General features: G+C 63.6%; 112 protein-coding genes, 2 tRNA genes and 1 pseudogene (2 of these 115 only partly in view). 54 read left to right on the forward strand and 61 right to left on the reverse strand.

Annotated elements, in window-relative coordinates; translation table 11 throughout:
* On the reverse strand, nt 1–18 hold the 5' end (the start) of the coding sequence (locus tag FIU81_RS10760; protein ID WP_124112238.1) for an outer membrane protein assembly factor BamE. It extends 432 nt beyond the left edge of the window; 18 of the gene's 450 nt are visible here — the first part of the coding sequence; the start codon lies at nt 16–18; its stop codon lies off the left edge, out of view.
* Nucleotides 19–94: 76 nt separating this feature from the next.
* Here FIU81_RS10760 and FIU81_RS10765 point away from each other — a divergent pair, with 76 nt between their 5' ends.
* The 4 genes from FIU81_RS10765 to FIU81_RS10780 all read left to right on the forward strand — a co-directional run bounded on the left by FIU81_RS10765 (nt 95) and on the right by FIU81_RS10780 (nt 4,266).
* On the forward strand, nt 95–637 hold the full coding sequence (locus tag FIU81_RS10765) for a YceD family protein (RefSeq protein ID WP_124112239.1): 543 nt from the start codon (nt 95–97) through the stop codon (nt 635–637).
* Nucleotides 638–782: 145 nt separating this feature from the next.
* Nucleotides 783–2,225 (forward strand): UbiA family prenyltransferase, encoded by a 1,443-nt coding sequence (locus tag FIU81_RS10770; RefSeq protein ID WP_124112240.1) that lies wholly within the window; start codon nt 783–785, stop codon nt 2,223–2,225.
* Entirely contained in the window at nt 2,222–3,529 is a 1,308-nt protein-coding gene (locus tag FIU81_RS10775) for an FAD-binding oxidoreductase (RefSeq protein WP_124112241.1), read from the forward strand. Before FIU81_RS10770 ends, FIU81_RS10775 begins: the two co-directional genes overlap by 4 nt.
* Nucleotides 3,526–4,266: an SDR family oxidoreductase gene (locus FIU81_RS10780; RefSeq protein ID WP_124112242.1), complete on the forward strand. Its 741-nt coding sequence runs from the start codon at nt 3,526–3,528 to the stop codon at nt 4,264–4,266. The genes FIU81_RS10775 and FIU81_RS10780 overlap by 4 nt, the downstream gene beginning before the upstream one ends.
* A 13-nt stretch (nt 4,267–4,279) precedes the next feature.
* On the opposite strand, the gene galE is transcribed toward FIU81_RS10780, so the two are convergent.
* Nucleotides 4,280–5,302: a UDP-glucose 4-epimerase GalE gene (gene galE, locus FIU81_RS10785; protein WP_124112243.1), complete on the reverse strand. Its 1,023-nt coding sequence runs from the start codon at nt 5,300–5,302 to the stop codon at nt 4,280–4,282.
* A gap of 143 nt (nt 5,303–5,445) precedes the next feature.
* On the opposite strand from galE, the gene FIU81_RS10790 reads away from it, so the two are divergent.
* The 5 genes from FIU81_RS10790 (at nt 5,446) to pobA (ending at nt 10,087) form a co-directional block, all read left to right on the forward strand.
* Entirely contained in the window at nt 5,446–5,913 is a 468-nt protein-coding gene (locus tag FIU81_RS10790; protein ID WP_124112244.1) for a GNAT family N-acetyltransferase, read from the forward strand.
* Between the two features lie 80 nt (nt 5,914–5,993).
* Nucleotides 5,994–7,019, forward strand: coding sequence for a TRAP transporter substrate-binding protein (locus tag FIU81_RS10795; RefSeq protein ID WP_124112245.1), 1,026 nt, complete (start codon nt 5,994–5,996; stop codon nt 7,017–7,019).
* 11 nt (nt 7,020–7,030) lie between these two features.
* On the forward strand, nt 7,031–7,534 hold the full coding sequence (locus FIU81_RS10800; protein ID WP_124112246.1) for a TRAP transporter small permease: 504 nt from the start codon (nt 7,031–7,033) through the stop codon (nt 7,532–7,534).
* Nucleotides 7,524–8,909, forward strand: a complete 1,386-nt coding sequence (locus FIU81_RS10805) for a TRAP transporter large permease (RefSeq protein WP_124112247.1) — start codon at nt 7,524–7,526, stop codon at nt 8,907–8,909. The genes FIU81_RS10800 and FIU81_RS10805 overlap by 11 nt, the downstream gene beginning before the upstream one ends.
* The gene (gene pobA / locus FIU81_RS10810; protein ID WP_172971457.1) at nt 8,909–10,087 is read left to right on the forward strand and encodes a 4-hydroxybenzoate 3-monooxygenase; all 1,179 of its coding nucleotides are present in this window, start codon (nt 8,909–8,911) and stop codon (nt 10,085–10,087) included. Before FIU81_RS10805 ends, pobA begins: the two co-directional genes overlap by 1 nt.
* Here pobA and FIU81_RS10815 read toward each other — a convergent pair.
* Both FIU81_RS10815 and FIU81_RS10820 read right to left on the reverse strand, forming a co-directional pair.
* Complete coding sequence (locus FIU81_RS10815) at nt 10,084–10,911, reverse strand: urea carboxylase-associated family protein (RefSeq protein WP_124112248.1); 828 nt, start codon at nt 10,909–10,911, stop codon at nt 10,084–10,086. The two genes, pobA and FIU81_RS10815, sit on opposite strands and share 4 nt — an antisense overlap.
* Nucleotides 10,904–11,185, reverse strand: a complete 282-nt coding sequence (locus tag FIU81_RS10820; protein WP_124112249.1) for a hypothetical protein — start codon at nt 11,183–11,185, stop codon at nt 10,904–10,906. Before FIU81_RS10820 ends, FIU81_RS10815 begins: the two co-directional genes overlap by 8 nt.
* Nucleotides 11,186–11,365: 180 nt before the next feature.
* On the opposite strand from FIU81_RS10820, the gene FIU81_RS10825 reads away from it, so the two are divergent.
* The 4 genes from FIU81_RS10825 (at nt 11,366) to aat (ending at nt 14,266) form a co-directional block, all read left to right on the forward strand.
* Nucleotides 11,366–11,683: a hypothetical protein gene (locus tag FIU81_RS10825; protein WP_124112250.1), complete on the forward strand. Its 318-nt coding sequence runs from the start codon at nt 11,366–11,368 to the stop codon at nt 11,681–11,683.
* An 81-nt stretch (nt 11,684–11,764) separates the two neighbouring features.
* Nucleotides 11,765–12,247, forward strand: coding sequence for an acetyl-CoA carboxylase biotin carboxyl carrier protein (gene accB, locus FIU81_RS10830; protein ID WP_124112251.1), 483 nt, complete (start codon nt 11,765–11,767; stop codon nt 12,245–12,247).
* Between the two features lie 10 nt (nt 12,248–12,257).
* A complete protein-coding gene (gene accC, locus FIU81_RS10835; protein WP_124112252.1) occupies nt 12,258–13,610 on the forward strand; it encodes an acetyl-CoA carboxylase biotin carboxylase subunit in 1,353 nt (450 codons plus the stop codon).
* Nucleotides 13,611–13,615: 5 nt separating this feature from the next.
* On the forward strand, nt 13,616–14,266 hold the full coding sequence (aat, locus tag FIU81_RS10840) for a leucyl/phenylalanyl-tRNA--protein transferase (RefSeq protein WP_124112253.1): 651 nt from the start codon (nt 13,616–13,618) through the stop codon (nt 14,264–14,266).
* Here aat and FIU81_RS10845 read toward each other — a convergent pair.
* The 5 genes and pseudogenes from FIU81_RS10845 to FIU81_RS10865 all read right to left on the reverse strand — a co-directional run bounded on the left by FIU81_RS10845 (nt 14,233) and on the right by FIU81_RS10865 (nt 17,579).
* Nucleotides 14,233–14,712: a DUF2155 domain-containing protein gene (locus FIU81_RS10845; RefSeq protein ID WP_254695899.1), complete on the reverse strand. Its 480-nt coding sequence runs from the start codon at nt 14,710–14,712 to the stop codon at nt 14,233–14,235. The genes aat and FIU81_RS10845 overlap by 34 nt on opposite strands.
* A complete protein-coding gene (locus FIU81_RS10850; RefSeq protein WP_124112254.1) occupies nt 14,709–15,092 on the reverse strand; it encodes an NADH:ubiquinone oxidoreductase subunit NDUFA12 in 384 nt (127 codons plus the stop codon). The genes FIU81_RS10845 and FIU81_RS10850 overlap by 4 nt, the downstream gene beginning before the upstream one ends.
* A 58-nt stretch (nt 15,093–15,150) precedes the next feature.
* Nucleotides 15,151–15,500, reverse strand: a pseudogene (locus FIU81_RS10855) (Rid family hydrolase).
* A 79-nt stretch (nt 15,501–15,579) separates the two neighbouring features.
* Nucleotides 15,580–16,833, reverse strand: coding sequence for an ATP-dependent Clp protease ATP-binding subunit ClpX (clpX, locus tag FIU81_RS10860; RefSeq protein ID WP_124112255.1), 1,254 nt, complete (start codon nt 16,831–16,833; stop codon nt 15,580–15,582).
* A 119-nt stretch (nt 16,834–16,952) separates the two neighbouring features.
* Nucleotides 16,953–17,579, reverse strand: coding sequence for an ATP-dependent Clp protease proteolytic subunit (locus FIU81_RS10865; protein WP_124112292.1), 627 nt, complete (start codon nt 17,577–17,579; stop codon nt 16,953–16,955).
* Nucleotides 17,580–17,670: 91 nt separating this feature from the next.
* On the opposite strand from FIU81_RS10865, the gene FIU81_RS10870 reads away from it, so the two are divergent.
* Complete coding sequence (locus FIU81_RS10870; RefSeq protein WP_124112256.1) at nt 17,671–18,804, forward strand: FAD-binding domain-containing protein; 1,134 nt, start codon at nt 17,671–17,673, stop codon at nt 18,802–18,804.
* A gap of 65 nt (nt 18,805–18,869) precedes the next feature.
* Nucleotides 18,870–20,099 carry a lytic murein transglycosylase gene (locus FIU81_RS10875; RefSeq protein WP_124112257.1) on the forward strand — a complete coding sequence of 410 codons (1,230 nt, stop codon included), beginning with the start codon at nt 18,870–18,872 and terminating at the stop codon, nt 20,097–20,099.
* A 50-nt stretch (nt 20,100–20,149) separates the two neighbouring features.
* Here FIU81_RS10875 and glpK read toward each other — a convergent pair whose 3' ends face one another.
* Complete coding sequence (glpK, locus tag FIU81_RS10880; RefSeq protein ID WP_124112293.1) at nt 20,150–21,637, reverse strand: glycerol kinase GlpK; 1,488 nt, start codon at nt 21,635–21,637, stop codon at nt 20,150–20,152.
* Between the two features lie 60 nt (nt 21,638–21,697).
* A complete protein-coding gene (gene glpD, locus FIU81_RS10885; protein ID WP_124112258.1) occupies nt 21,698–23,305 on the reverse strand; it encodes a glycerol-3-phosphate dehydrogenase in 1,608 nt (535 codons plus the stop codon).
* A gap of 160 nt (nt 23,306–23,465) precedes the next feature.
* On the opposite strand from glpD, the gene FIU81_RS10890 reads away from it, so the two are divergent.
* Nucleotides 23,466–24,641, forward strand: a complete 1,176-nt coding sequence (locus FIU81_RS10890; protein WP_172971458.1) for an MFS transporter — start codon at nt 23,466–23,468, stop codon at nt 24,639–24,641.
* 91 nt (nt 24,642–24,732) lie between these two features.
* Here the strand turns inward: FIU81_RS10890 and FIU81_RS10895 are convergent, their stop codons facing one another.
* The 3 genes from FIU81_RS10895 to FIU81_RS10905 form a co-directional block, all read right to left on the reverse strand.
* On the reverse strand, nt 24,733–26,178 hold the full coding sequence (locus FIU81_RS10895; RefSeq protein ID WP_124112260.1) for an NAD(P)(+) transhydrogenase (Re/Si-specific) subunit beta: 1,446 nt from the start codon (nt 26,176–26,178) through the stop codon (nt 24,733–24,735).
* A gap of 12 nt (nt 26,179–26,190) precedes the next feature.
* On the reverse strand, nt 26,191–27,756 hold the full coding sequence (locus tag FIU81_RS10900; RefSeq protein ID WP_124112261.1) for a Re/Si-specific NAD(P)(+) transhydrogenase subunit alpha: 1,566 nt from the start codon (nt 27,754–27,756) through the stop codon (nt 26,191–26,193).
* A 95-nt stretch (nt 27,757–27,851) separates the two neighbouring features.
* Nucleotides 27,852–28,289 (reverse strand): methyltransferase family protein, encoded by a 438-nt coding sequence (locus FIU81_RS10905; RefSeq protein WP_124112262.1) that lies wholly within the window; start codon nt 28,287–28,289, stop codon nt 27,852–27,854.
* 58 nt (nt 28,290–28,347) lie between these two features.
* Between FIU81_RS10905 and FIU81_RS10910 the strand changes: the two genes are divergently transcribed.
* The 3 genes from FIU81_RS10910 (at nt 28,348) to FIU81_RS10920 (ending at nt 30,969) form a co-directional block, all read left to right on the forward strand.
* Nucleotides 28,348–29,106, forward strand: coding sequence for an SDR family NAD(P)-dependent oxidoreductase (locus tag FIU81_RS10910; protein ID WP_124112263.1), 759 nt, complete (start codon nt 28,348–28,350; stop codon nt 29,104–29,106).
* Between the two features lie 98 nt (nt 29,107–29,204).
* Nucleotides 29,205–30,392 (forward strand): kynureninase, encoded by a 1,188-nt coding sequence (kynU, locus tag FIU81_RS10915; RefSeq protein ID WP_124112264.1) that lies wholly within the window; start codon nt 29,205–29,207, stop codon nt 30,390–30,392.
* Nucleotides 30,393–30,447: 55 nt separating this feature from the next.
* Complete coding sequence (locus FIU81_RS10920; protein ID WP_124112265.1) at nt 30,448–30,969, forward strand: hypothetical protein; 522 nt, start codon at nt 30,448–30,450, stop codon at nt 30,967–30,969.
* A gap of 1 nt (nt 30,970) precedes the next feature.
* Here FIU81_RS10920 and FIU81_RS10925 read toward each other — a convergent pair whose 3' ends face one another.
* The 5 genes from FIU81_RS10925 to FIU81_RS10945 all read right to left on the reverse strand — a co-directional run bounded on the left by FIU81_RS10925 (nt 30,971) and on the right by FIU81_RS10945 (nt 34,860).
* Nucleotides 30,971–31,750 carry a gamma-glutamyl-gamma-aminobutyrate hydrolase family protein gene (locus tag FIU81_RS10925; protein ID WP_124112266.1) on the reverse strand — a complete coding sequence of 260 codons (780 nt, stop codon included), beginning with the start codon at nt 31,748–31,750 and terminating at the stop codon, nt 30,971–30,973.
* Nucleotides 31,751–31,825: 75 nt separating this feature from the next.
* Nucleotides 31,826–32,248: a GlcG/HbpS family heme-binding protein gene (locus FIU81_RS10930; protein ID WP_124112267.1), complete on the reverse strand. Its 423-nt coding sequence runs from the start codon at nt 32,246–32,248 to the stop codon at nt 31,826–31,828.
* Between the two features lie 34 nt (nt 32,249–32,282).
* Complete coding sequence (locus FIU81_RS10935) at nt 32,283–34,508, reverse strand: malate synthase G (RefSeq protein WP_124112268.1); 2,226 nt, start codon at nt 34,506–34,508, stop codon at nt 32,283–32,285.
* Complete coding sequence (locus tag FIU81_RS17170) at nt 34,505–34,663, reverse strand: DUF2256 domain-containing protein (protein ID WP_124112269.1); 159 nt, start codon at nt 34,661–34,663, stop codon at nt 34,505–34,507. Before FIU81_RS17170 ends, FIU81_RS10935 begins: the two co-directional genes overlap by 4 nt.
* Nucleotides 34,663–34,860 carry a hypothetical protein gene (locus tag FIU81_RS10945; protein ID WP_124112270.1) on the reverse strand — a complete coding sequence of 66 codons (198 nt, stop codon included), beginning with the start codon at nt 34,858–34,860 and terminating at the stop codon, nt 34,663–34,665. The genes FIU81_RS17170 and FIU81_RS10945 overlap by 1 nt, the downstream gene beginning before the upstream one ends.
* 113 nt (nt 34,861–34,973) lie before the next feature.
* Between FIU81_RS10945 and pepN the strand changes: the two genes are divergently transcribed.
* The 3 genes from pepN (at nt 34,974) to FIU81_RS10960 (ending at nt 39,134) form a co-directional block, all read left to right on the forward strand.
* Nucleotides 34,974–37,520 (forward strand): aminopeptidase N, encoded by a 2,547-nt coding sequence (gene pepN / locus FIU81_RS10950; RefSeq protein WP_124112271.1) that lies wholly within the window; start codon nt 34,974–34,976, stop codon nt 37,518–37,520.
* Nucleotides 37,521–37,588: 68 nt separating this feature from the next.
* On the forward strand, nt 37,589–38,143 hold the full coding sequence (locus tag FIU81_RS10955) for a type 1 glutamine amidotransferase domain-containing protein (RefSeq protein WP_124112272.1): 555 nt from the start codon (nt 37,589–37,591) through the stop codon (nt 38,141–38,143).
* A 106-nt stretch (nt 38,144–38,249) separates the two neighbouring features.
* On the forward strand, nt 38,250–39,134 hold the full coding sequence (locus FIU81_RS10960; RefSeq protein WP_124112273.1) for a lysophospholipid acyltransferase family protein: 885 nt from the start codon (nt 38,250–38,252) through the stop codon (nt 39,132–39,134).
* Nucleotides 39,135–39,231: 97 nt separating this feature from the next.
* Here FIU81_RS10960 and FIU81_RS10965 read toward each other — a convergent pair whose 3' ends face one another.
* Complete coding sequence (locus FIU81_RS10965; RefSeq protein ID WP_124112274.1) at nt 39,232–40,005, reverse strand: transglycosylase SLT domain-containing protein; 774 nt, start codon at nt 40,003–40,005, stop codon at nt 39,232–39,234.
* Between the two features lie 46 nt (nt 40,006–40,051).
* Nucleotides 40,052–40,630, reverse strand: coding sequence for a transglycosylase SLT domain-containing protein (locus FIU81_RS10970; protein ID WP_124112275.1), 579 nt, complete (start codon nt 40,628–40,630; stop codon nt 40,052–40,054).
* A gap of 161 nt (nt 40,631–40,791) precedes the next feature.
* Between FIU81_RS10970 and gatB the strand changes: the two genes are divergently transcribed.
* Entirely contained in the window at nt 40,792–42,309 is a 1,518-nt protein-coding gene (gene gatB, locus FIU81_RS10975; RefSeq protein ID WP_124112276.1) for an Asp-tRNA(Asn)/Glu-tRNA(Gln) amidotransferase subunit GatB, read from the forward strand.
* A 15-nt stretch (nt 42,310–42,324) separates the two neighbouring features.
* Here the strand turns inward: gatB and FIU81_RS16745 are convergent, their stop codons facing one another.
* Entirely contained in the window at nt 42,325–42,474 is a 150-nt protein-coding gene (locus FIU81_RS16745; protein ID WP_172971459.1) for a hypothetical protein, read from the reverse strand.
* Nucleotides 42,475–42,588: 114 nt separating this feature from the next.
* A complete protein-coding gene (locus FIU81_RS16750) occupies nt 42,589–42,744 on the reverse strand; it encodes a hypothetical protein (RefSeq protein WP_172971460.1) in 156 nt (51 codons plus the stop codon).
* A gap of 147 nt (nt 42,745–42,891) precedes the next feature.
* On the opposite strand from FIU81_RS16750, the gene FIU81_RS10980 reads away from it, so the two are divergent.
* Nucleotides 42,892–43,350: a DUF4177 domain-containing protein gene (locus tag FIU81_RS10980; protein WP_124112277.1), complete on the forward strand. Its 459-nt coding sequence runs from the start codon at nt 42,892–42,894 to the stop codon at nt 43,348–43,350.
* A 6-nt stretch (nt 43,351–43,356) separates the two neighbouring features.
* Here the strand turns inward: FIU81_RS10980 and FIU81_RS10985 are convergent, their stop codons facing one another.
* Nucleotides 43,357–43,611, reverse strand: a complete 255-nt coding sequence (locus tag FIU81_RS10985; RefSeq protein WP_124112278.1) for a BolA family protein — start codon at nt 43,609–43,611, stop codon at nt 43,357–43,359.
* 76 nt (nt 43,612–43,687) lie between these two features.
* Between FIU81_RS10985 and FIU81_RS10990 the strand changes: the two genes are divergently transcribed.
* Together FIU81_RS10990 and FIU81_RS10995 are read left to right on the forward strand one after the other, a co-directional pair.
* Nucleotides 43,688–44,320 carry a DnaJ domain-containing protein gene (locus FIU81_RS10990; protein WP_124112279.1) on the forward strand — a complete coding sequence of 211 codons (633 nt, stop codon included), beginning with the start codon at nt 43,688–43,690 and terminating at the stop codon, nt 44,318–44,320.
* 137 nt (nt 44,321–44,457) lie between these two features.
* A complete protein-coding gene (locus FIU81_RS10995) occupies nt 44,458–45,894 on the forward strand; it encodes a fused MFS/spermidine synthase (RefSeq protein WP_172971461.1) in 1,437 nt (478 codons plus the stop codon).
* On the opposite strand, the gene msrB is transcribed toward FIU81_RS10995, so the two are convergent.
* The 3 genes from msrB to FIU81_RS11010 all read right to left on the reverse strand — a co-directional run bounded on the left by msrB (nt 45,891) and on the right by FIU81_RS11010 (nt 47,710).
* Nucleotides 45,891–46,379: a peptide-methionine (R)-S-oxide reductase MsrB gene (msrB, locus tag FIU81_RS11000; RefSeq protein WP_124112280.1), complete on the reverse strand. Its 489-nt coding sequence runs from the start codon at nt 46,377–46,379 to the stop codon at nt 45,891–45,893. The two genes, FIU81_RS10995 and msrB, sit on opposite strands and share 4 nt — an antisense overlap.
* A gap of 90 nt (nt 46,380–46,469) precedes the next feature.
* Nucleotides 46,470–47,198: an anti-sigma factor domain-containing protein gene (locus FIU81_RS11005; RefSeq protein ID WP_124112281.1), complete on the reverse strand. Its 729-nt coding sequence runs from the start codon at nt 47,196–47,198 to the stop codon at nt 46,470–46,472.
* Nucleotides 47,195–47,710: a sigma-70 family RNA polymerase sigma factor gene (locus FIU81_RS11010; RefSeq protein ID WP_124112295.1), complete on the reverse strand. Its 516-nt coding sequence runs from the start codon at nt 47,708–47,710 to the stop codon at nt 47,195–47,197. Before FIU81_RS11010 ends, FIU81_RS11005 begins: the two co-directional genes overlap by 4 nt.
* A gap of 173 nt (nt 47,711–47,883) precedes the next feature.
* Here FIU81_RS11010 and cobS point away from each other — a divergent pair, with 173 nt between their 5' ends.
* Complete coding sequence (gene cobS / locus FIU81_RS11015) at nt 47,884–48,870, forward strand: cobaltochelatase subunit CobS (RefSeq protein WP_124112282.1); 987 nt, start codon at nt 47,884–47,886, stop codon at nt 48,868–48,870.
* A gap of 164 nt (nt 48,871–49,034) precedes the next feature.
* Here the strand turns inward: cobS and FIU81_RS11020 are convergent, their stop codons facing one another.
* Complete coding sequence (locus tag FIU81_RS11020) at nt 49,035–49,427, reverse strand: hypothetical protein (RefSeq protein ID WP_124112283.1); 393 nt, start codon at nt 49,425–49,427, stop codon at nt 49,035–49,037.
* A 109-nt stretch (nt 49,428–49,536) separates the two neighbouring features.
* Between FIU81_RS11020 and cobT the strand changes: the two genes are divergently transcribed.
* The 3 genes from cobT (at nt 49,537) to FIU81_RS11035 (ending at nt 53,692) form a co-directional block, all read left to right on the forward strand.
* Nucleotides 49,537–51,417 carry a cobaltochelatase subunit CobT gene (gene cobT / locus FIU81_RS11025; RefSeq protein WP_124112284.1) on the forward strand — a complete coding sequence of 627 codons (1,881 nt, stop codon included), beginning with the start codon at nt 49,537–49,539 and terminating at the stop codon, nt 51,415–51,417.
* 63 nt (nt 51,418–51,480) lie between these two features.
* On the forward strand, nt 51,481–53,283 hold the full coding sequence (locus tag FIU81_RS11030; protein WP_124112285.1) for an aminopeptidase P family protein: 1,803 nt from the start codon (nt 51,481–51,483) through the stop codon (nt 53,281–53,283).
* 67 nt (nt 53,284–53,350) lie between these two features.
* Entirely contained in the window at nt 53,351–53,692 is a 342-nt protein-coding gene (locus tag FIU81_RS11035; protein ID WP_124112286.1) for a DUF427 domain-containing protein, read from the forward strand.
* A gap of 6 nt (nt 53,693–53,698) precedes the next feature.
* Here FIU81_RS11035 and FIU81_RS11040 read toward each other — a convergent pair whose 3' ends face one another.
* From FIU81_RS11040 to FIU81_RS11055, 4 genes are all read right to left on the reverse strand, one after another.
* Nucleotides 53,699–54,220 (reverse strand): hypothetical protein, encoded by a 522-nt coding sequence (locus tag FIU81_RS11040; protein WP_152460915.1) that lies wholly within the window; start codon nt 54,218–54,220, stop codon nt 53,699–53,701.
* Nucleotides 54,217–54,974, reverse strand: a protein-coding gene (locus tag FIU81_RS11045; RefSeq protein ID WP_152460916.1) for an IS5 family transposase whose coding sequence is annotated in 2 segments (ribosomal slippage) — nt 54,217–54,650 and nt 54,650–54,974 — 759 coding nt in all. Because the reading frame shifts where the segments join, the coding sequence is not laid out codon by codon here. The genes FIU81_RS11040 and FIU81_RS11045 overlap by 4 nt, the downstream gene beginning before the upstream one ends.
* A gap of 190 nt (nt 54,975–55,164) precedes the next feature.
* Nucleotides 55,165–56,220, reverse strand: a complete 1,056-nt coding sequence (locus FIU81_RS11050) for a glycosyltransferase family 2 protein (protein ID WP_124112087.1) — start codon at nt 56,218–56,220, stop codon at nt 55,165–55,167.
* The gene (locus tag FIU81_RS11055) at nt 56,217–57,905 is read right to left on the reverse strand and encodes a chloride channel protein (RefSeq protein WP_124112088.1); all 1,689 of its coding nucleotides are present in this window, start codon (nt 57,903–57,905) and stop codon (nt 56,217–56,219) included. The genes FIU81_RS11050 and FIU81_RS11055 overlap by 4 nt, the downstream gene beginning before the upstream one ends.
* Nucleotides 57,906–57,999: 94 nt before the next feature.
* Here FIU81_RS11055 and FIU81_RS11060 point away from each other — a divergent pair, with 94 nt between their 5' ends.
* Nucleotides 58,000–58,440, forward strand: coding sequence for an SgcJ/EcaC family oxidoreductase (locus tag FIU81_RS11060; RefSeq protein WP_124112089.1), 441 nt, complete (start codon nt 58,000–58,002; stop codon nt 58,438–58,440).
* A 46-nt stretch (nt 58,441–58,486) separates the two neighbouring features.
* On the opposite strand, the gene recN is transcribed toward FIU81_RS11060, so the two are convergent.
* The 13 genes from recN to ftsW form a co-directional block, all read right to left on the reverse strand.
* Entirely contained in the window at nt 58,487–60,133 is a 1,647-nt protein-coding gene (gene recN / locus FIU81_RS11065; RefSeq protein ID WP_124112090.1) for a DNA repair protein RecN, read from the reverse strand.
* Between the two features lie 78 nt (nt 60,134–60,211).
* Nucleotides 60,212–61,015 carry an outer membrane protein assembly factor BamD gene (locus FIU81_RS11070; protein ID WP_254696058.1) on the reverse strand — a complete coding sequence of 268 codons (804 nt, stop codon included), beginning with the start codon at nt 61,013–61,015 and terminating at the stop codon, nt 60,212–60,214.
* Nucleotides 61,016–61,132: 117 nt separating this feature from the next.
* Complete coding sequence (lpxC, locus tag FIU81_RS11075) at nt 61,133–62,056, reverse strand: UDP-3-O-acyl-N-acetylglucosamine deacetylase (RefSeq protein ID WP_124112092.1); 924 nt, start codon at nt 62,054–62,056, stop codon at nt 61,133–61,135.
* 225 nt (nt 62,057–62,281) lie between these two features.
* Nucleotides 62,282–63,892 carry a cell division protein FtsZ gene (ftsZ, locus tag FIU81_RS11080; protein WP_124112093.1) on the reverse strand — a complete coding sequence of 537 codons (1,611 nt, stop codon included), beginning with the start codon at nt 63,890–63,892 and terminating at the stop codon, nt 62,282–62,284.
* A 173-nt stretch (nt 63,893–64,065) separates the two neighbouring features.
* Nucleotides 64,066–65,397, reverse strand: coding sequence for a cell division protein FtsA (gene ftsA, locus FIU81_RS11085; protein ID WP_124112094.1), 1,332 nt, complete (start codon nt 65,395–65,397; stop codon nt 64,066–64,068).
* Nucleotides 65,397–66,290: a cell division protein FtsQ/DivIB gene (locus FIU81_RS11090; RefSeq protein ID WP_254695900.1), complete on the reverse strand. Its 894-nt coding sequence runs from the start codon at nt 66,288–66,290 to the stop codon at nt 65,397–65,399. Before FIU81_RS11090 ends, ftsA begins: the two co-directional genes overlap by 1 nt.
* Nucleotides 66,278–67,156: a D-alanine--D-alanine ligase gene (locus FIU81_RS11095; RefSeq protein ID WP_254695901.1), complete on the reverse strand. Its 879-nt coding sequence runs from the start codon at nt 67,154–67,156 to the stop codon at nt 66,278–66,280. Before FIU81_RS11095 ends, FIU81_RS11090 begins: the two co-directional genes overlap by 13 nt.
* 115 nt (nt 67,157–67,271) lie before the next feature.
* Nucleotides 67,272–68,198: a UDP-N-acetylmuramate dehydrogenase gene (murB, locus tag FIU81_RS11100; RefSeq protein ID WP_124112095.1), complete on the reverse strand. Its 927-nt coding sequence runs from the start codon at nt 68,196–68,198 to the stop codon at nt 67,272–67,274.
* Entirely contained in the window at nt 68,195–68,443 is a 249-nt protein-coding gene (locus FIU81_RS11105; RefSeq protein WP_124112096.1) for a DUF2484 family protein, read from the reverse strand. Before FIU81_RS11105 ends, murB begins: the two co-directional genes overlap by 4 nt.
* A gap of 4 nt (nt 68,444–68,447) precedes the next feature.
* Nucleotides 68,448–68,696, reverse strand: coding sequence for a DUF2484 family protein (locus tag FIU81_RS11110; protein WP_124112097.1), 249 nt, complete (start codon nt 68,694–68,696; stop codon nt 68,448–68,450).
* Complete coding sequence (murC, locus tag FIU81_RS11115) at nt 68,693–70,093, reverse strand: UDP-N-acetylmuramate--L-alanine ligase (protein WP_124112168.1); 1,401 nt, start codon at nt 70,091–70,093, stop codon at nt 68,693–68,695. The genes FIU81_RS11110 and murC overlap by 4 nt, the downstream gene beginning before the upstream one ends.
* Before the next feature lie 26 nt (nt 70,094–70,119).
* Nucleotides 70,120–71,238 carry a UDP-N-acetylglucosamine--N-acetylmuramyl-(pentapeptide) pyrophosphoryl-undecaprenol N-acetylglucosamine transferase gene (locus FIU81_RS11120; protein WP_124112098.1) on the reverse strand — a complete coding sequence of 373 codons (1,119 nt, stop codon included), beginning with the start codon at nt 71,236–71,238 and terminating at the stop codon, nt 70,120–70,122.
* 95 nt (nt 71,239–71,333) lie between these two features.
* Nucleotides 71,334–72,494, reverse strand: a complete 1,161-nt coding sequence (gene ftsW / locus FIU81_RS11125) for a putative lipid II flippase FtsW (RefSeq protein ID WP_124112099.1) — start codon at nt 72,492–72,494, stop codon at nt 71,334–71,336.
* A gap of 128 nt (nt 72,495–72,622) precedes the next feature.
* On the opposite strand from ftsW, the gene FIU81_RS11130 reads away from it, so the two are divergent.
* Nucleotides 72,623–73,804 (forward strand): NAD(P)/FAD-dependent oxidoreductase, encoded by a 1,182-nt coding sequence (locus FIU81_RS11130; protein WP_124112100.1) that lies wholly within the window; start codon nt 72,623–72,625, stop codon nt 73,802–73,804.
* Here FIU81_RS11130 and murD read toward each other — a convergent pair.
* The 9 genes from murD to FIU81_RS11175 are packed head-to-tail and all read right to left on the reverse strand — an operon-like array spanning nt 73,788 to nt 83,190.
* Nucleotides 73,788–75,173 (reverse strand): UDP-N-acetylmuramoyl-L-alanine--D-glutamate ligase, encoded by a 1,386-nt coding sequence (murD, locus tag FIU81_RS11135; protein WP_124112101.1) that lies wholly within the window; start codon nt 75,171–75,173, stop codon nt 73,788–73,790. The genes FIU81_RS11130 and murD overlap by 17 nt on opposite strands.
* A gap of 52 nt (nt 75,174–75,225) precedes the next feature.
* Nucleotides 75,226–76,308: a phospho-N-acetylmuramoyl-pentapeptide-transferase gene (mraY, locus tag FIU81_RS11140; protein ID WP_124112102.1), complete on the reverse strand. Its 1,083-nt coding sequence runs from the start codon at nt 76,306–76,308 to the stop codon at nt 75,226–75,228.
* A 3-nt stretch (nt 76,309–76,311) separates the two neighbouring features.
* Entirely contained in the window at nt 76,312–77,730 is a 1,419-nt protein-coding gene (locus tag FIU81_RS11145) for a UDP-N-acetylmuramoyl-tripeptide--D-alanyl-D-alanine ligase (protein WP_124112103.1), read from the reverse strand.
* Complete coding sequence (locus FIU81_RS11150; protein ID WP_124112104.1) at nt 77,727–79,202, reverse strand: UDP-N-acetylmuramoyl-L-alanyl-D-glutamate--2,6-diaminopimelate ligase; 1,476 nt, start codon at nt 79,200–79,202, stop codon at nt 77,727–77,729. Before FIU81_RS11150 ends, FIU81_RS11145 begins: the two co-directional genes overlap by 4 nt.
* An 11-nt stretch (nt 79,203–79,213) precedes the next feature.
* Complete coding sequence (locus FIU81_RS11155; RefSeq protein ID WP_124112105.1) at nt 79,214–81,004, reverse strand: peptidoglycan D,D-transpeptidase FtsI family protein; 1,791 nt, start codon at nt 81,002–81,004, stop codon at nt 79,214–79,216.
* The gene (locus FIU81_RS11160; protein ID WP_124112106.1) at nt 81,001–81,345 is read right to left on the reverse strand and encodes a cell division protein FtsL; all 345 of its coding nucleotides are present in this window, start codon (nt 81,343–81,345) and stop codon (nt 81,001–81,003) included. The genes FIU81_RS11155 and FIU81_RS11160 overlap by 4 nt, the downstream gene beginning before the upstream one ends.
* A complete protein-coding gene (gene rsmH / locus FIU81_RS11165; RefSeq protein WP_124112107.1) occupies nt 81,342–82,325 on the reverse strand; it encodes a 16S rRNA (cytosine(1402)-N(4))-methyltransferase RsmH in 984 nt (327 codons plus the stop codon). Before rsmH ends, FIU81_RS11160 begins: the two co-directional genes overlap by 4 nt.
* On the reverse strand, nt 82,322–82,843 hold the full coding sequence (locus tag FIU81_RS11170) for a division/cell wall cluster transcriptional repressor MraZ (protein WP_124112108.1): 522 nt from the start codon (nt 82,841–82,843) through the stop codon (nt 82,322–82,324). The genes rsmH and FIU81_RS11170 overlap by 4 nt, the downstream gene beginning before the upstream one ends.
* Before the next feature lie 47 nt (nt 82,844–82,890).
* A complete protein-coding gene (locus tag FIU81_RS11175) occupies nt 82,891–83,190 on the reverse strand; it encodes a hypothetical protein (RefSeq protein ID WP_124112109.1) in 300 nt (99 codons plus the stop codon).
* 405 nt (nt 83,191–83,595) lie between these two features.
* Here FIU81_RS11175 and FIU81_RS11180 point away from each other — a divergent pair, with 405 nt between their 5' ends.
* Nucleotides 83,596–83,808: a DUF1127 domain-containing protein gene (locus FIU81_RS11180; RefSeq protein WP_124112110.1), complete on the forward strand. Its 213-nt coding sequence runs from the start codon at nt 83,596–83,598 to the stop codon at nt 83,806–83,808.
* Nucleotides 83,809–84,182: 374 nt separating this feature from the next.
* Here the strand turns inward: FIU81_RS11180 and FIU81_RS11185 are convergent, their stop codons facing one another.
* The gene (locus FIU81_RS11185) at nt 84,183–86,750 is read right to left on the reverse strand and encodes an ATP-dependent helicase (protein WP_413816205.1); all 2,568 of its coding nucleotides are present in this window, start codon (nt 86,748–86,750) and stop codon (nt 84,183–84,185) included.
* Between the two features lie 190 nt (nt 86,751–86,940).
* Here FIU81_RS11185 and FIU81_RS11190 point away from each other — a divergent pair, with 190 nt between their 5' ends.
* The 7 genes from FIU81_RS11190 (at nt 86,941) to FIU81_RS11220 (ending at nt 94,195) form a co-directional block, all read left to right on the forward strand.
* On the forward strand, nt 86,941–87,609 hold the full coding sequence (locus tag FIU81_RS11190) for a DUF1236 domain-containing protein (RefSeq protein WP_124112111.1): 669 nt from the start codon (nt 86,941–86,943) through the stop codon (nt 87,607–87,609).
* A gap of 132 nt (nt 87,610–87,741) precedes the next feature.
* A complete protein-coding gene (locus tag FIU81_RS11195; protein ID WP_124112112.1) occupies nt 87,742–88,869 on the forward strand; it encodes an alpha-hydroxy acid oxidase in 1,128 nt (375 codons plus the stop codon).
* A gap of 64 nt (nt 88,870–88,933) precedes the next feature.
* Entirely contained in the window at nt 88,934–92,377 is a 3,444-nt protein-coding gene (locus FIU81_RS11200; protein WP_124112113.1) for a pyruvate carboxylase, read from the forward strand.
* Between the two features lie 85 nt (nt 92,378–92,462).
* Nucleotides 92,463–92,882 (forward strand): c-type cytochrome, encoded by a 420-nt coding sequence (locus FIU81_RS11205; protein ID WP_124112114.1) that lies wholly within the window; start codon nt 92,463–92,465, stop codon nt 92,880–92,882.
* A gap of 54 nt (nt 92,883–92,936) precedes the next feature.
* Nucleotides 92,937–93,968 carry an NADP-dependent oxidoreductase gene (locus FIU81_RS11210; protein ID WP_124112115.1) on the forward strand — a complete coding sequence of 344 codons (1,032 nt, stop codon included), beginning with the start codon at nt 92,937–92,939 and terminating at the stop codon, nt 93,966–93,968.
* A 55-nt stretch (nt 93,969–94,023) separates the two neighbouring features.
* Nucleotides 94,024–94,098: transfer RNA gene (locus FIU81_RS11215), tRNA-Gly, on the forward strand.
* A 22-nt stretch (nt 94,099–94,120) separates the two neighbouring features.
* Nucleotides 94,121–94,195, forward strand: a tRNA-Gly gene (locus tag FIU81_RS11220).
* 131 nt (nt 94,196–94,326) lie between these two features.
* Here the strand turns inward: FIU81_RS11220 and ade are convergent.
* Nucleotides 94,327–96,018 (reverse strand): adenine deaminase, encoded by a 1,692-nt coding sequence (gene ade / locus FIU81_RS11225; RefSeq protein WP_124112116.1) that lies wholly within the window; start codon nt 96,016–96,018, stop codon nt 94,327–94,329.
* 28 nt (nt 96,019–96,046) lie between these two features.
* Nucleotides 96,047–96,496 carry a nucleoside deaminase gene (locus FIU81_RS11230; RefSeq protein WP_254695902.1) on the reverse strand — a complete coding sequence of 150 codons (450 nt, stop codon included), beginning with the start codon at nt 96,494–96,496 and terminating at the stop codon, nt 96,047–96,049.
* 29 nt (nt 96,497–96,525) lie between these two features.
* Between FIU81_RS11230 and FIU81_RS11235 the strand changes: the two genes are divergently transcribed.
* From FIU81_RS11235 to FIU81_RS11295, 13 genes are all read left to right on the forward strand, one after another.
* Nucleotides 96,526–97,377 carry a pseudouridine synthase gene (locus FIU81_RS11235; protein ID WP_124112117.1) on the forward strand — a complete coding sequence of 284 codons (852 nt, stop codon included), beginning with the start codon at nt 96,526–96,528 and terminating at the stop codon, nt 97,375–97,377.
* Between the two features lie 126 nt (nt 97,378–97,503).
* The gene (locus tag FIU81_RS11240; protein ID WP_124112118.1) at nt 97,504–98,607 is read left to right on the forward strand and encodes a dimethylsulfoniopropionate demethylase; all 1,104 of its coding nucleotides are present in this window, start codon (nt 97,504–97,506) and stop codon (nt 98,605–98,607) included.
* 68 nt (nt 98,608–98,675) lie between these two features.
* A complete protein-coding gene (locus tag FIU81_RS11245) occupies nt 98,676–98,879 on the forward strand; it encodes a hypothetical protein (RefSeq protein WP_124112119.1) in 204 nt (67 codons plus the stop codon).
* Nucleotides 98,879–99,760 (forward strand): 5-bromo-4-chloroindolyl phosphate hydrolysis family protein, encoded by an 882-nt coding sequence (locus FIU81_RS11250; RefSeq protein ID WP_124112120.1) that lies wholly within the window; start codon nt 98,879–98,881, stop codon nt 99,758–99,760. Before FIU81_RS11245 ends, FIU81_RS11250 begins: the two co-directional genes overlap by 1 nt.
* Nucleotides 99,757–100,905: a toxic anion resistance protein gene (locus FIU81_RS11255; protein ID WP_124112121.1), complete on the forward strand. Its 1,149-nt coding sequence runs from the start codon at nt 99,757–99,759 to the stop codon at nt 100,903–100,905. The genes FIU81_RS11250 and FIU81_RS11255 overlap by 4 nt, the downstream gene beginning before the upstream one ends.
* A 1-nt stretch (nt 100,906) precedes the next feature.
* Nucleotides 100,907–101,860: a DUF2927 domain-containing protein gene (locus FIU81_RS11260; RefSeq protein WP_254695903.1), complete on the forward strand. Its 954-nt coding sequence runs from the start codon at nt 100,907–100,909 to the stop codon at nt 101,858–101,860.
* Between the two features lie 120 nt (nt 101,861–101,980).
* Nucleotides 101,981–103,072 (forward strand): SPFH domain-containing protein, encoded by a 1,092-nt coding sequence (locus tag FIU81_RS11265; RefSeq protein WP_124112122.1) that lies wholly within the window; start codon nt 101,981–101,983, stop codon nt 103,070–103,072.
* Complete coding sequence (locus FIU81_RS11270) at nt 103,069–103,407, forward strand: GFA family protein (RefSeq protein WP_124112123.1); 339 nt, start codon at nt 103,069–103,071, stop codon at nt 103,405–103,407. Before FIU81_RS11265 ends, FIU81_RS11270 begins: the two co-directional genes overlap by 4 nt.
* Before the next feature lie 33 nt (nt 103,408–103,440).
* The gene (locus tag FIU81_RS11275) at nt 103,441–103,995 is read left to right on the forward strand and encodes a cytochrome b/b6 domain-containing protein (RefSeq protein WP_124112172.1); all 555 of its coding nucleotides are present in this window, start codon (nt 103,441–103,443) and stop codon (nt 103,993–103,995) included.
* Nucleotides 103,996–103,998: 3 nt separating this feature from the next.
* Nucleotides 103,999–105,078 carry a TFIIB-type zinc finger domain-containing protein gene (locus tag FIU81_RS11280; RefSeq protein ID WP_124112124.1) on the forward strand — a complete coding sequence of 360 codons (1,080 nt, stop codon included), beginning with the start codon at nt 103,999–104,001 and terminating at the stop codon, nt 105,076–105,078.
* Nucleotides 105,068–105,466 carry a hypothetical protein gene (locus tag FIU81_RS11285; protein WP_124112125.1) on the forward strand — a complete coding sequence of 133 codons (399 nt, stop codon included), beginning with the start codon at nt 105,068–105,070 and terminating at the stop codon, nt 105,464–105,466. The genes FIU81_RS11280 and FIU81_RS11285 overlap by 11 nt, the downstream gene beginning before the upstream one ends.
* A 3-nt stretch (nt 105,467–105,469) precedes the next feature.
* Nucleotides 105,470–106,033, forward strand: a complete 564-nt coding sequence (locus FIU81_RS11290) for a hypothetical protein (protein ID WP_124112126.1) — start codon at nt 105,470–105,472, stop codon at nt 106,031–106,033.
* Between the two features lie 13 nt (nt 106,034–106,046).
* Nucleotides 106,047–106,967 (forward strand): carbohydrate kinase family protein, encoded by a 921-nt coding sequence (locus FIU81_RS11295; protein ID WP_124112127.1) that lies wholly within the window; start codon nt 106,047–106,049, stop codon nt 106,965–106,967.
* A gap of 12 nt (nt 106,968–106,979) precedes the next feature.
* Here the strand turns inward: FIU81_RS11295 and FIU81_RS11300 are convergent, their stop codons facing one another.
* From FIU81_RS11300 to FIU81_RS11315, 4 genes are read right to left on the reverse strand one after another with little or no spacing between them, the layout of a single operon-like run.
* Nucleotides 106,980–107,534, reverse strand: a complete 555-nt coding sequence (locus FIU81_RS11300; protein ID WP_124112128.1) for a membrane integrity-associated transporter subunit PqiC — start codon at nt 107,532–107,534, stop codon at nt 106,980–106,982.
* A 4-nt stretch (nt 107,535–107,538) separates the two neighbouring features.
* Nucleotides 107,539–110,358, reverse strand: coding sequence for an MlaD family protein (locus tag FIU81_RS11305; protein WP_124112129.1), 2,820 nt, complete (start codon nt 110,356–110,358; stop codon nt 107,539–107,541).
* Complete coding sequence (locus FIU81_RS11310; protein WP_124112130.1) at nt 110,355–110,990, reverse strand: paraquat-inducible protein A; 636 nt, start codon at nt 110,988–110,990, stop codon at nt 110,355–110,357. The genes FIU81_RS11305 and FIU81_RS11310 overlap by 4 nt, the downstream gene beginning before the upstream one ends.
* Nucleotides 110,963–111,601, reverse strand: a complete 639-nt coding sequence (locus FIU81_RS11315; protein WP_124112131.1) for a paraquat-inducible protein A — start codon at nt 111,599–111,601, stop codon at nt 110,963–110,965. The genes FIU81_RS11310 and FIU81_RS11315 overlap by 28 nt, the downstream gene beginning before the upstream one ends.
* A 174-nt stretch (nt 111,602–111,775) precedes the next feature.
* Here FIU81_RS11315 and FIU81_RS11320 point away from each other — a divergent pair, with 174 nt between their 5' ends.
* A protein-coding gene (locus FIU81_RS11320; protein WP_124112132.1) for a TAXI family TRAP transporter solute-binding subunit crosses the window boundary here: on the forward strand, nt 111,776–112,018 show its beginning. 750 nt of this gene lie beyond the right edge of the window; only the first 243 of its 993 coding nucleotides appear in the window; it begins with the start codon at nt 111,776–111,778; its stop codon lies off the right edge, out of view.

The following is a 112,018-nucleotide window of genomic DNA, read 5'->3' on the forward strand; positions in this document are numbered from 1 at the left end:
CCGCATGAAGTGGTGCATGTGCAACCCGTCCTTGTCCCGGCCCCTGCGGCTTGCCTACATCACAAAGAGGGCGACGTTCAAGAATGGAGAGACCATGGCCGACACACGCGATCCACACCGCATCCGCCTGACCGGCACCGTACCGCGCGTGCCCCGCAACGTGGCGCTGCGCCCGGATGCCGAAACACGCGCCGCAATGGCCGCGGAAATAGGCGTCAGCGCGATCAGGAAACTCAGCCTTTCCGGTGAGTTGCGCCCCATCGGCAATCGAGACTGGGAGCTTTCGGCCATTCTGGGCGCGACCGTTGTGCAGCCCTGCGGCGTGACGCTGGAGCCTGTAACCACGCGGATCGACGATCCCGTCGAACGCCGCTTCATCGCCGGATACGACTCCCCGCAAGCCGCCGAACAGGAAATGCCGGGGGACGTGGAAGACGAACCGCTAACCGATATGCTCGATCTGTCGGTGGTAATGGCGGAGGCGCTGGCCCTCGCGATCCCCGCTTTTCCTAGGGCAGAGGGCGTTGAGCCGATAGACGCCGATGCCACTCCTCCGGGGGCAGAGCCGATCCGCGACGAAGACACCAAGCCCTTCGCCGGTCTTGCCGACGCTTTGAGGAAAGCAACCGACGGGTAGCAGACCACAGCGGGTCGGCGGATATGCCCGCCCTCCACCGTTAACGGATTCTGCACAATCATCGGGTAAAAAGGGTCATTCCCTCCCTACTTTGGACACAATCAGGAGTGAAAATAGGGGGACGACAGTAGCAGGAGTCCGCCGCGTGACCGTTCAACACCCCACCCCGACCGCAGAGGTCCTTGCCGTCGATCTGGATGGTACCCTGCTGCGCACCGACCTGCTGTATGAAACGTTCTGGTCTGCCGTCTCCCGCGACTGGCGCAGCCCTTTCGCCGCCCTAAGGGCACTGGCAAAGGGCAAAGCTGCGCTGAAACGACATCTCGTGGCAGCTTCCGACGTGGATGTGACGACCCTGCCCTACGACGCCACAGCCCTCGATCACGTGCGTAAAGCGCGCGCCGAAGGACTGCGCGTCGTCCTGGTAACCGCCGCCGATCACGGGCTGGCAGAGGCCGTCGCCACGCATCTGGGATTGTTCGACGAGGTGCACGGATCGGACGGCACCACGAACCTGAAAGGCCCGGCCAAGGCCGCCTTCCTGACTGCACGCTACGGTGCGGGCGGTTTTGCCTATCTGGGAGACGCGACCGCCGATCTGCCCGTCTGGTCCGCCGCGTCGCGCGCCGTAACGATCAACGCCTCGCCATCCTTGCGCCGCCAAGCCGAAGCAACCGGCCCCACCACCCATATCGGGGCATCGCAGACAGACCCGTACGCCTACCTCCGCGCCCTGCGTCCGCACCAGTGGATGAAGAACCTGCTGTGCTTCGTGCCGCTTCTGGCCGCGCATCAGTTCACCGGCGCGACCGCGTTTGCCAGCTTACTGGCCTTCGTCGCCTTCAGCCTGACCGCGTCCAGCGTCTACTGCCTGAACGATCTGCTGGACTTGCCCGCCGACCGCGCCCACCCGCGCAAGTGCAAGCGCCCCTTCGCTAGCGGTGCGATCCCGCTACGCCACGGTACCTTCATGGCGGCGGGCCTGCTTGCTGGGGGCATCGTCACGGGTCTTGCCATCGACCCCACATTCCTGCTGGTTCTGGGCGCATACTACGGCCTGACCACGGCCTACTCCCTGTACATCAAACGCGAGGTCGTGATCGACATCTGCGTTCTGGCCGGTCTTTACACCATGCGCATCGTCGCGGGCGCCTATGCCACCGGCATCCCGCTATCGGTGTGGCTGCTCGCCTTCTCGATCTTTCTCTTCTTTTCGCTCGCCGCCGTGAAGCGGCAGGCCGAGCTGGTCGACATGGCCAGCCGAGGAGAGCTTGAAGCCGCTGGTCGCGGCTACCGCGCAGACGACCTACCCATCGTGGCGATGATCGCGCTGGGTGCCGGATTTGTGTCGGTACTGGTCATGGCGCTCTACCTCGACGGCGATTCCGTGCAGTCGATGTATGCCAATCCGGCCGCTCTGTGGGGGATCTGCTGCGTACTGCTGTTCTGGATCACACGCATGGTGATGAAAGCGCACAGGGGTCAAATGCACGACGACCCCCTTGTTTTCGCCGCGAAGGATGGCGCTAGCCGCATGTGCCTGCTGGCCATGCTCGGCTTCGCTTTGGGCGGTATGTATCTGGCATGATTTCCGGCTGGGGACGATACCCGCGCCTGCCGTCAGAGGTTGTACGCCCGGCCCCTGGTAGCCTGCCGGATGCAATGTCGGGCGGCCCGGTGATCGCACGCGGCGCGGGCCGCGCCTACGGAGATGCCGCCGTCTCGTTGCGCCGCACGGTTCAGATGGACCGCCACGACCGGATGCTCGATTTCGACGCAGAGACGGGGCTGTTGGTGGCCGAGGCGGGCGTCACGCTAGGCCAGATCATCGACGCTTTCCTACCCCGCGGCTGGTTTCCCGCCGTCACCCCCGGCACGCGGTTCGTAACGCTCGGCGGTGCCATCGCGGCGGATGTGCACGGCAAGAACCACCACCGAGACGGGGCCTTCCGCTCTTGCGTGGCATGGCTTGACCTTGTCGGGCCGGACGGCACCGAACAGCGCTGTTCGTCCCAGCAAAACGCCGACCTTTTCGACTGGACGCTCGGCGGCATGGGCCTGACCGGCATCGTCACGCGTGCGGCTATCCGCCTGCGCCGCGTGGAAAGCGCATGGATCGCGCAGAAAACCATCCCTTGTGCCAACCTGACCGACACGATGGCCGCATTCGAGGCCAACGCCGATGCCACCTATTCCGTCGCCTGGATAGATTGCCTGGCAACGGGTGCTGCGCGCGGCCGGTCGCTTCTGATGCTGGGCGAGCACGCCACGGCACAGCAATCCAAGCGCCGCAACCCATTGGCAACACCGAAGACGGACAGCAAATCCGTGCCCTTCGACCTGCCCGGCTGGGCGCTGAATGGCCTGACCGTAAAAGCGTTCAACGCGTTCTACTGGCGCAAGGGCAAGTCCGGCCCGCGCCAGAGCCTCGTCGACTGGCAAAGCTTCTTCTACCCGCTCGACGCGATCCTCGGGTGGAACCGCATCTACGGGCGCAAGGGGTTCGTGCAGTTCCAGTGTGCTCTGCCGCTGGATACGGCCCAAACGGGGCTGGAAGCATTGCTGGACGAAATCGCCGCAGCGCGCGCGGGATCATTTCTTGCCGTCCTAAAACGTCTTGGTCCCGGTGCGGGCAAATTCTCTTTCCCGATGGAAGGCTACACGCTGGCACTGGATTTCCCGGTGTCCGACAAGGTGCTGGCCCTCCTCGAGCGGCTGGACGCGATCACCATCGCCCACGGCGGTCGCTTCTATCTGGCAAAGGACGCGCGGATGAAGGCGGCTACACTTCGCGCCGCCGACCCCCGTGCCGACAACTTGAAACGAATGCGCGACGAAATGGGCCTGTCAGCCGGTTTCCGATCCGCCCAATCCGAAAGGCTCGCCCTATGAGCACCCCCGCCCCGGTCCTGATCCTTGGTGCAAAATCGGGAATGGGTCTTGCTTGCGCCCATGCCTTTGCCGCGAAAGGCCACCCGATCCAGCTGGCGGCCCGCGACGTGCAACGGCTTGAAGATGACCGCGCGGATATCGCGACGCGCCATGATGTGCCGGTTTCACTGCATGAATTCGACGCGCTGGAGACGGACAGCATGACCGCCATGCTCGACGCCCTGCCCGACCAGCCCGAAATCGCGCTTTGTGCCGTCGGCATCCTTGGCGAACAATCGGACGCGCAGACCGATATGGCCGAGGCTGCGCGCGTCATGCGTTCGAACTTCGAAGGACCGGCGTTGCTGCTGGGAGAGATCGCCAATCGGTTCGAGGCGCGCGGATCGGGCCGGATCGTCGGCATTTCGTCCGTCGCAGGAGAGCGTGGGCGCAAGTCCAACTACGTCTACGGCGCGGCAAAGGCCGGGTTCACCGCTTTCCTCTCCGGCTTGCGCAATCGCCTGACGGGCAGCGGCGTGCAGGTCACAACGGTCATTCCCGGTTTCGTCTCGACAGACATGATCGCGGGCAAGAAAACGCCCGCCCCGCTGACGGCATCACCGCAAGAGGCGGCAAACGCCATCGTGGATGGCGTGATGAAGGGGCGCGACGTGATCTACGTGAAGGGTCGCTGGCGTTTGGTGATGGCCGTGATCCGCAGCCTACCCGAAAGCGTGTTCAAGAAGACGGATTTCTAGACGCCGCGCTCAATCAACCGTCGCGATAGCCGTTCGGGTTCTGCTGCTGCCAGTTCCAGGTGCTCGCGCACATCTCGTGCAGGTCCATTTCCGGCGACCAGCCAAGAACGTCGCGCGCCCGCTCAGTCGAGGCGTAGTAGCTGCCCAAATCGCCCGCCCGACGGTCGACCACCTTGTAAGGCACCCGCCGGTTCGAGGCACGCTCGAACGCGCGGATCATCTCCATCACCGTCACGCCCTGCCCCGTGCCGACATTGCAACTGTCGCAGCCCGGCCGTTCCAACACACGTTCCACCGCCGCGACATGCGCACGGGCAAGGTCGCTGACGTGGATATAGTCGCGCTCTCCGGTGCCATCACGGGTGTCATAGTCATCGCCGAAGACCGACAACTTTTGCCGCCGCCCCACGGCGACCTGCGCGATGAAGGGCATCAGGTTGTCCGGGCGGCCCGTGGGGTCTTCGCCGATGCGGCCGGATTCGTCTGCGCCCACCGGGTTGAAGTAGCGCAGCAGCATCGCGCCCGCGTCCCCGTTGGCGTGGCACCAGTCGCGGATCACGGTTTCGGCCATGGCCTTCGTGCGCCCGTAGGTGTTGGACGGGTTGATCGGGTGCGCCTCGTCGAAGGGCAGGTAGGATGGAGTGCCATAAACCGTGGCAGAGGACGAAAACACCATCCGCCGGCTGCCCTGTTTGTCCATCGCGCGCAGCAGGTTCACCGTGCCCTGCACGTTTGTCGTGTAGTACTCCAACGGCTCGGCTTCCGACTCGCCGACCGCCTTCAGACCGGCGAAATGGATCGCCGCGTCTGGACGGAACGCATCCACCGCCGCCGACAAATCCCGCATTGACCGCACATCGCCTTCTGTCGTCCCGATGGGCGCGCCGGTCAATTCGGTTACGCGCCGAAGCGCGCGGGGCGACGAGTTGTGGAAATTATCGAACACATGCACGTCGTAGCGCGCGCGTAAAAGCGCCAACACCGTGTGCGATCCGATGAAGCCAGCGCCGCCAGTCACGAATATTCTTTGTGCCATTCCGGATCCCCGTTGCCCTGCCCTGCGGGTTGCGTCAGTCTGTTAGCGTCTTGCTGGGCGTCGGGCCAGTACCGAATCGAAAGCGGCTGGCCGCAGAGGTTGACTTGCCAGTTTAAGGCATTGAACTGATTGAACGACCGATTATGAACATCGCGCCCGCGCATCTGTCCGATCCTGCCGTGCTGGCTTTGCTGTCGGCCCATGTCGCCCATTGCGACGGATCCAGCCCGGCGGAAAGCAATCACCGGCTAGAGGCCGCGGCGCTGGATCGTCCTGAGATCACTGTGTTGGGCGCATGGAAAGGGGCCGATCTGGCGGGCATCGGCGCGTTGATGCGGCTGTCCGCGCAGGAAGGCGAGATCAAGTCGATGCACACCGCCGCCAGCCATCGCGGGCGTGGCGTTGCGCGGGCGATCCTTGTGGCCCTCATCGCTCAGGCGCGCGCGGATGGGCTGACCGCGTTGCTGCTGGAAACAGGATCGAACTCACCCTTCGCCGCCGCCCGCGCGTTGTACGAAGCGCACGGCTTCAAGCCGACTTCTCCCTTCGCAAACTACGGCCCCGATCCGTGGAGCGTCTTCTACGCCCTTTCTTTGATGGACGCGGCCTGAGATGGGCTGTTGCTTGCCGCCCGGTTCGGGCAGACAGGGCCAAGATCAGACGCAACCCGACACGATTCAGGGAGGATGACATGTCCAACTTCACGCGCGCCCTTGCCTTCGCAACGACCGCCATGGTCTCGACCGCGGCGCAGGCGCAGGAATTCACTTTTTCGATCCATCACTTTCTAAGCCCGAAGGCGATCACGCAGACGGTGCTGTTGGAAAGCTGGGTGGAGGCAGTCGAGACCGCGTCCGACGGGCGGCTGGCGTTCGAGATCTTTCCATCCATGTCGCTCGGCGGTGCCCCGCCGGAACTGTACAGCCAAGTGCGCGACGGTGTGGCCGACCTTGTCTGGACGCTGCCGGGTTATACCCCCGGCGTCTTCCCCCGCGTCGAGGTCTTCGAACTGCCCGGCGTTCACGTGGGCGACGCGCGCGCGACGAACATGGCCATCCAAGAGATGATGCCCGACCTCGCCGCCGACTTCGAAGACGTGCACCCGATCCTTGTTCACGTGCATTCCGGCAACGCGCTGCACTTGAATGGCGCGAATGTCACCGAAATCGGCGATCTCAATGGCCTGAAAGTCCGCAGCCCGTCCCGCACCGGGGCTTGGGTGCTTGAAGAACTGGGCGCCGAACCCGTCGGCATGCCCGTTCCGGCGCTGCCGCAGGCGCTGTCGAAGAAAACCGTGGACGCGGGGCTCGTGCCGTTCGAAGTGGCCATCCCACTAGGACTGGCAGAATTGACGACTGCCTCTGTCGAACTGAACGAGGGCGCGCGCTTCGGCACGTCCACTTTTCTCTTCGCCATGAACAAGGACCGCTACGAGTCGCTACCCGACGACCTGCGCCAGATCATCGACGACCATTCCGGTGCGGCTTTGGCCGAGGAGATGGGCGTGGCTTGGAACGAGATCGAACCCGTCGGCAAGCAGATCGCGCGTGACGCGGGCAATACCGTGACCGCACTGGATGCAGAGGCCACTGCCGCCTTTGACCCGATGTTCGAAGCTGTCGCCCAGCGTTGGGTCGCGGAAGTCGAGAGCGCAGGCATCGACGGCGCTGCTCTGCTCGACAAAGCACGTTCTGCCGTTCAGGCGAACGCACAGTAACCGGCGCGCCCATGCCATTGCGGATTTCATTGGAACGGATCATCCGGGCATGGGCGCTGCTCGGCGGCCTTGTGTTGCTGGTGATCGTTGGCCTGACGGCGGTGAACGCCGCGGGCTTCACCGCCGACGCCGTTGCCGGTGCGTTGGGTGGCAATGTATCCGGACTGCCGGGATACGAGGACGCGGTGACACTGTTCGTTGGCGTCGCGGCGCTGGCGATGTTCCCCTACTGCCAAATGGTTGGCGGGCACGCTGCGGTGGATGTCTTCATGTCCCGCGCGCCCGGTTGGGCGAACCGAAGCGTCGCGCTGCTATCCGGTCTGCTGATCGCCGCCTTCGCCATCTGGCTGGCATGGATGCTGTCTCTTGGCACGCTGGAAACCCGGTCGGACGCGACCGAGACTGCTGTTCTGGGTTGGCCGGTCTGGATCTTCATGCCGACCGCCGTAGTGTCTTGCGTCCTATGGGCGCTGGCCACTTTGCTTCAGACGTTCGGAGCGCCCGATGGAGCGTGAGATCATCGGCCTATACGGCCTTGGCGCGCTATTCGTTCTGATCATGCTGCGCATCCCGGTGGCGCTGGCGATGCTGGTGACTGGAATAGGCGGCACCTACGTTCTCGGCCTCGCATCTCCCTTTATCCGGTTCGAGCCGTATCTGCTGCAGTTCAAGACCGCCCTCTGGAACAGCGTCGCCAATTACGACCTGTCGGTCGTGCCGCTATTCATCTTGATGGGCTTTCTGGCGGCTGAGACCGGCCTGTCGCGCGATCTGTTCCAAGGCCTGTCGGCCCTGACGCGCAAGATCAAGGGTGGGGTCGCCATGGCCACGATTCTTGCCTGCGCAGGGTTCGGCGCGGTGTCGGGATCGTCCATCGCGACGGCATCGACCATGAGCCGCGTGGCCCTGCCGGAATTGCGGCGATTGAACTACCACGAAGGCCTGTCCACGGGAGTTCTGGCGGCAGGCGGCACGCTGGGCATCCTAATCCCGCCATCGGTCGCGCTGGTGATCTACGCCATCGTCGTCGAGGCGAGCATCCTTGAGATGTTCCAGGCCGCAATCGTGCCGGGAATCATGGCGGTCGTACTCTTCCTGATTGTCATAAGATTGCGCCTAGCCCGCAATCCATCGCTTGCCCCCGCCCTGACGCCCCTGTCCGACGCCGAAGTGCGCCACGCCATCCGCCGCTTGTTGCCCGTGGGCCTGATCTTCGGCGCGATCATCCTTGGGCTAGGCTTCGGCCTCTTTACACCCACCCCCGCCGCCGCCATCGGTGTCTTCCTGATCGCCGTCTATGGGCTGCTGTTGCGCGCCTTCGCCACCGACGACGGGCTGACGTGGCCGCGCCTGAAGGCTGCCCTTCTGGCCACGGCGAGCACGTCTTCGATGATCTACTTCATCCTCTTCGCCGCTGACATCCTGAAGGGCTTCTTCGCCCGATCCGGCCTGCCCGCGGCCCTATCCGACTGGGCCTCCGCCTCGGCGTTGGAACCCTACACCATCCTGATCGCCATGCTGCTGGTCCTGATCGTGCTGGGCTGTTTCATGGAAAGCCTGTCGATGATCCTGGTGATCGTGCCCTTCTTCTGGCCGGTCCTCATCACGCTGAACGGCGGCGATTACGTCAGTGCCGAGGATGCGGCGTTCGGCATGTCCACCAATGACCTGCGCATCTGGTTCGGCATCCTCGCGCTAATCGTTGTGGAACTGGGCCTTATCACGCCGCCCGTCGGCCTGAATGTCTTCGTCATCAAGTCCTTCTCACCCGACACCGGCATCGGCACGATTTTTCGCGGCGTCGCACCCTTCTTCGCCATTGAGATCCTGCGCGTCGCCATCCTGATCGCGCTGCCGGTCCTGTCCCTGTACCTGACGCGAGTCCTGTGATGACCAAAACGATCCGAACGCAGGTCTGTATCGTCGGCTCTGGTCCGTCCGGGCTGCTTCTCTCGCAACTTCTGGCGAACGCCGGGATCGACAGCATCGTGCTCGACCGCCGCGATCGCGCTTACATCGAAAGCCGCATCCGCGCGGGCGTATTGGAACAGGGCACCGTCACCGCGCTGGAGGACGCGGGCGTGGCGGACCGCCTGCACCGCGAAGGGCTGAAGCACGAAGGCTTCGATCTGGCCTTCGACGGCGACCGCCACCGCATCGATATCGCCGCGCTGACGGGCAAGACGGTCACGGTCTACGGCCAGACAGAGGTGACAAAAGATCTGTTCGACAGCCGCTTCGCCCAAGGTCAGCCCTTCCTGTTCAGCGTGGCCGACGTTGCGCTGCACGACCTGAAGACTGACGCGCCCCATGCCACGCTGACGCACGACGGCCAGCCCATCCGCATCGACTGCGACTGGATCGCGGGCTGCGACGGCTTCCATGGGCCGTGCCGTCAGTCCATCCCTTCGGACGTGTTGCAGACCTATGAGCGCGTCTATCCCTTTGGCTGGCTGGGCGTGATGGTCGAGCAGCCCCCCGTCAGCCACGAGCTGATTTACGCCAACCATGCGCGCGGCTTCGCACTGGCCTCGCAGCGGTCGCAGACGCGCAGCCGATACTACGTGCAGTGCGATCTGAACGACGACATCGCGAACTGGTCCGACGACCGCTTTTGGGAAGAACTGAAGCTGCGCCTCGGCCCGGTCGCGGATGATCTGCAAACCGGCGAGAGCTTCGAAAAGTCCATCGCCCCGCTGCGATCCTTCGTGGCCGAACCCATGCGCTACGGGCGAATGTGTCTGGCGGGGGACGCCGCCCATATCGTGCCCCCGACCGGGGCGAAGGGTCTGAACCTGGCGGTCGCTGATATCCGATTGCTCTCTCGCGCGCTGATCGCTCATTACGGCGGTAACGGCACGCACATCGACACCTATTCGGAAACCGTCCTGCGCCGGGTCTGGAAAGTCGAACGGTTCTCTTGGCAACTCTCAACACTGATGCACCAGTTCCCTGATGCCTCCCCGTTCGAGAAGCGGATGCAGCGGGCGGAATTCGACTACATCGCGAGTTCTGAAGCCGCATCCCGCACGATCGCAGAGAACTACGTGGGCCTGCCCTTGGACTAAGTCCCGTGCGATCGATCGTAGCCGGATAGGTCGGGCTGACGATGCGCATCCAGAACCGCTTGCGACGGCGCCAGCACCTGCATCTCCAACGGAAAGCACGCGGCATCGTCAGACGAATGCCCCGCCCCGCAATCCCCACCCGGACAGGTGGACAAGACGGCCAGCAAATCGATCTCTGCCCGTAGATCAAAGGTATCACCGTGGCGAACGGGGCTGGCCTTCATCATGTAGTGGCCCTGCGCATCGAAGCCGGTGCACATGAAGACGTTGAGCACGTCGTGCACGTGGGGTTCGGCCTCCAGCAGCGGCAATCCGGTCGCCTCTGCCAGAGCGCGCGTCAGGTTGGAATGACAGCAGTGGTGGTAATCTGTCCCGCTCAGCAAGCGCCCTGTATAAGGATCGCAGCGGGTGCCGATCACATCGTGAACCCTAAGGCCGAAGGGGTCGGTGCCGTACCAATCCAGGCTGTCGTGGATCACGGTCGCCATGGGGCGCAGATGCGGGAAGCTGGACCATAGCCGGTCTCCGGTCGTCACATGCGTGCCGTGCAGGGCGCGTGTCTTGCCGGAATAGAACTGCTCGGAAAGGTCATCGGCGGCAAAAAGGTTCAGATCGCCGACCTGAGGCCCCTCGACCGAGCGCAGTCGCAGCACGTGACCGGCCGGAACCCTGATTGCCCTCGCGTCGCGTGGCGGCACGCGGATCGTGTTCACAAGGGTTATATCGCCGACGTGCGTGTCGGCGGGTGGCAGGCTGTCGTCAGGGTAAACGCGGACGGGCGGCACCGCGCGGCGTGTGTCCGCATCACCCGGTGCTTCAGGCATCGCAGACCTGCGCACCACCCGGTCCCCGCAGCGGAATGCCCGAAACCGGCTCTGTCGCTTCAATGGCCAGACCGTAGCACCCGTTGCCGTCGCGGATCAGCATGGCGGGGGACATGCCTGCGGGCAACGCGGCCAGAGCAGCCGGAGACGTGCCGCGCGGGGCCTGGAACGCGGGGGCGGGTGCGGAAGCGGTCTCGACACCCCCGGCGCTCTCGGTCGTCGTGCCGGTTTCCGGCATCACACAGCCGGTCAGACCCACTGCAACAGCTATCATCACCCAAATCCGCATACGTTCATCCCCCGTTCCGCGACAGGAGCAGACGCTGGCAAGGGCGCGCGTCGGGGTCAAGGCGATCCCGCTCGTTAAAATCCAAGGTATTTTATCCCGTGGCATTAACACCTCGGTGCCCACGATGCTGTAATTTCGACGGCATCGAAGCCAGGGAACCGCGCGATGATCGAATCGACAGCCTCCGTCACTGCCGTTCAGGCGGCTCGCATGCCGCAAACGGTTTCTCCTGCAGTGGTCGAACCGATTGTGCCGCGTGATCCCAACGCTCTTGTCGGGCCGCGCCCCAGCTTCGACGTGACCCCACTGGAACGTCTACGCGAAGCCCGCCCGATCGACGAAGCCTCCATTCCCGCGGATGGTGATGGTCAAACGGATACATCGGTGGAACAGCCTGTTGGTTCGGCCGGTCCCGATCCGGATGTCGTCCCTGCCGACCTCGATCCTCCCGGCAAGGGCACCGCCGTGGACATCCGCGCCTGACGTCGCTTTCCACCCGCCGCCAGTTGGCCTATATCCCATCCCAGACACCCGAAAAACGGGACGCGGACAGGTGAGGACAGCATGAGCGACAGCAAACACCAAGACGACGTGGCCTTCATCCAGGCGCTCGCCGAACTCCTTCGGGAAAACGATCTGACCGAATTGCGCGTGAAGCGTGAATACGCCGAGGATGACAGCCTGGACGTACGCGTCAGCCGTGGCGGCCCGGCTCCTGCCCCGATGATGCAGGCCTACGCCCCGCAACCCGCCGCCCCGCAGCCTGCCACAGCAGCCGAAGCCCCGGCTGCTCCGGCCGATCCGGCCAGCGACCCCGGCGCGGTGCCATCACCAATGGTCGGCACCGTCTACCTGGCCGGAGAGCCGGGTGCCGCGCCGTTCGTCCAAGTCGGCGACAAGGTCGAAGAAGGCGCGACTCTGCTGATCGTCGAGGCGATGAAAACCATGAACCACATCCCTGCCCCACGATCCGGCACGGTGAAAGACATCCTCGTGCCCGACGGCGCGCCCGTCGAATACGGCACACCGCTCGTCATCCTCGCCTGAGGGGCCTCTTATGTTCGACAAGATCCTCATCGCCAATCGCGGCGAGATCGCGCTTCGGGTCATCCGCGCGGCGCGCGAGATGGGCGTGGCCACGGTCGCTGTCCACTCCACCGCAGACGCGGACGCTATGCATGTGCGCATGGCCGACGAATCCGTCTGCATCGGCCCGCCCTCGGCGGCGCAATCCTACCTGAATTTCCCGGCGATCATTTCTGCCTGCGAAGTCACCGGCGCGCAGGCGATCCACCCCGGCTATGGATTTCTGTCGGAAAACGCGAACTTCGTGCAGATCGTCGAAGACCATCAGCTGACCTTCATCGGCCCCAAGGCCGAGCACATCCGCATCATGGGCGACAAGATTACCGCCAAGGACACGATGAAAGCCCTTGGCGTTCCCTGCGTTCCCGGCTCCGAAGGCGGCGTGCCCAATCTGGAAACCGCCAAACGCGTGGCGGAAGAGGTTGGTTTTCCCCTGATCGTCAAAGCGACTGCCGGTGGCGGCGGGCGCGGCATGAAGCTGGCCCGTACGGCTGCGGATCTGGAAAGCGCGTTCCAGACCGCGCGATCCGAGGCCAAAGCCGCCTTCGGCAACGACGAAGTCTATCTTGAGCGCTATCTCGACACGCCCCGACATATCGAGGTGCAGGTCTTCGGTGATGGCAAGGGCAACGCCGTCCATCTGGGCGAACGCGACTGCTCGCTGCAACGGCGCCACCAGAAAGTGCTGGAGGAAGCACCCGGTCCGTCGATCACGTCAGAGGAACGCGCGCGTATCGGCGCAACCTGCGCCGACGCCGTCGCGCGCATCGGCTATTCCGGCGCGGGCACCATCGAATTCCTGTACGAAAACGGAGAGTTCTTCTTCATCGAGATGAACACCCGCCTGCAGGTCGAACACCCCGTGACCGAAGCGATCTTCGGCGTGGACCTCGTGCGCGAACAGATCCGCATCGCCGCTGGCGAGCCTCTGTCGTTCAGCCAAGACGATCTGCAGATCAACGGCCACGCCATCGAAGTGCGCATCAACGCCGAAAAGCTGCCCAGCTTCTCGCCCTCACCCGGCAAGATCACGCAGTATCATGCGCCCGGGGGGCTTGGCGTGCGCATGGATAGCGCGCTTTACGATGGCTACCGCATCCCACCCTATTACGACTCGCTGATCGCCAAGCTCATCGTGCATGGCCGGGATCGCCCAGAGGCTTTGGCGCGCCTGAACCGCGCATTGGGAGAGTTGATCGTGGATGGCATCGACACCACCGTACCGCTGTTCCGCGCACTTCTCGAGGCTGAAGCCGTCCAGACCGGCGACTACACGATCCACTGGCTGGAAAAATTCCTGGAAGAAAATCCGCCGGTCGGCTGACGCGCATGAAGGAAGATCGCCTGTCGCTGACCCCGGATCTATTGCTACGGGCCTACGCGCGCGGCATCTTCCCCATGGCCGAAGCGCAGGACGCCGAAGAGATCTTCTGGGTCGATCCGCGCGACCGAGGTATCTTTCCACTCGACGGCTTCAAGCTGTCGCGCTCCCTGCGTCGCCGCGTCCGTGCCGAGCCCTTCCGAATTGCCTTCGATACGGATTTCACTGGCGTCGTCGCAGGGTGCGCCGCACGGGATGAGACTTGGATCAACGCTGAAATCGCATCTCTTTATGGGCAGTTGCACCGGATCGGGCATGCCCACTCCATCGAGGTCTTTGAGGATGACTCGCTCGTCGGTGGCGTCTACGGCGTCACGCTGGGGGCAGCCTTCTTCGGTGAATCGATGTTCTCACGCCGAAAAGATGCGTCCAAGATTGCTTTGGCATACTTGATAGACCGGCTGCGTGACTGCGGGTTCAAGCTGTTCGACACGCAGTTCATCACGCCGCATCTGGCATCGCTCGGCGCGCTGGAAATCAGCCGCGCTGAATACCACCGACGCCTCGCAAATGCTCTGGCACGCCCCGCGCTTTTCGATGCGGCGCGTCCCGTTCCCTCACCCGATCAAACGATACAGCGCATCACCCAGACGTCATAGCGCGGGTGCTCCAGCGCGTTCAACGCGGGGGCCTGAGCGATCATCCATCCCGAGAAGATCGTCGCATCGGCGCCCTGTTCGCGGATGACGAGATGTGCGTAGGCGTTCCCGGCCGGGTTCGTTTCGGGATAGCGACACTCTGACAGGCTGACTTGCAGGCGACCGACAGTCGCCGACTGGCCGGCGCCAAGTTCTATATCCTGCACATCGCCGGTCAGCTTATCGAGCTTGCGCAGGATCACCGCCCGCCCCGGAGCGACGCGGTCACGCACCTCTTCCGTCACATCGTCGTTCAGCGGGATCAGAATACCGTTCTCGATATCCTGCTGCATGATATCGCCGTTGTCTTGGAACAGCTCTCCCGCGCCCGGGATTTCGATGACGCCGTCATCCTGAGCAAAAGCGGGCGCCGCGATCAGGGCAAGCGCGAGCGTTAGCCGCATCATTCGGGGCTCCACGCCTCGTAATCCGTGCGCTCTTTGGGCTGCACACGGCGGATCGAACCTGCGGGCGCATAGGCTTGCGGCGTGCCGGTCAGGTTCGGCAAATGCGGCTTTTCCCATTCCTGCCGGATCAGCGGGCGTTCGGTCGGTGGCTCATCGAAGGTATGGTGCAGCCACCCGTGCCACTCGGGACCGACGCGGCTGGCCTCGGCCTCTCCGTTAAACATCACCCAACGGCGCGACCCGTCATCGTTCTGGAAAAACGTATTTCCGGCGGCATCCTCGCCCACCTTGGAACCATTGCGCCACGACCAAAGCCGCGTGTTCAGCGTGGCACCGTTCCACCAGGTCACGGCTTGCAGAAGGTTTCGCAGAATGCCCATGGCGGCCTCCATTCGGGTTGGCTTCGGGATAGAACACCCGCCGTCCGACGTCCAGCGGTCACGCTCGTGCGGTTACCTCGATCTCGATACGATACGCGGGATCGATCAGCCCCGCTTCGATCATCGTGGCGGCGGGAGGGTTTGCGCCGAAGGTCCTTACAAAATCGGCCAGCAGGCGGCGAATTCGCTGCGGTCCGTCAGGTAGTAGGTTACTCGCACCACCTTGTCGAAACCACTTCCTGTGCGCGCCAAAGCGTTGGCAATGGTCGTCAGCGCGTCTTGGCACTGCTCGACGACCGTCTCCCCTTGCCCGATGGTGCCCGATACGAAAACGAATCCGCCCGCTTTCACGGCACGACAGTACCCGATTTGCGCTTCATACGCGCCGCCGGATCCAAACCTTTCCATCCCGATCCCCCCAAAGAGAAAGGGCGCCCCGATCCCGGAACGCCCCTGCTTCATCTCGTCAAAAATACTGCACCCAAGGTCAGGCGGTCGCCGAGTCCTTCTGATCGGCGTAGATCGTCAGCGGCTGAGCGTCGCTTGTGACGGCCTCCAGATTCACGACAACCTCTTCTGCGTTCTCGGTGCCCGGCAGGTCGAACATCGTATCGAGCAGGATGTCTTCCATGATCGAACGCAAGCCCCGCGCGCCGGTCTTGCGCTCGATGGCGCGCTTGGCAATCGCCTTTAGCGCATCATCGGTAAAGGTCAGGCGCACGTCCTCCAGGTCGAATAGACGCTGGTATTGCTTCACCAAGGCGTTCTTCGGCTGCGTCAGGATCGTGACCAGGGCCTCTTCGTCCAAATCTTCGAGCGTGGCGATGACGGGCAGACGACCGACGAATTCCGGGATCAGACCGAACTTCAGCAGGTCTTCGGGTTCCAGATCGCCCAGCTGCTCGCCAATGCCCTTGTCGTCCTTGTCCTTCACGTCAGCGCCGAAGCCGATGCTGGAACCGGACCCGCGTTGCGCGATGATCTTTTCCAGCCCCGCGAAGGCGCCACCGCAGATGAACAGGATGTTCGTCGTATCCACCTGCAGGAACTCCTGCTGCGGATGCTTGCGTCCGCCCTGAGGTGGAACGCTCGCGACGGTGCCTTCCATGATCTTCAGCAGTGCTTGCTGAACACCCTCGCCCGACACATCGCGGGTTATAGACGGATTGTCCGACTTGCGGGTGATCTTGTCGACCTCGTCAATGTAGACGATGCCGCGCTGCGCGCGTTCGACGTTGTACTCAGACGCCTGCAACAGCTTGAGAATGATGTTCTCAACATCCTCGCCCACGTAACCCGCTTCGGTCAGGGTGGTCGCATCGGCCATCGTGAACGGCACATCAAGAATGCGTGCCAGTGTCTGGGCGAGCAAAGTCTTGCCGCAGCCCGTCGGGCCAATCAGCATGATGTTCGATTTCGCCAACTCGATTTCCGACTTTCCGGCGTTGTTCAGGCGCTTGTAGTGATTGTGAACCGCGACCGAGAGCACGCGCTTGGCGACGCGCTGGCCGATCACATAGTCGTCCAGAACCTCACAGATTTCCTTGGGCGTCGGCACACCTTCGGAAGACTTCAGCCCGGCAGACTTCGTTTCTTCACGGATGATGTCCATGCACAGCTCGACGCATTCGTCGCAGATGAACACGGTCGGGCCCGCAATCAGCTTGCGCACCTCATGCTGGGATTTGCCGCAGAACGAGCAATAGAGCGTGTTCTTGCTGTCGCCGGAGTTGTTCGCCATGGCCATCCTTCGGGGTCTGCGCCCCTCATCTTGTCTTTTGCTCGTATCCCCCAGCCTAGGCCGGGGGGAATGAGCCCGCAATCGCAAAAACCCGCGCCGCGTGCGCGGGCCGTTCGGTGTTACTCGTCGCCGTCGGGGACCTTGCGGCTTTCGACGATCTCGTCGACGTGGCCCCATTCCTTGGCTTCTTCCGGCGTCATCCACTTGTCGCGGTCCAGTGCCTTCTGCACCGTCTCGTAGTCCTGACCGGTGTGCTTCATGTACAAACGGTACATACGCTCACGCGTGTCTTCGATGGACTTGGCGCGGATCAGGATGTCCGACGCCGTGCCCTGCGCGCCGCCAGAGGGCTGGTGCACCAAGAATTCGGCGTTGGGCAATGCAAAGCGCTGCCCCTTCTCGCCGCCCACGGCCAGAACCGACCCCATGGACGCGGCCAAACCGCACACCAGCGTGGAAACGGCGGGCCGGATGTACTGCATCGTGTCGTAGATCGACATGCCCGATGTCACCTCGCCACCGGGCGAGTTGATGTACATGCTGATCTCTTTTTTCGGGTTCTCTGCTTCCAGGTGCAGAAGCTGGGCCACGATCAAATGGCTCATCCCGCTATGGATCGGGCCGTTCACGAAGACGATCCGCTCCTTCAGCAGGCGCGAGAAGATGTCGTACGCCCGCTCGCCGCGGCTGGTCTGCTCGACCACCATGGGAACCAGGTTGTTATATGTCTGAATGGGGTCGTTCACGGTCTGCTCTTCCTTTTCCGCCCGATCGAACCCAGACATAAGGAGGCCAGGCGGCAGTGCCAATCCCCCAAGCGCCGCCTATGTCTGCGCAATGGTTATCAATCCCACTCGCGCCGCCGGCCTGAACCGGCTTCACGACTTCCTGCCCCAGGCCGGAATCGCCTATGCCCGCAGGCGGAACGAAGACGATGTGTCCCACGTGTCGGGCCTGTCAACGTGGTTAATGCATCGCCTGCTAAGAGAAGCCGAAGTGATCGCCCCTGTCCGCAAGCAACACGGGGATGCGGCGGAAAAATTCGTGTCAGAGATTTTCTGGCGCACCTACTTCAAGGGCTACCTCGAACGCCGACCCTCCATCTGGGTCGACTACCGCGCAGAGGTTCGCCAAGGGCGCGACCGGTTGGCGACCGAGTCCGGCCTGCGCGCCCGGTGGGAAGCCGCGTGCAAAGGTGAGACCGGTCTAGACTGCTACGACCACTGGGCGCAGCAGTTGGTAAGCACGGGCTACCTGCACAATCACGCGCGGATGTGGACGGCGTCCATCTGGATATTCACGCTAGGCTTGCCCTGGGCGCTGGGAGCGGACTTCTTCCTGCGCCACCTGATGGACGGCGATCCGGCCTCGAACACCCTGTCGTGGCGCTGGGTGGGCGGCCTGCACACGCGTGGCAAGCACTATCTTGCAAGGGCTGAGAATATCAGGCGCTACACGGGTGGGCGCTTCGATCCTGTGGGACTAATGAACGAGGATGCCGACCCGCTGGACGGCCCGCCCGTGCCGGAGGTCTCGCCCGTGCCGCTGGGCGATGCGTGGTCGCAAGGCCGCGTCGGTTTGATCCTGCACCAAGACGACCTGTCGCCCGGCCTGCCTGAACCAGAGGGCATCGCCACGTTTCATATCCCCGACCGCCGCTCTCCTTGGACCACTGGCCGACACGCACGCGCGTTCACCGATGGCGCCTTGGCCGATGCCCGCGACAGGTTCGGGACCAACACACACCTTGCCAACGAGGACGCCGTGGCCGAATGGGCGGGCGCTTTCGACGCACTCGCCGCGCCATACGCTCCGCAAGGTCCTGCACGAGAGGCGCTCGACGCATTGCAGGTTCGCTTGGGCCGCCCTATCGCACGCATCATGGACCCGTGGGACACGCGCGCGTGGCATTACACCACAGCAGGTTACTTCAAGGTTAAGAAAGCGATCCCTCGCCTGCTGGACGGTTAATCCATTTTTCGCGGATCGCTCGCGTGTTAAACGATCTGTAATTTCCTTCGGATAGGACGAACCTTATGCTCCTGCGCGCCCTGTTGATCCTGCTTGCCCTGTCACTGCCTGCCGCAGCCCAGAACCGTGCCGCAATCGAAGGGCAATTCCGTACCTGGTTGGCGCAGACCGTCTGGCCGCAGGCGCGCGCGAAGGGCGTCAGCCAGCAGACTTTCAATGCAGCATTCCAAGGCGTCGGTCTCGACTGGGACCTGCCGGACCTTGTGCCGCCGGGAACGACACCCGGCCCGCGTCGCCAAAGCCAGGCGGAATTCGGCAGCCCCGGAAAGTACTTCAACCGCGGCTCTTTAGACGGCGCGACCAGCGTGGGTCGACAGATGGCCCGCGACCACGCCAGTACACTCGCTGCCATCGAACGCGCAACGGGCGTTCCGGGGCGTATCGTTTTGGGCATCTGGGGACGCGAAAGCGGGTATGGGCGTGTGAATATTCCCCACAACGCCTTTCGCGTGCTGGGCACCAAGGGCTTCATGTCCACCCGCCGCGACTACTTCACTGAAGAACTCGTGGCCTTGCTGCAGATCGCCGAAGCGGGCCACGCGCCAGAAGCCGCGATGAAATCCAGCTGGGCCGGGGCGCTGGGGCAACCGCAGTTCATGCCGTCATCCTTCCTGAAATACGCCGCCGACGGCAACGGCGACGGACGCGCAGACATCTGGCGGTCAGAGGCCGACACGATGGCGTCCATCGCGCGCTACCTGCAACAGCACGGCTGGCAACCGGGCCTTGACTGGGGGTTCGAGGTCACCGTGCCTGCGTCTGTCTCTTGCACTCTGGAAGGCCCCGATCAGGGCCGCCGCATCGCGGATTGGGCCGCCATGGGCATATCCCGCGTATCGGGCCGCCCCTTCCCAGACCACGAGGCGCGCGGCGAAGGCTTTCTGCTGATGCCCGCGGGCCGCAACGGCCCGGCCTTCATCGTTACGCCGAACTTCTATGTCCTGAAAGACTACAACATGAGCGACCTTTACGCCCTTTTCGTCGGCCACGTGGGCGACCGCATTCAGTACGGATCGGGCGACTTCTCGGGCCGCTGGGGCCAGGTCGGCGGCATGATGCGCTCGGACGTGGCTGCCATCCAGCGCGGTTTGGAAGCGCAGGGACACGACGTCGGCGGTGCGGATGGCTTGGCGGGCTTCAAGACCCGCCGCTCTATCGGTCGCTGGCAAGAGGCACAGGGCCGCCCCGCCACCTGCTTCCCCGAACGCAGCATGTCAGCGCAACTGGCGCGCTGACATCCCTTTTCTTTGGTCTAAGTAGTGAAAAGTCGACGCCTCGAAAGACACTAGACCATCATCGTGGCCTCGACCGCCCGTTTCCAGCGTCCGTATTTCTCGGCCCGAACGTCATCTTCCATCGACGGCTCGAATGACCGATCCAGTCTCCAGCTTTCCGCAAAACCGTCCATGTCCGGGTACACCCCGGCCTGCATCCCAGCGAGCCATGCCGCGCCCAGCGCCGTCGTCTCCAGCACCTCGGGCCGGTCCACCTGCGCGCCGATGATGTCCGACAGGAACTGCATCGCCCAGTCCGACGCGCTCATCCCGCCATCGACTCGCAACGTCTCGGGCTCACCCATGTCGTCCCAATCGGCCCGCATCGCTTCAAGCAGATCGCGGGTCTGGTAGCCGACCGATTCCAGCGCGGCCTTCGCCAGCTCCTCTGGCCCCGTACCACGGGTCAGACCGTAGACAGCCCCGCGACAATCGGCGTTCCAATATGGCGCACCAAGGCCAACGAACGCCGGCACCAGAACCACGTCCTGCCCATCGTCGGCACGCTCAGCCAAGCCTTGGGTCTCGGACGCCGAGCGGATGATCTTCAATCCGTCGCGCAACCACTGCACCACTGCACCCGCGATGAAGATCGAGCCTTCCAGCGCATAGGTCGGCTTGCCGTTCAGCTGGTAAGCGACGGTCGTCAGCAGCCGATTGCTGGACCGAACGGGCGTTTCGCCTGTGTTCAACAGGGCGAAGCACCCAGTGCCGTAGGTCGATTTCAGCATCCCCGGCTTGAAGCACGCCTGCCCGATGGTCGCCGCCTGCTGATCGCCCGCAACGCCGAGGATCGGGATTTCGCGCCCGAACAGATCAGCGCGCGCCATGCCAAAATCGCCCGCGCTGTCGCGCACCTCGGGCAGCATCTCCATCGGAACATCCAGCATCTTCGCTATGGTCGTCGACCAGCGGCCCTTGAAGCTGTCGTACATCAGCGTGCGGCAGGCGTTCGTCGCGTCCGTCACGTGGGACCGACCGCCCGTCATCTTCCAGATCAGCCAAGTGTCAACGGTCCCGAACAGCAGCTCGCCGTTGCGCGCCCGCTCTCGTGCACCATCGACGTGATCGAGGACCCACTTCAGCTTCGTGCCGGAAAAATAAGGATCGAGCAGAAGGCCTGTCTTCTCGATCACGGTCTCTTCGTGCCCGGCCTCCTTCAGCTCGCGGCAAATGTCGCTGGTGCGCCGATCCTGCCAGACGATAGCACGGTGGATCGGACGGCCCGTGTCCTTCTCCCAGACCACGACCGTCTCACGCTGATTGGTGATGCCGATCCCGGCGATATCGCCTTCCGCCACATTCGCCTTCTCGATCACCGAGCGGCAGACGGCGGCGGTCGAGGACCATAGGTCGTTCGCATCGTGCTCGACCCAGCCCGACTGCGGATAATGCTGGTCGAACTCTTCCTGCGCGGTGGCGACAATTTTCATGTCACCGTCGAAGATGATTGCGCGGCTGGACGTGGTGCCCTGGTCGATGGCGAGGATATGGGTCACGGTTGGCTCTCCCTGTTCTTTGCCGAACAGGGTGCGGCCCACGCGCGCGGGGTCAACCCCCTACTCTGCCGCCACCTTTTCCTGTGCGTCCTGCATCCAGGCGTCCAGCGCCGCAATCTCATCCTCGCTCATGCGCAGTCCCAGCTTGGTGCGCCGCCAGACAATATCCTCGGCCGTGCGGGCGTATTCGCGTTCCATCAGCCAGCGCACTTCGGCCTCGGTCAACGTGCCGCCGAAGTCGCGGCCCAGACCGCTTGGGTCGGTCGCGTTGCCGCAGATCGCCTTGGCGTCGGTGCCGTAGGCGCGGATCAGGCGGCGGGCGTGGTAGTCGGTCAGGAACGGATAGGCGGCGTGCAGGTCACGGATCAGCTTGTCCACGCCGTCCACCGGAAAGTTGCCACCCGGCATGGGCACGCGGGCGGTCCAGTCGTCCTTCATGTCGCCGAAATAAGGCTTCAGCTTGGCCAGCGCCTGCTCGGCCAGCTTGCGGTAGGTTGTGATCTTGCCACCGAAGACGCTCAACAACGGCGGCTCCGAGCCGACCGGCCCATCCGTGCGCGGGCCGTCATCCACGCTGAGCACATAGTCACGGGTCGCCGCCGTCGCCGATTTCGCACCGTCGTCGTACAAGGGGCGCACGCCGGAATAGGTCCAGACAACGTCATCCACCGTCACGGAGGTCTTGAAGTAGTTGTTGGCAAAGTCGCACAGGTATTTCTGCTCGTCAGGCGTGCAAACCGGCGTGACCGAAGGGTCATCCCCGTGATCACGGTCGGTGGTGCCGATCAGCGTGAAATCGGTCTCGTAGGGGATCGCGAAGATGATGCGGCCGTCTTCGCCTTGGAAGAAATAGGCCTTGTCGTGATCATAAAGCTTCGGGACCACGATATGCGAGCCGCGCACCAGCCGCACGCCTTCGGACGAATTCATGCGCACGGTGTTCTTCACCACGTTCTCGACCCATGGGCCGCCCGCGTTCACAAGCGCGCGTGCACGGATCACCTCTTGGCTACCGTCGCGCGTATCCTCCACCGTAACGGCCCAGACGCCGCCCTGCCGCTCTGCGGTGACAACCTTGGTGCGCACCATGATCCGTGCGCCGCGCTCTTCTGCGTCGCGGGCGTTCAGCACGACCAGACGCGAATCCTCGACCCAGCAATCGGAATACTCATATGCCTTGGCAAAGCGATCCTGAAGTGGTGCGCCCTCGGGCGCGGTCGTCAGGTCCAGCGTCCTGGTCGCAGGCAGGTGCTTCCGCCCACCCAGATTGTCGTACATGAACAGACCCATGCGGATGATCCAGTCGGGCCGCCGCCCCTTCATCCAGGGCATCACGGTGTTCAGAAGCTTCGACGTCGGTGTCTCACCCTCGAACCGCATGTCGGGGCTATAGGGCAGCACGAAGCGCATGGGCCAACTGATGTGGGGCATCGCTTCCAACAGGACTTCACGTTCGACCAGCGCCTTCTTGACCAAGCCAACCTCGAAGAATTCCAGGTAGCGCAGGCCGCCGTGGAACAGCTTGGTTGATTTGGACGAGGTCGCTCCCGCAAGATCGTTCATTTCGGCGAGCGCGACCTGCAGACCGCGCCCCTGCGCGTCCCGCGCGATGCCGGTTCCGTTGATGCCGCCGCCGATGACGAAAAGGTCGATTGGGTCGCTGCTCATGTCCGTGTCCTCGGGAATAGGCCTTTGGATGTTTCTGCGAACATAGACCGCTATGCGCCCAGTGTCAGGGGCGCGCGGCCATAGATCGCGCGGGCGGGGTGGAACAACGCGACAAGCCGAGCATTTGCACGGCATCCTGCACAAAATGAAAGCTGCGCCCATGTCCCGAACCGACGCCAAGGGCTGGCGCCCCTTTATCGCTGCATCGCTGGCTTTCTTCACCGTCATGGCGGGGGCCACCGTGCCCACGCCGCTTTACCCGCTGTATGCCGAGACCTACGGTTTCTCGCCCATCATCATCACCGCGATCTTCGCGATCTACAGCGTCGGCGTGATTGGCGCGCTGATCGTGACCGGCCCTTGGTCGGAAGAGATCGGACGCAAGCCCGTTCTGCTCGCAGGCGTTGCGACGGCGTTGCTCGCCTCGGTGGTCTTCGCGATCGCCGACGGTCTGTGGCTGATCCTGCTGGCGCGGTTGCTGCAGGGAGTGTCGGTCGGCCTATTCAACGCGGCGGCGACGATCGCGGTGTCAGAGTTTGCACCTAAGAGCCATCCACGGCTCGGGGCCATCATCGCGACAGTCGCGAACATGGGCGGCCTGGGGATGGGGGCAATCATCGGCGGCGTCGTCCTTACGGTCCTGCCATGGCCGCTGATATCGCCCTACCTTGTGCACATCGCGATGGCGGTTCTGGCAGGCGCGTTCCTGTGGCCCGCCCCTGACCCGGTCGAGCGCTCTGACAGCCCCGACCTGTCCCCCCAGTCGCTCGCCGTTCCGTCCGAGGTCCGCGACCTGTTCTTCCCCGCTGCGATCTCTGCCTTCTCCGGCTTCATGGTCTGCGGCTTTCTAGGCGCAGTCGCCCCCAGCTTTTTGGGAAAGGTCCTTGGATATGAAGGGTGGCACATCCTGATCGGCTTCACCGCCGGCCTGATCTTCTTAACCTCTTGCGCCGCACAGGCGGCAGAGGATTTCATGCCCCGCAAGCTGGTCTTGCCGCTTGGGATGGGCCTGCTGACGCTGGGCCTTGCTGCGATCACCGCGGCCCTTGCGGCATCGACACTGATCGGTCTGCTCGCCGCCATCGCCTTTGCAGGCCTCGGCCACGGCATCGCGTTCAAGGGCGGTCTATCCAGCCTGACGAACGCCGCGCCCGAAGATCAGGGCGCCAGCATCTCGGCCACGTATTTCACCGTGGCTTATGTCGCGATCTCGATCCCCGTGGTCATCATCGGTGCGCTTCAGACGGTGTTCGACCTGCAGCCCATCGCCGTCGGCTACGGCATCGCCGCCACACTTCTCAGCGCACTCGCCTTCGTTCTTATCCTGCGCCGTTGAATGCAAAGGGGCGCAGCTCCTGCGAGCCGCGCCCCTTTTTTCATCGTTCCCAAAATACCTAGGACAGCGCGAGGGGCACAGCCCCTCGCCCTTACAACTTTTGCAGCAGAGCGTTCACCGAATCCTTCGCATCGCCGTAGAACATCCGCGTGTTGTCCTTGTAGAACAGCGGGTTCTCGATGCCCGAATAGCCCGTGCCCTGACCACGCTTGGATACGAATACGTCCCGCGCCTCCCACACGTGCAGCACCGGCATACCGGCGATTGGACTGTTCGGATCGTCGTTCGCCGCCGGGTTCACGATGTCGTTCGAGCCAATGACGATCACCACGTCGGTGTCTTTGAAGTCCTCGTTGATCTCGTCCATCTCCAGCACGATGTCGTAGGGCACGCGCGCCTCGGCCAGCAGCACGTTCATGTGGCCAGGCAAACGACCCGCAACGGGGTGGATCGCGAAACGCACCGTCTTGCCGTCGTCGCGCAGTTTCTTCGTCAGTTCGGACACCGCCTGCTGCGCCTGTGCCACGGCCATGCCGTAGCCGGGCACAATGATGACCGAATCCGCTTCCTTCAGCGCATCCGCGACACCGTCGGCGTCGACGCTCGTCATCTCACCATCGACTTCCGCCGCCGGTCCGCCGGTGCCGCCGAAGCCGCCAAGGATCACGTTGACGAACTTTCGGTTCATCGCCTTGCACATGATGTAGGACAGGATCGCACCGGACGATCCCACCAGCGCGCCGGTCACGATCAGCAGATCGTTGCCCAGCGTAAAGCCGATCGCCGCCGCCGCCCAGCCGGAATAGCTGTTCAGCATCGACACGACCACGGGCATGTCAGCCCCGCCAATGCCAGAGATCAGGTGCCATCCGATGAAGCCTGCAACGATGGCCACAAGAAACATCGTCCAGATGCCGGCGCCGTTGAAATACAGTATCCCCAGCAGGATACATAGCGCCAAGGCGCCAGCGTTCAGCATGTGGCCGCCCGGAAGCTGAACAGGTTTGCCATCCACCTTTCCCGCAAGCTTGCCGAAGGCGATGACCGAGCCCGTAAAGGTCACGGCACCGATGAAGATGCCCAGGAAAACCTCGACCCGCAGGATATTGACCTCGACGAAGTCCTTGCTCCACAGCAGCTCGCCGAAGCCCGTCAGGTTCGCCTCTTCCAGCGTCATGCCGCTGTCGCGCATCTGCGTTACCGCGCCCAGCATCAGGTCGGCGTTCAGCCCGATGAACACCGCCGCCAAGCCGACGAAAGAGTGCAGCGCGGCCACCAGTTGCGGCATCTCGGTCATCTGCACCTTGCCCGCGACGTACCAGCCGGCAAAGCCGCCCGCCGCCACGGCGATCAGGATCAGCCAGACGTTTTGCACACCCGGCCCGAAGACCGTGGCAAAGACCGCCAGCGCCATGCCAGCAATACCGTACCAGATCGCGCGCTTGGCGCTTTCCTGATCCTTCAACCCGCCCAGCGACAGGATGAAGAGGATGGTGGCGATGATATAGGCCGCCGATTGTGCCCCTGCTTCAAACATGGATCCTGCCCCTTACGACTTGACGAACATCGACAGCATCCGGCGCGTGACCAGAAAACCCCCGACGATATTGATGGACGCGATCAGCACCGCGATGAAGCTGAGGAAGACCACCAGCCAACTGCCTGAACCGATCTGCAAAAGCGCACCCAGGATGATGATGCCCGAGATCGCGTTAGTCACCGCCATCAGCGGCGTATGCAGGCTGTGCGCCACGCCCCAGATCACCTGGAAGCCTACGAAACAGGCCAGCGCGAACACGATGAAGTGCGACATGAACGATTCCGGGGCGACAGAGCCGACGAGCAACATGATCACCGCGCCGACGACCAGCAGCCCGACCTGGCTTTGCGTCTGCTTCTTGAAGGTCGCGACCTCTTCGGCGCGCTTTTCTTCCGCGGTCTTCTCCTTGGGCTTCTCGGCCTTCGGTTTGGCGGGCGACGGGTTCTCGCGCTTGGGTGGCGGCCATGTTACCTCTCCGCCGTGGGCGATGGTGGAATCCCGGATGACCTGATCTTCCATGTTCTGATTGACCGTGCCGTCCTTCTCGGGCGTCAGGTCGGTCAGCATGTGGCGGATGTTCGTGGAATACAGCGTCGAAGACTGCTTCGCCATACGGCTGGGGAAGTCGGTGTAGCCGATGATGATGACGCCGTTGTCGGTGACGATACGCTCGTCCTTCACCGTCATCTTGCAGTTGCCACCCTTCTCGGCGGCAAGGTCGACGATGACCGATCCGGGCTTCATCGCCTCGACCATCTCCTTGGTCCACAACTCCGGCGCTTCGCGGTTCGGGATCAGGGCGGTGGTGATGACGATGTCGATCTCTGGCGCTTGCTCCAGGAACAGCGCAAGCTGCTTTTCGCGGAACTCGGGGCTGGATGGGGCGGCATAGCCCCCTTCGCCCACGCCCTCGGTGTCCTCGAAGTCGAGGAACAGGAACTCTGCCCCCATCGATTCGATCTGCTCGGCGGTCTCGGGTCGCACGTCGAACGCGCGCACGATGGCACCCAGCGACGTGGCGGTGCCCAGCGCGGCCAGACCGGCGACGCCAGCGCCGACAACGAGGATCTTCGCGGGCGGCACCTTTCCGGCGGCGGTGACCTGCCCGGTCAAGAAGCGCCCGAAGATATTCGCCGCCTCGATCACCGCGCGATAGCCCGCGATGTTCGCCATGGACGACAGCGCGTCCATCTTCTGCGCGCGGGAAATGCGCGGCACCATGTCCATCGCGATCAGCGTGGCGCCCTTGTCGGCGGCCTTCTTCATCAGCGCTTCGTTTTCGGCCGGGTAGAAGAACGAGATCAGCGTCTGCCCCTCGCGCATCATCTCGACCTCGGCCTCGGTCGGCGGGCGGACCTTGGCGATCACGTCGCAGGCGTCGAACACGGCCTTGGCGCTGTCCAACACCTCGACATCTGCACCGCGATACAGATCGTCCGAGATATCCGCGCGCGATCCGGCTCCGGCCTCGATCACGCAGCTATGGCCCAGCTTCTGGATGGCTTCCGCCGATTGCGGAGTCAGCGCAACCCGCGCCTCGGTTTCCTGGCTTTCCTTGACGACACCGAACTTCACGGCCCACTCCCCTTGGTTTTGCTTGAAAGCGTCATGCCCGACGCAAGATTGTTACGCAAGTGCGCGCCCGCGGGATGCAATCGTATACCACACAATCACACCCAACGGGGCACCGCCTGCATCCACGGATCGACCGCGGCACCGAAAGCGGCGCGCAGTCGGCCTTCTTCCGGCAGGATGAACCGTGCGCGAAGAATCACGACCAGAACAGCGGCACATAGCAGGCCCAGTGGCGCGCCCGCCCAAAGGCTCGCCCCGCAGACGATCAGCACATCGCCCAAGTAGATCGGGTTGCGAGAGAACCGGAAAGGGCCGGTGGTGACCAGCGCGCTGGGCTGCGTGTGCGGCAACGGATTGGTGCGCGCTGCCAGCATCGTCAGTGTGGCCCAGAGCATCAGCCCCAAAGCCGCCGCGATCAGTGCAAGACCCAACATTGTCCAGCCCGGCACCGCGACGTGCCACAGCCGGGCCGACCCGAGTGCGGCCAGCGTCATGCCCAGTGCCCACCACGGCGGGAAATCGATCCATCGCATATCGCTTGCACGCCCCTTTCGCACCCGCCACGCTAGTGCGCAGACAGCGGAGGATACAATGGCGAACCTTGCAGGAAAACACGCTCTGATCACCGGCGGCGGATCGGGCATCGGTCTGGCCATCGCGGTGGCGTTGAAAGACAACGGAGCCAGCGTCACCATCACGGGCCGCACCGAAGCGCGCCTGCGCGACGCTGCAGAAGCCCATGGCCTGCACCCGCAAGTCATGGATGTGACGGACGAGGCATCGGTCGCAGACGGCACGGCTGCAGCCGTCGACGCGCATGGCCCCATCGCGATCTGCGTCGCCAACGCGGGAATTGCCGAGGGCCGCAGCCTGCACAAGACGGACCTCGCCTTCTGGCGGCAGATCACATCCACGAACCTTGACGGTGCGTTCCTGACGATCCGCGAGTCGCTGAAATCCATGCGCGATCTCGACTACGGGCGCGTCATCGCCGTCAGTTCGATTGCGGGCGTGCGGGGCTTGAAGGGCGCGCCCGCCTACACGGCCAGCAAGCACGGCGTCATCGGCCTGATCCGGGGCCTGTCCGAAGACTTCCTTGGCAAACCGCAGACCTTCAACGCGATCTGCCCGGCTTATGTCGACACAGATATCGTCTCGCGCAACGTAACCTCCATCGCCGACCGCGCGGGGGTGTCGCAGGACGAAGCGCTGAAGATCATGGTCAGCCAGAACCGCCACGGCCGCCTGATCGACGCCAATGAAGTCGCGCGCACCGCCCTATGGCTTTGCGATCCGGCCAGCGCGTCGGTGAACGGGCAATGCATCGAAATTGCGGGCGGCATGGCCTGACCGCGGCCGCTCTTCTTTGCTCTTCTAAAATACCCCCCGGGGGACCGCGTAGTGGCGGGGGAAGAACGCATCCTCCGCCGTCTGACCAAAGGACCACGATGACCGATTTCACCGCCACCCGCGCCCTGTTCGATCTGCCCGATGGTCTGACCTATCTGGACGGGAACTCTCTGGGTCCGATGGCCAAGGCCGTCCCCGACCGGGTGGGCCATGCAATCCGCTCCGAATGGGGGCAAGAGCTGATCCGCGCTTGGAACAGCGCGGGCTGGATGGAGATGCCGGACCGTTTGGGCGACCGCATCGCCCCCCTGATCGGCGCCGCACCCGGAACCGTGTCCACTGGCGACACGCTGTCGATCAAGGTGCATCAGGCTCTGTCCGCCGCACTGAGCCTGACGGATCGCAAGGTGATCCTGTCCGACACCGGCAATTTCCCCACCGATCTGTATATCGCGCAGGGTATCGTGGATGCGCTGGATCGCGGGCTGGAATTGCGCTGCGTCGCCCCAGAAGAGATTGAGGCGCATATGACCGACGAAATCGCCGTTTTGATGTTGACCGAGGTGGACTACCGCACCGGGCGGCGCCACGACATGGCGCATCTGTCCCGTATCGCCCGTGAGCAAGGCATCGTGACGCTGTGGGACTTGGCCCATTCCGCCGGGGCCTTCCCGGTCGATAGCGCGGCGCACGCCGATTTCGCCGTGGGCTGCACCTACAAATACCTTAACTCCGGCCCGGGTGGCCCCGCCTTCATCGCCGTGCCGGATGCGGTTGCAGATCGGATCGACCCTGCCTTGCCGGGATGGTTGGGCCACGCGGCACCGTTCGACTTCGACCGCGACTACCGCCCCGCACAAGCCGCGCGCCGGTTCCGCATCGGCACACCGCCCATCCTGCAAATGGCCGCGCTCGACGCCGCGCTGGACGCTTGGGATGGGGTGTCGATGCAGGATGTGCGCAGCCGGTCACTTGCCCTGTCGCAACGCTTGATCGCGGGGGTAGAGGCCGACTGCCCGTCCCTGACGCTTGCATCCCCACGAGAGGACGCGCACCGCGGCAGCCAGGTGTCGTTCCGCCACCCACAGGCCTACGCGATTTGCCAGGCGCTGATCGCTCACGATGTCATCGGCGACTTCCGCGCGCCCGATATCCTGCGCTTCGGCATCACGCCGCTTTACATCGGCGAAGCGGAAATCGACGCCGCCATCGCCACGATGGCCCGCATCATGCAGGATCGTCTTTACGAAGACCCACGCTTCCAGACCCGCCAAGCCGTAACATAGGTCGGAACGGCGCGGGCCGGTTTGCCGTTGATCATAGAATTTGATGGAGCCGCCCGTGCCAGACCTTCGCCTATCGCTTATCGCCGGACTGATGCTCTGCGCCGCCCCAGCCACCGCGCAAGACGACACACCGCAGGACGATGTGCCCTTGGGCGGGGTTGGGCGATTGGCCTGTTCGCAAGTTACCGGGGCCGGGAACCTGCCCTATCTTAGCCAAGCTGCCGATTGGGCCCTGGGCTACATGGCCGGGCGGCTCGACGCGGGACAGGTTCTGCAGGACGATGCGGCCCTGTCCCCCGCAGACCCCATCGACCTGGTGACGGGCATTGCAACACGCTGCACCGAAACGCCAGATGCCCCCGTGATCGACGCCGTACGAGATATCGCGGCCAAGGTCTTCGGAGACGCAGCCGATGCCGGCCCTGTCGTGGCGGACGCCCCCCCGCCCGAACCGGACCTGCCAGAGCCCATCGCCCCCCGTGAAACACAAGCGCCACCAGCGCGGCCGGATGGGATAGAGCAAACCACGCCAGAGGATGACACTTCAACGGAACAGGACGAAACAGAAGACACCTGACTTACGCAATCGCGCGCGTCGGAACGGATCGCGCTCCCGCGGACCACATGCGAACCGCGTCGCCAAAGGCGGTGAACAGCTTGCGCGAGACCGGATCAATCCCCGAATTGTATTCGGGATGCCATTGCACCGACAGCGTAAAGCCCGGCGCGTCCGCCACATAGGCCGCTTCCGGCGTGCCGTCCTGCGCGCGACCGTCGATCACGAAGCGCGGCCCCGCCTTCGTCACACCCTGCCCGTGCAGCGTGTTCGTCCGCACCGTCCGCTCGCCCATCAGCCGATGGAACGGGCCGCCGTCGCTGAAGGTCACGTCATGGCGCAGGGCGAACTTTTCCTCGATGGTGCCGTCGGGCGGCATGCGATGGTTCTCGATCCCCGGCAGATCGCGGATTTCGGGGTGCAGGGTCGACCCGAAGGCGACGGCCACTTCCTGATACCCACGGCAGATCGCCAGATAGGGCTGGCCCCGCTTGGTCAGCGCCCGGATCAACGGAAGCGCCACGCTGTCACGACCCCGGTCGAAATCACCGTGCGCTTCGGTCTCTTCGTGGCCGTATTCTTCAGGGTGGACATTGGGTCGCCCGCCGGGGAACAGGAAGCCGTCGCAGCTGTCCATCAGATCTTCGATCGACACCAACGCCGGGTCGGCGGGCACGATCAACGGCAGCGCGCCGGTGACATTCGCCACCGAGTCAGAAATCATCAATCCGCCGCCATGGATGCGGTAGGTGTCGTTCAAAAGATGATGATTGCCGATGATGCCGACGACCGGGCGGGACATAAGACGCTCCTGAATGCAGTCGCGGCAATATAGTCACGCCGGGGCCGACCTTACAACCGGCCCCCGGCGTTGCGATCAGGCGGCGCCGGTCAGCCCGGCTGCCTCCAGCCCCTTCATTCCGACCATCGCATCGTTGTCAGATGTATCGCCGGTGATGCCCAGCGCACCGATCACCGCGTCGCCGTCCTTGATGAGGATACCGCCCGGCACCGGCACCACGGCACCGCCGAATAATCCATTCATCGCGGTCATGAAGTAATGCTGATCTTCGGCCCGCTGCATCTGCGCCGATCCGGGCATCCCAAGCATTACCGCACCATGTGCCTTTCCATGCGCGACAGCGAACCGGCCCGGAGCCGCCCCGTCCTGACGCTCGAACGCCAACACATGCCCGCCCGCGTCCAACACCACGGCCGACAGCGGCTTCAATCCCGCTTCGGCACCGGCGTCGAATGTGGCGCGGATCGCCGTGCGCGCTTGGTCCAAGGTGATTTTCATTGCGCGTTCCCCTGCTTCATCTTGTCAGAAATACTCACTCCGCCTTCGCCTTCTGACGATAGGCGTGAAGCAGCGGCTCGGTATAGCCCGACGGCTGTTCACGCCCCTTGAACACCAGATCACAGGCGGCTTTGAAGGCAGGGCCGTCGAAGCCCGGCGCCATCGGTGTGTAGGACGGATCATCCTTGTTCTGGCCGTCGACGACGCCCGCCATCTTCTTCATCGTCTCCATCACGCGGTCTTCGGAGATCACGCCGTGGTGCAGCCAATTCGCCAGCGCTTGCGATGAAATCCGGCAGGTCGCGCGGTCTTCCATCAGGCCAACATCGTGGATGTCGGGCACCTTCGAACACCCGACGCCCTGATCCACCCAGCGCACCACATAGCCAAGGATGCCCTGCGCGTTGTTTTCGATCTCGGAAGTGATGTCGTCCTCGGACCAGTTTTCGGTCGCGATAGGCAGGGTCAGCAACTGGTCCAGCGTCGCGCGCGGACCGCCTTGCGCCAACTCCTCCTGCACCTCTTTCACGCTGACCTGATGGTAGTGCAGCGCGTGCAGCGTCGCGGCGGTGGGCGATGGCACCCAGGCACAGGTCGCGCCCGATTTCGGGTGGCCGATCTTCTGCTCCAGCATGTCAGCCATGCGGTCGGGCATCGCCCACATGCCCTTGCCGATCTGGGCACGCCCGCGCAGACCGCAGGCCAGACCGATATCGACGTTGCGATCCTCGTAGGCCTTGATCCAGTCGGCGTTCTTCATCTCGCCCTTGCGGACCATCGGTCCCGCTTCCATCGCGGTGTGGATCTCGTCTCCGGTACGATCAAGGAAGCCGGTGTTGATGAACGCCACGCGATTCTTCGCAGCGCGCAGGCATTCCTTCAGGTTCGCTGAGGTGCGCCGCTCTTCGTCCATGATGCCGATCTTCACCGTGTTGGCAGGCAGGCCGAGCATCTTTTCCACGTGGCCGAAAATGCGGTCGGTGAACGCCACCTCTTCGGGGCCGTGCATCTTCGGCTTCACGACGTAGACCGATCCGGTGACAGAGTTGCCGCCCTCGCGGTTCAGGTCGTGCATGGCGCAAAGCGTGGTCATCGCAGCGTCCAGAAGGCCCTCGAACACCTCGTTCCCGTCGCGATCCAGGATCGCGGGGTTCGTCATCAGGTGACCGACGTTGCGCACCAGCATCAGCGCGCGGCCCTTGACCGTGACGTCACCACCGTCGGGCGCGGTGTAGGTGCGGTCCGCCGCCAGCTCGCGGGTGAAGGTCTTGCCGCCCTTCTCAACGCTCTCGGTAAGGTCGCCGCGCATGAGGCCCAGCCAATTGGTGTAGGCCAGCACCTTGTCTTCGGCATCCACGGCGGCGACCGAATCCTCGCAGTCCATGATCGCGGACATCGCGCTTTCAAGCTGTACGTCGGCCAGACCCGCTTGGTCCTGCTTGCCGATCTGGTGGTCGCGGTCGATTACAAGTTCGACGTGCAAGCCATTGTGCTTCAATAGAATATGCGTCGGTGCCTCTTTCGGCCCACGGTAGCCCGCAAAGGCGTCCTTGTCGGCCAACGGCAGAGTGTGTTCGACACCGGGCGTATTGCCCGTGGGGGTCATGCTGTCGCTCTTGCGCATTTCGTCGGTGTTGCGCCAGTCCTGATCATTCAGGATCAGCGCCTCCAGCCCCTCTTCGGCGACTTGGTAGCCAACGGCCATCTTGTGGCTGCCCGATACCAGCGGGAAATGCGCGTCCAATACATCCTTCGCGCGGTCGATCACGCGCTTGCCGCGCTCGGGGTCGTAGTCCTTACCGGACGGCAAATCGCCCAGCGCGTCGGTGCCGTAAAGCGCGTCGTACAGCGACCCCCACCGCGCGTTCGCGGCGTTGAGCGCGTAGCGTGCGTTCATGATCGGCACGACCAGCTGCGGGCCGGGTATATCCGCGATCTCGGGATCGGTTTGCGCGGTCTCAATCTGGAAATCCGCGCCTTCGGACACAAGATAGCCGATTTCGCGCAAGAAATCTGTGTAGGCGGCGCGGTCCTGCACCTTGCCGGGATTGTCGCGATGCCAAGCGTCGATCTTGCCCTGTATCTCTTCCCGCTTGTCCAGCAGAGCCCGGTTTTCCGGACCCATATCGTGCATCAGATCCGACAGACCTTTCCAGAACGAATCCGCCGATACATCCAGCCCGTTCAGCGCCATGTTTTCAACGAAATCGGCCAGTACGTCGGCCACCTGCAATCCGTGCTTCTCGACCCGGTCGGTCATGTCCCGCCCCCCTTGTTGCGCTCCGACCGACAGCGGTCAGAGCAGTATTTCACGTCGTCCCAGACGTTTCGCCACTTCTTGCGCCACGTGAAGGGGCGACCGCAAGTGGCACAGATCTTTGTCGGTAAATCGCTTTTGCGCGTTCCGCGCGGCATTACTCGGCGGACTGTTCCGTCGCCGCGCCCTCGGCGCCGATGGGCGTGTCGTCACCCGGTTCGTTGCCGGTCATGGTGATGTAGACGATCAAGCCGATCAGCAGCACGACCGCCCAGACGATCATCCAGGCCATGCCCATCAAGGGCGTCTTGTGGCGGCGCTTCTGCTTTTCGACGTCAGTGTTCGGTGCAGACATCTTGTGTCCTTTCATGTCTTGTCGATCGGCCCGCGGGGGGCAATGTGTTGGGGCATAACGTAAGACGGCGTGTCCGGTTCGCCAGCCGTCGCACGCAGGACGAAAGGTCGCCCATGAAAGATGCCGCCCCCCGCACGATCCGCCTGAGCGAATACAGCCCGCCCGCATACCTTGTGGACGACGTGCAACTGACATTCCGGCTGATTCCGCTGGCGACACGCGTACTGTCGCGCATCTCGTTCCGGCGCAATCCCGATGGCGACGGCGGCCCGCTGCGGCTGGACGGCGAAGGCTTGAAGTTGATTTCTGCGCGTATCGACGGGGCCGAAGTGCAGCCGAAGCTGCTGACCGACGGGCTGGAGATCGACGCGCCGGATACCTTCGTATGGGAGGCGGAAGTCGAGATCGCGCCGCAGGAAAACACCGCCCTGTCAGGTCTTTATATGTCGAACGGTATGTATTGCACCCAGTGTGAGGCAGAGGGCTTCCGCCGCATCACCTATTACCCCGACCGTCCCGACGTGATGGCCCCCTTCACCGTGCGGATCGAGTCGGACCGGCCCGTTCTGCTGTCGAACGGCGACCCCGTGGAACAGGGCGATGGATACGCCGTCTGGCAGGACCCGTGGAAGAAGCCCGCCTACCTGTTTGCGCTCGTCGCAGGTGATCTGGTCGCCCATTCGGATCACTTCACCACCTCTGACTTTCGCGAAGTCACGCTGAATATCTGGGTCCGCCCCGGTGACGAAGATCGCTGCGCCTACGCGATGGACTCGCTCATCCGCTCGATGGCGTGGGATGAGGAACACTATGGCCGCGCCTACGATCTGGACGTGTTCAACATCGTCGCGGTGGACGATTTCAACATGGGCGCGATGGAGAACAAGGGCCTGAACATCTTCAACGCCCGCTATGTCCTCGCGTCGTCCGACACTGCGACGGACACAGATTATGCGCGGATCGAAGCGATCATCGCCCACGAGTATTTTCACAATTGGACGGGCAACCGGGTCACCTGCCGCGACTGGTTCCAGCTGTGCCTGAAGGAAGGGCTGACCGTCTTCCGAGACCAGCAGTTTTCGGGCGATGAACGCAGCCACGCGGTCAAGCGGATCGAAGACGTGACCCTGCTCCGCGCCCGCCAATTCCGCGAGGATGCAGGCCCCTTGGCGCACCCCGTTCGTCCGCAATCCTATATAGAGATCAACAACTTCTACACCGCCACCGTCTACGAAAAGGGCGCCGAGGTCGTCGGCATGCTGCGCACCCTCATCGGCCCGGACGCCTACCGCAAGGCGCTCGACCTTTATTTCGAGCGCCACGACGGGCAGGCCTGCACAATCGAAGATTGGCTGACCGTCTTTCACGACGCGACGGGTCGCGATCTGACGCAGTTCGCTTTGTGGTACGAGCAGGCTGGCACGCCGACGGTTACCGTAGATTCCCGCGTCGAAGATGGTGAGCTGTTGTTGGACCTGACCCAGAGCATCCCCGCCACGCCCGGCCAGCCCGACAAGGCGCCCCAGGTCATCCCGCTGACAGTCGGCGCCATCGCCCGCGACGGCACCGAGGCCCTGAAAACCACGCTGGTCGAACTGACCGAGGCACAACAGACTGTCCGTCTGCCGATCACCGCAACCGACGTCGTGCCGTCGGTAAACCGTGGCTTTGCCGCGCCGATCAACCTTCAGCAAACGCTTTCGCAGGCCGATCGCGCCCTGCTGCTGGCCCATGACACGGACCCGTTCAACAAATGGGACGCGGGCCGTGTTCTGGCGCGTCAGGCGCTGATCGCGATGGTCCGCGACGGGACCGCGTCCGACGCGACCTACCTTGATGCGCTCGCCCCCGTGATCGAAGACGATACGCTTGACCCCGCCTTCCGCGCTCTGGTTCTTGCACTGCCATCGGACGATGATCTGGCGCAGGCGCTCGCTGCCGAAGGGCACACACCAGACCCCATGGTCATCGACACCGCCCGCAGCGACATGGCCCGCGCGATGGCCGAGCGGTTGGAGCCGATTTTGGCGGCGCTCTATGACGATCTACGCGTAAAGGGCCCCTATTCCCCCGCCGCAGTGGACGCGGGCAAGCGCAGTCTGCGCAACGCGGCCCTGTCATTGCTGACAAAGATCGACGGCGGCGCTCGCGCACAGACGCAGTTCAATACGGCCGACAACATGACCGACAGCGTCGCCGCGCTCTCTGCCTTGCTGCGCAATGGGTTTGGCGAAGATGCCGCCAATACGTTCTACGACCGTTGGCAAAACGACCGTCTGGTGATGGACAAGTGGTTCAGCCTTCAGGTGATGACGGCCCCCGGCGAGACCGGTGTCGCGACCGCCGCGCGTCTGACCGAACACCCTGCCTTCGACTGGAAGAACCCCAACCGCTTCCGCTCTGTCTTTGGCGCGCTGGGTGGCAACCACGCCAGCTTCCACGCCGCGGACGGCTCTGGCTACGACCTGCTTGCCGACTGGCTGATCCGCCTTGATCCACTGAACCCGCAGACCACGGCGCGGATGACAACGATGTTCGAGACGTGGCCCCGCTACGACGACGACCGTCAGCGCAAGGCGCAAGCCGCGCTGCGGCGCATCGCCGCGACCGAGGGCCTGAGCCGCGACACGGCAGAGATGTTGGCGCGGATGCTGGACTAGATCAACGGAACCGAGCCTGTCGCGCGTCGTTTCGGACACGACGGTTTAACGATCGCAAGGAGTTACCAATGACCGATATCGCCAACGCCAAGATCATCATTCTCGCCTCTGACGGGTTCGAGCAGGTGGAACTGACAACCCCCAAGAAGCAGCTGGAAAAGGCTGGAGCGACCGTCCATGTCGCAACGCCCAACGGTGAAGACATCACCGGCTGGTACTTCGACAAGTGGGGCGACAAGACGAAGGCCGACATGAAGATCGCGGATGTGACCCTGTCGGACTACGACGCGATGGTTCTGCCCGGCGGCCAGATCAATCCGGACGTATTGCGCACGAACGAAGACGCAGTGGGCAAGATTCGCGACTTCGCCGGTACCGGCAAGCCGCTAGCCGCCATTTGCCACGCCCCATGGCTGTTGATCGAAGCAGACCTTGTGCGTGGCAAGCGCCTGACGTCTTACCACTCGATCCGCACCGATTTGAAGAACGCCGGGGCCGAGGCTGTGGACGAGCAGGTCGCCCAGGACGGCAATCTGATCACCTCGCGCAATCCGGACGATCTGGATGCGTTCTGCCGTGCCATCATCGACGCGGTGACGGCAAGCAGCAGCAAAGCGGCATAGCGCCCTCGGCGGCAGCGCGCCGAATGAACGCGCTGTCGCCCGAATTCTTGCCTTTCGGGTTTCCCAGCGGCAAAAGCGACGTAACAGCCAAGGCAAGGACAGGCGCATGGGCATCAAGGAGCGGATTGACGAACAGATCGTCGAACGTGCGCCGTGGTTCCGTCGCCCCGGTCCGCACATCCGTGTCATTCGCGGGTTCCTGCACCTGTTGCTTAGCTACGACCGAACCATCTCCCTCGCTCACGAAATGGAAGACTGGTCTGGCCCCGCGATCATGGATCGCATGGGCAACGACCTTGCGCAGGACGTGGAAGTTACGGGTCTGGAAAACATCCCCCGGCACGGCGGCGCGATGATTGTCTGCAACCATCCGACCGGCATCGCAGACGGTATCATCCTGTGGCACCTGCTGGCGAAGCACCGCCCCGATCTGTTCTTCTACGCCAATTCCGACATGATCAAAGTCGTGCCCCAACTGGAGCCGCTGATCGCCCCTGTCGAATGGCGCGAGGACAAGCGCAGCCGCGAAAAGACCCGCGCCACGATGACCTATACGCGCAAGGCGATGGAGGCTGGTCGCCTTGGCATCATCTTCCCCGCTGGACGCTTGGCCAAGCGACGTGGTCTGCGTCTGTTCGAACGACCGTGGATGTCATCGGCGGCCATGATCGCCCGCAAGTTCGACGTGCCGGTGATCCCATTAAACATACGCGCGCGCAACTCTGTACTGTTCTACCTGTTCGACAAGATTCATCCGTCCCTGCGCGACATCACTCTGTTTTACGAGACACTGAACAAGGCCCAACAACCATTCCGCGTCACGATTGGCGAGCCAATCTCGCCCAGCGCTCTGCCGAAAGACAACGACGCGGCCATCGGCCTTCTGCGCAAGGCGACGCTCGGTCTGGGCGGGCGCTACGCGCCAGAAGTGTCCTTGGTGGACATGACGCGACGCCCAAGCTGGGCGTCCCGCAGCATCGGTTCGTCTTGAAACGACACTCGTGTCAGCGTCGTTGCGACTTTTTTTCGTAGCTGGAAATCTCAACTCCGAAAAAAAGTCGCAACAAGCGCACAGTCGACTTCAGCCCCTATAAGGCTTCATCCTCTCCGGGATCTTCCGCAAGCGCCTCTGTTTCCAGCGAAGACGCTGCAGGAGCCTCACGCATCTCTTGGCTTGGTCGCGCGATCGGAGTGACCTGACGCCGGATCGGTCCCATGACCAAACCATCTGGCGCAGGACGCGCGCGAGGCCGGGGCGAGACGCTGATCTGGCAATACTCTTGGGCGCGCAGCCAGCGCCGCATCTCGCGCCGTTTCGCGTCGGAGCGCATCGGCCCCCAATCTGCCGAAACGCCTGACCACCTGGGCGAGCGCGCGTGGATCACACCATCACGCGGCACCGTGCGCGCCATGATCCGAATCGCACAGGACAGATTCGCCGGACCGTCCTTCAGCGCGTCCCCGGTGCGGGCAGCGCAGCCATAGCCACGCGCGGTTTGCGGCAGGATTTGCAGCAAGCCGTACCACAGCCCCCCACCGCCCACAGCGCGCGGCTTCCATGTGCTTTCGTACTTAGCAAGGGCCGACAGAAAGCCGACCCAGAAGGCCCGGCGATCCACGTCCGACCCGCGGGCGTAGCCCGGACACCATCGTCCGATATCGCGTGGCGTGTGCTGGACCAGCCCCCGCCCGTGCGACTTCAGCGCCTTGATAGAGGCACGGCTCCACCGGTCACTTTCGGGACGGAAATCCCAGCGTGTCACCGGGATCGGATCGACGACAGGCCTGGGTTGCGGGCGCACCGTCTGCGCGGCGGCGGGCAGCGCAAGCAAAGCGCATAGTGTCAAAGATAATAAACGCATCCGCCGCAGTTAAGCCGACGGATGCGTCAAGGGCAACTATGTGCGATCAGACGCCCTGCGCTTGGCAGTAGGGCTGGGCGCGGGTCCAGGCGGACATCTCGGCGCGCTTCGCGCCGGAATGGAACGGGCCCCAATCACGCATGCCACGGTTCACCGACCCGCGACGGCTGACCTGCTTGGCGGCGATCCGCACGCCACAGGACAGGTTCGCAACCGGGTTCTTCAAGGCGCTGCCGCTGGTCGCGGCGCAACCGTAGGCGCGCGCGGTCGCCGGCGCGATCTGCACCAGACCAAACCACAGACCGCCGCCGCCGACGGCTTCGGGACGCCACGTGCTTTCATGCTTGGCCAATGCGCTGAACAAACCGGCCCAGAACGCGGCGCGATCCTCGGCGCTGCGATTCGGGTAGTCGGGGCACCATTCGGTGATATCGGCAGGGGTCATCGCAGGCAGCGCGGCACCGTGGCTTTGCAGGGCGTCCAGCGTGGCATCGGTCCAGACTTGGCTGTCAGGACGGAAATCCCACCGCATGACGGGGGGCGCTTCGGGTTGGGTCACGGCAGGGGTGGTGGTGACGCAGGCCGAAAGGCCCAGCAGGGACATAAGAAGGATGAGACGGCGCATGGTGTCCTACGGATGTGGCATCGGTCCTTCGCACGACCGACGTCGCCCGATACCGCAGGCGGCGTTAGAATGGCGAGTCCCCGCCCCCATCTGTCGGCAACGTTGCGCTTATCCGCCCGCCGAAGTAGGGATCGCGCGTTCGCGATCCTAGGAGTTTTGCCATGCTCGACCTGACGTTTGAGTCCCCCGCCCCCAAGGTTATCCAGGGTGCAAAGGACGACTGGGAACTGGTCATCGGACTAGAGGTCCACGCCCAGGTCGCGAGTACCGCCAAGCTGTTCTCTGGCGCGTCCACCCAGTTCGGCGCAGAGCCCAATTCCAACGTCGCCTTCGTGGACGCGGGCATGCCCGGCATGCTGCCCGTCATCAACGAAGGCTGCGTGGCGCTGGCCGTGAAGACGGGGCTTGGCCTGAACGCCGAAATCCACCTGAACAGTGCGTTCGACCGAAAGAACTACTTCTACCCCGACCAGCCCTCGGGCTACCAGATCAGCCAACTTTACCACCCCATCGTGGGCGAAGGCGAAGTCATCGTCGACATGGCCCCCGGCATCGCCCGCCGCGTGCGGATCGAGCGCATTCACCTTGAGCAGGACGCAGGCAAGTCGATCCACGACATGGACCCACAGGCCAGCTTCGTGGACCTCAACCGCTCTGGCGTCGCGTTGATGGAAATCGTCAGCCGTCCCGACATTCGCGGGCCGGAAGAAGCCGCCGCCTATGTTTTGAAGCTGCGTCAGATCATGCGCTACCTTGGCACCTGCAATGGCGACATGCAGAACGGCAACCTGCGTGCGGATGTGAACGTCTCGGTCTGTAAACCGGGCGACTACGAGCGATTCGTGGAGACCGGCGATTTCGGTGTGCTGGGCACGCGGTGCGAAATCAAGAACATGAACTCCACCCGCTTCATCCAGCAGGCCATCGAGGTCGAAGCCCGCCGCCAGATCGCCATCATCGAGGACGGCGGCGAAGTCGTGCAGGAAACCCGCCTGTTCGATCCCGACAAGGGCGAGACGCGCTCCATGCGATCGAAGGAAGAAGCGCACGACTACCGCTACTTCCCCGATCCCGACCTGCTGCCGCTGGAGATCGAGCAAGCATGGGTGGACGACATCAAGGCCACCCTGCCCGAATTGCCCGACGCCAAGAAGGCGCGCTTCGTACTGGACTACGGCATGACCGAATACGACGCAGGCGTACTGACCGCCGACGTCGAGAATGCTGCGTTCTTCGAGGAAGTCGCGGCGACCTCTGGCGACGGCAAGACCAGCGCGAACTGGGTCATCAACGAACTCTTCGGGCGCCTGAAGAAAGACGGCGACCGCGATATCGCCGATAGCCCAATGTCCGCCGCGCAACTGGGTGGGATCGTGGCGCTGATCAAGGCGGGCGACATCTCTGGCAAAATCGCCAAGGACCTGTTCGAGATCGTCTACACCGAAGGCGGTGACCCGGCCGTGTTGGTCGAAGAGCGCGGCATGAAGCAGGTCACCGACACCGGAGCGATTGAAGCGGCAGTGGACGACGTTATCGCCGCTAACCCCGCGCAGGTCGAAAAGGCCAAGCAGAACCCCAAGCTTGCAGGCTGGTTCGTCGGTCAGGTGATGAAGGCCACCGGCGGCAAGGCCAACCCGGCGGCGGTCAATCAGATCGTGGCGACGAAGCTGGGGCTTTGATGCTGGGGCCCGGCCCTAGAACTGGTCGGTCGCAACGCCGTCCGTCGGCTCAGCGATCTGATTGACGGGCGTTTGCGAGTTGAAATCGCTGAAGTCACTGGTGCCGCCTGTGTTGCACGCTGCAAGGGTCAAAAGACCGGCGAAGAGAACTACGATCTTGGTCATGGACGAGTGTCTTTCTGCTTAAAAAAGGCGTGGCGGAACGACAGGTTTGAACCGCAGCCATAAAAAAGCGCACCGGAATCGATGCGCTTTTCGAAACTATACCATGCGAACGTATCAGGTACCGTCTTCGTTGGACGCAATACCATCGGTCGGAGACGCGACTTGGTCACCCATGGTCGGGTTGGTTGCCGGGTCGAACTGGCCGTTTCCGGTGGTCTGGCACGCGGCAAGCCCCAGAAGGCCGGCGAAAAGAATGGCGAATTTCGTCATGGTGAACTCCTTGTTGCGTTGGTCGCGAACACGCAACCGTTACCCATCAAACGACGCCACCGGCAAAACGGTTCCCATACTCTTGCGACGTCTTGCTTGAACCCGGCTGTTTGGCCTAGACGACCTGCAAATCCCAAGGGGGAAAGCATGTCCTACTACGAATACCGCGTGGTCCCTGCGCCGAAGTCATTGCCGAAGGTGAAGGGGCAAAAAAGCCCCGAGGGTCGCTTTTCCCATGCCATGGCCGAAGCACTGAACGCCGAAGGCCGCGACGGCTGGGAGTTCCAGCGCAGCGAGACCATCGACGCGCCCGTAAAGCGTGGTTTTCTGTCGAAAGCCCGGCCTGAAACGCTGAGTGTTCTGGTCTTCCGCCGCTGGGTTGTCATCGACGGCGCGCAGGCCGAGCATCCGTTCGAGCCCGCGATGGAGCCTGCCTACGCCCCGACGCCGGAAGAGACGTTCGAGATGCACCGCGTCCCTGACCCGGAACCCTACGACGACGTAGCCCCGGAGCAGACGCAACCGCGTGCGCCCAGCCTGTTCGCGCGCCGCGACGATACGTCCCGCAGTTCGGTCCCGCCCCTGCGCGCGCCTGACCGGGACTGACCGCTTCTAGCCTGCGTCGATCGCCAGCGCATGGATTCGGCTCACGAGGTCCGTGCCCAATGCAGCATGGATCGCCCGGTGCCGTGCGATGCGCGACATATCGGCCAACTCTTTCGCGCGGATCGTCACCGCGAAATGGCTTTGCCCGCCCTCTGGCGCTCCCGCATGCCCTGCATGCAAGGCAGATTGGTCCTCGACCTCCAGTTCGGCAGGCGCAAAACGCTCCCGCAGTTTCGACTCTATTTCATCAGCCACGCGCATTTGACGATCTTCCTCTTTCCCATGGGTCTGGTGATGTCTAGAGTATGGCCTCCGAACAGGACAAGGAGCAGTTGCGATGGCCAAGAGCGACCCCTTCGGTTTCGACATGCGAGTGTCTTCCGCAAAGAAAAACAATCCCCGCGGTAAGCGCGGCATGTCCGGCGCCTTCGAGACCTCGACCCGCGTGTGCGAGCATGAGGGCTGCGAGGAGAAGGGCGTCTACCGTGCGCCGCGCTCACCCGATCACCTCGATGAGTACAAGTGGTTCTGCAAGGATCACGTGCGCGAGTACAATCTGAAGTGGAACTTCTTCAACGGCCAGACCGAAGAGGAATTCGACGACCAGATCGCCAAGGACAAGGTCTGGGGCCGCGATACGAAGCCCTTCAAATCCGAGGAACAGCGCGCCTGGGCGCGTCTTGGCGTGGACGATCCGCATCAGGTTCTGGGAAGCAACGCCACCCAGAACCCCGGCAAATCCACCACGGGTGCCACCACCCGCCGCCTGCCACCGACAGAGCGCAAGGCGATCGAGATTCTGGAAGCCAAGGATCACTGGAACAAGACAGAAATCCGCAAGGCCTACAAATCGCTGATCAAGGTACTGCACCCCGACATGAACGGCGGCGACCGCAGTCAGGAAGACCAGCTGAACGAGGTCGTCTGGGCCTGGGACCAGATCAAGGACAGCCGTAATTTCATGAAGTGAGGCGGCTGGCGGATACGGATCGTATCAGGCCTTGTGGTACTGTGTGGCTGTCGGTCTGCCGCATTTGCGGCATGATGCCATTGTGATTGATCCCGTCGGTGCGTGAACTGGCAGACATCCCACCGTTGAAGGCCGCCATGCGTTTCTGGACCATCATCGCCCTGATTCTCGTGTTGTCCGCTCTCGGCCTGACCTACGAGATCGCGGCGGGCCGGGTGCTGGCCCCCTATTTCGGCACCTCTTTACTGACTTGGACCGCCGTCATCGCCGTCGTGCTGGCGGGGTTCTCGGTCGGCAGCGCATGGGGTGGCTTCATCGCAGAGCGCGAGCGCGCGACCGCCGCGTCGAACGTGCGTACCGCACTCGTCGCCACCGCCGTTTTGATGGCCCTGTCGCCCACCTTGCTTGCGGTAATCCATGGCTCTGGCGCGCGGGGCACAGGCGGAATGCTTGTCACCGTGGTGCTGACCTTCTTCCCGGCGTCCGTCGCCGTCACACTGCCCTCCCCGTTCCTCGCCAAATTGGCGGTCGAGGCACGGCCGGGGCGTGAGGGATCCTCGCTTGGGATCGTGCTATCGGCAGGCTCGGTCGGCGCGATCTTCGGGGCGATCCTTGCGGGGTTCGTGACTCTGCCCCTGATCGGATCGACCGCTACCTTCGCCGGGTGTGGGACGGTGGCGTTGATATGCCTGCTTTTCATTCGGGGCAGCAAGGCAGGCGACCCGCCAGGCGGCATCATCGCGGGTGCAGTCGCCTTCATCGCCGTGACCGGTATTTGGGGCGGATCGACCTGTATGTACGAATCCGGACTGTCTTGCATCCATGTGACCGAAGAGCGGGGAGAAGTTCGGATGTATTCGGACCGGACCCTGCAGGCCGCCGAACCGCTGGATGGCAACGGTGATCTGGCCTTAAGCTACACGCGCTGGCTTTGGGCACGGATGGACGCCGATCTCGGCCCCGCGCCATCGGTCCTGTTCATCGGCGGAGGCGGCTACACGCTGCCCACCAAGCTGTTGCAGTCGCGCCCCGCCGCGCAAGCTGTAGCGGTCGAGATCGATCCGTTGATCACGCGTGTGGTGCAACGCAATTTGCCCAACGCCGCCGCAATGATCGAGCGCGCAGGATACAAATTAACCCGTGCCGGCCCGGATGTAGACGCACGCTTGGGCATCGTGCACGCGGACGGTCGGGTCTATCTGAACGAGACTGATCGCCGGTTCGATGCAGCGGTACTGGATGCGTTCTCTTCGGGTTCCGTGCCAGCGCATCTGGTCACCATCGAAACGGTCGAACGCCTGCGCGAGATCACTGACGGCCCGGTTTACGTGAACCTGATCGACCGACCAGACGGCCCTCTGGCGCGCGGCGTCTACGCCATTCTTGGCGCGACCTACCCTTTCGTGGTGGTAGAACAGGGCCCTGTGGGCGCAACGGGACGGGCGAACATCCTGCTTGCCGCATCGCACACCCCGTTGGAAACATTGGATACTGGCCTAGACGGCTACGCGCCCACGGCCATATCCCCCGCGCGCGCGTTCACCGATGACCGCGGCTGGGTCGGTCACCGCTAGCCGCTGATCGGGTTCCCACCACCCTGCGGGTAGAACACCAGCGACACGCCGTTAAGGCAATGGCGCTTGCCAGTCGGCTCGGGGCCATCATCGAAGATGTGGCCAAGGTGCGAACCGCAGCGATCACAATGCACCTCTGTCCGGGTCGTGAACAGGCTGCGGTCCGGCTTGGTTTGAACGGCCTCGGCAAACGGTGCCCAGAAAGACGGCCAGCCGGTGCCGGATTCAAACTTGGTGCGCGATGGGTACAACGCCTGATCGCAGCCCTTGCAATGATACTGACCCGGCCGCTCGATGTCGTTCAAACGGGACGAGAACGCCCGTTCGGTGCCCATCTGACGCATGACCTTGTATTCAAGATCCGTCAGCATCTCGCGCCATTCGGCTTCGGACATGGAGACTTCGTATGGGCCATCGGCAGCCAGCAAGGCAGCAGGTGCGGTGGCGGCGGCGCCAAGGGCGGTGATGAACGTGCGACGGTGCATGGAGGACCTCCGGTGGAACGCGTTTCATCAGATATAGCACGGACGAGCGTCATCGCTCGTCCGCTGGCGCAGATGTTATCTACGTATCAATCAGGCGTCAGAGACCGGGGCCACCGCGATCACTTCACCAGTCGGAAGGCCGGTCGGCGATCCACCCGCAGGCTCGTTGCTGACGGCGAACGAACCGGACGGGATGCGCTGGCCCCAGAAAGGCGACACGTCGATCCGAACATCCTGACCATCGGGCAGCACGCCCACGGAATGGGGTGGCTGGTCCTCTGTCAGCAGCCAAACCTCCAGATCACGGCCTTCGGGCACCGTGCCCGCGTCCTTGCGGATCAGCAGTACATTGTCGGTCGCATCGTACCGCACGCTGACGAGCAAAGACCGATCTTCAGCGGCGACATCGGCGGCATATTGCTCGCCAGTCACGCCCTGCATGTCGATCTGCGGCAGGAAGACCGCCAGCAAAGCAACAACCGCAGCCAGGGCCAATCCGCCTGACAGGAAGCCTCGGAACCAATTGCGCCGCGACGTCGAGCGACCGGCGGTGCGGGCCATCGTCGGCTCTGGTTCGATCCGCGACGCCAGCTTGCCGCGCAGGCCGGAGGGCGGCGCCACAGGCTCTATGTCCTCGGCCAGTGGCACAAGGTCTTCCGACCAGGAGGCCACCCGCGCCCGGAAGCCGCCGTCAACCTCAAGCCGGTCCTCGACCGCCTGACGCTCTGCCGGGGATAGCAGGTGCAATACGTACTCGGCGGCAAGAACATCGTCGTTCTCGCGGTCCGTTCCGTTTGTCATGTCGGTGCCGTCGCTCATGCGCTCATGCACTCCCTTAATTTCAACAGGGACCGGCGTAGCCAGGTCCGCATCGTGTTCAGCGGCACATCGAACCGCGCGGCCAGATCCTGATAGGTCTGACCGTCCAAATAAGCTCCGCGAACCGCTTCTGCGCGATCCGTCTCCAACTCGCCCAGGCAGCGGGCAATCGCCTGCGCCTCGGAGGCCGCAATGACTTGCGCCTCCGGTCCCGGTTCAGAATCCGACAGACGCTCCAGCGCCTCGGTTCCCTCGCCCGCAGGTTTCCTCGACCGCACACGGTCGATGGATGTGTTCCGAGCGATGGTAATCAGCCATGTCATCGGACTAAGGCCATTCGCCTGGTAGCGGTCTGCATTCTTCCAGACCTTCACGTAGGCATCCTGCAAAGTGTCTTCTGCTTCGGCCTTGTCCCTCAACACACGCAGGCAAACCCCGAAGAGTTTCGCACTGGTCGCATCATAAAGTGAAAGAAAGGCATCACGGTCGCCCTCGGCTATGCGGCCGATCATCGCTTCGATCTCGGTCAGGGTCGTCGCCACGTGGCATTCTCCGGTAAATACTTGTCGCAATGTACCCTAGCACCATCTGTCGCGGCGGAAATAGCTTGGCCTTGCGAGCAGGCCGCATATGTTGCACCACGCCCGCGATCCGAATGCCCGAACAGTCCTATTGGAGAACAGCCATGGCCGATGGCAGCCTCGACATCACCGCAAAACCGACCGTCGAGGTTTCGGTGCGCGAAACCTTCGGCATCGACACCGATATGGTCGTGCACGGTTTCCCCCAAGCCAGCGACCGCGTGCCAGAGCATGACAGCACATATCGCTTCGACCACGACACCACGCTGGCCGTTCTGGCGGGCTTCGAGCACAACCGCCGTGTCATGATCCAAGGTTACCATGGAACGGGTAAGTCGACCCACATCGAACAGATCGCCAGCCGCCTGAACTGGCCCTGCGTGCGTGTGAACCTTGATAGCCACATCTCCCGCATCGACCTGATCGGTAAGGACGCCATCAAGCTGCGCGACGGCGTGCAGGTTACCGAATTCCAGGAAGGCATCCTTCCTTGGGCCCTGCGGAATCCAACCGCGATCGTGTTCGACGAATACGACGCAGGCCGCGCCGACGTGATGTTCGTGATCCAGCGCGTGCTGGAAGTGGACGGCAAGCTGACGCTTCTGGACCAGAACGAGGTCATCCACCCCCACCCGTTCTTCCGCCTGTTCGCCACGTCAAACACCGTGGGTCTGGGCGACACGACGGGCTTGTATCACGGCACCCAGCAGATCAACCAAGGCCAGATGGACCGTTGGAGCCTCGTGGCGACGCTCAACTACATCGAGCATGACGCCGAAGCCGCCATCGTCGTGTCCAAGCTGCCGAAGTACGACACCGACAAGGGCCGCAAGACGGTCAGCCAGATGGTCACCGTCGCCGACCTGACCCGCACTGCCTTCGTAAACGGTGAACTGTCCACCGTAATGTCGCCCCGGACGGTCATAGCATGGGCGCAGAACGCCGAAATCTTCGGACACATCGGCTACGCCTTCCGCCTGACGTTCCTGAACAAATGCGACGAGCTGGAGCGCGAGACGGTCGCCGAGTTCTACCAGCGCTGCTTCGACGAGGAACTGCCCGAAAGCGCGGCGAGCGTCAGTTTGGGGTGAGTGACGGGCTGAAGATAGCGACGGTCCTTGCGGCTATCACCGCAGGGGCACTGCTAATCGGCTTTGGAAATGCGCGCCCTCTCGAAAACGACTTCGAACGAGAGAGCGCTTGCGATTTTCTACGTTTCGGCGAGCTTCTTTGCCTCGAACGCTAAAATTTCTTCTTACTGAATACGGTAATCCGTCCCGCCGCCCATGCCCTGATTGCGGATGCGGCGGATACCGGCGGGGATGCGGTCCCAGGCGAAGCACTCGGCCTCTGCCGCCACGGGCGCGGCACACCATACGGGGGCGCGCCATTCCCACGTTCCGCTGACCGGTAGCCCGGCGTCGGTGCCGCTGTAGGTGCCATCGGCGTTGATCCGCAGGCTTCCGCCCTGCCCCACAAGCTCTTGCCCCGCCACCAACGACAGGAACGCCGCTTCGTCCCGGATGCGGCCCAAGGACACGGCGGGGCCGGTGTCGACTTCCGGCGCGTCCGACACTTCTTCCTCTGTCACGGGGGCGCAGGCGGTAACGGCCAGCGCAGCGGCAGCGATCAGGGCGAGCATTTTCATGGGATGTCTCCGGCCATTGGGGTCGGCTTGCAATACAGTGCCGACGCCGCGCACGCAAAGGGCCGTTTCACCGATTGCGCCTGCGCGCGCGGGGACTAGATTGCACCCCATGGCCAAATCCGATGACAACCCCGCCGATCCGTTCAAGAAGGCGCTTGCAGAAGCGACCCGCACGCTGGCCGACGACCCGGATATGGGCGTCAGCTACACGGTCGATCCTCCGGGCATCTCGAACGACGGGCTGCGCTTGCCGCAAGTCAGCCGCCGCATGAGCCGCGACGAGGTGATGCTGGCGCGCGGCACCGCCGACAGCTTTGCCCTGCGCCGCCGGTTCCACGACCAGAAGACATCAGCCAAATACGCGCCACCGGGTGACATGGCGCGCGAGATCTTCAACGCCATGGAAGACGCCCGGTGCGAGGCGATGGGCGCACGCGCCATGCCAGGCACCGCCGCCAACATTGACGTGAAGATCGAAGCCGAAGCCGCGCGCAAGGGCTATAAGTCGCTGGTCGCGAAGGAAGAAGCGCCCCTGTCGGTGGCCGCAGGCTACCTGATCCGCCAGATGGCCACGGGCCGCGCGCTACCTGAAGGCGCGGATACCGTTGCCCAGTTGTGGCGCGAGCACTTCGAAGGCCAAGCCGGCGGTACTCTGGAAGGCTTGGGCGAAGCTCTGTCTGACCAGGCGGCGTTCGCCCGCATGGCGCGGCAGGTGATCGACGATCTGGGCTACGGCGACCAGTTGGGCGACGACCCCGATGGCTCGGACGACGAAGACGGCGGCGACGACGCGGAAGCCGAAAGCCAGGAAGACGACCAGCCCGATAGCAGCGGCGGGGAGGAGGAAGACAGCGACGATCACGAGGCCGCGCCCGACCAAAGCCAGGACAGCCAGACCGACGCTGCCGAGGCCGCCGTCCAGTCCGAAGACATGGCCGACCCGACCGAGGGCGAAGAGACCGACATGCCGGAAGGCGACGCCCCGTCCGAGCCGCCGCCCCCACCAGCGGTCTCTGATGCCGACGCAAACTATACCGTGTTCCGGCAGACCTTCGACGAGATCATCCGCGCCGAAGACCTAGCCGAACCCGCCGAACTGGAACGCCTGCGCGCGTATCTGGACAAGCAGTTGGAGCCGTTGAAAGGTGCCGTCAGCCGCTTGGCCAACAAGCTGCAACGTCGCCTTCAAGCCAAGCAGAACCGCTCATGGGAGTTCGATCTGGAGGAAGGCACGTTGGACGCAGGCCGCCTTGCACGCGTTGTCGCCAGCCCCACGACGCCCCTGTCCTACAAGCAGGAAAAGGACACCGAATTTCGCGATACGGTGGTGACGATCCTGCTGGACAACTCCGGTTCCATGCGGGGCCGCCCGATCAGCATCGCAGCGATCTGCGCAGATGTGCTGAGCCAAACGCTGGAACGTTGCGACGTGAAGACAGAGATCCTCGGCTTCACCACCCGCGCGTGGAAGGGCGGGCAATCGCGCGAAGACTGGCTGGCCGCTGGCCGCCCGGCCCAACCGGGCCGCCTGAACGATTTGCGCCACATCATCTACAAATCCGCCGATGCGCCGTGGCGGCGGGCGCGTGCGAACCTTGGCCTGATGATGAAAGAGGGCCTGCTGAAAGAGAACATCGACGGCGAGGCGCTGGAATGGGCGTGGAAGCGGCTGGCTGGCCGCCCCGAGCAGCGCAAGATCCTGATGGTGATCTCCGACGGCGCGCCCGTGGACGACAGCACCCTTTCGGTGAACCCCGCGAACTATCTGGAAAAGCACCTGCGCGACGTGATCGCCATGGTCCAGAAAAAGCGCGGCGTGGAACTCTGTGCGATCGGGATCGGCCACGACGTGACGCGCTACTACGACCACGCGGTCACGATCACCGATGCCGAACAACTTGCGGGCGCGATCACCGATCAGCTTGCGGCCTTGTTCGAAGTCGACAAGCGCAAGCGCGACCGCTGGATGGGCCGTCGTCGCGTCGCGTGACCGGATCGCCCCAATCGGGCGGTCCGACATGAGTATTTAAGAAAACAAAGAAAGGCGGGCGCGATGTTCCAAAGCTTCGACACGCAAGGCGACCGCGAGGCTGGACCAGAACGGCTGATAGCGCTGCGTGGCGCCATGGCAGATGCCGGGCTCGACGCCTTTCTGATTCCCCGCGCCGATGCGCATCAGGGCGAATATGTGGCCCCTCGGGATGCGCGACTGCAATGGCTGACGGGGTTCACAGGCTCTGCCGGCTTTGCCGCGGTGACGGCGGACCATGCGGCGCTGTTCGTCGATGGCCGCTACACCGTGCAAGGGCGCGATCAGGTGGCCGAGGTCTTCGACGTTCTGCGCCACCCCACCACGAAGCTGGGCGATTGGCTGGCCGATCACCTGCCGCAGGGCGCTCAGGTCGGTTTCGATCCGTGGCTGCATACGCGCGCGGAGATCGACGCCTTGCGCGAACGTTTGGGGCCGGAGATCGGCGTGGTGCCGGTCACGCCGAACCCGCTGGATACGATTTGGTCCAACCAGCCTGCCCCACCGCAGGGCCTGGCGCGGGCCTTCCCAACAAACATCGCCGGGGCCACGCGGTCCGAGAAGATCGCGCTTGTCTGCGATACGCTGGAGGCGGATGGCCATGCGGTCGCGGTCTTGTCCTTGCCCGACTCCCTCTGCTGGCTTCTGAACATCCGGGGCAGCGATATCCCCCGCAATCCGGTCGTGCACGCCTTTGCGACCGTAGAGGCTGCCACGCAAGAGGTGCGCCTGTTCTGCGACTCCGCCAAACTGCGCGATCTGGATTTGGGCCTGCCGGTCTTCGCGCCCGATGCGATCGTGCAATCGCTGGCCTATCTTTCCGGCCCCGTCCGGCTGGACCGGGACAGCGCGCCCTACCTGTTCGGACAAGCGCTGGAAGACGCGGACGTGAACATCGCATGGGCCGCCGATCCATGCCTGCTGCCCAAGGCCCGCAAAACCGACGCCGAGATCGACGCCAGCCGCACCGCTCATCTGCGCGACGGGGCTGCGATGTGCGCGTTCCTACATTGGGTGCATCAGGCGGAGCGGCGCGTATTGGCAGGCGAGCGCATCACAGAGATCGACGTTGTCGTCGCACTGGAAGACTTTCGCGGCGCCGACGATGCTTTGCGCGATATATCTTTCGAGACCATCGCGGGCAGCGGCCCCCACGGTGCCATCGTCCATTACCGGGTGACGCAGGAAACCGACCGTGCGCTTGCGCCGGGTGAACTGTTGCTGGTCGACTCGGGCGGCCAATATGACGACGGCACGACCGACATCACACGCACCATCGCCATCGGCACGCCCGGCGCGGCCGAGATCGCCGCCTTCACCCGCGTTTTACAAGGCATGATCGCCGTCAGCCGCGCGCGTTGGCCGAAGGGTCTGGCCGGGCGCGATCTGGATGCGCTGGCCCGCGCGCCGCTGTGGATGGCCGGGCAGGATTACGATCACGGAACTGGCCACGGCGTCGGCGTGCATCTGTCGGTGCACGAAGGCCCCCAGCGCCTGTCCCGCAGCGGAGAGATCACGCTGGACCCCGGCATGATCCTGTCGAACGAACCGGGCTACTACCGCGCCGGGGCCTTCGGCATCCGCATCGAAAACCTGGTCGTCGTCACCCCTGCTCCCGACCTGCCGGATCAGGACGATCGCGAGATGCTGTCGTTCGAGACTCTCACATGGGCCCCCATCGACCGCCGCCTGATCGACGTGGACGCCCTGTCCCCGGCAGAGCGCGCATGGATCGACACTTATCACGCAGGCGTCGCGCAACGCATGGCGGGCAGGCTTTCGCCCGATGTCGCCGCATGGCTGGGCGAGGTCACCCGCCCGTTGTAACGCCGGCCCCACTGGACGGCGCGTCATTTACTGTTAGGGTCGCGTCGAACGCCATAGGGGGACCAAGATGGCCGGAAATATCAAGATCTCAGAAGCTCAAGGCACGTGGGTTGTCCGCGCGGGCGGCGCCGTTCTAGGCGAATCCGCCAACGCGCTGATGCTGGAAGAAGACGGCTACCCCTTCGTTATCTACTTCCCCCGCACCGACATCGCGACGGCCTTCCTGGACGACAGCGACAAGACCACCACCTGCCCCCACAAGGGCCAGGCGAGCTACTATTCCATCGTTACGAAGTCGGTCACGCTGGATAACGCAGCGTTCAGCTACGAGTCCCCGAAGGATGATGTGGCGCAGATCGCCGGACACCTGGCCTTCATCCACGAAGGTGTGACAGTCGAACGGGTCTGATCCAAGTTAATCGGACTTGGATCGATTTATATGTTCGAAGCGCGCCGGATAGAGATCGTAGTCAGGACTTACGAACGAGGCGATCTTGCTGGCATTGTCGCGCTCTAGAACGAAATGACAGAAACGACGATCACTGCCGAAGAAGTTCAGAACCTTACGCTTGTGATCGGCGTATTGTGCCCGCCAAAGGCTTTCTACCCCTTTGGCCGGTAAGCCGTGGAACGACATTTGTCTTTCCATAAATGTCCCGTTGCGGTGTTTCCGGCGAGAAGCGACCCAAGCATCGACATTGCGGTCGTTTAGCAAGAAATACGCATCCGGATAAGCTTCTTTCCATAAGGGATATCGGTCGATGGGCTCGTGGAAAGAAGTATCGGTGGCGTATGTAAAGTCTGAGAAAACCTGCCCTTGTGAGAAGAGATGTAAACATTGTTTCGGAGTGTTACATTTTTCGGCTTCTATCGCCAGCGCGCGCCCATCTGCGAACAAATAGTGGACCGATCGCAGGCCGTTAGGCTCTGGACTCATAGCCAAAAGATGACGGCAGCGGCGAGGGCGATGGCTGAGAGGAAGACCGTGGGGCTTCTGTCGTAACGCGTGGCCACGCGTCTCCAGTCTTTCAGGCGACCGGACATGATCTCAATCCGGTTGCGCTTTCGGTAGCGGCGTTTGTCGTATTTGACCGGGGTGTCGCGTGACTTCCGGCCAGGGATGCAGGGCTTTATCTTCTTGTTGATAAGGTCTTCGCGGAACCAGTCCGCGTCGTATCCTCGGTCCCCCAAGAGCCAGTCGGCGTCCGGAAGACTGCTCAATAGAGCTCTGGCTCCAGTGTAATCGCTGGCCTGTCCCGCCGTCATGAAGAACCGGATAGGCCGCCCACACGCGTCCGTCACGGCGTGCAGCTTGGTGTTCATGCCGCCCTTCGTGCGTCCGATCAGGCGTCCACGCCCCCCTTTTTCGACCATAGACTCGAGGCCGTGCGATGCGCTTTCAGATACGTGGCGTCGATGGAGATCGTCTTGTTGTCGGGCGCCTCCGCCGCCAAGCCAGCCATGATCCGCGCGAACACGCCCATATCGCTCCACCGCTTCCAGCGGTTGTAGAGCGTCTTGTGGGGGCCATATTCACGCGGCGCATCTCGCCATCGCAAGCCATTGCGATTGATGAAGATAATGCCGCTCAGGACCCGTCGATCATCGACGCGGGGCACGCCATGGCTCTTGGGAAAGTAAGGCCGCAGCCGCTCCATCTGAGCCTCGCTCAGCCAGTATAGATCACTCATCACGCCCCCTTTGGTTCAGGGGCAGTGAATCACGCGGGCCGCAGAGCCTCAAGCAGATCAATGGGTCCTGACCCTACGCCGGAACAAATGATGCAGCGATGTCGTCCCAGATTTGTTAAACCCGATACAGAAAATCTTCGGCTTTGAACGCATCACTCCAAAATCTCGGTTCTTAATCAGTTTGATCATATTAGCGCAAAACTTCCGAAAGAGATTGTATACCGTCGAACCTGTGGCTTTCTGGAATCACGGGCGTATCACTCGCGCCGTGGATCTGTGGCAGCATCGCCTTGTACAGCGCAGATCCACCCGCATGCTGGCCGCGCTGCGCACTGTATTCTAGACCCTCCGATCCCTTATGGAATTTGAAATGTAACAGGACTGCCAAGCGTTCAGACACGATCATCTTCCTGTCCACCGAATGGGGCCCACGTGCGAAATTCGTGCCGCGTTGCCACTTCATCAGGGCCAACTTGTGCAACACGAACGGAGTACTGGAAAAGCTCGATTTGGTCACAGCGCGGACGAGGCGGTTCTGAAGACTCTGCAGCCCGCTTGGATTCAGGGGACGTTGCGTATGGGCGAACCTGGACAGTAGCCATCGTTGCACAAACCCAAGGGGACGGCGCTGGAAGAACAAACGTTCGCGCACGCCTCCCATGATCGCCACAGATGGCGTGGGATAGCGCTTCAAGAAACGCCTTGGCTGCGCCACAATCCGGATCCCGGTCGGCGGCTCTCCTTGTCCATCGAAGTATGGAAACGCCTGTTCCAATGGCCCCTCTCCATCATACGCCTGCTGTGCAATGGGTTGGTCAGAATACATATCCACCATCGCCGCGATCAGAACTTCTTCACCGGCACGGTCCAATTCACTGGCCAAATCCGGGAGAGATTGGTGCATGTTCTTGTAATAAAGGTGTTCGTCCAGATCGGGCAAAGTAACCCATGCACCTGTGCAGAACGCATCCAGAACGCTCTGCCTCCACATCGCGACATCCTCTTTATAACTGGACCCTTCTAATGGCTGAAACAGCGCCACGTCTTCCTGATCGTGCAGAAACGCGCTGCTACCATCGGTCGAGCGGTCATCGATAACATAAAAGCGGCTTACGCCGAGCCGCCTGTAGTGGTTCAAAAATTGCGGCAAGATGGTCAGTTCATTGTGGCAGATCGCCAAACAAGCAACACCGTCTTGAGCAGAGCCCGGTGTCAGCTGCCTCAGTTTACCAAGCGTTTCGCTCATGAATGCTCCTCTGCTGCCGTCGCCGCGAGCGCTGCGTTGTAGCGGCGCAGCGCATCGACATGGTGCAGCGTGCCAAGGATCTGCGGGGCCTGTCCGCTGTCACCGATCCGCGCCACCGGCAGCCACATGCGTGCTGTTTCCTCGAACATGGGCATCGCTACTTCCAGTGTCGCGTTGGGATCGATGAAGACACCTGCCTCCAGCGCTGCCCAGACATCGTCGGTCGGCACCGCATTGGCATGATCGGGCGGGCGCATCACGTTCGCCACCCTGAACATGCACAGCAGATAGGCCTGCGGTCCCTTCGAAAGATGCACGTCGCGGCGTTCCAACTGCGTCAGAAAAAACGACTTGTCGATGAACCGCGACGCTAGAGCGGTAGAGGTCGAGACGGCCACCATGACCGCCAAGCCGGTCTGCCAGTCGCCCGTCAGTTCGAACACGATCAGCGTGGTCGACACCGGCGCGCCCAGAACCGCCGCCGCGACAGCGCCCATGCCAGCCAGCGCGTACAGCGTTTCGGCGCCGGATACTTCTGGTGCGATCTTTGTCGCGACCAATCCGAAGGCGAGCCCCACCAACGCCCCAACCATCAGCGAAGGCGAGAAAATGCCGCCCCCCATCCGTCCGCCCATGGTGATCGCGACGGCGGCGACCTTCACCACCGTCAGAAGCACGGCGGTGCCGAAGGCCATCTGACCGGTCAGCGCCAAGGACGTCGTCTCGTAGCCCACACCGATGATCTGCGGGAAGAAGATCGCGATACAGCCCAGAATCGCGCCCGCCACGCCGGGACGGACCCAGTCGGGCACGCCCAGCTTCGCGCGCATCGCTTCGGCCACATCATCGGTCCAGAAGACTGCGCGCATCAACACGACGGCCACCGCGCCGCAGACAAGCCCCAGAAGCAGGAAAGCGGGTAGCTCGACGTAGAACTCCAGCGCCGATTGCCGGTCCAGCGCGAACTCCGTCACGCCCCCGAATTGCAGACGGTTGATGACCGTACCTACGGCGCTGGCGATGACGATGGGGGCGAAGGCGTGGATGGCGAAGTGGCGTAGAACGACCTCCATCGCAAACAGCGCCCCGGCGATCGGCGCGTTGAATGACGCAGACACGGCTGCCGCGACCGCACATCCCAGCAGGTCGCGCGCCGTCACGCCCCGCGCCTTGATCAGATCGTTCACCCAGCTGGATATCAGCGCCGCCAGATGCACCACCGGCCCTTCTCGGCCCGACGATCCACCCGATCCCAGTGTGATTAGCGATGCCGCCGCGCTTGCCAGCCCGGCCTTGGTCTCGACCCGTCCATCGCGCAATGCGGCGCCCTCGATGACCTCGGCCACGGACCGTACGCGGCCGCCGGGCGACAGTTTGAACAGGATCAGGCCCACGGTGAGGCCGCCGATGGTCGGGATGATGATGAACAGATACCATGGCAGATCGCGCGCCGCGCTGGCCAAACGGTTCACATCGTCAACGCCGTACAGCCACGCCTGCAAGATTTCGACGCCCATGCGGAAGAACAAGGCCGCGAAGCCAGAGGCCGTGCCGATCAGAAGCGCCAGGAACCAGAACTGCAACTGCCCCGGCCCCTCGTCGCGCAGCAGCGCCCAGCCGCGACGCCCGCGGGCCAGCGCGGTGTCGATGAAAGTCCAGTCCTTCGTCGCCCTCGGCGCGGCCATATCAGTGTTCCCGTCCCCTGCTGCCGTTCTATGCCCCAGCCACGCAAAGGACAAACCGCTTGGCGAAGGGCGGCGGTGCTGCCACGCTCGTCCCATGCTGAACCGCGCGCAAGATATGCCCACCGCCTTTCGTGACTCCTGGATGGCCCGCGACGCCGAAGCTTTGGCCGCGCTCTTCGCGCCGGACGCCGATTTCGTGAACGTCACCGGCCTGTGGTGGCGCAGCCGCGATGCGATCCGCAAAGCCCATCACTACGGGCTGACGACCTTCTTCGCGAATACCACTCTACGCGTCGGCCGGGTAGAGACACGCGATCTGGAAGAGACCGCGCTGGTCCACGCACGGCTAACCCTGACCGGACAGGTGGATACCGACGGCAGCGCGCTCGACACCCGCCGAACGATGATGCTGTTCGTCATGGCCCGTACGCCCGAAGGCTGGCACTGCGTTGCCGCCCAGAATACAGACATCCAACCGGGCGCAGAGACTATGACCGCCAAGGGTGGCGCACTCACCCCCAGAGACTACCGCTAGACCTTCATCGTTCTACAAATACCTGCCCCGGCCCGCTTTCTCGCGCCTAGTCCAACAAAGACCGTGCCGCCGCCCGCGCCTCGTCCGTCACACGGTCCCCCGAAAGCATCCGCGCGATCTCGTCCACGCGCTCGGTCTCGTCCAGCGGCGCCACATGGGACGTGGTCATCTCACCCTCGACCCGCTTTTCCACCCGCCAGTGATGCGCGCCCTTGGCCGCGACCTGCGGAGAGTGCGTTACCACCAGCACCTGCGCGCCCTCGGCCAGCGCCGACAAGCGCCGCCCGACTGCATCCGCCGTCGCCCCGCCCACGCCGCGGTCGATCTCGTCGAAGATCAGCGTCAGACCAGAGGCATGGCCGGTCAGGCAGACCTTTAGCGCCAGCAGAAAGCGCGACAGCTCGCCCCCCGACGCGATACGCCCCAGCGGCCCCGCCGGCGCGCCTGGGTTCGTTGCCACTGTGAATTCGACCGCATCGCGCCCCTCCGGTCCCGGCGGTGCGTCGGCGATCCCGGTGGCGAAGACGGCGCGTTCCATCTTCAACGGCGCCAATTCGGCGGCCATGGCGGCATCCAATCGCCCTGCCGCCTCGGCCCGGCGATCATGCAGCGCATCGGCCGCCTGCCCGTAGACGGCATCGGCCTCGGCCAGCGATGCCTTCAGGTCCGCGATGTTGCCTGCGCCCGCATCCAACGCCGTCAGCCGGTCGCGCAGCGCATCGGCATGATCCCCCAGGTCATCGGGCTGAACTTCGTATTTCCGCGCCAATCCCCGGATCGCGAACAACCGCTCTTCGGTACGCTCCAATTCGAATGGATCGAAGTCCAGCACGTCCAGAGCGCGCGCGACACCCTGTTCGGCCTCTGCCAGTTCGTGCATCGCACGGGTCAAGGCCGCGATCGGCTCGTCCAGCGCGCCGTCGAGCCCATCCGCCGCGCCGTCCAGCCAACGCGCCGCATCGCCCATCAGCGCCTCTGCCCCTTCGACGCCCAACATCGTGTGCGCCTTGGCGACATCCGCGCGCACCCGTTCCGCCGCCTGCATCCGCCGCCGCGCGGTATCAAGCGTCGCTTCCTCGCCCGCTTGCGGGTCGAGCGTATCGAGTTCGGCTACGGCGTGACGCAGAAACTCTTCCTCATCCCGCGCCGCAGCAAGTGCCGCCTCGGCCTGCGCCAACTGCTTCGCCGCCGCCGCACGCGCCGACCACGCGGCTTTCGTTTCGGCCAGTGCCGCGTCGTTGCCAGCGAAATCGTCCAGCAATGCCCGGTGTCCCTTGGGGTCCAGCAGCCCGCGATCATCATGCTGACCGTGCAGTTCGACCAGCGTTTCAGAGACCTGACGCAGCACTTCCCCACTGACGCGGCGGTCGTTGATCCATGCGGTCTTGCGCCCATCCTGAGTGTTCACACGACGCACGAGCAACTCACCTTCCGGCTCGAACCCGGCCTCTTGCAGCACGGCCCAGACCGGGTGATCGGCGGCTAGATCGAATTCGGCGGTCACTTCGCCACGCTCTGCGCCCTGCCGCACAAGCTCGGCCCGGCCACGCCAGCCCAGCACGAAGCCAAGGCAATCCAGCAAGATCGATTTGCCCGCACCGGTCTCACCGGTCAGCACGTTCAGACCGGGCTGGAAGGCAAGGTCCAACCGGTCGATCAGCAGCATGTCACGAATGTTCAGGCTGAGCAGCATTCCGCGCCCCGTTTCGATGTCGGGCAGCTATCGCATGGTGCGCGACAAGGGGGAAGGGATTGGCTTGCGTCCAGCCCTCTACAACCACTCGCCTTTGACGACCTGGCGGTAAACGGTGCGTAGCCAGGATTCGCCCGACGCCTCTAGCGTCAGCCCCCGCCCGGTCAGCAAAGCATAAGCGTCCTGATACCATTCCGTGGACTGGTAGTTGTAGCCAAGGATCGCACCTGCGGTCTGCGCTTCGGCTTCCAGACCAAGCGACAGATACGCCTCGACCAGACGCAACAACGCCTCGGGCGTGTGGGTCGTCGTCTGAAAATCTTCGACCACGACACGGAAGCGGTTGATGGATGATGTGTAGTGCTTGCGCTTGAGGTAGTAGCGCCCGATCTCCATCTCCTTGCCCGCAAGGTGGTTGAAGGCCAGATCGAACTTCAACACGGCAGAGCGCGCATATTCGCTGTCGGGATATTCCTCGATCGTCGTGCGCAGCGCCTGAAGCGCTTGGAACGTCAGGCCCTGGTCACGGCCCACGTCGTCGATTTGATCGTAGTAGCTGAGCGCCAGAAGATACTGCGCATAGGCCGCATCCTCACCGCTGGGATAAAATTGCAGATAACGCTGGGAGGCGCCCCGCGCGCTCTCGTAGTCGCCATCGCGGTGGTAGGCCAAGGCCTGCATCACCAGCGCGCGCTTGCCCCACTCGGAATAGGGATACAGGCGCTCAACCTCGGAAAAGAACTCTGCGGCCTCTTCAGGATCGTCCGTTTCAAGCTCCAACTCGGCGCGCTTGTAAATGGCTTCGGCATCCAGCGATTCCAGCGGAACATCCCGCGACGCACCGATACCAAGCCGACCACAGCCGACCAACGTCGTGCCCATCAATAAAACAAGGAGTACGCGACCCATGCCAGTCATCCTACCCATCCCCAAACGACCCTCTGCGCGCTTCTGTTAGCACAGTTGTCCGGAAGGCAAAACGCCATCGGCAGGATTTCCTTATGCCGCCAACGAAGGGGCGTCCTCGGTCCGCAGTCCAGCACCGGGCAGACGCGCCATCATCTGGGCATCAACCTCGACCACTTCGAATGCGGCGGGACGCGCGAAGAGCGCGCGCAACAGGGCGTTGGTCAGCGCGTGGCCGGACCGAACCCCGGTGTAGCGGCCAAGGATCGGCATTCCGGCCAGCGCCAGATCACCCAGCGCGTCCAGCATCTTGTGTCGCACGGCCTCATCAGCGTGGCGCAGACCACCCGGCGACAGAACTTCGGCCCCATCTACCACCACGGCATTGTGATAGGTACCGCCCAAGGCCAGCCCACGTTCGCGCATGGCATCCACGTCGGACGCACGGCAGAAGGTGCGGCTGTCGCACAGTTCATGCACGAAGGTGCCGTTGGCGAGGCTCAAACGCTTTTTCTGGTGGCCGATGGCGGCGTCGGCGAAATCGATGGAAAAGTCTATTTCCAGCCCGTCCGCCGGCTCCAATCGAGCGTAGGCAGGCCCGTTGCGGACCTCGACCACGTCACGTAGCCGCAACGCGCGGATCGGGCGGGTCTGGTCCTGCAGACCAGCTTCGAGGATCGCGGCAACGAAGGGCGCGGCGGATCCATCAAGGATCGGCACTTCCGGACCGTCGATCTCTATCAGCAGATTGTGGATGCCGCACCCGGCGACGGCGGCCATCACATGCTCGATGGTTGACACGCTGGCACCAGCGGCGTTGCGGATCAGCGTGCACAATTCACCTTGCTCGACCGCGTGCCACATGGCTGGGATCATCGCATCGCGCGCATCCAGATCAGAGCGTTTAAACCACAGGCCATGATCGGCAGGCGCCGGGCACAGACGCATACTCGCGGGCTTTCCCGAATGCAGGCCGACGCCGTTGAAAACCACTGCCGTGCTCAATGTCTTTTGCATGTTCGTCGCTCCTCGGATGGGTGCGTTTCTCCGCAATCATCAACTAGGCAGCCACGGCCCGCCACTCAAATCACCGATTGCAACGGTTGTGTAACACATGCCCAAACGGGTGCGCGGAACCCCGCCCCCTGCCAGATAGCTTCTTATAAAGCACTGTAATAAAACGGAAAAGGACCGGCGCGAGGCCGGTCCCTTTTGGTTAACGGACTGTTAGTTTGTGACCGCTCAGTTGGCCTGACGACGCAGGAAAGCGGGGATTTCGATGCGATCCTGATCGCTGCCGTCCGCCTCTTCCGGCTCATAGCGCGGCGCGGGCGGCACGGGGCGGCGTGCGGGGGCTGCGGACTGACGCGGCTCGGGCGCACCGTGCTGCGGCTGCTGCTCGTGACCGGTCATCCGGTTAATCAGCGAGTTGATCCCGAAGCGAGCGCGATCCTCTTCCGCAGCAGGCGCGCGGGATGGCGCTTGCGCGACCGGACGTGGAGCCTGTGCGACGGGGCGCGGCGCGGTCTCTGGTCCCTTCCCGGCGGCGCGCTGCAAGCGGGCCATTGTTTCGGCACTTGGCTGACCGGGCGTGGACGCAGCGGGTTGCGGCGCCGGAGCGGCCGGACGCGGTGCTGGCGCGGCTTCGCGCTGTTGGCGCGCACGCTCCCAATCACCGAAGAAGTCGTCTTCGCCCATACCGTCATCTTCAACTTCCGGCTGCTGCCGAGCGGTGGTCGCGACACGAGCAGCGGCGGGCTGCTGCGGCGCAGGCGCTTCTTCCTCGAACAGCGACATCTCGGGCTTGGGCGCGATCTCTTCGGCGACGGGACGGGCGACCGGCTCTGCCAAGCGACGGCGAGGCTTCGGCTCATCGCGCAGCTCGACAGAAGCGTCGATGCCGGTGGCAACCACGGAAACGCGCATCTTTCCGTTCATATCCGGGTCCAGCGTGGAACCGACGATGATGTTGGCGTCCGGGTCAACCTTGTCGCGGATGACGTTGGCGGCTTCGTCCAGCTCGTACAGCGTCAGGTCTTCGCCGCCGGTCACGTTGATCAGAACGCCCTTGGCACCGTTCAGCGACACTTCGTCCAGAAGCGGGTTGGCGATGGCCTTTTCGGCGGCCTGCATGGCGCGATCTTCGCCCTCGGCTTCTCCGGTGCCCATCATGGCCTTGCCCATCTCGTCCATCACGGCGCGCACGTCCGCGAAGTCGAGGTTGATCAGGCCCGGACGTACCATCAGGTCGGTCACGCCCTTCACACCTTGATACAGAACGTCATCGGCCATACCGAAGGCGTCGGTGCAGGTGGTCTTTTCATTCGCCAAGCGGAAGAGGTTCTGGTTCGGAATGATGATCAGCGTATCGACCATCTTCTGAAGCGTCTCGATGGCCTCTTCGGCCTGCTTCATCCGGCGATTGCCTTCGAACTGGAAGGGCTTGGTCACGACGCCGACGGTCAGAACGCCCAACTCACGCGCGGCCTGCGCAATGATCGGGGTCGCGCCGCTGCCGGTGCCGCCGCCCATACCGGCTGTGATGAAGCACATGTGGCTGCCCGCCAGGTGATCGACGATCTCTTCGATGCTTTCCTCGGCTGCGGCGGCCCCGACGGCAGCGCGTGCACCAGCACCCAGACCTTCGGTGACCTTCACGCCCATCTGCACACGGTTGGCGGATGCGGACTGTGCCAGCGCCTGTGCGTCTGTATTCGCAACGACGAATTCGACCCCGGCAAGCTGCTTTTCGATCATGTTGTTGACGGCATTGCCGCCCGCTCCGCCCACGCCGAACACGGTGATCCGGGGCTTGAGCTCTTCGTTCGTGGTCATGGTCAAATTGAGGGTCATCGCTGCGTCCGCCTGTGTTGTGCCCGCTTTTTGCCGCGGGCTTCCGCCTGATTTACTGGATTCTAACGAGCAGTGACTCTCGCGTCACCCAAAAAAGACCCGATTCGGCACAAAATGCTGCCCGATTCGCAAAGCTGTCAGCGGCATCCTGCCGAATCAGCTATATCCTGCGGCTACCAGTTATCCTTGAACCACCGCACCGCGCGCTTGAGCGACCGGGCAGAGCCGTTTTCGACCGGCATTTCGAAGTCCCACCACTCGTCCTGCGGGTTCGCCGCGAACAGGCACAGACCGACCGCACCCGCAAAAGCGGCACCCGTTGCCTTTTCGGGCAGACCGGCGACCCGCAACGGGCGACCGATGCGCACTTGTTGGCCAAGGATACGCGGCGCGATGATGTCCAGCCCCGGTATCTGACTGCCGCCACCGGTCAGCACGATGTGCTGGCTGGGCAGGCTGTCAAAGCCCGCCACATCCAGCCGTGCGCGCACCTCTTCCAGGATTTCCTCGACGCGCGGACGCATGATGCCGATCAGTTCAGCCCGGCTGACAGAGCGTCGGTCGTAGTCCCAATCGCCCGTCTGATCGCCACCGATTTCGATCAGATCGCGGTCGTCCATCGACGTCGCAACCACACCGCCGTGCAAGGTCTTCAACCGTTCCGCCGTTGCCAGCGACACCTGCAATCCCTTGGAGATATCCGCCGTCACGTGATCGCCGCCCATGCCCACGGCATCGGCAAAGATCAGATGCTTGCGCCAGAACAACGACAGTCCGGTCGCCCCGCCGCCAAGGTCGATGCAAGCGGCACCCAGCTCCTGCTCATTCTCGATCAAGCTGGCGATGCCGGACACATAGGCGCCCGACGCGAGCCCCGCCAATTCCAGATCGCAGCGCTTCACGCAGTGGATCAGGTTGGCCACCACACGCTGGTCGATGGTCAGCATGTGCATATCGCAGGCCAGCACGTCACCGATCTGGCCCCGTGGGTCATTCATGCCCGACCGGTGATCCAGCGCGAAGTTCACGGGCTGCGCGTGCAGCACTTCGCGTCCTTCCCCGAAGTCCGGCACGTCGCAGGCCGCGAGCACGCGGGCCACGTCCTGCTCTGTCACCTGCTCACCGCCCAATTCGATGCTGCCTGCCAGCCCGTAGCTGCGCGGCTCGCCCCCCGAAACAGAAGCGATCACGTGATCCACGCGGACCTGCGCCATCTTCTGTGCGGCCTGCACGGCGGTGCGGATCGCCCGCTCGGTCTCGTGCATCGCCTCGACCTCGCCGAAGCGCACCCCGCGCGAGCGCGTGGTCGCCGCGCCGATGATGCGGAACGCGGATTGCCCGGCCATCGATCCGATGCCTTCCACCGGCGTCGGCGCATCGTCGAACCGCAGGATCAGGCATGCGATCTTGGATGATCCCACGTCCAGAATCGCCACCACGCCGCGTTGCATCGCGGTTTGCCGCATGGACCGCATGGCCCGCTGGGATTGATACAAGTCGAACATCAATTATTCCCCAGTTCCGTGAATTTCACTTGTCGCAATGTCTGCGCCGCGTCGGGCCGCAAGCGCACCGTTGGACGACGCGGGTCGCGCATGTCGACCTGCATCACGTCGCGGGCAAACAGATCCTGAGCCGCATCAACGGCCAAAACCTGCTCCAGCGCCGCCACCGGGTTCGCTTCCGGCAGCTTGATCTTCTGCCCGTCCGACAGCACCACGTCCCACCGCCTCTCACCGATCCGCACAAGCCCACGCAAACGCGTCACGATCGGGGCTGCCGTGCGCACCAACGCAGCCGCCTCTTTCGCGGCGGCATCCGCACCCAGACCCGTCAGAAGCGGCAGGTCAGAGCGCGCGCTGCGGGTCTCCACCGGCATGACCAGATGTCCGTCCCCGTCGATCAGGTCCAGCCCGCGTGCCGTCCGCCACACAAACGCCGGCTTGCGCTGCTCGATCTGCATCGCCAGCACGCCACCGGGCTTGATCCGCAGCGACACGGTCTTGATGGCGTCCAGCGCCTGCACCCGGTTCTGCATCTCGACAAGGTCCAGATCGAAGGAAGAGATCGGGAAATCCAGCGCCAGAACCTCGCGCACATCCTCGGTCACGGTGTCCGACGCGCCGTCGACGGCCAGCATCTTGACCATGAACTCCTCGCGCGTCTGCACCTGGCTTTTGATATCTGCGACCCAGTTGGTAACCGCGTCGCGCCGGTCCTGATCGGCAAGGGACAGCGTCACGATCAACCCCACCGCGAACAGCGGCACGCCGAAGGTAAATCCGCGCCGGACACTTGGGGTCAGGGCCAGACGTTGCAATCGGTAGGCCAGCCGTGATGGCGCAGGATCGGGCTTATCGGACTTCTTTCGCGTAGCGCGGGCAATCATCTGTCGCATGAAGCATCCTCTACGATCCAACGGCAGAGCGCGCCGAAGGGCACCCCCGCATGGGCGGCCTGTTCGGGCGCAAGCGAGGTCGGCGTCATCCCCGGTTGCGTATTCGTCTCCAACAACACCAGCCCATCAAGGCCGCGCGCTTCATCCCAGCGATAATCCGTGCGGCTGATGCCCCGGCAGCCAAGGGCCACGTGGGCGCGCAGGGCATAGTCGAGGCAGGCGTCCGCGATGATCTGCGGCACTTCGGCGGGCACCACATGCCGCGACCCGCCCGGTTTGTACTTGGCGTCGTAGTCGTAGAAGCCGTCCGTCAGGATATCCGTCACGCCCATCGCCCGGTCGCCCATCACCAGCGTGGTCAGTTCACGCCCCGGCGCGAAGCGTTCGACCATTACCGTTTCGGGCATGTCATCGGACATTTGCGGCGGGCCGTTCGCGCCCTCGGGCACCAGATAGACGCCGACGCTGGAGCCTTCGTTGTAGGGCTTAACCACGTACGGCGGGTCCATCACATGGGCCGCGCGCACGGCATCCGCGCTGGCCAGAAGCGATGGCACCACCGGCAACCCCGCTTCGACATACGCGGCCTTCGACCGCTCCTTGTCCATCGCCACGGCAGAAGCCAGAACGCCCGAATGGGTGTAGGGAATGCGCATCCATTCCAGCAGGCCTTGAACGCAACCGTCCTCGCCCCACCGGCCATGCAATGCATTGAAAACGACGTCCGGGTTCAGATCGGCCAGCCGCGCGGGCAGGTCCGCACCAGCGTCCAGTTCCTCGACTCGGAATCCTTCGCCCCGAAGTGCTGCGGCGCATTCACGCCCCGACGACAGAGACACCTCGCGTTCGGCCGAGGGGCCACCCATCAAAACAACCACTTTGGGGTCTGCCCTGCTCGACATACCCACCACTCAATTTGCCTGCGCAGCCCTTGTTGTACGGGCCGTCGTTTTGATTGACGCTACGCGACGTTTCCCGCCATCATGCGTCGGGCGCGCGGTTTCCCACACGCCGTATTTCCCATTCTAGCCGAATCCCGCTGTCTTGGAAGACTTTTTCTCGGACAAGCTCGCCAAGTGACTCTAAATCATCAGCGGTCGCGCCATCAGCATTCAGCAGGAAGTTCGGATGCTTCTCTGACATCTGCGCGCCGCCCAGCCGGTAGCCGCGCAATCCTGCGTCTTCGATCACCTTCCAGGCCTTCAATTCATGCGTATCGTCGGCCTTCCCGGTGGACGAATGCCCCGCCGGATTGCGGAACGTGCTGCCCGCGCTGCGCTCTTTCGTCGGCTGACTGGCATCGCGCGCGGCGATTTGCTGGGTCATCCGCGCTTCCAGTTCATCGGGCTCGCCCACCTCTGCAGCGAAAACCGCCTGGGTCAGAACCCAACCGTCGGGCAATTCACTGGACCGATAGGCCAGGTTCAGGTCCGCTGCCGAGATCGTCACGACCTCTCCGCCGCGCGTCACCGCCTGCACTTCGATCAGGTGATCGGCAACATAGGAGCCATAACACCCCGCATTCATGCGAACCGCGCCGCCGATAGCGCCAGGGATCGTGCGCAGGAACGTCAGATCGCGCCCTGCTTGAGCTGCCTTTCGTGCCACATGCGCATCCAGCGCCGCCGCGCCTGCCGTGACCCGGTCGCCTTGGATAGAGATCGCGTTGAAGCCGCGCCCGAGCCGGATCACCACGCCGTCGATCCCACCGTCACGTACGATCAGATTCGAGCCAACGCCCATGGGAAACACGGGCGTCGCGGGGTCAAGCGCCGCCAAAAACGCGCTCAGATCATCCATGTCGACGGGCTGAAACAGCACCTCCGCCGGACCACCCACCCGTAACCACGTCAAATCGGCCAAGGGACGATCGGGCGTCAGCACGCCGCGCACGGCAGGCAAGCTCATTGCCGCGCCCCCGTCAGCCGCCCGAACCAGCGCGCCAAGTAAACGAAAGGCCATCGCAGGATCGACACGCCTGCGGCGAAGAAGATCAGCCCCGTCCAGAAACCCGCCGACGCGACGATCCACACCAACAGCGGGACACCGATGCCGATCAATACATAGGCCGCCGTCCAATGATGATCGCGCGACGGCAACATTGCCACGCCATTGGCCACCAGCACCCAGATGCACCCCAGAATGACCGCCATCGCCCTACTCGCCTGCTGCCCGGCGCATCGCCCAACGCGCCATATGGCGCAGCGGGTTGCGGAACATGGACACCAGCGCGACCGTGCAAAGGCCGACGGCGATCCAGCCGTGGACCGACCCGATCCACACCAACAGCAGCGGTGCCGCGATCAACAGGGCCAGACCCGGCGCATATTGCGCGCGCATCGGCAGCATCGCCACCGCGGTCGCCGCCAGCGCCCAAAGGCAGGCACAGATCAGCGGCCAGCTCATCCCAGCCGCTCGGGCAGATTGTTGGCCCAGGCGCTGATCGTGCCCGCGCCGAGGCAAACGACCATATCCCCCGGCCCCGCCTGTTCACGCACCAGACGCACCAGATCGTCTTCGTCGTGCAGTGCGCGCGCGTGGCGGTGACCATGGCGGATCAACCCGGCAACCAGGTCGTCACGGCCAGCACCGGGGATCGGGTCTTCTCCGGCAGCGTAGACATCCGCAATGCCTACGACGTCCGCTTCGTTGAAGCAGGCGCAGAAATCGTCGAACAGGCTGTGCAAGCGCGAGAACCTGTGCGGCTGATGCACCGCGATCACGCGGCCTTCGCAGGCCTGCCGCGCGGCTTTCAGCACGGCGGAGATTTCCACCGGGTGGTGGCCATAGTCGTCGATGATCTTCACGCCACCAACTTCGCCGACAAGAGTGAAGCGCCGGTTAACGCCACCAAAAGCCGCAAGCGCCGTCCGGATCTCTTCGCGCGACATGCCCAGATGACGTGCTACAGCCACGGCCGACAGCGCGTTGGAGACGTTGTGATCTCCCGGCATTGGCAAAGTGCAATTTTCAATTTTCGTGCTTTCGGCCTGCAATTCGATGTCGAAATGGGCCACGCCTTGCACATATCGAAGATTCACCGCGCGCACGTCCGCCTGAGCGTTGAAGCCGAACGTGACTACGCGCCGGTCGGTGATCCGTCCTACCAGCGCCTGCACTTCCTGATGGTCCGTGCAGCACACGGCCAGACCGTAGAACGGGATGTTCGACACGAAGTCATGGAAACCCTGACGCAGCGCATTGAAGTCGCCCCAATGTTCCATGTGCTCGGGGTCGATATTCGTCACGATGGCGATGGTCGCGGGCAGGCGGTTGAAAGAGCCGTCGCTCTCGTCCGCCTCGACCACCATCCATTCGCCCTTACCCATTCGCGCGTTAGAGCCGTATGCGTGGATGATCCCGCCGTTGATAACCGTCGGATCGACACCGCCGCCATCCAGAAGGGCGGCAACCATCGTGGTCGTCGTCGTCTTGCCGTGCGTGCCCGCCACCGCGATATTCGACTTCAGGCGCATCAACTCGGCCAGCATCTCTGCCCGGCGCACCACCGGCAGACCCTGTAGCCGCGCCGCGTCCAGCTCGGGATTACCCGGCTTGATCGCGGAAGAGATCACGACGACCTCTGCATCCTGCAGGTTCTCGGCGCTTTGGCCGATGAAGATCTTCGCGCCAAGGCTCTCCAGCCGGTCTGTGATCTTCGACCCCTTCAGATCGGACCCCTGCACCATATACCCATGGTTCAGAAGCACCTCTGCGATGCCGGACATGCCGATCCCGCCGATACCGACGAAATGGATAGCGCCCATCTGGGTGGGCAGTTTCGTGGGCCGTGCGGGCGTCATGGCGGTGTAATCCCTCTTTTCGTCCTTCACGGCGTCTCTCTTTCCAGCATCCGTTTGTCCAGTCTTCCGAAGTGTTCGACCAAGTCCGCAAGGTCCTGCGCCGCCTCGGGACGGCCCAAGGACAGCGCCTGTCGTGCCATGTGATTGGCCGCATCCGGCTGGGTCAGGATCGCCTCGATATTCGCCGCAAGAGCATCGGGCGTCAGCTTTGCCTCGGGGATCACCACGGCGGCTTCCGCCTCTGACAGACCGCGCGCGTTTGCCGTCTGGTGATCGGCCGTTGCCGCCGCATAGGGGATCAGGATCGAAGGCCGCCCGATGCAGGATATATCCGCGATAGAAGACGCCCCCGCCCGGCTGATAACCAGCTGTGCCTCGGCCATGCGCGACGGCACATCATCGAAGAATGGCTGCACATCAGCGGACAGGCCGTGCTCTGCGTAAAACGTCGCGACACGCTCTTCATCCTCGCCTCGCGCCTGATGCGCGATGCGCAGATTACGTTGCACATCTTCCGGCAATCGCGCGATAGCCTGAGGCACCACATCCGACAGGATACGTGCGCCTTGGCTGCCCCCGATAACCAGCAGCGACATGGGGTAATCACCCGGCGGGATATAGGCGGCACCCGCGCGCGCCTTTACCGCGCCGCGCACCGGGTTACCGGAAAACAATCCCTCGACGCCTTCGGGCAGATCGGTGGGCCATGTTCCGCAGGCCACAGCATTCACGCGCTTTGCAAACCGATGGTTCACGCGCCCCAACACGCCGTTCTGCTCATGGATCAGACGCGGCAGCTTCAGGACACCACCGGCCGCCAACGCCGGGATCGAAGGATAACCGCCGAAGCCGGCAACCACCGCCGGACGGTCACGCCGCATGGCCATGATCGCCTGCGCCACGCCACCCATAACGCGAAACGGCACACCCGCCTTCGCAATCAGACCGCCGCGCGCGAAAGTGGCGCTGCCGACCTCCTCGATCTGTACTTCGTCCGGGAACCCGCCTGCGTACCGCGCACCGCGCGCATCGGTGGACAGTTTCACCCGCCATCCGCGCGACAGCAGTTCTTCGGCCAGCGATTGGGCTGGGAACATGTGCCCGCCGGTTCCGCCGGCGGCGATCAGGCAAAGTGGAGGGTTCATGCGGGGCCCCTAACGGCTTGCAGAATTCGCGCTTTTTTGCCGATTTCAGCCAAATGAAGCCACCCAAACTTTACCAATTCGCACAATTCCGCCGATCAACGCCGCCCGAGAATATCACCGATCTCACCCTGTGGCCTGATCCGCGTGAACGCCAGCAGCATGCCGACGGAAATCCCCATGGCAATGATCGAAGAGCCACCGTAGCTGACAAACGGCAACGTCATGCCCTTCGCGGGCAGCAAGCGCACCGCCACGCCCATGTTGATCATCGCCTGCACGCCGAAGGTGCAGGCCAGACCCGTTCCGGCCAAGCGGATGAACGGATCGCGCTCTCGCATCATCCGCGTCAGCGACCGCGCCACGATGGTCGCGTACAGCCCGATGACGAAGAGGACCAGCAAAAGACCGTATTCCTCTGCCGCGACGGCGATGATGAAATCGGTATGCGCGTCAGGCAAGGACCATTTCACCTGCCCCTCGCCCACGCCGACGCCGAACAAGCCGCCTTCCTGGATCGCGTTCGCCGCATAACCAAGCTGCGTGCGCGGATCGAGATCCGGCGTCAGGAACCCGTCAATCCGCCGCGCAAAGTGTTCGGATGACGAATAGGCCAACGTTCCCGCCGCAACCACGCCGCCCGCCAGACCCGCCAGCAACACGAACGGCGCGCCGGCGACGAAGTACATCACGCCCCATGAGAACAGCACCAGCGATGCCTGACCGAAGTCAGGCTGCAGCGCGAGAAAACCCACGATGACCAAACATATCGCAAGGCTCATGGATCTGCCCGGTGGGCCATTCAATTCCTGGCTGGCGCCGATCATCCATGCCGCGACCACGACGAAACCCGGCTTCAGGAACTCGGACGGCTGAATCGCGGCGAAGCCCAGTGAATACCAGCGCACCGCGCCCTTGCCGAAATCGGTGCCCGCGAAGGGCAACCCGACCAGCGCCACGAAGGACACCGCGAAGCCGACGACAGCCAATCGCCGCACCAGTTTCGGCGACATCATCGTCGTCATAACCATCGCCAAAAGGGCGGCGCCACCAAAAATCGCCTGCTTTGTCACGTAGTGGAACGGCTCGAATCCGTTCCGCGCGGCCAAGGGCGGGGACGCTGCAAGGCCCAGCAGAAGGCCAACGCCGAATAGAACGAAGACGCAGGACAACGACCATTTATCGATCGTGCGCCACCATTTGGGAAGGATCGGCTCACCCGATTGCACCGGAACGGTGCCGTAGACCATCTCGGTCATGCCTGTCTGCCTCTCGCCTGCTCGCCCGTTTTCCGGATCTGTCGCACAGCCTATTGCGGCACCTTGCCCCGCGCTACCCCCACTTGACCGCTCTTGCGCCGCTGCGACCTTCGCGCCACGTGTGCGGCATGAATGTGAACACCCTGATCCTTGGCGCCGGTGCCGCAGGCCTGATGTGCGCCGCGCACGCGGGCGCCGACACCTTGGTCATCGACCATGCGAAAAGCCCCGGAGAGAAGATCCGCATTTCGGGCGGCGGACGGTGCAATTTCACGAATTTGGGCATTCAGCCGGAGCGTTTCCTGTCGGAAAACCCGCATTTCGCGAAATCCACTCTGTCGCGTTATACACAATGGGACTTTCTGGACCTGGTCGAGCGTCACGGGATCGCATGGCATGAGAAGACGCTGGGCCAGCTGTTCTGCGACGGCAAGGCGACCCAAATCGTGGACATGCTGCTTGCAGAAATGGCCCCCGCCCAGCTTTGGTTGCGCACCGAGGTTGGCGAAGTGTCCCACGACGGCACCCGGTTCCGCGTGGTGCTGACGCGAGAGGGACGCAATACGACCGTGTCTGCGCAAATCCTCGTCCTCGCCACCGGTGGTCTGTCGATCCCGAAGATGGGCGCGACGGGTCTTGCCTACCGTATCGCCAGCCAGTTCGGTCATGGATTGATCGACACGCGCGCGGGCCTCGTTCCCTTCACATTCTCCGGCGCGCCTTTGGATCCGTTGAAAGCTTTGGCGGGCGTCGCCGCCCCCGCGCGTGTCATATGTGAGACGGCAGCCTTCGACGAGGCCCTTCTGTTCACCCACCGCGGCCTGTCCGGCCCCGCCGTCTTGCAGATCAGTTCCTACTGGTCCGAGGGGCAGTCGATTACGTTGAACCTCGATCCCGAAGATAAACTGGCCGCTGCATTGAGGGTAGCACGCGAAGACGAACCCCGTCGTGATCCCGCAACGATCCTGTCACGCCACCTGCCCCAAAGGCTCGTCGCGCAAATGATGTCCGGCGGGAGTCAGACAAAGGTCCGACAATTGTCCGACAGCCAAATTGAAGAGATTTCAGACCGGTTCCGCCGCTGGAAGGTCACCCCTTCGGGCACCGAAGGCTACCGCACGGCAGAGGTCACGCTGGGTGGCATCGACACCGCTGGTCTATCGTCCAAGACGATGGAAAGCCGTCACCAACCGGGCCTTTTCGCAATCGGAGAAGCGGTGGACGTTACCGGCTGGCTGGGCGGGTACAATTTCCAGTGGGCATGGTCGTCAGGCTGGGCCGCAGGTCAAGAGATCAGCGCAAGGCATTGACGAGGCGCGTGAAGTCCTCGCCGCGTTTTTCGAAGTTCGGATACTGATCGAAGGAAGCGGCAGCGGGGGCCAGTAGTACCACCTCTCCCGGCTCAGCCTCTGCCGCCGCCCGTGCCACCGCCACCTCCATCGTGTCGCAGACTTCGGAGGCGACGCCGGTCAGTTGCACCGCGAAATCGCGGGCCGAGTGGCCGATCAGGTAGGCTTTCACGACTGACACCAGATACGGCTCCAGCGCCGCAACGCCACCTTCTTTACCCAACCCACCGGCGATCCAGCGGATCTTATCGAACGCTTGTAGGGCTTTTCCGGCTGCATCCACGTTCGTCGCCTTGCTGTCGTTCACGAAGCGAACACCACCACGCTCTGCCACCAATTGCGAGCGATGGGGCAGTCCGGCAAAAGAGTGCATCGCGGCTTCGATGCCCTTGGGCGACAGCCCCAGAGCGCGACACGCCGCATAGGCGCAGCATGCGTTCTGGTGGTTGTGACTACCTGGCAACCCCTTGATGTCGCGCAAATCTATCGAACCCACCTGCCGTGCCTTGCGCCATTCGGCCAAGAACCCCTTGCGCGCCACGACCGTCCAGCCCGGACCCGGCAGCTTACGCTCGACGCTGATACGGATCAGCCGATCGTCGCCCAAACCCTCAGCCATCTGGTTGGCCAGGAACCGCCCCTCATCCTCATCCACGCCGATGACAGCACGATCCGGCCCCCCTTCGGAAAACAGCCGCCGTTTGGCCGCGAAGTAGCCGCCCATGCCACCGTGCCGATCCAGATGATCGGGGGAAAGGTTCGTGAAAACAGCCACATCCGGCGTCAGCGCGCGTGCCAGTTCCGTCTGGTAGGACGACAACTCCAGCACCACTACATCCCCATCGCCAGGCGGATCGAGGTCCAAAACACCCCGCCCGATATTGCCGGCAAGCTGCACCGAGCGCCCGCCCTCGGACAGGATATGCGCGATCAGCGCCGAAGTAGTGGATTTCCCGTTCGACCCCGTCACCGCGATGACCTTCGGCAGGCCGTCAGCCCCGTCCCCGACCGAGCGGAAGAACAGCCCGATATCGTTGTCCACCGGAATGCCCGCTGCCATAGCCCCCGCGATCACCGGGTGTGGCTTGGGATAAAGATGCGGTATGCCGGGCGACACGACCAGTTCGGCTACGCCCTCAAAGGCCCCGCCACGCGTCAGATCGCGTAGCTCGAAACCCTCGGACTCGGCGCGGGCGCGGCCCTCGTCCCCGTCGTCCCAGCAGATCGGCACGCCACCCCCCGCCCGGATCGCGCGCGCCGCAGACAGGCCAGAGCGTCCCAGCCCCAGCACCGCGACTTCGCGATCTTCGACGCCGACCACCGGGATCATGCCCCTGCCTCTCTTTGCTTTTTCAAATACCCGTCGACAACGACCACTGGCACTATCGCAGCTTCAGCGTGGCCAGCCCGATCAGCGCCAGAATAAGCGAGATGATCCAGAACCGGATGACGATCTGAGGCTCGGCCCAGCCGCGTTTTTCGAAGTGGTGGTGAATCGGCGCCATCAGAAACACGCGTTTACCGGTGCGTTTGAAGTAAAACACCTGAATGATGACCGACATCGCTTCGACCACGAAAAGTCCGCCCACAATGGCCAGCACCAATTCGTGCTTGATCGCGACCGCGATGGCGCCCAGCGCACCACCCAAGGCAAGCGACCCCGTGTCCCCCATGAAGACTGCGGCCGGAGGTGCGTTGTACCACAAGAAGCCCAATCCGCCGCCGATCAGAGCCGAGGTGAAGATGAGGATTTCGCCGGTGCCGGGAACGTAATGCACGTCCAGATACTCGGTGAAGTCGGTCCGCCCGACCGTGTAGGCAATGATGCCCAGCGTTGCGCCGGCGATCATCACCGGCATGATCGCCAAGCCGTCCAGCCCGTCCGTCAGGTTCACCGCGTTGGCCGCTCCTACGATCACGATCATCGCGAAGGGTACGAACAGGAACCCGAGGTTCAGCAAAACATCCTTGAAGATTGGGAACGCCAGCTGGTTCGTCAATTCCGGCGGGTGGAACCACGCCGCCCAGACGCCCGCGATCAGCGCGATGGTGAACCCGATCGCCAATCGCACCTTGCCCGACAGGCCCGCATGCGTGTTTTTCGTCACCTTGGCGTAATCGTCCATGAAGCCGATGGCTCCGAAACCGCCCGTCACGAACAGCAGCATCCAGACGTAGGGATTGTCGAGCCGCCCCCATAACAGTGTCGAAAAAAGCAACGCGCCCAGGATCAACACACCTCCCATCGTGGGCGTTCCGGCCTTGGCCAGATGGCCTTCAGGGCCGTCAGCGCGGATCGGTTGGCCGTGGCTCTGGCGGCGCCGCAGAAGGTTGATCAGCGGGCGTCCGAAGACAAAACCGAAGATCAAAGCGGTGAAGAACGCGGCTCCGGCGCGGAATGTGATATATTGAAAGAGGTTGAAGAACCCCCCGTCGTCCGAGAACGCGGTCAGCCAGTAAAGCATCTTTCAGGATTCCTTCGTGCCAGTTCGGCGGTGGCGGTCGCGATGGCCCAATTCGCGGATCGCGTCAACGACCCGTGAGGTGCGGGCCGACTTCGATCCCTTGACCAGCACGATATCGCCCGCACGCAGGATCTGACCGATCTTGTCGGCGGCTTCCTCTGCCGTTGCAAAGTGATCGCCGCGTTTTCCTGCGGGTAGAGCATCATGCAGGGCCTGCATGGCTGGACCAGCGGTGATGATCGTATCGATGGCCTGCACCGAAGGATGGCGTGCAAGACCTTTGTGCAAGCTGGGCCCGTCTGGCCCCAATTCCAACATATCGCCCAGCACAGCGACTCGTCGGCCATTCGTTTGTGGTTCTACGGCGGCTAAGCGGTCGAGTGCCGCCCCGACCGACGCCGGGTTGGCGTTGAAGGCGTCGTCGATCAGATCGATCCAATGGTCCAACGCCGGATCGACCTCGATCCGCTCGCGCGTGCCCCGACCGGAAGGGGGAGCCCAAGCCGCAAGCGCTTGTGCTGCGCGGTCCGGGTCCGCGCCCAAAGGTTCGGCGGCGCAGATCACCGAAGCGGCGTTCATCGCAAGATGCCGACCGGCCGCGCCAATCTTGAAGGTAATATCGTGTTTCTGGTGGTTGGCAGAGACGATAGTGGTCTCATTCACCAGTTGAACACGCGAAATGTGAAAGTCGGCGACAGTCTCGCCGAATGTGATCACGTTCTGGCCGCCCGCGTCGCGCAGGATGTCGGATGTCGGCAGATCGGCGTTCACGATTGCGGTGCCGTCCGGCTCCAGCCCTTCGAAGATCGACGCTTTTTCGCGGGCGATGCCCTCAATGTCCTCGAATGCCTCAAGATGCGCGGGGGCGACCGTCGTGACGATAGCGGCATGGGGGCGGGCGAGCCTAGATAGCGGGGCGATCTCGCCGGGGTTGCTCATCCCGATTTCGATGATGGCAAGTTCGGTGTCAGGGGGCATCCGCGCAAGCGTCAGCGGCACGCCCCAATGATTATTGTAGCTGGCTTCGGCGGCGTGAACCCGCAGTTGACCGGAAAACGCCGTTCGCGCCATTTCCTTCGTGGTCGTCTTGCCGACCGAGCCTGTGATCGCCAGCACCCGCCCAACCAGCCGGTTGCGGGCATATCGGCCGAGAGCCTCCAGCCCTGCCTGAACGTCATCCACGACCAGCAGCGGCGCGGTGTGATCACACCCTTCCGGAATGCGCGACACCAACGCGGCAGCGGCACCATTTTCCAGCGCTTGCGCCACGAAATCGTGACCGTCGCGCGCTGCGCTGAGGGCGATGAACAGATCGCCCGGCTGCAAGGTGCGTGTGTCGATGGACACGCCCGTCGCCACCCAAGGTTGCGTTGTCAGACCCCAAGTGGCTTCGACCGCGTCGGCGGATGTCCACAAGCTCATACGACGCGCCCATCCAAAGCGGCGACGGCCAAGCTGGCCTGTTCAGCATCGTCGAAGGGGTAGACGGTGTCGCCGATGGTTTGCCCGGTCTCGTGGCCCTTACCCGCAATCAGTAATGCATCCCCCGGCTCTAGCGCATCGACACCGCGCAGGATCGCTTCGGCGCGATCAGCAACTTCGATGGCCTGATCATCGGATTTGAGGATTTCGCGCCTTATTGCCGCCGGTTCTTCGCTCCGAGGGTTATCGTCTGTCACATATCGCACATCCGCGTGGTCGCGGGCGGCGGTCCCCATCAGCGGGCGCTTGCCTTTGTCGCGGTCTCCACCGGCACCGTAGACAACGATAAGGCGGCCCATCACATGCGGACGCAGCGCTTGCAAAGCCGTTTCCAGCGCGGCTGGGGTGTGGGCGTAGTCCACGAAGACCGCCGCGCCGTTGTTCCGGGTGGCGGCCAGTTGCATCCGGCCCCGCACGGTGTCGAGCATTGGCAGGACGTCGAAAACATCGCGGGGATCCGCCCCAGCGCCGATGGCAAGGCCTGCAGCAAGCAGCACATTGTCGGCCTGAAAGCCACCGATCAGGCCAAGACGGACCTGACGCGCGGCACCGTTCCAGGTGAACCGCAGCTCTTGCCCCGTCGCGTCGAACCGCTGGCCAGTGATCCGCAGGGCTGCATCCGCCGCTCGCCCTACGGTCAGAACATCCTGCCCCCGGCGCTCGGCCACGGCGCGCATAGCCGCGCCCTTGGGATCATCGCTGTTGATGACGGCCACGCCATCTTCGGGTAGGACGCGGTCGAACAAACCGGCTTTGGCTTCGAAATACTCTTCGAAGTCAGCGTGATAGTCCAAGTGATCTTGCGTGAAGTTCGAGAACCCCGCCGCCGCAAGCGTCACGCCGTCCAGCCGAAACTGGTCCAATCCGTGCGAGGACGCTTCCATCGCGACATGGGTGATTCCCGCCTGTGATGCCTCGGCCAGCACACGGTGCAGGGTGATCGGTTCGGGCGTCGTGTGGTGCAGCGGGGTAGTCCACGCACCCTCGACCCCCGTCGTGCCCAGATTCACCGCGTCCAAGCCCATGGCCATCCAGATCTGGCGTGTGAAGCTGGCAACGCTTGTCTTGCCGTTGGTGCCCGTCACTGCAACGACCGTGCCGGGGGTCGCACCGAACCAAAGTGCTGACGCATAGGCCAACGCCTGTCGTGGCTCTTCCGCGACGACCAGCGCGACGTCGCCCAAATCGCCCAGCATCCGCGCACCGTCGCGATCCGTCAGGACCGCGACCGCGCCCATGCGCACAGCGTATTGCACGAATTCTGCGCCATGGACCCGCGATCCGGGCAGTGCTGCGAACAGGTGTCCCGCCTTTGTCTCTCGGCTGTCCACCGACAGGCCGGTGATGCGCACCTCGCGGCCGTTTTGCGCGGCTAGGCCAAGATCGGCCAGCGTTCGGACGTGATCGCTCATGCTCTGCCCCTTTATTGCGAGGCCAGTGTTACCTTGGATGGGTCGAAAGGTTCAATAATCGGTCGCACACCCAAGAGCGGTGCCGTGCGACGGATCACTTCGGCAGCCACCGGAACGGCCGTCCAACCCGCCGTGCGGCGCGGCTCAGAGCCAGAGTTGTCGGACGCTTCGTCAAGCGACACGACCAGCACGTATTGCGGGTCCGACGCGGGGAAAACGCTGGCGAAGGTGTTGATATTCTTGTCTTGATGGTAGCCCGCGCCACTGGTCAGCGGCTTGTTGGCCGTGCCCGTCTTGCCGCCCACCTCGTACCCCGGAACGCGACCAAGGCTTGCGGTCCCGCGCACGACCACTTCGCGCAGCATCTGGGTCGAGGCTCGGCTGACATCCTCGCGCACCAGGCGTGGGCCGGGCGCGGCATAGTCACGCTTGAGCAACGTCGGCGTAACCTTTGTTCCGCCGTTCAGAAGCGAGGCATAGGCCGTCGCCAGGTGCAGCGGCGACGCTGCGAAACCATGCCCGTAAGAGGCTGTGATCGTAACGATTTCAGACCAGTTGGACGGCACCAGCGGTTGCGCGCCGGGGGCTTCGATCAATTCGATCGGGGACGGATCGAACACGCCGAAGGAGTCCAGGAACTCGCGCTGCCGCTTCGGCCCGATCTGCAGCGCCATTTTTGCGGTGCCGACGTTCGAGCTTTTGACGATGACATCGGTGACGGACAGCAATGGCCCGTAGTTTTTGTTCTGGAACTCGCGAATCCGGTGCCGACCCCATGTCATCGGCGCGTCCGCGTCGACCATCGTGTTGGCGCTGACCAAGCCAAGCTCCATCGCCTGTGCGGCGGTGAATATCTTGAAAGTCGATCCCAGTTCATACACGCCCTGCACCGCGCGGTTGAACAAGGGGCTGTCGCCCGCGTCGCCTTCGGTCAGCGGACGGGGGCGGTCGTTCGGGTCGAAGTCGGGCAGCGACACCATCGAGACGACCTCTCCGGTGTGGATGTCCATCATCACCCCGGCCGCACCCTTGGCGTTCATCAGGCTCATACCGCCCATCAGCACTTCGCGCATGGTGGACTGAACGGCCACGTCCAGCGCAAGCTCCAGCGGCTGGCCCTTGCGGGCGGGGTCACGCAGGGTGTCATCCAAGGCCTTCTCGATACCTGCAACGCCGATCACCTCGGCGCTGGAAACACCCTCGCGGCCGAAGGTGGCCCCGCCCAGAACATGGGCGGCCAGGCGGCCCTTGGGATACAGACGCATCTCACGCGGGCCGAACAGCAGGCCGGGATCGCCGATGTCGTGGACAGCCTGACGCTGCTCTGGGCTGACCTTCTTCTTGATCCACAGGAATTTGCGATCACCCGTAAAATCTTCGATCAGTTCCGCTTCATCGAGATCCGGGAAGATCGCGGCAAGCTTCTTCGCGGCCCCCTCCTTGTCGATCATGTGGGGCGGCTGCGCATAGAGCGCGAAGGTCGACAGATTCGTGGCCAGCACGCGACCGTGGCGGTCGACGATATCGGCGCGTTGCGCAACGATCGAGTTTCCGGCGGTATAGGCGCGCGGCTCCATCGGCTCGCTGGTGGCCATCAGGCCCATGCGGGCGCCGATCACCAGAAAGGCGCAGACGAAGAAACCGGCTAGAATGACCAGGCGCCCCTCGGCGCGGCGACGGGTGGTCGCTTCGATCTCGGCGTTGCGTTGGCGCAGGTTCTCGCGCTCGATCCGGTCGGGGTTCTCGCCCTTGCCGCGCGCATCGAGGATACGGGCCAGCGGGCGCAGGGGAATGCGGGTCATGGCTGTGTCTCGGCTTTCAGGTTGATTGCGCCGTCCAGCCCGAAGGATGGCTCTGGCTGCGGGTAGCCGATCTGTTCAACCCCCGCGAAATGGTGCGGCAACAAGGGGATGAGGCCCAAGGTGCCGTAGTTGAGGTCGGCAAGATCGCGCAGGCGGCTGGGGCGGTTCAGGTAGGCCCATTCCGCCCGCAGGATCGCCAGCGTCTCACGCTGGGTTCCGATTTCATCCTGCAGCGCGCGCACTTCGGACAGCGCGCCCTGTGTCTCGTAGTTCTCGGAATAGGCCCAGAAGGCGAGCGCCATGATCGCGATTGCGGGAAGGATATAGAGAAGCGTTCTCATAGCTCGTCTTTCAGTGTCAGAGCGGGCAAGCCCAACGTCGTGCGATCCACCGGCCCGGCGGGCGCGTCGGTGCGCCGGGCAATACGCAGCCGCGCGGATCGCGCACGGGGATTGGCGTCGACTTCCGTATGATCCGCCGCGATTCCGCGCGAAAGCTCTGTGAAGCGCGGGTCGGGTTGTTCGGTGACGGGTGCGTGCCTGCTGCCACCCCCCACTTTGCCACCGCGCTGTTGCAAGAAGCGTTTGACGACGCGGTCTTCCATCGAATGAAACGTCACGACGGCCAACCAGCCGCCCGGCTTCAACGCACGCTCGGCGGCTTCCAGCCCGGCGACAAGCTGGCCGAATTCGTCGTTCACCGCGATGCGCAGGGCTTGGAATGTGCGGGTCGCGGGATGGCTTTGGCCCGGCTTGGGGCGCGGCAAGAGGCCCTCGACGATGCGCGCAAGCTGTCCGGTCGTCACGATTCTTCCATGAGCACGTTCGGCCACCAGCTTCTTGGCGATCCGGCGTGAGGCACGCTCTTCGCCGTATTGATAAAGGACATCGGCCAACTTTCCTTCTGGCAGATCGGCCACAAGGTCAGCCGCCGTGGGGCCGTCGGTGCCCATGCGCATGTCCAGCGGACCGTCGCGCATGAACGAAAAGCCGCGTTCCGCCTGATCGAGCTGCATGGAAGAAACGCCAAGGTCCAGCACAACGCCATCCACAGGATCGCCTGCAAGGGTGTCAAGTTCGCCGAAGACGCCTTCGACAAGACGCAACTGGTCGCCGTAGACCCCGGACCATTCCGCGGCCATGGGGAAGACGCTGGGATCGCGGTCAATGCCGATGACCGTATCAGCCCCGGCGGCCAGCAAACCCATGGAATAGCCCCCTGCCCCGAACGTCCCATCGACCCACGTGCCGGTGATCGGCGCGCAGGCTTGCAGGATCGGCGTCAACAGGACGGGGATGTGCGGGGGGCCGGGAGCGCTCATATTTCGATCAGTTTCGGACGCGTGCCCGCAAGGTTTTCAAGCGGATCGCGCGAGGGGTCGTAGTTCAGCTCTGGCGCGGCGGCGGGTCGGGCTTGGGTTTCGGCGTAATCCGCCGGATTCCACATGCGGAACTTGTCGCCCCGGCCTGCGAACAGCACCGTATCATTAGCCGCTATCCCCAGCTTTTCGCGCCCGCGCGGGGGTAGGACGATGCGGCCGGTCTCATCCAGATACATGGCCTGCGTCTGCTCGAAGACAGCTTTTTCAAGGTCCAGGCGGCGCGGATCGCCCGCGTCCCAGCCCAAAATCTGGATCTGCACGGCCTTGAACTGCTCGGCGGTCATGCCGGTCATGTATTTGGTCCGTTCGTCACCGAACATCAGCACGAAACCGGCCGGAGAGCCTGGCTCTCGACCGGGATGGCCTGCATCTATGACTTTTCGGAAGTCAGACGGGATCGATAGACGGCCTTTGCCATCCATCTTGTTCTCTTGGGTGCCGATGAAGATGTCGAACACCGCAAAGTCCCCTTGACCTGTCCCGCCCGTTTCGATTCTGATTCGCCTTAACGAAAACGGCGATCCGAACTGCTGCCACTGTTCGGATCGCCGCCTTCAACCCCGTTTGGGGAATGTCCGATGGCGCACGTCACCTGGGGGGATGTCTGCTCGCCCGCGCACCGGATCTGGTCGTAACGAAGAAGCGCTACATGATTTGCCTGTAGGAAACTCTCGCCTCGCTCACTTTTCTTGTTGGTCTTGATGTCAGGACTTGCGGGCTTTTCGCCTCTTTCGTCCACCGCCTCTTCGATGACAAAGGTATTCCATGGGAAATCGTGGGCGGCAAGAAAAAATCCGGCCAACATGGGCCGACCTCGGCATCGGGTATGGCATCAATCACACAGTTTCGTGAGAATTTGTCCGCTTTGGAACTGCATATTGTGCTATCATGAAGATTCGTAAGCACATCTGGTGCTAAAAAAGTTTGGCGCAAATTTGTCAGAATAGTGGCAGATCGGGCCAGGCGCGGCCGTCGCATCTTATCGACCCACCTGAATCCCGCTCGCGACCACCCCTTTCCCACCCGGAATCCATGATGTCCCATCAGACATCCGGAGAATTGGAAGCCGACGCCGATTCCCGCGCCTTGCGTTTGCTGCATAGCAGCATTGAGGTATCGGAGGATTGTGCAGCTGCAGCACGTGCCCCAAGTTAGCGTCAACGGCGACAAAAGATCGATCGCCAACCAGTCAAACTAATGAGGCACCGACATGGCATCCTTGAACACCACATACGCCGCCCCCCGCGCTGGCAACCGTTTCGCCCAGACCCGCGCCGGCCTGCGTCAGCGTTTCGAGGCGTGGAAAGTTTACCGCCGCACGCTGAACGAACTCAGCCAGCTGAGCGACCGCGAGCTGAACGACCTCGGCCTGCACCGCTCTGCCATCCGCGGCATCGCGCTGGAATCGGCATACGGGCACTAATTCGAATTCGGGTCGCGCGCTCGTCTCCTCCCCGAGCGCCGCGTGACCTGATCGGGCGGCGACACCGACCTCCTCCCCGGTGTCGCCGCTCCCAAGACAACAGAGGTTGCGACCGTCCACCTCCTCCCGGACGGAAGCTTCATCGGCGGCGAGTTCACCTCCTCCCGGGCTCGCCGCTTTGAAACACCAGAGGTTGCGAACGCCCACCTCCTCCCGGGCGAACGCTTCATCGGCGGCGGGTCCACCTCCTCCCGGGCCCGCCGTCCCGAAATTCAGACTGCAACCGCCCACCTCCTCTCGGGCGCGCGCATCACTGGCGGCGAAGCGCACCTCCTCCCGCGCTTCGCCGCTTTTTCGTTTTCAGACAGTGTTTTCTAGAACGGTGTGTCGCCTGCGCTGTCGGCGTCGACCAAGAAGCGCGCGACAACCTTCTTGTCGCCAGCCTTGTCGAAGCCGACGTCCAGCTTGTCGCCCTCGATCCCGTTGACGGTGCCGTAGCCGAACTTGGTGTGGAACACCCGATCGCCGGTGGAGAACGCCGACACTGCCTCGGCGTCGATCACCATGTTGCGGCTTTCTTTCGGCTGGCTCATCCCACGGTGCTGGCTGCGCGACTGCATCCGCTTCCAGCCGGGCGAGTTATAGACATCCGCTTTCGCCACGCGCTCGTGCAGTTCCGATTCCGCCTGCGCCATGATCTGCGGCGATGCGCTGGCCGCCATACCCGCCGCGCCGTAACCGCCACCATACAGGCCCGGAGGCGTCAGAACGTCCACGTGATCGGCGGGCAATTCATCAATAAAGCGCGACGGCAGCGCCGATTGCCATTGGCCATACACACGACGGTTGGCAGCGAAGGAAATCGTGCAAACCTCTTCGGCGCGGGTGATACCGACGTAGGCAAGACGACGCTCTTCTTCCAAACCCTTCTTGCCCGACTCGTCCATGGACCGCTGCGACGGAAACAAGCCGTCTTCCCATCCCGGCAGGAACACGGCGGGAAACTCCAGACCCTTGGCAGCGTGAAGCGTCATGATCGACACCTTCTCGCCCTCCTGCTCGGACCCGTTGTCCATGATCAGCGACACGTGTTCAAGGAACCCTTGCAGGTTCTCGAACCCCTCCAGCGCCTTGACCAGTTCCTTCAGGTTCTCCAGCCGACCCGGCGCTTCGGGCGTCTTGTCGTTCTGCCAGAAGGTCGTGTAGCCCGACTCGTCTAGGATGATTTCCGCCGTCTCGATATGGCTGCGCCCCTGATCCCGCACCATGTCGGCCCAGCGCGCCAGCCCGTCGACCAATTCCCGTAATGCCGCGCCGCCCTTGCCGCCCAAGCCTTTATCTTGCAGCAGAATGCGCGCGCCATCCACAAGGCCCACGCCATTGGCGCGCGCCGTCGTCTGGATCTTCTGTTGCGCAATATTGCCAAGGCCGCGCTTGGGCGTGTTCACGATCCGCTCGAACGCCAAATCATCGTCGGGCGATACAGCGAGGCGGAAGTAGGCCATGGCATCACGGATCTCCATCCGCTCGTAAAAGCGGGGGCCGCCGATGACGCGATACGGCAGGCCGATGGTCAGGAACCGATCCTCGAACGCGCGCATCTGGTGCGACGCGCGGACAAGAATTGCAATTTCATCCAGACCATAGGACTTCGGCAGAGGCAAATTATCCCGGCCTGCTTCGCTCAGTGTTTCAGCGCGCGCCAAGTTGACCTGATGAATATCTCCCATCACACCCGCAGAAACCTTGCCGCCTTTAGCTATTCTCTCAGCTTCTTGAGCAGGTGTCTGAGACCGTGGATTATTCCGGCGTCGAGCGACCGAGGAAGTTCCGCTATTAAGTGCCTCGACCTCTTCACCGACCCAGCGCGCTTCCTCGTCGCCATCCCAATGGCCGATCAGGCGCACCTTCTCGCCGGTTTCCTCAGCGGTCCATAGCGTCTTGCCCAGCCGCCCCTCGTTCGCGTCGATCACGCTGGATGCGGCGGCCAGGATATGGGGCGTCGAGCGGTAATTCTGTTCCAGCCGAACGACCTTGGCGCCCGGGAAGTCCTTCTCGAACCGCAGGATGTTGCCCACTTCGGCCCCGCGCCAACCGTAGATCGATTGGTCATCGTCGCCCACGCAACAGATGTTCTTGTGGTCTTGCGCCAGCAGCCGAAGCCACAGGTACTGGGCGACGTTCGTATCCTGATACTCGTCCACCAGAATGAAACGGAACCAGCGTTGGTACTGGGCCAGCACGTCCGGGTGGTCCTGGAAGATGGTGACGACGTGCAACAGAAGATCGCCGAAATCGACGGCGTTCAGCTCCAACAGGCGACGTTGATAAAAGTCATACAGCTCGGTGCCGCGATGATTGTAGGCCGAGGCATCGGCGGCGGGCACCTTCGCAGGCGTCAGCGCACGGTTCTTCCAACCGTCGATCAGACCGGCCAACTGCCGCGCGGGCCAGCGCTTTTCATCGATGTTCTCGGCCACGATCAACTGCTTCAGCAGGCGTAACTGGTCATCGGTGTCCAGAATCGTGAAGTTCGACTTCAGCCCCGCCAGCTCTGCATGCCGCCGCAACAGCTTGACGCAGATCGCGTGGAACGTGCCCAGCCACGGCATCCCCTCGATCGTCTGGCCCATCAGCCCACCGACGCGGTTCTTCATCTCGCGCGCGGCCTTGTTGGTGAAGGTCACGGCCAGAATCTCGTTCGGGCGCGCGCGGCCCGTCATCATCAGGTGCGCAATGCGCGCTGTCAGGGCCTTGGTCTTGCCGGTGCCCGCACCCGCCAGCATCAGGACCGGCCCATCCAGCGCCTCGACCGCCGCGCGCTGCGCGGGGTTCAGGCCCTCCAGATAGGGCGCGGCATGGACGGCGGACGCCCGCTGCGACAGAGGAACGGCGGCGTCGAACGCATCGGATTCGTCTTCAGGATACATGGGGTTCAGCATAGGCCGCTCTGTCCAAAAGGGAAAGGGCGCGTTCCGCCTTCGTTCCCACACGCAAAGATCAGCTATCCATTTGGTTCCTCGGCGCTTTCTCGCCACGGCATTTCACTTCCTGGAACGGAACCCGGCGCGACAGGCTTGGCTGTCCAGAACCGGCGCCGTGTGTGGCTGCCGGACAGCTTAGGAGTGACCAATGTCCAAGACCGTAATTCTCGCAACCGCCTCTGCCCTTGCTTTGTCAGGCGCCGCCTTCGCGCAGACGGCCACCAGCGCGACGGCAACGACCGACCTGAACCTGCGCGCAGGCCCCGGCCCCAATTACGAGATCGCAAGCGTGATTCCCGCCGACGGCGCCGTCACCATCGACCGCTGCCTGACCGACGGTGCATGGTGCGAAGTCAGCTACGATGGCACGACCGGCTGGGCTTACTCGCAGTATCTGACGGCCACCGTCAATGACGAGCCGACCGTGGTTTACCAGAACTACGAGCCGCTTGAAGTCACCACGGTCGAGCGGAACACCTTGGGCGGCAGCGTCCTCGGCGCGACTGTCGGTGCCGTCGCCGGTGCGCTGGTTGCGGGTCCGGTGGGCGCTGCGGCCGGAACCGCAGCCGCCGTCGGCGGTGCTGCCGGTGGCATCATCGGTGCCGACGCTGGCCTGCCGGAAACCACTGTGACCTACATCCAGCAGAACCCGGTCGAGCCGGTCTACCTGGAAGGTGAAGTGGTCGTCGGCGCCGGCGTCCCGCAGGATGTGGCCCTTTACGATGTTCCGGAAGAGCCTGTGCAATACGCCTACATCAATGGCCGCCCGGTCGCGATCGACCCCGAAACGCGCCAGATCGTCTACATCGTTCGGTAACCATCAGGACCTGAACGACTGGAACGGGCGGCCTTCGGGTCGCCCGATTTTTACATGCGCCATGTTCTTTGTTTTCACAAATACTCATGGCGCACTGCTGGCACACCCGCGCGTCATCGGCATAGTGCGCCCATGGATCTCGATGACCGCTACCCCGCCCTCTCAGACCTTGCCCACGCCGCCAAGCGCCGCGTGCCGCGCTTCGTGTGGGAGTATCTGGACAGCGCCACCGGGGACGAGGCGTCCAAGCATGCGAACCCGCAGGCATTGGATCAGGTAACATTGGTCCCACGCGTTCTGTCCGTACAAACAGCTAACCTCACCACGCGCCTCATCGGACGGGACTGGTCACTCCCCTTTGGCATCGCGCCCGTCGGAATGTCCGGACTGATATGGCCGGGTGCAGAGGTGGCGCTCGCGCAGGCCGCAACCAAAGCGAACATTCCCTACTCCCTGTCAACGGTGGCCGCCGCAACGCCGGAAATCGTCGGTCCGCATACCGATGGGCGCGGGTGGTTCCAGCTTTATCCGCCGCGCGATCCCGCCATACGGCGCGACATGCTCGCCCGCGCAAAAGACAGTGGCTTCAATACGTTGATTCTAACGGCAGACGTCGGCACGCCCAGCCGCCGAGAACGTCAGCGCCGCGCGCGCTTGACCAATCCAATGCGCCTGACGCCCAACATCGTCGCGGAGGCCGCGCTCGCACCTGCGTGGTCACTGGCAACTTTGCGTGCGGGTGTCCCCCGCCTACGAACCTTCGACAAATATGCCGATGACGACGCGCCGGGGGGCACGACGGGCCATATCGGATATCGCCTGCGCACTGCGCCCGACCTCGACTACCTCAAGGCCCTGCGCGACGAGTGGGACGGCGCGCTGATCGTCAAAGGCATTCTGCACACCGAAGACGCCCGCACAGTCGCGCCCCTTGCGGATGCGATCTGGGTGTCGAACCACGGAGGACGTCAGTTCGAGGCGGCGCCCGCCGCTGCAACGCAGCTTCCCGCGATCCGTGCCGCCTGCCCCGACACGCCTTTGATCGCCGACGGCGGCGTGCGTTCCGGCACAGATATCCTGCGGCTGATCGCGCTTGGAGCCGATTTCGTCATGCTGGGCCGCGCGTTCCACCATGGCCTCGCCGCCCTTGGCCCGAAGGGCATCGACCACGCCATTCACATCCTGCGCAAAGGCTTGATCGCCGATATGGGCCAGCTTGCCATCGCCACGCCGTTGCAGGTGCGCAATCGATTGAAGTAGGTGCATTGCCTATACGATGTTAGCGCCCTACCGTCATGCTGCACCTGCACAACAAGGCGGCCCCATGACCGAATTCAAGAAAATCCTCATCGCCAATCGCGGCGAAATCGCCATCCGCGTCATGCGCGCGGCCAACGAGCTGGGCAAGCGCACCGTCGCTGTCTACGCGGCCGAGGACAAGCTGTCGCTGCACCGCTTCAAGGCGGACGAGGCGTATCAGATCGGCGAAGGCCTGGGCCCGGTCGCCGCCTATCTGTCGATCGAGGAAATCATCCGCGTCGCCCGCGCCTGCGGCGCCGACGCAATCCATCCGGGCTATGGCCTGCTGTCCGAAAACCCCGATTTCGTGGACGCCTGCACCGACGCCGGGATCACCTTCATCGGTCCCAAGGCCGAAACTATGCGCCAGTTGGGCGACAAGGCCAGCGCGCGCCGCGTGGCGATCGAGGCCGGCGTGCCGGTCGTGCCCGCCTCCGAAGTCCTGACCGACGACATGGATGCCGCTCGCGCCGCCGCAGAAGAGGTCGGCTACCCGATCATGCTCAAGGCGTCATGGGGCGGCGGCGGGCGCGGGATGCGTCCGATCATGGGGCCGGACGAGCTGGAGGAAAAGGTCCTAGAGGGCCGCCGCGAGGCCGAGGCCGCCTTCGGCAATGGCGAGGGCTATCTGGAGAAGATGATCCTGCGCGCCCGTCACGTGGAGGTGCAGATCCTGGGCGACAGTCACGGCGCGATCTACCACCTGTGGGAACGCGACTGTTCCGTCCAGCGCCGCAACCAGAAAGTCGTCGAGCGCGCGCCCGCGCCGTATCTGTCCGGCGCCCAGCGAGAAAAGATCTGCAACCTTGGCAAGAAGATCGCCGAGCATGTGGGCTACGAGTGCGCCGGCACCATCGAATTCCTGATGGATATGGACACGGGAGAGTTCTTCTTCATCGAGGTGAACCCCCGCGTTCAAGTCGAACACACCGTGACCGAAGAGGTCACCGGCATCGACATCGTCCGCGCCCAGATCCTGATCGCCGAGGGCAAGTCGCTGATCGAGGCGACCGGCACCGCCAGCCAGTACGACGTGAAACTCGACGGCCACGCTATTCAATGCCGGATCACCTCTGAGGACCCGACCAACAACTTCATCCCCGACTACGGCCGCATCACCGCCTACCGTGGGGCCACCGGCATGGGTATCCGTCTGGACGGCGGCACCGCCTATTCGGGCGCGGTCATCACCCGTTACTACGATTCGCTGCTGGAAAAGGTCACCGCTTGGGCGCCCACGCCCGAGGCCGCGATCAAGCGGATGGACCGGGCCCTGCGCGAGTTCCGAATCCGGGGCGTCAGCACGAACATCGACTTCGTGATCAACCTGCTGCGCCACCCGATCTTCCTGTCGAACGAATACCACACCAAGTTCATCGACCAGACGCCGGAGCTGTTCCACTTCAAGGCACGCCGCGACAGGGCGACCAAGATCCTGAACTACGTCGCCGACATCACGGTCAACGGCCACCCCGAGACCGAGAACCGCGCGATGCCGCCTGCAGAGGCGCGTCTGCCCATACCGCCGAAGAACCGTACCGATGGCCCGGCGTCCGGGACCCGGCAGTTGCTTGATGACTTCGGCCCGCAATCCGTGGCCGACTGGCTGGCCGACCAGCCGCAACTACTCATCACCGACACCACCATGCGCGACGGCCACCAGTCGCTGATCGCCACCCGCATGCGCTCGATTGACATGATCCGCGTGGCACCGACCTATGCGCATAACCTGTCGCAGCTGTTCAGTGTCGAATGCTGGGGGGGTGCTACCTTCGATGTGGCCTACCGCTTCCTGCAGGAATGCCCTTGGCAGCGCCTGCGCGACCTGCGCGCCGCGATGCCCAACATCATGACGCAGATGCTTCTGCGCGGTTCTAACGGCGTGGGCTACACGAACTATCCCGACAACGTGGTGCAGGCCTTCGTGGCGCAGGCGGCCAAGTCGGGCATCGATGTGTTCCGCGTGTTTGACAGCCTCAACTGGGTCGAGAACATGCGCGTGTCGATGGATGCCGTTATCGAGGCCAACAAGATCTGCGAAGGCACCGTGTGCTACACCGGCAATCTGATGGACCCGGACCGCGACAAGTATGACCTTAAATACTACGTCGACACCGCACAGCAATTGAAAGCCGCAGGCGCACATATCCTTGGCGTGAAAGACATGGCTGGGCTGATGAAGCCCGCAGCCGCGCGCATCCTGTTCAAGGCACTGAAGGAAGAGGTCGGGCTGCCGATTCACTTCCACACCCACGACACCGCCGGTATTGCCTGCGGCACCATCCTTGCCGCCGCCGACGCGGGGGTCGATGCCGTGGACTGTGCGATGGACTCACTATCGGGCAACACGTCGCAAGCGACCCTTGGCACCGTGGTCGAAGCTCTGCGCGGATCCGAGCGTGACACCGGCCTGGATATCGACGCGATCCGCGAGATCTCCAACTACTGGGAAAGCGTGCGCGACCACTACGCCGCGTTCGAAAGCGGCCTGCAGGCCCCCGCGTCAGAGGTTTATCTGCATGAGATGCCCGGCGGCCAGTTCACCAACCTCAAGGGTCAGGCCCGTGCCATGGGATTAGAGGAGCGCTGGCACGAGGTGGCCCATACCTACGCCGAGGTAAACCAGATGTTCGGCGACATCGTGAAGGTCACGCCGTCGTCCAAGGTCGTGGGCGACATGGCACTGATGATGGTGAGCCAAGGCCTGACCCGCGAGCAGGTCGAGGACCCGAAAGTCGAAGTCAGCTTCCCCGACTCGGTCATCGACATGATGCGCGGCGCTTTGGGCCAGCCTCCGGGCGGGTGGCCGGATGCGATCCAGAAGAAGGTGCTGAAGGGCGAGAAACCCTTGACCGAGCGCCCCGGTCTGGCACTGGACCCGGTGGATCTGGAATCCGCCCGCGCCGAGGCGTCAGAGAAGTGCGGCGGTGTGGAAATCGATGACGAGGACCTCATGGGATACCTGATGTATCCGAAGGTCTTCACCGATTACCGTCTTCGGAACGAGGAATACGGACCGGTCCGCACCCTGCCCACGCACACTTTCTTCTACGGTATGGAGCCGGGCGAAGAGATCACGGCCGAAATCGACCCCGGAAAGACGCTGGAGATCCGCTGTCAGGCGCTGGGCGGCACCGACGACAAGGGAGAGGTCCGCGTCTTTTTCGAACTGAACGGCCAGCCTCGCACAGCCCGCGTGCCGAACCGCAAGTTGGCGGGCACCTCCGCCGTTCGTCCCAAGGCAGAGCTGGGCAACGCCAACCACGTGGGCGCGCCGATGCCGGGGGTGGTCGCCTCGGTCGCGGCCGAAGCAGGCAAGAAGGTGAAACAGGGCGATCTTTTGCTGACCATCGAGGCGATGAAGATGGAATCCGGCCTGCACGCCGACCGCGATGCCACGATCAAGGCCGTTCACGTCACCCCTGGCGCGCAGATCGACGCGAAGGATTTGCTGATCGAACTCGAATAAGCCAATGACCGCCGGTTTGACGTAGATCAAATCGGCGGTCGCTGCGGTGTGCTTCAGATGGTGAAAATCCATAAGGAGCAGTTCGATGATCGCAGCCCGCTACTTTCCCGTCCTCGCCCTGACGCTTGCCGCCTGCACACCGGCGTTGGAGTCAGAGGTCTCGCGCGACCTGCCGTCGGGCAAGGTGCTTTACACGCAAAGCTGTTCCGGCTGCCATGGCGCGTCCGGTCGGGGCGACGGACCGATGGCAGCCGATCTAACCCGCACCCCCGCTGACCTGACGACTCTGGCAGCGGATTGGCAGGAATACCCACAAACGCATGTCATGGGCTACGTAGACGGCTATTTCCGCGACGGCACGGCGGGTGAAGTCATGCCGGCGTTCGGCAGCGGCATGGCCGATGGCCCGCTCGTTCCATTCGACGCGGGCGACGGCGTGATGTCGCCCACGCCCCAAGCGCTGATCCGAATCGCCGATTACGTCGAGACGTTGCAGGTCCGCTAGCTCTGGACGGCGCGACGGTTCGGGCCACCTGATGCGACAACACAGGAGAGCATCATGACCAACGCCCGCAGTATTCACCTCGCCTCGCGCCCCAAGGGCGCCCCCACCGCAGAGAACTTCCGGCTGGAAGTGCACGATCTGCCCGACCCGAGTGACGGCGAAGTCAGCCTGCGCGTAATCTGGCTATCGCTCGATCCTTACATGCGCGGTCGGATGGACGATGGCCCGTCCTACGCCGAGCCGATCAAGGTTGACGGTGTCATGGGCGGGCAAACCGTCGCCGAAGTCATCGCGTCGAAAGCCGACGGCTTCGCGACGGGCGATATCGTCACCGGCATGACCGGGTGGACCACCCATGCGACGATGCCTGCCGACGGGCTGCGCAAGCTGAACCCCGATCAGGCCCCGGTGCAGACCTCGCTGGGCGTTCTGGGGATGCCCGGAATGACCGCGTGGACGGGGATTTCCGAACTGATCGGCGCGAAAGAGGGCGAGACCATCGTGATCTCTGCCGCCACGGGTGCCGTCGGCGCGGTCGCGGGCCAGATCGCCAAGGCGCGTGGGTGCCGCGTGATCGGCGTCGCGGGTGGGCCAGAGAAGTGCAGTTTCGCCACCGACACGCTGGGCTATGACGCCTGCATCGACCACTACGCGATGGACGACGGCAAAGCGATGGCCAAGGCGCTGTCCGAGCAGGCCCCGAACGGCATCGACGGTTACTTCGAGAACGTCGGCGGCAAGACCACCGCAGGAGTCATCCCGAACATGGCTCTGAACGGTCGGATCGCAGTGTGCGGCATGGTCGCTTGGTACAACGGCGCGAACATGGATCAGACGATCCCTCTGCCCCTTGTCTGGCGCACGATCCTGACCAAGCGCGTGACCGTGCGCGGCTTCATCGTGTCCGATCACTGGGATCGCTTCGACGCCTTCCTGTCCGAAGTTGCGCCGCTGGTGCAGTCCGGCAAGCTGACATGGCGCGAAGACGTGACCGAGGGGCTGGAAAACGCGCCAGAGACCTTCATGGGCATGCTGACGGGCGATAATTTCGGCAAGACCCTGATCCGAGTTGGCGACGACGCGTAGATTTCCCCTTGCGGCCCGCGTGCGGAGATTCTACATCGCGCTCACTCATTGGCACGCGGGCGTAGCTCAGGGGTAGAGCATAACCTTGCCAAGGTTAGGGTCGGGCGTTCGAATCGCCTCGCCCGCTCCAATGAGATAGCCTCCGATGGCATGCGGGCGTAGCTCAGGGGTAGAGCATAACCTTGCCAAGGTTAGGGTCGGGCGTTCGAATCGCCTCGCCCGCTCCATCGGAACCTCTTCACTTTTTCCTCAAGTGATCGCCCTATCTTGCAACGGGCTGATTAGAGCGCTGGCGGCTATGCCATTCTGCAAACCCAGCTTAATCGAAATCGGCGTGCGCGCGGGATCGCTCCGAGGGCTATCCTCCCTTTCGCCCAATCATCTCGAACCGGTCCACGTCCACCATCCCAAGATCGGTGATCTTAAGATGCGGGATCACCGGCAGAGCGATAAAGGCAAGTTGCAGGAACGGCTCGTTCAGGACCACGCCCAAGCCTTTGGCCGCAGTGCGCAACGCTTCGAGTGATGCGCGCACCTCCTCAAAGGGCCGCTCGCTCATCAGCCCGGCGACGGGCAACGCAAGCTCGGCCAGAACCACGCCGCCGTCCACCACGCAGAACCCGCCCTCGATCTGGTCAAGCCGGGTCGCGGCCAAGGCCATGTCGTCATAGTCCGCACCCACGACGATCAGGTTGTGGTGGTCGTGGCACACGGTCGAGGCGATCGCCCCGCGCTGCATCCCGAAGCCACGCACGAAGCCGTTGGCGTGACCGCCGGATCGTCCGTGCCGCTCGATCACCGTCACGCGCGCAAGGTCACGCGCGGGGTCGGGCCGTTGGTCGCCATCCGTCGCGGGGATCTCTTCCGTCAGGTGGTCCGTCAGGATCTGCCCCTCGTTGATGCCGATCACCGGAACCGGACCGCTTCCGGAATGGCGGAACATATCGGCGGAAATTGCGGGCACCTGCACGGAACTGCGTCCGATGACGGGCCCCGCCTGCCGTGTCTCTCCGGGCAACTCCGCGCCACCGGACCAGACCGCCTGCGCATCGCACATGGCCAAAGACCCCACGGCCACGATGTCCGCCCGCTTGCCCGGTGCGATCTGGCCGCGATCCTTCAGTCCGAACGCCTCTGCGCCCGACAAGGACGCCACGCGGTAGGCGACCAGCGGGTCCACCCCGCCTGCGATGGCGGTCCGGATCATATGATCAAGATGCCCCTCTTCGCCGATATCCAGCGGGTTCCGGTCGTCCGTGCAGAAAGCCAGATAGGGCGACAGCCGCTCGGTCATCAGGGGCAGCAGGGCGTGTAGATCCTTCGACACCGAGCCTTCCCGGATCAGGATCCGCATCCCCTTGCGCAGCTTCTCGCGCGCTTCCTCGGCGCTGGTCGCTTCGTGCTCGGTGCGGATACCGGCGGCGACGTAGGCATTCAGGTGGCGCCCCGACAGTAGCGGCGCGTGACCGTCGATATGCCGTTCGGCGAATGCGCCTAGCTTGGCCATGCAGCCTGCATCTCCGCCGACGACGCCCGGATAATTCATGAACTCCGCCAGCCCCAGCGCGCGGGGGTGGTCCGCCAGAGCCGCGAGCGCCTCTGCATCAATCCGCGCGCCGGATGTCTCCAGATGCGAAGACGGCACGCAGGACGACAGCATCACCCGAATGTCGATGGCGCTTTGGCCCGCTTGCTCCAATGCCCATTCCAAAGCCTCGACGCCCAGCACGTTGGCAATCTCATGCGGATCCCAGATTGCAGTCGTCGTGCCGCGCGGCCCGACGCAACGGGCGAATTCGGACGGCGTGACCAGCGACGATTCGATATGCAGGTGCGTGTCGATGAAACCGGGCACCAAGGTCAGCCCGGTCACGTCGCGCACCGGTCCGTCGCAGTCGTGCCCGACGCTGGCAATCACGCCACCAACGATTCCCACGTCACCTGGAACCAGATCACCCGTGACCACGTCCAGAACCGTGCCGCCGCGCAGCACCACGTCGGCGTGGGCATCGCCACGCGCCACGGCGATCAGATGTGGCAGATCAGACATCGGCGTTCCTTCATCTTGTCGAAAACACTCAAAACCGTCGCCCGGCAAAGAAGTCCCGCAGCAGATCGGCGCTCTCGGTTTCCCCGATCCCGGAATAGACCTCCGGCACCCAATGCGCCTGCGGGTGCGAGAACACCCGCGCGCCCTGCGCCACCCCACCCGATTTCGGATCGCTCGCGCCATAATACAGCCGCGCGACGCGGGCCGCCGCGATGACGCCGGCGCAGGCCGCGCAGGGCTCCAGCGTCACGTAAAGCGATGCGCCGGGCAGCCGTTCCGATCCCAGTGCCGCGCAAGCCGCGCGGATCGCCTGAACCTCTGCGTGAGCGGACGGGTCGCACAGCGCGCGGGTCTCGTTGCCCGCAAAGGCCAGCACCTCACCTTCGGCAGACACCACGACCGCGCCCACCGGCACCTCTCCGCGGGCGGCGGCGGCGCGGGCCTCTTCCAGCGCAAGGGACATGAACGGGCTTTGCATTCCCCCGATCTGCGCCTAGCAACGGGGGCATGTCCAGCCCCACCCCAGAAACACCGCCGACCGGCGACCGTATCGCCAAGGTCATCGCCCGCGCAGGCCGCGCATCGCGCCGCGAGGCAGAGCGCCTGATCGAAAGCGGCCGCGTCACCGTGAACGGCAAGAAGATCGACAGCCCCGCGCTGAACGTCACGGCCGCGGATCGCATCACGGTGGACGGCGTGGACCTTGCCCCGCCCGACAACCCGCGCGTGTGGCTTTATCACAAGCCCGCCGGTCTGGTGACGACAGCCAGCGACGAGAAGGGCCGCGAAACGGTGTTCGACGCCCTGCCCGACGATCTGCCCCGCGTGATGAGCGTGGGGCGGTTGGACCTGAACTCCGAGGGGCTGTTGCTGCTGACCAACGACGGAGAGATCAAGCGCAAGCTGGAACTGCCCAGCACCGGCTGGCTGCGCAAGTATCGCGTGCGGGTGAATGGCCGTCCGACGATCGAGACGCTGGCGCCCTTGAAAAAGGGGATAGAGATCGACGGCCAGCGCTTTCGCCCGATGGAAGTCACGCTGGACCGTCAGCAGGGCGCGAATGCGTGGATCACCATCGGCCTGCGCGAAGGCAAGAACCGCGAAATCCGCCGCGCGATGGAGACTGTCGGCCTGCCGGTGAACCGCCTGATCCGCATCTCTTTCGGCCCCTTCCGCTTGGGCGATCTGAAGCAGGGCGCGGTGGAAGAGATCAAACCGCGCGTACTGCGCGAACAGCTTGGCCTATCAACCGAGGGGTTCGCCGAGAAAAAAGAGAAGCCCAACGTGCGACGCGGGAAACCGGGTGGAAAGCCCGGTGGCAAGCCGACTGGGAAACCGCAGGGTAAACCGCGCAAGTAAAAGGCCCGGCGTGATCGGCTGCGGGGATTTCCGTGTCGCGCGTAGACAAACCCGCGCCGTATTTGCCCATTCGCGACGCCGCCAACTCTTCTACACCCTCCGGAACGATCTTGGAGGAGACCGCCCATGCCCGCATTGTCCCTGTCCCGCCGCCTGCGCCGCACGCCGTTTTCCGAGGGGGTCGAGGCGCAGGGCGTCACGGCCTACACCGTCTATAACCACATGCTGCTGCCTACGGTGTTCCGTTCGGTCACAGAGGACTACCGCCACCTCAAGGAAGCGGTGCAGGTCTGGGATGTGGCGTGCGAGCGTCAGGTCGAGTTGCGCGGCCCCGATGCGGGCCGGTTGATGCAAATGCTGACCCCGCGTGACCTGCGCGGCGTGCTGCCCGGACAGTGCCTATATGTGCCCATCGTGGACGAAACCGGTGGGATGCTGAACGATCCGGTGGCTTTGAAGCTGGCCGAGGACCGCTGGTGGATCTCCATCGCCGACAGCGATCTGCTGTATTGGGTCAAGGGCATCGCTTACGGCTACCGGTTGGATGTACTGGTGGACGAACCCGACATCTCTCCGCTCGCAATCCAAGGCCCGAAGGCCGACGACCTGATGGCCGCCGTATTCGGTGACAGCGTGCGCAACCTCCGCTTCTTCCGCTTCGGCCACTTCGATTTCAACGGGCGCGACACGATCATCGCGCGGTCTGGCTACTCCAAACAGGGTGGGTTCGAGATCTACCACGACGGCACCGACTTCGGCATGGAGTTGTGGAACGCGCTGTTCGAGGCGGGCAAATCCATGGATGTCCGCGCTGGCTGCCCCAACCTGATCGAACGGATCGAGGGGGGCCTGCTGTCCTACGGTAACGACATGACCGACGACCACACGCCCCACGAATGCGGCTTGGGCCGCTTTTGCGACACGCAGACGGCCATCGGCTGCATCGGACGCGACGCGCTGCTGCGGGTAGCCAAAGAAGGACCCGTACAGCAAATCCGCGCGATCTCTATCGACGGCGCGCCGGTGCAAAGCTGCGACCGCTGGTGGCCGATCATGGCGAACGGAACAAAGGTGGGTCACATTTCATCCGCCGCGCATTCGCCGGACTTCGACACCAATGTCGCCATCGGCATGGTCCGCATGACCCACTGGGACGCCGGCACGGCGGTGACGGTGAACACGCCGGACGGCCCGCGCGACGCCCGCGTGGAAGAACACTTCTGGGCCTGACGCCACCGCTGACCTAGCGTCTGTCCCGGCGCGCCCCTATATCGGATGCGACTGTCCGGGGGCCTGCCATGCCACGTCTTTTGCTGACCGCACTCGTAGCTGCCATTGCGGTGGCGCTGCTGTCTCTGGCCGTGCGCGCCGTTGGCCGCACGGCACAATCGGTGCGCGCCGCGACCGGACCACGACCGCTTGGAGAAACGCCCATGCAACGCCTGTCTTTCGTGCTTCTCTGCGCGCTGATTTTCTATGCCGCGATCTGGGGGGCTGGCTGATGGCCCAACGCTTCGGCGGCGCGCATTCCCCCGGTGCCGCAAAGACCGATTGGTCCCGCAAGCGCCGCAGCCGGGTTGGCGCGCGCGCGAACGCCCTGTATATCGCGCCGATCCCGCTGCTGTTCACCGCATTCGGTCAGAACCCGGCGGGGCTTGCGTTCGATCTGGCCGCGTTCTTCACCCTGATGGGGGCGGCCTACCTGACGCGCGAAGGTCTGAAGGCCCACGACGCCTACGACGCCCGCACCACAGCCCGCCGCCCCGCGATCCCGCGCAAGATGCTGGGTGCCGCGCTGACCGGCGCGGGCCTTCTACTGGCGGGGCTGCCATCTCTCGGTGGCGGCATCATCCTCGCCATCCTCGGCACCGCTTTGCACGTGGCCGCCTTCGGCATAGACCCCTTGCGCAACAAGATGCCCGGCGGCGCACCGGCGTGGCAGTCCGAGCGTGTGGCGGCTGCCGTTGACGAAGCCGAGCGCCATTTGGCGGACATGCGCACCGCCATCGCAGGCACCGGCGACCGCCCGCTTCTGATCCGCACCGACAGTTTCGCCGAAACCGCGCGCGGTCTGTTCCGGCGGGTCGAACAAGACCCCCGCGATCTGGCGCAGGCGCGTCGATGGCTCGGCGTTTATCTGCTGGGTGCAAAGGACGCTGCGCAGAAATACGCCGCCTTGGCCGCCCGCAGCGATGCAAAAACAGCGCGGACTGAGTTCATGACGCTGCTCAACGACCTTGAACAAGGCTTTGCACGGCGTACAGAGACGATGCTGCTTGACGACCGCTCTGATCTTGACGTCGAGATCGAGGTGCTGCGCGAACGGCTGGACCGAGAGGGTCTGGCCATGGCGAGCGATGACCTGGGGGACAAGAACCGATGACCGATACCAAGACCGACCTGACAGCAGAGATCGAAGCCGTCACGGGCACGCCGCAGCCCGCCAACGAAGTGACGGACTACGATCAGTCCACCGGCGACACGCGCGCCGCCATCGAACAGCGCATGGCGCAGATCCAGATGGACGACACCGGCTCTATCATCGGGTTCGGGTCGGCTGCGCAGGAAGAGCTGCAGCAGATCAGCCAGTCGATGCTGAAGGACGTGAAGAACAAGGACATCGGGCCCGCCGGTGACAGCCTGCGTGGCATGGTCTCTGCCCTGCGCGGCTTTTCCGTGTCCGAGCTTGACCTCAGCCGCAAGCGCACCTTCTTCGACCGCATCCTTGGCCGCGCCGCCCCCATCAGCAAGTTCATGGCAAAGTACGAAGACGTGCAGGCCCAGATCGACGACATCACCACCCAGCTTCACGCCCACGAGCATCAGCTGCTGAAAGACGTGAAGTCGCTGGACCTGCTCTATGAAAAGACCCTCGCCTTCTACGACGAGCTGGCGCTGTACATTGCCGCCGGAGAGGAAAAGCTGCGCCGCCTGGATGCCGAAGATATCCCCGCGCTGGAGGCCAAGGCCACCGATGGTCAGGGCGACGATGTCATCGACAGCCAGCAGCTGCGCGACCTGCGCGCCGCCCGCGACGATCTGGAACGCCGCGTCCATGATCTGCGCCTGACGCGGCAGGTAACGATGCAGTCCCTGCCCTCGATCCGGCTGGTGCAGGAGAACGACAAATCGCTGGTGATGAAGATCAACTCCACACTCGTGAACACCGTGCCGCTGTGGGAAACGCAGTTGGCGCAGGCCGTCACGATCCAGCGCTCTGAAGACGCCGCGGATGCGGTAAAGTCGGCCAACGACCTGACCAACGATCTGCTGACCTCGAACGCCAAGAACCTCCGCGAAGCCAATGCGAAGGTCCGCACGCAGGTGGAGCGTGGCGTGTTCGACATCGACGCTGTGAAGCAGGCCAATGCAGAGCTGATCGCCACCATCGAGGAATCGCTGCAGATCGCCGATCAGGGCAAGGCCGCACGCAATCAGGCCGAAGGTGAGTTGCAGAAAATGGAGGCCGAGCTGAAGGACACGCTGGCCGCCGCGAAATCCCGCAAGCACGTTCCGGCGCAGGGCTGACTTGCGCACAGCCTTCGCCCTTTTAACGCTGGCGCTGCTGGCGTCCTGCGCCCAGCGCCAGCCGGTCGAGCCGGTGCCCGTACCACAGCCTCGGCCCGAACAGCCTATGGCGATGACAGCGCCGCTGCCGCCACGTCCGCCGACGCGCGGGCCCGATAGCGCGGCGCTTTCGGCCTTCTACGCGCAGGTCGAAGAGCGTCTGCTGACCCGCGGCCTTCTGCGCCGCGACGGTGGTGGCCCCGATACACCCTACGACGCAGATCGGCTGGCCGACACCTTCCTGCGGTTGGCATTTTATGAGGAATACGCCGCCGGATCAGGTGTGCTCGTCGCACAGGAAACGGAATCGCAGCTGCACCGCTGGACCGCCCCGGTGCGGATCGAAACCCGCTTCGGAGATAGCGTTCCGCAGGCCCAGCGCACCCGCGACGGCAACGACGTGACCGCCTTCGCCCGCCGTCTAGCGCGCGCGACAAACCACCCCGTCGGGACGACCGCGTCGGGGGGCAACTTCATCGTTTACATCGTAAACGAACAGGAACGCCGCGCCCTTGGTCCTGCGTTGCGTCGCTTGGCCCCCGGCTTGTCGGACACCGAACTGTCGTCTGTTCTGAACCTTCCCCGCTCCAGCTACTGCATCGTCTTCGCCATCGATGCGGGCGACAACGGCCAGTACAACCGTGCCGTCGCGCTAATCCGCGCCGAGCATCCCGACCTTCTGCGCCTGTCCTGCATCCACGAGGAAGTCGCCCAAGGCCTCGGCCTTGCCAACGACAGCCCCCGCGCGCGCCCGTCCATCTTCAACGATGACGAGGAATTCGCGTTGCTGACAACCATGGATGAGCAGCTTCTGCGCATCCTTTATGATCCCCGCCTGACCCCCGGCATGTCCCTGACCGCCGCCACCCCCATCGTGCGGCGCATCGCGGCAGAGATCATAGGCGGCCCAAGCTGATCGCGGCCCTGCTTCATCGTTCCTGAAATATCTCGGAGTTCGAGGCAGAGCCTCGATCCGTGCTTAGCAAACCGCGACACACCCGCTATAAGGGCGGCGCACGACTAACCGGAGCCGCCCATGTCCATCTTCGACTTCCTTTCGGGTCAGTTCATCGACGTCATCCACTGGACCGATGACCGGCAGGACCGCATGGTCTGGCGGTTCGAACGTCACGGGCATGAGATCAAGTACGGTGCCAAGCTGACCGTCCGCGAAGGACAGGCCGCCGTCTTCGTGCACGAAGGCCAGTTGGCCGATGTCTTCACCCCCGGCCTCTACCTGCTGGAGACGAACAACCTGCCGATCCTGACGACCCTCCAGCACTGGGACCACGGCTTCCGCTCGCCCTTCAAATCGGAAATCTATTTCGTCAACACGACGCGCTTCACCGATCTGAAGTGGGGCACCAAAAATCCGGTCATGCTCCGCGATCCGGAGTTCGGTCCCACCCGCGTGCGCGCCTTCGGCACCTACGCCGTCAAGGTCGCCGATCCCGCGCTGTTCCTGACAGAGATCGTGGGCACCGACGGTGAGTTCACCGCCGATGAAATTACCTTTCAAATTCGCAACGTCATCGTACAAGAGGCGTCCCGCACGCTGGCCGCCAGCGGCATCCCGGTGCTCGACATGGCCGCCAACACCGCCGATCTGGGCAAGCTGATCGCCAGTGAGATCAGCAAGACGGTCGCCGCCTACGGCCTGTCGATCCCCGAACTCTATATCGAAAACATCTCGCTGCCCGCAGCGGTCGAGGCAGCGCTGGACAAGCGCACCTCCATGGGGGTCGTCGGCGATCTGGGTCGGTTCACACAGTATCAGGCGGCAGAGGCTTTGACGGCCGAGGGCTCCACCGCCGGTGCCGCGTTGGGCACGGGTTTCGGTGCGGGCATGGGGATGCAGATGGGGGGCATGACCATGGGGCCATGGGGCCAGCGACCTGCCGCACCGCCTCCGCCGCCGCCGGTAGAGCATGTCTGGCATATCGCCAAGGATGGCGCGACGACTGGCCCGTTCTCCACCGCACGGCTTGGACGTATGGCGACCGACGGCGACCTGACCCGCGACAGCCTTGTCTGGACGCAAGGACAGGACGGCTGGATGCGGGCAGAGGACGTGCCCGATCTGACGCGTCTGTTCACGGTGATGCCGCCGCCCCCGCCGAGCGCATGATCGAAGGCCATTGCGATTGCGGCGGCGTGGCAGTGCGGCTTGCGAAAGCGCCGAACCGCATCAATGCCTGCCCCTGCGGCTACTGCCGCCAGATCGGCGCGCAATGGTCCTACTTCAAGCCCGCAAATGTCACCGTCACGGGACAGACGCACGGATATACGCGCGCCGCACACAGGATCGATTTCCGCCGCTGCGCGACCTGCGGCACCCTGATCTGCTGGCAACCGCGCGGCGGGGATATGTCGGTCATGGGCGTTCACATGCTGCTCTTTCCCGAAAAGCTACGTGCCGGTATTCCGCTGACAGGCGATCCGCTTTGGGACGGGGCCAAGTGAAACTAATTCGCCCGAATGACCGTGCCTGAAACCATGACCGGATCGCTTTACAAACGCTTGCCTGCCCGCCGCACATGGTTGCGCGCGTTGCATCTGTTCATGATCCCGCTGTTCATCTGGTTCCTGTTCATCACACCCGACGTGGTCGTGCCGTTTGGCCCCCGCGCGTTCCAGTTCCATTCGATCCTGGCGTTGATTTTCGTTACCGGCATCCTGATCTGGTACGCCGACTACCTGCGCCGCGGGCTGGCGGGACGCCCCGGCCCCAAGCTGCCCCGCTGGGGGCGCATCCTGCACCGCACGCTGCACCTGACGCTGATCTGGGGTCTGTTCTTCGTGGCCCTGTCGGGCTTTCTGCTAGGGCTGACCTCTGACCGCATGCTGAAAGCGGGCGGCTTCTTGCCGATCGCTCCGCCCATGGACATGCCGACGCTGAATTACTGGATCGGAAAGTTTCATACGTTCGAGTACTACACGCTCGGCGTCATCGCCTTGGTCCACGCGCTGTTTCACATCTGGCGGCACTGGAAACTGCGAGACAATGCGTTGCGGATCATGGCCCCGAAGGCGCTGCACCGCTATCTGTAGCGCATGAGCGCCGAACCACCCCTCGATCATCGTTTCCCCTGCCCCAACTGCGGCGCGGACCTGCGGTTTTCCCCGCAAACGGGCGCGCTGACCTGCGACTTCTGCGGGCATGAAGAAGCGACGTCGATCATCGCGGCCCCCGACGCGATCCAGGAACTGGACTTCGCCGCCGCCGTTGCCAAACGCTTGCCAGACGCGCAGATGGAAGAGACGCGCGTTTCGCGCTGCCCGAACTGCGGCGCAGAGGTCGAGTTCGACGCCGACATCCACGCCACCGATTGCCCGTTCTGCGCGACGCCCGTGGTGACGGACACCGGCATTCACCGCCACATCAAGCCCGCCGGGCTGATCCGTTTCCGGGTTGCCGAGGATGCCGCGCATTCCGCTTTGGCCGACTGGCTGAAGGGCCTGTGGTTCGCGCCGAATGGCCTGACCCGCTATGCCCGCAAGGGGCGTCGGATGACGGGCGTCTACCTGCCCTACTGGACGTTCGACGCGCGCACCCGCTCTCGGTATCGGGGTATGCGGGGACGTATCCACCGGACCACCCGGCGCGGGGCGGACGGCAAGATGCACTCCGACACCACGATCCGCTGGTCGCCCGCCTCCGGCACCGTTGCGCGGGATTTCGACGACGTGCTGGTACTGGCCTCAAAATCGCTTCCCGGCGCAACGGTCGACGCGCTAGAGCCGTGGCACATGAGTGACCTTGTGCCCTACTCCCCCGATTTTCTGGCGGGCTTCCGGGCAGAGGGCTACGGGATACCGCTGGAAGACGGGCGAGAGATCGCGCGCGCCAAGATGGATGCCGCGATTCAGCGCGACGTGCGCATGGACATCGGCGGCGACCGCCAGCGCATCGACGCGATCCAGACGCAAGTGACCGATGTGACGTTCAAGCACATCCTGCTGCCCCTATGGCTGGCCGCCTTCACATACGGCGGCAAAAGCTACCGCGTCGTGGTGAACGCGCAGACCGGCCGCGTGACCGGCGAACGGCCCTACTCCAAATGGAAGATCGCTTTTGCCGTGTTGGTCGCTCTGATCGTAGCGGGAATCGGGGCTTATTTCGGTGGACGTTGAGACCCTCAGCCCCTGCCCATCGTGTGGCGGCACGCTGGCGATCGATCCGGGCCATGACACCATCCGATGCACCCACTGCGCGACGCGCCACCTGCCCGAAGGGATGGAGGTCACCACCGCGCGGGGCTGTGCCGCCTGCGGCGCGCGTATCGCGGTCAACCCGCAGATCATGGCCGCCGCTTGCCCCTTCTGCGCCAGCCCCTTCACCGTTCTAGCCACACAGGACCGGCACCCGGAACCCGATTTCGTCGTGCCTTTCGCGGTGACCGAGACGCAGGCGCGCGCCCAAATCCGTCACTGGCTGTCCAAGCAGTGGCTCGCCCCTGCCGGTCTGCGCAGATCCGCGCTGTCGGGCGATGCGCTGCATGGGATGTACCTGCCCTATTAAAAGATGATCGGAGAGCTTCGTGCCGAACAGGTCAGGGTCTTCGCCAAAAAAACCGTTTGGGTTGATACCGATGCGGACTGGCCGCCGCCCACGCGCTGGGAACACAGAGAGCCGATGGATGCCTTGGTCGAAGGTTCGGACACCCTGCCCAGCTACGTCAGGCGGGCGCTGTCGGGCTGGGACCTGTCGACCGCTGCACCCTACGGTCCCGCACGTTTATCGGGCACGTTGGCCGAGATCGCCAGCCTGTCCTATGGCACGGCCCGCGCACGTGTTCTGGGCTTGAACCGTGGCAGGGTCGAAGAAGCCGCACCGCGACCGGAACTGAGCAAAGCTCCCAGCTTTCGCAGCGGCATTCGGGTCGATCACTGCGGCCTGTTCCTGATGCCCATCTGGCTGTCTGCTTACCGATGGCGCGGACAGGTCTATCATGTCGCCGTGCATGGCCAGAACGGCACTGTGGTAGGACAGAGGCCATTGTCGCGCTTTCGGTTCTGGATGATGATCGCCGCTCTGGTCAGCGCCTGCACGTTCTACTACTTGATGGCGCTAACAGACATAATCTGATGCCGGAGTTCCCATGATCCTATGCGCTGGTGAAGCCCTGATCGACATGCTGCCGCGGCAGAGCATGGAGGGAGAACCTGCATTCGCCCCTTTGGTGGGCGGGGCCGTTCTGAACACCGCCCGCGCGCTGTCGCGATTGGGTGCGGACACGGGGTTTTTCTCGGGTCTATCCACCGACCTGTTCGGGCAGCAAATCGTCGCGGCGATGCAGGCGGATGGGGTGGATATGTCACTGGCCCACCGCTCTGATCGGCCCACCACGCTGGCCTTCGTGACGCTGACGAACGGACAGGCGCAATACGCGTTCTATGATGAGAACACCGCCGGACGGATGCTGTCAGAGGCCGATCTGCCGGATACCGTCAACGCAGAGGCCTGCTTTTTCGGTGGTATCTCGCTACCGGTCGAACCTTGCGGCGACACTTACGACGCCCTGTCGGCCAAGCTGGCCCCGACCATGCCGATGATGATCGACCCCAACATCCGCCCCGGCTTCATCCGCGACCCGGACCGCTACCGCGCCCGGATCTGGCGCATGATTGAACGGTCGGACATCGTGAAAGTCTCGGACGAGGATCTGCATTGGCTGATGGACGACGGATCGCTGGAAGACCGGGCGCGCGCACTGTTGGAGCGTGGACCGTCGCTTGTCTGTCTGACCAAAGGCGTTGAAGGCGTGCTTGGTCTGACGCGCAACTTCGAGGTGACCGTTCCGTCGCAGCGCGTGACCGTTGTCGATACGGTCGGCGCGGGAGACACCTTCAACGCGGGCGTTCTTGCGTCGCTATCGGACGCGGGCGTGCTCACAAATGATGGCGTGCGGGCGCTGTCCGAAGACGTGGTGCGCGACGCGCTGGACCTTGGCGCACGAGCGGCGGCTGTCACCGTCAGCCGCGCCGGAGCGAACCCTCCGACGCGGGCTGAATTGGGCTGAGTAACGACGGGCTTACAGCCCGTCCCGCGCAATCAGGTCGGCCAGATCGGCCGTCAATTTCGCCCGTGCCGCCGCGATAGAGGACGGGGCAAGGGTCTGGAACGGCGTCTGCAGCGAGAAGCGACGCGCGCGCTCGCCGCTGGTGCCCTGCGGCGAGCCCACGAAATACTGACCGTCCATGCGGTAGATGCCATCGCGCCCAGGCAACGCACGGCTGATGCGCACGTCAACTTGCGCATCGGGGCGGTCGAAGAAGGGCCACGGCTCGGCGGCCACTGTAGCGCGTGTCTGTGCCGCCAGCGCCAGCGCCAGGCCTTCGGTGATGGCGCGCTCAGGATCGTCGGCCCAGAGGAGGTTGTCGTCGCTGACAAGCGCGCCGGTCTCGTCCTCGAAGAAGATGACTTCTTGGCTGGCATAGAGCGGCAGGGACACGTCACGGACCTCTACCGATCCCACGGAAACGGGGATCTTGGTTTCGGATTGGGCCACCGGCGCGTCGAAGCGCAGGGGCGTCCCACCGCAGGCGGCGAGCAGGGTCAGGGCCGTGGCAGCGGCGAGTTTGTGCATGTGTTTACCGTCCGAATAGCAGCGAGTTGGGATTGCGTTCGATTTGACGCGCGAGACTGTCGATAGAGCTGGCGGCGCTTTGGATATCGCGCAGGGTGGCCTGCACTTCAGAGCCAAGCGCGCCGCGCTGGTCGTAACCTTCGATCACTGTGCCGGTCTGCGTCAGCAACCCGCCCACGCTGTTCAGAAGCGTCGGGATCTGGTCGGCACTGCGACGCACGGACGCCAGCGTGGCGTTGGCATTTTCGATCAACCCGCCCTCTTGCACCTGGATCAGCAATCGCTGCACCTCTTCCAGCGCGTTGGACAGGGCACCCGGCACACGCTGTGTATCGGGCGATGAGATCAGGGTATCGGCAGAGGCCAGCAAGGAACTGGTCCGTTCGCCGATTTCCTGAATCGGAAGGTCGGCCACGTCGTTCACCAGCAGTTCGATCTGGTCGGCCACGCGCTTGGCGCGATCCGCGATCTCGGGCGCCACGTCGGTCGCTTCGGCAACATCACGTGCGGCGATCTGGATGTCCGCCAATGCGGTGGTCAGGGCGGCGTTGATGTCGTTCACCGCAGCGCCCGCATCGGTGACCAACGAATTCGCGTTGTCCAACACACCATTCGGTTCCGTCAGCGCCGCAAAGACAAGCTGCAGGTCCTGAATCGTGCGCTGCACATCGGCAGGCAAAGCGTTCAACTCTTCGTTCGACACCAGCGTATCCAGCGAGACGACCAGCGAATTGATGTTGTTCACAGCCTGATCCAGCGGCACTTCGGAAATGTTCTGCGTAACCGTCGTCAGGTTGGCGGTCAGAAGATCCACGTTGTCCAGAAGACCCGGCAGGCGGGTGTTCGTGGTCGCGGCGGCTTCGGCGAGTTCCGACAGGATCGGCTGTGCCTGCGCCTGAATGTCGGTAACGGTGGCCTGCAGCTGCACCAGCGTCGCCTCTGCCGTTTCGACAAGACCGGACGCACGTACGTCGGATATCAAGCCTTCCACTTCGGTCAGCAGCGTCGACACATCGCCCGTCAGCCCCTGCGTCGCGTCAGAGGCCAGCAAGGTGCGCAGCGCCTCGACCGATCCTTCGACTTCGGTAACAAGGTCGACCAGCGGCAACTCGTTGAACGTGGCGATCAGCTCTTCCGTCTCGGCCAGCGTGGCGTTGATCGCCTCGACCGTTTCGGGACCCTCTTCCATCGTTTCGAACACGGAATTGGCGGCAATTTCGGCGGCGTTCAGCGCGTCGACCAGGGCCGTCACGGCCCCCGCCTCGTTCAGTCGCGTCACCACATCGTTCAGCTGACCTGCGGTATCGGTCAGCGCCGACATCGTATCGCCGACCTGCACGGGAATTTCCTGTATGCCTTCAGAGTTCACCAGCGAGCGCACATCGGACAACAGCGCCAGAACCTCGGACGGGGTTTCGGTCACACCTTCGTCGTTCAGAAGGTTGGTGACGCCCTGCATGACGAGGATCGCGTTATTCAGCAGCTCTTCGATGGGCAGGTTGTTCACGCGGTTGAACACGCCCTCTGCCGTGTCTGCGAAGTCCGTCAGGTCCGCGGCAATCGACGGAATGCGGGGGAACGGCTCGGCGTTTGCGTCGATCGTCGCAGGCTCGGGATCATCCATCTGCGCCAGCGTGACCTGAAGCCCCCCCAGCAGGGACGCCGATTGCAACTGCGCGCGCAATCCGTTCTCGACGGCGAATTGCAAGAAATCTAGCACGTCTTCTTGGCCTGCGTCCGCCTCTAGCCCCATCGAGCCGGGTTCCAGTTCCAGCGTCACTAAAAGGCGCACACCACGGTCGCCAAAGGTCTCTTCGTCCAGAACGCCCGTCAGGCCAGCGACGCGACCGACGATGATACCAGCGAATTCCACATCCGCGCCGACTTCCAGACCGGGAACGGAGTCTTCGAAGATGACCGTGAAGTTGACAGGCTCGCCGCCTGCCCCGGCTTCGAACACCGACGAACGGGCCGAATCTTCGTCGCCGAACAGGCGGAAGGACGGGTTCTCTCCCAGTTCCTCGCCGCCCGATACGGTGGTTGCGAAGGATACGCCGCCGGACACAAGGCTGGCGATGCTGTCCACGTTGAACTGCGCGCCGGACGCGCCAAGGCTGAAGTTGAAGCCTGATGTGTCCCAAAAACGCGTGGCACTGTTGATGAGCCGCGCCTCGGGCTCGCGTACGAAACCGTCTGCCAGAACGGACACGCCATCATCGGCAAGGCGCAGATTACCCACGCGACCCACGGTGATACCGCGATAGCTGATCGGAGCGTTCTCACTCAGGCCCGCGACATTGGGAGCGCGCAAGGTGAACGTTACACCGTCGACGCCATTCGTGATCAGGGGGGCGCGGGTCAGGCCTTCGAACTCGGTCACGGCAGTGGCCACTTCGCCATCCCAACTGCCCATAAGGTAAACGCCGCTGAGAACCGTATCGAGACCGGAAATGCCTTGGGCCGACACCTCAGGGCGGACAACCCAGAACTTGGCGTCAGTGTCGATGAACTGCGCGACCTCTTGATCGACGCGCACGGCGACTATGACCGACTCCAGTCCATCAGAGAACCGCACCTCTTCCACCAGCCCGACGACAACATCGCGGTAGCGCAACTGGGTTTCGTCGGCGCGCACGCCGGATGCATCCTCGAACGTGATCTCGATCAGCACGCCTTGGTCGGCATAGTTGCGATAAGCGGCACCCAAAGAGATCAGCAGCGCGAGAAGCGGGATCAGCCAGACGATGGAAATGCGTGACAGCAGACCGCGCTTGGCTTCCACGGTTTCGGGCTCGGCGACCCCATTGGTGTTCTCATCGCTCATGCGTTCTTCGGCCCCCGGCCTTCATTGTCCCAGATCATGCGCGAGTCGAAGCTGATCGCTGCGAACATGGTGAATATCACCGAAAGCGCGAAAGTAATGGCCGCGGGACCGGGACGGATGGACGCCGCGAAATTGAGTTGCACCAATGCCGACAGGATCGCAACGACGAAGACGTCGATCATGGACCAGCGACCGATAAACTCGACCATGTGATACAGTTTATGCCGCGACTTCGGACGCATGACGGCAGAGCGTTGGACCGAGATCGCCAGATAGGCGATGGCCGCGAACTTCCCCATGGGGATGGCAACCGACGCGATCAGGATGATCATCGCCACGCCAAGGTTGCCGTGCGTCGCAAGCTCGACCGCGCCCGCGATGATCGTGTCATCGGAGGAGTTGAACAGGATCTGCGTTTTCAGCATCGGAAACAGGTTCGCCGGGATGTAGCAGATGATGCCCACGATCAGCCAGGCCCAGACGCGCTGGATCGACCCCCAGTCGCGCGATTGCAGCTGAGTGCCACAGCGCGCGCACTCGGATTGGCCCATCGGCCAGACCTTCGCGCATCGCGTACAGGCCACAAGGCCTGCCTGTCGTGCGGTCAGGATCTGCGATCCAGAGCTGTCCATATGCTCCACCTGTCAAGAGTTCCGTCCAAAACAACGACGATCACGACCAGCAGCGCGAACATCCAGAAAGCTGGGCCGAACTCGACCTTCGCAAGATCGGCCACCTTCACCAGCGCCACGGCCACGCCGATGATGAATATTTCCGCCATGGACCACGGGCGCAGGTCCTCGGCCAGTCGGAAGGCGCGACGCGCGTGTCGCGCAGGCCTTCGGTTCTGCATCAGCGGTGCCACCACGTAAACGATCAGTAGCGCGCGTATGACCGGCACCGCGATGATGAAGGCGATCACGAAGACCGACAGGGCCACCATGAAACCACCGTCGAGAAACGTCAGAGCCGTGTCGATCACCGACGCCTTGTTGGAAAAACCCGCGACGTTCACACCCAAGAAGGGAAAAAACACTGCCCCGACCATCAGCACCACGACCGTCAGCGCCAAGGCGATCGAGCGCGCATAGGCGTTCCGCTTGTCCGCGATCAGCGTGTGGTGGCAGCGCTTGCACACCATCTTCGCCCCGTTCTGCGGCATCCGCGCATGGTAAAGCGCGTCGCACTGCGGACAGGCGATCAGGTTCTCCAGATCGGCGTCGGTCGGTTCGGCAAGCGTCATAAGCGTTCGGGATCCCCGCGAACATGCCGGGCAAAGGCACGTAATGTTTAGATTATGATAAAGGTATTCCTGTCGGATACCAGTGCGGCCCAGTCACACCTCTGACAGGGCCCATGGTCCGTCACTTGCAAGCATCACCCTAGCGCGCCACGATAGTTTTGGGGGGACTACGAAATGAAGCATACGACTGCCGTCTTTAGTGCGGCACTGGCCAGTGTGATCGCGGGCGCAAGCTGGGCGCAGCAATCGCAGACGATGATCATCGCGACAGGCGGCGTCACCGGCGTCTACTTCCCGGCTGGCGGGGCGATCTGCCTGTCGGTGAATGCGCGCCGGGTCAAGCATCGGGTGCGATGCGCCCTGACTTCGACCGCCGGATCTGTGGCGAACCTGCGCGCCTTGGCCGACCGCGATGTT

Origin of the sequence: Palleronia sp. THAF1 (genome assembly GCF_009363795.1) — a bacterium.
In the GTDB taxonomy this organism is placed as follows: Bacteria; Pseudomonadota; Alphaproteobacteria; order Rhodobacterales; family Rhodobacteraceae; genus Palleronia.

Excerpts from the sequence above, each read along its gene's own strand:
- FIU81_RS10945 (WP_124112270.1), bottom strand. The coding sequence starts at position 34,860 with ATGTCTGCACCGAACACTGACGTCGAAAAGCAGAAGCGCCGCCACAAG.
- FIU81_RS10790 (WP_124112244.1), top strand. The coding sequence starts at position 5,446 with ATGAACATCGCGCCCGCGCATCTGTCCGATCCTGCCGTGCTGGCTTTG.
- FIU81_RS10905 (WP_124112262.1), bottom strand. The coding sequence starts at position 28,289 with ATGCGATGGATCGATTTCCCGCCGTGGTGGGCACTGGGCATGACGCTG.
- ftsA (WP_124112094.1), bottom strand. The coding sequence starts at position 65,397 with ATGTTCGACTTGTATCAATCCCAGCGGGCCATGCGGTCCATGCGGCAA.
- FIU81_RS10990 (WP_124112279.1), top strand. The coding sequence starts at position 43,688 with ATGGCCAAGAGCGACCCCTTCGGTTTCGACATGCGAGTGTCTTCCGCA.
- FIU81_RS11270 (WP_124112123.1), top strand. The coding sequence starts at position 103,069 with ATGATCGAAGGCCATTGCGATTGCGGCGGCGTGGCAGTGCGGCTTGCG.
- FIU81_RS11175 (WP_124112109.1), bottom strand. The coding sequence starts at position 83,190 with ATGTTGGCCGGATTTTTTCTTGCCGCCCACGATTTCCCATGGAATACC.
- FIU81_RS10825 (WP_124112250.1), top strand. The coding sequence starts at position 11,366 with ATGATCGAATCGACAGCCTCCGTCACTGCCGTTCAGGCGGCTCGCATG.
- FIU81_RS11235 (WP_124112117.1), top strand. The coding sequence starts at position 96,526 with ATGTCCAGCCCCACCCCAGAAACACCGCCGACCGGCGACCGTATCGCC.
- FIU81_RS10935 (WP_124112268.1), bottom strand. The coding sequence starts at position 34,508 with ATGACCGACCGGGTCGAGAAGCACGGATTGCAGGTGGCCGACGTACTG.
- FIU81_RS11035 (WP_124112286.1), top strand. The coding sequence starts at position 53,351 with ATGGCCGGAAATATCAAGATCTCAGAAGCTCAAGGCACGTGGGTTGTC.
- FIU81_RS11230 (WP_254695902.1), bottom strand. The coding sequence starts at position 96,496 with ATGCAAAGCCCGTTCATGTCCCTTGCGCTGGAAGAGGCCCGCGCCGCC.
- FIU81_RS11120 (WP_124112098.1), bottom strand. The coding sequence starts at position 71,238 with ATGAACCCTCCACTTTGCCTGATCGCCGCCGGCGGAACCGGCGGGCAC.
- cobS (WP_124112282.1), top strand. The coding sequence starts at position 47,884 with ATGGCCGATGGCAGCCTCGACATCACCGCAAAACCGACCGTCGAGGTT.
- cobT (WP_124112284.1), top strand. The coding sequence starts at position 49,537 with ATGGCCAAATCCGATGACAACCCCGCCGATCCGTTCAAGAAGGCGCTT.
- FIU81_RS11010 (WP_124112295.1), bottom strand. The coding sequence starts at position 47,710 with ATGATCGGCCGCATAGCCGAGGGCGACCGTGATGCCTTTCTTTCACTT.
- FIU81_RS11090 (WP_254695900.1), bottom strand. The coding sequence starts at position 66,290 with ATGCGACAGATGATTGCCCGCGCTACGCGAAAGAAGTCCGATAAGCCC.
- FIU81_RS11050 (WP_124112087.1), bottom strand. The coding sequence starts at position 56,220 with ATGAGCGAAACGCTTGGTAAACTGAGGCAGCTGACACCGGGCTCTGCT.
- FIU81_RS11205 (WP_124112114.1), top strand. The coding sequence starts at position 92,463 with ATGATCGCAGCCCGCTACTTTCCCGTCCTCGCCCTGACGCTTGCCGCC.
- FIU81_RS11190 (WP_124112111.1), top strand. The coding sequence starts at position 86,941 with ATGTCCAAGACCGTAATTCTCGCAACCGCCTCTGCCCTTGCTTTGTCA.
- pobA (WP_172971457.1), top strand. The coding sequence starts at position 8,909 with ATGACCAAAACGATCCGAACGCAGGTCTGTATCGTCGGCTCTGGTCCG.
- FIU81_RS10985 (WP_124112278.1), bottom strand. The coding sequence starts at position 43,611 with ATGCGCGTGGCTGATGAAATAGAGTCGAAACTGCGGGAGCGTTTTGCG.
- FIU81_RS11240 (WP_124112118.1), top strand. The coding sequence starts at position 97,504 with ATGCCCGCATTGTCCCTGTCCCGCCGCCTGCGCCGCACGCCGTTTTCC.
- FIU81_RS10870 (WP_124112256.1), top strand. The coding sequence starts at position 17,671 with ATGGTTATCAATCCCACTCGCGCCGCCGGCCTGAACCGGCTTCACGAC.
- FIU81_RS11150 (WP_124112104.1), bottom strand. The coding sequence starts at position 79,202 with ATGAGCGATCACGTCCGAACGCTGGCCGATCTTGGCCTAGCCGCGCAA.
- FIU81_RS10775 (WP_124112241.1), top strand. The coding sequence starts at position 2,222 with ATGATTTCCGGCTGGGGACGATACCCGCGCCTGCCGTCAGAGGTTGTA.
- FIU81_RS10820 (WP_124112249.1), bottom strand. The coding sequence starts at position 11,185 with ATGATAGCTGTTGCAGTGGGTCTGACCGGCTGTGTGATGCCGGAAACC.
- rsmH (WP_124112107.1), bottom strand. The coding sequence starts at position 82,325 with ATGAGCGCTCCCGGCCCCCCGCACATCCCCGTCCTGTTGACGCCGATC.
- FIU81_RS10815 (WP_124112248.1), bottom strand. The coding sequence starts at position 10,911 with ATGCCTGAAGCACCGGGTGATGCGGACACACGCCGCGCGGTGCCGCCC.
- accC (WP_124112252.1), top strand. The coding sequence starts at position 12,258 with ATGTTCGACAAGATCCTCATCGCCAATCGCGGCGAGATCGCGCTTCGG.
- FIU81_RS10765 (WP_124112239.1), top strand. The coding sequence starts at position 95 with ATGGCCGACACACGCGATCCACACCGCATCCGCCTGACCGGCACCGTA.
- FIU81_RS10970 (WP_124112275.1), bottom strand. The coding sequence starts at position 40,630 with ATGCGCCGTCTCATCCTTCTTATGTCCCTGCTGGGCCTTTCGGCCTGC.
- recN (WP_124112090.1), bottom strand. The coding sequence starts at position 60,133 with ATGCTGCTCAGCCTGAACATTCGTGACATGCTGCTGATCGACCGGTTG.
- FIU81_RS11055 (WP_124112088.1), bottom strand. The coding sequence starts at position 57,905 with ATGGCCGCGCCGAGGGCGACGAAGGACTGGACTTTCATCGACACCGCG.
- gatB (WP_124112276.1), top strand. The coding sequence starts at position 40,792 with ATGCTCGACCTGACGTTTGAGTCCCCCGCCCCCAAGGTTATCCAGGGT.
- FIU81_RS10890 (WP_172971458.1), top strand. The coding sequence starts at position 23,466 with ATGTCCCGAACCGACGCCAAGGGCTGGCGCCCCTTTATCGCTGCATCG.
- FIU81_RS16750 (WP_172971460.1), bottom strand. The coding sequence starts at position 42,744 with ATGACGAAATTCGCCATTCTTTTCGCCGGCCTTCTGGGGCTTGCCGCG.
- ftsW (WP_124112099.1), bottom strand. The coding sequence starts at position 72,494 with ATGACCGAGATGGTCTACGGCACCGTTCCGGTGCAATCGGGTGAGCCG.
- aat (WP_124112253.1), top strand. The coding sequence starts at position 13,616 with ATGAAGGAAGATCGCCTGTCGCTGACCCCGGATCTATTGCTACGGGCC.
- ftsZ (WP_124112093.1), bottom strand. The coding sequence starts at position 63,892 with ATGACCCTCAATTTGACCATGACCACGAACGAAGAGCTCAAGCCCCGG.
- FIU81_RS10875 (WP_124112257.1), top strand. The coding sequence starts at position 18,870 with ATGCTCCTGCGCGCCCTGTTGATCCTGCTTGCCCTGTCACTGCCTGCC.
- FIU81_RS11060 (WP_124112089.1), top strand. The coding sequence starts at position 58,000 with ATGCTGAACCGCGCGCAAGATATGCCCACCGCCTTTCGTGACTCCTGG.
- FIU81_RS11185 (WP_413816205.1), bottom strand. The coding sequence starts at position 86,750 with ATGCTGAACCCCATGTATCCTGAAGACGAATCCGATGCGTTCGACGCC.
- FIU81_RS11195 (WP_124112112.1), top strand. The coding sequence starts at position 87,742 with ATGGATCTCGATGACCGCTACCCCGCCCTCTCAGACCTTGCCCACGCC.
- FIU81_RS11005 (WP_124112281.1), bottom strand. The coding sequence starts at position 47,198 with ATGAGCGACGGCACCGACATGACAAACGGAACGGACCGCGAGAACGAC.
- FIU81_RS10980 (WP_124112277.1), top strand. The coding sequence starts at position 42,892 with ATGTCCTACTACGAATACCGCGTGGTCCCTGCGCCGAAGTCATTGCCG.
- FIU81_RS11110 (WP_124112097.1), bottom strand. The coding sequence starts at position 68,696 with ATGAGCTGGCCGCTGATCTGTGCCTGCCTTTGGGCGCTGGCGGCGACC.
- FIU81_RS10910 (WP_124112263.1), top strand. The coding sequence starts at position 28,348 with ATGGCGAACCTTGCAGGAAAACACGCTCTGATCACCGGCGGCGGATCG.
- FIU81_RS11310 (WP_124112130.1), bottom strand. The coding sequence starts at position 110,990 with ATGGACAGCTCTGGATCGCAGATCCTGACCGCACGACAGGCAGGCCTT.
- FIU81_RS10960 (WP_124112273.1), top strand. The coding sequence starts at position 38,250 with ATGGGCATCAAGGAGCGGATTGACGAACAGATCGTCGAACGTGCGCCG.
- FIU81_RS11265 (WP_124112122.1), top strand. The coding sequence starts at position 101,981 with ATGTCCATCTTCGACTTCCTTTCGGGTCAGTTCATCGACGTCATCCAC.
- FIU81_RS10805 (WP_124112247.1), top strand. The coding sequence starts at position 7,524 with ATGGAGCGTGAGATCATCGGCCTATACGGCCTTGGCGCGCTATTCGTT.
- FIU81_RS11020 (WP_124112283.1), bottom strand. The coding sequence starts at position 49,427 with ATGAAAATGCTCGCCCTGATCGCTGCCGCTGCGCTGGCCGTTACCGCC.
- FIU81_RS11210 (WP_124112115.1), top strand. The coding sequence starts at position 92,937 with ATGACCAACGCCCGCAGTATTCACCTCGCCTCGCGCCCCAAGGGCGCC.
- FIU81_RS10995 (WP_172971461.1), top strand. The coding sequence starts at position 44,458 with ATGCGTTTCTGGACCATCATCGCCCTGATTCTCGTGTTGTCCGCTCTC.
- accB (WP_124112251.1), top strand. The coding sequence starts at position 11,765 with ATGAGCGACAGCAAACACCAAGACGACGTGGCCTTCATCCAGGCGCTC.
- kynU (WP_124112264.1), top strand. The coding sequence starts at position 29,205 with ATGACCGATTTCACCGCCACCCGCGCCCTGTTCGATCTGCCCGATGGT.
- FIU81_RS11155 (WP_124112105.1), bottom strand. The coding sequence starts at position 81,004 with ATGACCCGCATTCCCCTGCGCCCGCTGGCCCGTATCCTCGATGCGCGC.
- FIU81_RS11280 (WP_124112124.1), top strand. The coding sequence starts at position 103,999 with ATGAGCGCCGAACCACCCCTCGATCATCGTTTCCCCTGCCCCAACTGC.
- clpX (WP_124112255.1), bottom strand. The coding sequence starts at position 16,833 with ATGGCGAACAACTCCGGCGACAGCAAGAACACGCTCTATTGCTCGTTC.
- FIU81_RS10780 (WP_124112242.1), top strand. The coding sequence starts at position 3,526 with ATGAGCACCCCCGCCCCGGTCCTGATCCTTGGTGCAAAATCGGGAATG.
- FIU81_RS11095 (WP_254695901.1), bottom strand. The coding sequence starts at position 67,156 with ATGGGTGGCCCCTCGGCCGAACGCGAGGTGTCTCTGTCGTCGGGGCGT.
- FIU81_RS10955 (WP_124112272.1), top strand. The coding sequence starts at position 37,589 with ATGACCGATATCGCCAACGCCAAGATCATCATTCTCGCCTCTGACGGG.
- FIU81_RS11315 (WP_124112131.1), bottom strand. The coding sequence starts at position 111,601 with ATGACGCTTGCCGAACCGACCGACGCCGATCTGGAGAACCTGATCGCC.
- FIU81_RS11145 (WP_124112103.1), bottom strand. The coding sequence starts at position 77,730 with ATGAGCTTGTGGACATCCGCCGACGCGGTCGAAGCCACTTGGGGTCTG.
- ade (WP_124112116.1), bottom strand. The coding sequence starts at position 96,018 with ATGTCTGATCTGCCACATCTGATCGCCGTGGCGCGTGGCGATGCCCAC.
- lpxC (WP_124112092.1), bottom strand. The coding sequence starts at position 62,056 with ATGCAAAAGACATTGAGCACGGCAGTGGTTTTCAACGGCGTCGGCCTG.
- FIU81_RS11300 (WP_124112128.1), bottom strand. The coding sequence starts at position 107,534 with ATGCACAAACTCGCCGCTGCCACGGCCCTGACCCTGCTCGCCGCCTGC.
- FIU81_RS11180 (WP_124112110.1), top strand. The coding sequence starts at position 83,596 with ATGGCATCCTTGAACACCACATACGCCGCCCCCCGCGCTGGCAACCGT.
- mraY (WP_124112102.1), bottom strand. The coding sequence starts at position 76,308 with ATGCTTTACTGGCTGACCGCGTTCTCGGACGACGGGGGGTTCTTCAAC.
- FIU81_RS10895 (WP_124112260.1), bottom strand. The coding sequence starts at position 26,178 with ATGTTTGAAGCAGGGGCACAATCGGCGGCCTATATCATCGCCACCATC.
- FIU81_RS11130 (WP_124112100.1), top strand. The coding sequence starts at position 72,623 with ATGAATGTGAACACCCTGATCCTTGGCGCCGGTGCCGCAGGCCTGATG.
- FIU81_RS11255 (WP_124112121.1), top strand. The coding sequence starts at position 99,757 with ATGACCGATACCAAGACCGACCTGACAGCAGAGATCGAAGCCGTCACG.
- galE (WP_124112243.1), bottom strand. The coding sequence starts at position 5,302 with ATGGCACAAAGAATATTCGTGACTGGCGGCGCTGGCTTCATCGGATCG.
- FIU81_RS11040 (WP_152460915.1), bottom strand. The coding sequence starts at position 54,220 with ATGAGTCCAGAGCCTAACGGCCTGCGATCGGTCCACTATTTGTTCGCA.
- FIU81_RS11295 (WP_124112127.1), top strand. The coding sequence starts at position 106,047 with ATGATCCTATGCGCTGGTGAAGCCCTGATCGACATGCTGCCGCGGCAG.
- murC (WP_124112168.1), bottom strand. The coding sequence starts at position 70,093 with ATGACGCCCGCACGGCCCACGAAACTGCCCACCCAGATGGGCGCTATC.
- murB (WP_124112095.1), bottom strand. The coding sequence starts at position 68,198 with ATGAGCTTGCCTGCCGTGCGCGGCGTGCTGACGCCCGATCGTCCCTTG.
- FIU81_RS10845 (WP_254695899.1), bottom strand. The coding sequence starts at position 14,712 with ATGATGCGGCTAACGCTCGCGCTTGCCCTGATCGCGGCGCCCGCTTTT.
- FIU81_RS10795 (WP_124112245.1), top strand. The coding sequence starts at position 5,994 with ATGTCCAACTTCACGCGCGCCCTTGCCTTCGCAACGACCGCCATGGTC.
- FIU81_RS17170 (WP_124112269.1), bottom strand. The coding sequence starts at position 34,663 with ATGCCGCGCGGAACGCGCAAAAGCGATTTACCGACAAAGATCTGTGCC.
- msrB (WP_124112280.1), bottom strand. The coding sequence starts at position 46,379 with ATGCACCGTCGCACGTTCATCACCGCCCTTGGCGCCGCCGCCACCGCA.
- pepN (WP_124112271.1), top strand. The coding sequence starts at position 34,974 with ATGAAAGATGCCGCCCCCCGCACGATCCGCCTGAGCGAATACAGCCCG.
- FIU81_RS11275 (WP_124112172.1), top strand. The coding sequence starts at position 103,441 with ATGACCGGATCGCTTTACAAACGCTTGCCTGCCCGCCGCACATGGTTG.
- FIU81_RS10930 (WP_124112267.1), bottom strand. The coding sequence starts at position 32,248 with ATGAAAATCACCTTGGACCAAGCGCGCACGGCGATCCGCGCCACATTC.
- FIU81_RS11200 (WP_124112113.1), top strand. The coding sequence starts at position 88,934 with ATGACCGAATTCAAGAAAATCCTCATCGCCAATCGCGGCGAAATCGCC.
- FIU81_RS11290 (WP_124112126.1), top strand. The coding sequence starts at position 105,470 with ATGATCGGAGAGCTTCGTGCCGAACAGGTCAGGGTCTTCGCCAAAAAA.
- FIU81_RS10925 (WP_124112266.1), bottom strand. The coding sequence starts at position 31,750 with ATGTCCCGCCCGGTCGTCGGCATCATCGGCAATCATCATCTTTTGAAC.
- FIU81_RS11305 (WP_124112129.1), bottom strand. The coding sequence starts at position 110,358 with ATGAGCGATGAGAACACCAATGGGGTCGCCGAGCCCGAAACCGTGGAA.
- FIU81_RS10800 (WP_124112246.1), top strand. The coding sequence starts at position 7,031 with ATGCCATTGCGGATTTCATTGGAACGGATCATCCGGGCATGGGCGCTG.
- murD (WP_124112101.1), bottom strand. The coding sequence starts at position 75,173 with ATGATCCCGGTGGTCGGCGTCGAAGATCGCGAAGTCGCGGTGCTGGGG.
- FIU81_RS11245 (WP_124112119.1), top strand. The coding sequence starts at position 98,676 with ATGCCACGTCTTTTGCTGACCGCACTCGTAGCTGCCATTGCGGTGGCG.
- FIU81_RS10965 (WP_124112274.1), bottom strand. The coding sequence starts at position 40,005 with ATGCGTTTATTATCTTTGACACTATGCGCTTTGCTTGCGCTGCCCGCC.
- glpD (WP_124112258.1), bottom strand. The coding sequence starts at position 23,305 with ATGAGCAGCGACCCAATCGACCTTTTCGTCATCGGCGGCGGCATCAAC.
- FIU81_RS11250 (WP_124112120.1), top strand. The coding sequence starts at position 98,879 with ATGGCCCAACGCTTCGGCGGCGCGCATTCCCCCGGTGCCGCAAAGACC.
- FIU81_RS10850 (WP_124112254.1), bottom strand. The coding sequence starts at position 15,092 with ATGGGCATTCTGCGAAACCTTCTGCAAGCCGTGACCTGGTGGAACGGT.
- FIU81_RS16745 (WP_172971459.1), bottom strand. The coding sequence starts at position 42,474 with ATGACCAAGATCGTAGTTCTCTTCGCCGGTCTTTTGACCCTTGCAGCG.
- FIU81_RS11160 (WP_124112106.1), bottom strand. The coding sequence starts at position 81,345 with ATGAGAACGCTTCTCTATATCCTTCCCGCAATCGCGATCATGGCGCTC.
- FIU81_RS11105 (WP_124112096.1), bottom strand. The coding sequence starts at position 68,443 with ATGGCGGTCATTCTGGGGTGCATCTGGGTGCTGGTGGCCAATGGCGTG.
- FIU81_RS11070 (WP_254696058.1), bottom strand. The coding sequence starts at position 61,015 with ATGGGCACGACGTTGGTCGGCTGTGGTCGGCTTGGTATCGGTGCGTCG.
- FIU81_RS11030 (WP_124112285.1), top strand. The coding sequence starts at position 51,481 with ATGTTCCAAAGCTTCGACACGCAAGGCGACCGCGAGGCTGGACCAGAA.